Source organism: Pseudomonas sp. R11F, from assembly GCF_050312575.1.
GTDB lineage: Bacteria > Pseudomonadota > Gammaproteobacteria > Pseudomonadales > Pseudomonadaceae > Aquipseudomonas > Aquipseudomonas palleroniana.
On record NZ_JBNPJU010000065.1, the window covers coordinates 109,924 to 225,266 of the forward strand.

The 115,343-nt window shown below is 62.6% G+C and carries 80 protein-coding genes and 2 pseudogenes (2 of these 82 only partly in view); 43 read left to right on the plus strand and 39 right to left on the minus strand.

Annotated elements, in window-relative coordinates; all coding sequences use genetic code 11:
• Positions 1 to 1,575: the 5' portion of a sigma-54-dependent Fis family transcriptional regulator gene (locus tag ACQRBV_RS19155; RefSeq protein ID WP_244699480.1), read on the minus strand. Its footprint begins 255 nt before the window's first position; the window shows 1,575 of its 1,830 coding nt (coding positions 1–1,575); its start codon is at positions 1,573 to 1,575; the stop codon falls past the left edge of the window.
• A gap of 340 nt (positions 1,576 to 1,915) precedes the next feature.
• Here ACQRBV_RS19155 and ACQRBV_RS19160 point away from each other — a divergent pair, with 340 nt between their 5' ends.
• The 6 genes from ACQRBV_RS19160 (at position 1,916) to ACQRBV_RS19185 (ending at position 7,967) form a co-directional block, all read left to right on the plus strand.
• A complete protein-coding gene (locus ACQRBV_RS19160; protein WP_060755702.1) occupies positions 1,916 to 3,010 on the plus strand; it encodes an ABC transporter ATP-binding protein in 1,095 nt (364 codons plus the stop codon).
• Positions 3,010 to 4,107 (plus strand): ABC transporter ATP-binding protein, encoded by a 1,098-nt coding sequence (locus ACQRBV_RS19165; RefSeq protein WP_411984360.1) that lies wholly within the window; start codon positions 3,010 to 3,012, stop codon positions 4,105 to 4,107. Before ACQRBV_RS19160 ends, ACQRBV_RS19165 begins: the two co-directional genes overlap by 1 nt.
• A complete protein-coding gene (locus ACQRBV_RS19170) occupies positions 4,104 to 4,970 on the plus strand; it encodes a carbohydrate ABC transporter permease (protein ID WP_060755593.1) in 867 nt (288 codons plus the stop codon). The genes ACQRBV_RS19165 and ACQRBV_RS19170 overlap by 4 nt, the downstream gene beginning before the upstream one ends.
• A gap of 10 nt (positions 4,971 to 4,980) precedes the next feature.
• Positions 4,981 to 5,781 carry a carbohydrate ABC transporter permease gene (locus ACQRBV_RS19175; protein ID WP_060755592.1) on the plus strand — a complete coding sequence of 267 codons (801 nt, stop codon included), beginning with the start codon at positions 4,981 to 4,983 and terminating at the stop codon, positions 5,779 to 5,781.
• 10 nt (positions 5,782 to 5,791) lie between these two features.
• Positions 5,792 to 6,064, plus strand: a complete 273-nt coding sequence (locus ACQRBV_RS19180) for a DUF2160 domain-containing protein (protein WP_104994099.1) — start codon at positions 5,792 to 5,794, stop codon at positions 6,062 to 6,064.
• A 160-nt stretch (positions 6,065 to 6,224) separates the two neighbouring features.
• A complete protein-coding gene (locus ACQRBV_RS19185) occupies positions 6,225 to 7,967 on the plus strand; it encodes an ABC transporter substrate-binding protein (RefSeq protein WP_060755590.1) in 1,743 nt (580 codons plus the stop codon).
• Between the two features lie 291 nt (positions 7,968 to 8,258).
• Here the strand turns inward: ACQRBV_RS19185 and ACQRBV_RS19190 are convergent, their stop codons facing one another.
• Entirely contained in the window at positions 8,259 to 8,690 is a 432-nt protein-coding gene (locus ACQRBV_RS19190) for a hypothetical protein (protein ID WP_060755589.1), read from the minus strand.
• Between the two features lie 168 nt (positions 8,691 to 8,858).
• On the opposite strand from ACQRBV_RS19190, the gene ACQRBV_RS19195 reads away from it, so the two are divergent.
• Complete coding sequence (locus ACQRBV_RS19195) at positions 8,859 to 9,860, plus strand: ABC transporter substrate-binding protein (RefSeq protein WP_090370346.1); 1,002 nt, start codon at positions 8,859 to 8,861, stop codon at positions 9,858 to 9,860.
• A 77-nt stretch (positions 9,861 to 9,937) separates the two neighbouring features.
• Here ACQRBV_RS19195 and ACQRBV_RS19200 read toward each other — a convergent pair whose 3' ends face one another.
• Complete coding sequence (locus ACQRBV_RS19200; protein WP_104994096.1) at positions 9,938 to 10,726, minus strand: AraC family transcriptional regulator; 789 nt, start codon at positions 10,724 to 10,726, stop codon at positions 9,938 to 9,940.
• A gap of 85 nt (positions 10,727 to 10,811) precedes the next feature.
• Here ACQRBV_RS19200 and ACQRBV_RS19205 point away from each other — a divergent pair, with 85 nt between their 5' ends.
• From ACQRBV_RS19205 to ACQRBV_RS19235, 7 genes are all read left to right on the plus strand, one after another.
• Positions 10,812 to 11,810: a bile acid:sodium symporter family protein gene (locus ACQRBV_RS19205; RefSeq protein WP_060755586.1), complete on the plus strand. Its 999-nt coding sequence runs from the start codon at positions 10,812 to 10,814 to the stop codon at positions 11,808 to 11,810.
• A gap of 104 nt (positions 11,811 to 11,914) precedes the next feature.
• Positions 11,915 to 12,274 (plus strand): type 1 fimbrial protein, encoded by a 360-nt coding sequence (locus ACQRBV_RS19210; protein WP_411984359.1) that lies wholly within the window; start codon positions 11,915 to 11,917, stop codon positions 12,272 to 12,274.
• Positions 12,275 to 12,397: 123 nt separating this feature from the next.
• Positions 12,398 to 13,582, plus strand: coding sequence for a sugar transporter (locus ACQRBV_RS19215; protein ID WP_205345064.1), 1,185 nt, complete (start codon positions 12,398 to 12,400; stop codon positions 13,580 to 13,582).
• 374 nt (positions 13,583 to 13,956) lie between these two features.
• Positions 13,957 to 26,868, plus strand: a complete 12,912-nt coding sequence (locus ACQRBV_RS19220) for an amino acid adenylation domain-containing protein (protein WP_411984358.1) — start codon at positions 13,957 to 13,959, stop codon at positions 26,866 to 26,868.
• On the plus strand, positions 26,865 to 38,210 hold the full coding sequence (locus ACQRBV_RS19225) for an amino acid adenylation domain-containing protein (protein WP_411984357.1): 11,346 nt from the start codon (positions 26,865 to 26,867) through the stop codon (positions 38,208 to 38,210). The genes ACQRBV_RS19220 and ACQRBV_RS19225 overlap by 4 nt, the downstream gene beginning before the upstream one ends.
• Before the next feature lie 71 nt (positions 38,211 to 38,281).
• On the plus strand, positions 38,282 to 39,433 hold the full coding sequence (gene macA, locus ACQRBV_RS19230; RefSeq protein ID WP_090370362.1) for a macrolide transporter subunit MacA: 1,152 nt from the start codon (positions 38,282 to 38,284) through the stop codon (positions 39,431 to 39,433).
• Between the two features lie 3 nt (positions 39,434 to 39,436).
• Positions 39,437 to 41,395, plus strand: coding sequence for a MacB family efflux pump subunit (locus tag ACQRBV_RS19235; RefSeq protein ID WP_411984356.1), 1,959 nt, complete (start codon positions 39,437 to 39,439; stop codon positions 41,393 to 41,395).
• Positions 41,396 to 41,577: 182 nt separating this feature from the next.
• Here ACQRBV_RS19235 and ACQRBV_RS19240 read toward each other — a convergent pair whose 3' ends face one another.
• Positions 41,578 to 42,252, minus strand: coding sequence for a helix-turn-helix transcriptional regulator (locus ACQRBV_RS19240; RefSeq protein ID WP_174554038.1), 675 nt, complete (start codon positions 42,250 to 42,252; stop codon positions 41,578 to 41,580).
• Positions 42,253 to 42,414: 162 nt separating this feature from the next.
• Positions 42,415 to 43,659, minus strand: a complete 1,245-nt coding sequence (locus ACQRBV_RS19245) for a methionine gamma-lyase (protein WP_090370368.1) — start codon at positions 43,657 to 43,659, stop codon at positions 42,415 to 42,417.
• Positions 43,660 to 43,782: 123 nt separating this feature from the next.
• On the opposite strand from ACQRBV_RS19245, the gene ACQRBV_RS19250 reads away from it, so the two are divergent.
• A complete protein-coding gene (locus ACQRBV_RS19250) occupies positions 43,783 to 44,253 on the plus strand; it encodes an Lrp/AsnC family transcriptional regulator (RefSeq protein ID WP_060755577.1) in 471 nt (156 codons plus the stop codon).
• Here the strand turns inward: ACQRBV_RS19250 and ACQRBV_RS19255 are convergent, their stop codons facing one another.
• The 3 genes from ACQRBV_RS19255 to ACQRBV_RS19265 all read right to left on the minus strand — a co-directional run bounded on the left by ACQRBV_RS19255 (position 44,254) and on the right by ACQRBV_RS19265 (position 47,876).
• Positions 44,254 to 45,558, minus strand: coding sequence for an ATP-binding protein (locus tag ACQRBV_RS19255; RefSeq protein WP_104994091.1), 1,305 nt, complete (start codon positions 45,556 to 45,558; stop codon positions 44,254 to 44,256).
• The gene (locus tag ACQRBV_RS19260) at positions 45,555 to 46,295 is read right to left on the minus strand and encodes a response regulator (protein ID WP_060755575.1); all 741 of its coding nucleotides are present in this window, start codon (positions 46,293 to 46,295) and stop codon (positions 45,555 to 45,557) included. Before ACQRBV_RS19260 ends, ACQRBV_RS19255 begins: the two co-directional genes overlap by 4 nt.
• Positions 46,296 to 46,466: 171 nt before the next feature.
• Entirely contained in the window at positions 46,467 to 47,876 is a 1,410-nt protein-coding gene (locus ACQRBV_RS19265) for a PLP-dependent aminotransferase family protein (protein WP_411984355.1), read from the minus strand.
• A gap of 191 nt (positions 47,877 to 48,067) precedes the next feature.
• Between ACQRBV_RS19265 and ACQRBV_RS19270 the strand changes: the two genes are divergently transcribed.
• The 3 genes from ACQRBV_RS19270 (at position 48,068) to ACQRBV_RS19280 (ending at position 51,117) form a co-directional block, all read left to right on the plus strand.
• On the plus strand, positions 48,068 to 48,700 hold the full coding sequence (locus tag ACQRBV_RS19270; protein WP_090370374.1) for a LysE family translocator: 633 nt from the start codon (positions 48,068 to 48,070) through the stop codon (positions 48,698 to 48,700).
• A gap of 81 nt (positions 48,701 to 48,781) precedes the next feature.
• Positions 48,782 to 49,840 (plus strand): diguanylate cyclase, encoded by a 1,059-nt coding sequence (locus ACQRBV_RS19275; RefSeq protein WP_411984354.1) that lies wholly within the window; start codon positions 48,782 to 48,784, stop codon positions 49,838 to 49,840.
• A 47-nt stretch (positions 49,841 to 49,887) separates the two neighbouring features.
• Positions 49,888 to 51,117 carry a M20/M25/M40 family metallo-hydrolase gene (locus tag ACQRBV_RS19280; protein WP_411984353.1) on the plus strand — a complete coding sequence of 410 codons (1,230 nt, stop codon included), beginning with the start codon at positions 49,888 to 49,890 and terminating at the stop codon, positions 51,115 to 51,117.
• A 208-nt stretch (positions 51,118 to 51,325) separates the two neighbouring features.
• Here ACQRBV_RS19280 and ACQRBV_RS19285 read toward each other — a convergent pair whose 3' ends face one another.
• The 4 genes from ACQRBV_RS19285 to ACQRBV_RS19300 form a co-directional block, all read right to left on the minus strand.
• Complete coding sequence (locus tag ACQRBV_RS19285; RefSeq protein ID WP_305987652.1) at positions 51,326 to 51,724, minus strand: hypothetical protein; 399 nt, start codon at positions 51,722 to 51,724, stop codon at positions 51,326 to 51,328.
• Between the two features lie 25 nt (positions 51,725 to 51,749).
• On the minus strand, positions 51,750 to 56,549 hold the full coding sequence (locus ACQRBV_RS19290) for an RHS repeat-associated core domain-containing protein (RefSeq protein WP_411984417.1): 4,800 nt from the start codon (positions 56,547 to 56,549) through the stop codon (positions 51,750 to 51,752).
• 158 nt (positions 56,550 to 56,707) lie between these two features.
• Positions 56,708 to 59,791, minus strand: a complete 3,084-nt coding sequence (locus ACQRBV_RS19295) for an efflux RND transporter permease subunit (protein ID WP_411984352.1) — start codon at positions 59,789 to 59,791, stop codon at positions 56,708 to 56,710.
• A gap of 2 nt (positions 59,792 to 59,793) precedes the next feature.
• Positions 59,794 to 60,900 carry an efflux RND transporter periplasmic adaptor subunit gene (locus tag ACQRBV_RS19300; RefSeq protein ID WP_060752453.1) on the minus strand — a complete coding sequence of 369 codons (1,107 nt, stop codon included), beginning with the start codon at positions 60,898 to 60,900 and terminating at the stop codon, positions 59,794 to 59,796.
• Positions 60,901 to 60,996: 96 nt separating this feature from the next.
• On the opposite strand from ACQRBV_RS19300, the gene ACQRBV_RS19305 reads away from it, so the two are divergent.
• From ACQRBV_RS19305 to ACQRBV_RS19320, 4 genes are all read left to right on the plus strand, one after another.
• Positions 60,997 to 62,199, plus strand: a complete 1,203-nt coding sequence (locus ACQRBV_RS19305) for a multidrug effflux MFS transporter (RefSeq protein ID WP_411984351.1) — start codon at positions 60,997 to 60,999, stop codon at positions 62,197 to 62,199.
• Positions 62,200 to 62,304: 105 nt separating this feature from the next.
• Positions 62,305 to 63,165 (plus strand): pirin family protein, encoded by an 861-nt coding sequence (locus ACQRBV_RS19310; protein ID WP_411984350.1) that lies wholly within the window; start codon positions 62,305 to 62,307, stop codon positions 63,163 to 63,165.
• 173 nt (positions 63,166 to 63,338) lie between these two features.
• Positions 63,339 to 64,784 (plus strand): cyclic nucleotide-binding domain-containing protein, encoded by a 1,446-nt coding sequence (locus tag ACQRBV_RS19315; RefSeq protein ID WP_060752456.1) that lies wholly within the window; start codon positions 63,339 to 63,341, stop codon positions 64,782 to 64,784.
• A 94-nt stretch (positions 64,785 to 64,878) separates the two neighbouring features.
• Positions 64,879 to 65,316 (plus strand): carboxymuconolactone decarboxylase family protein, encoded by a 438-nt coding sequence (locus ACQRBV_RS19320; protein ID WP_090370387.1) that lies wholly within the window; start codon positions 64,879 to 64,881, stop codon positions 65,314 to 65,316.
• Here the strand turns inward: ACQRBV_RS19320 and ACQRBV_RS19325 are convergent, their stop codons facing one another.
• Both ACQRBV_RS19325 and ACQRBV_RS19330 read right to left on the minus strand, forming a co-directional pair.
• Complete coding sequence (locus ACQRBV_RS19325) at positions 65,317 to 67,458, minus strand: TonB-dependent siderophore receptor (protein ID WP_411984349.1); 2,142 nt, start codon at positions 67,456 to 67,458, stop codon at positions 65,317 to 65,319. It abuts the gene before it with no gap.
• 119 nt (positions 67,459 to 67,577) lie between these two features.
• Positions 67,578 to 69,452, minus strand: a complete 1,875-nt coding sequence (locus tag ACQRBV_RS19330) for a sigma-54-dependent Fis family transcriptional regulator (RefSeq protein ID WP_411984348.1) — start codon at positions 69,450 to 69,452, stop codon at positions 67,578 to 67,580.
• A 309-nt stretch (positions 69,453 to 69,761) separates the two neighbouring features.
• On the opposite strand from ACQRBV_RS19330, the gene ACQRBV_RS19335 reads away from it, so the two are divergent.
• The 3 genes from ACQRBV_RS19335 to ACQRBV_RS19345 are packed head-to-tail and all read left to right on the plus strand — an operon-like array spanning position 69,762 to position 72,886.
• Positions 69,762 to 70,742, plus strand: a complete 981-nt coding sequence (locus ACQRBV_RS19335; protein WP_411984347.1) for a thiamine pyrophosphate-dependent dehydrogenase E1 component subunit alpha — start codon at positions 69,762 to 69,764, stop codon at positions 70,740 to 70,742.
• Between the two features lie 24 nt (positions 70,743 to 70,766).
• Positions 70,767 to 71,786 (plus strand): alpha-ketoacid dehydrogenase subunit beta, encoded by a 1,020-nt coding sequence (locus ACQRBV_RS19340; RefSeq protein ID WP_411984346.1) that lies wholly within the window; start codon positions 70,767 to 70,769, stop codon positions 71,784 to 71,786.
• Entirely contained in the window at positions 71,783 to 72,886 is a 1,104-nt protein-coding gene (locus tag ACQRBV_RS19345; RefSeq protein WP_411984345.1) for an acetoin dehydrogenase dihydrolipoyllysine-residue acetyltransferase subunit, read from the plus strand. Before ACQRBV_RS19340 ends, ACQRBV_RS19345 begins: the two co-directional genes overlap by 4 nt.
• 112 nt (positions 72,887 to 72,998) lie before the next feature.
• On the opposite strand, the gene ACQRBV_RS19350 is transcribed toward ACQRBV_RS19345, so the two are convergent.
• Positions 72,999 to 73,895: a helix-turn-helix domain-containing protein gene (locus tag ACQRBV_RS19350; protein ID WP_411984344.1), complete on the minus strand. Its 897-nt coding sequence runs from the start codon at positions 73,893 to 73,895 to the stop codon at positions 72,999 to 73,001.
• 139 nt (positions 73,896 to 74,034) lie between these two features.
• On the opposite strand from ACQRBV_RS19350, the gene ACQRBV_RS19355 reads away from it, so the two are divergent.
• The 5 genes from ACQRBV_RS19355 (at position 74,035) to ACQRBV_RS19375 (ending at position 79,159) form a co-directional block, all read left to right on the plus strand.
• Positions 74,035 to 75,393: a glutamine synthetase family protein gene (locus tag ACQRBV_RS19355; protein WP_161550304.1), complete on the plus strand. Its 1,359-nt coding sequence runs from the start codon at positions 74,035 to 74,037 to the stop codon at positions 75,391 to 75,393.
• Between the two features lie 23 nt (positions 75,394 to 75,416).
• Positions 75,417 to 76,505, plus strand: a complete 1,089-nt coding sequence (locus ACQRBV_RS19360; protein ID WP_090370399.1) for a polyamine ABC transporter substrate-binding protein — start codon at positions 75,417 to 75,419, stop codon at positions 76,503 to 76,505.
• Positions 76,502 to 77,800: an NAD(P)/FAD-dependent oxidoreductase gene (locus ACQRBV_RS19365; protein WP_411984343.1), complete on the plus strand. Its 1,299-nt coding sequence runs from the start codon at positions 76,502 to 76,504 to the stop codon at positions 77,798 to 77,800. Before ACQRBV_RS19360 ends, ACQRBV_RS19365 begins: the two co-directional genes overlap by 4 nt.
• Before the next feature lie 120 nt (positions 77,801 to 77,920).
• Complete coding sequence (locus tag ACQRBV_RS19370; protein WP_060752467.1) at positions 77,921 to 78,718, plus strand: SDR family NAD(P)-dependent oxidoreductase; 798 nt, start codon at positions 77,921 to 77,923, stop codon at positions 78,716 to 78,718.
• A 24-nt stretch (positions 78,719 to 78,742) separates the two neighbouring features.
• On the plus strand, positions 78,743 to 79,159 hold the full coding sequence (locus ACQRBV_RS19375) for an SRPBCC family protein (protein WP_411984342.1): 417 nt from the start codon (positions 78,743 to 78,745) through the stop codon (positions 79,157 to 79,159).
• On the opposite strand, the gene ACQRBV_RS19380 is transcribed toward ACQRBV_RS19375, so the two are convergent.
• Both ACQRBV_RS19380 and ACQRBV_RS19385 read right to left on the minus strand, forming a co-directional pair.
• Positions 79,143 to 79,649 (minus strand): AAA family ATPase, encoded by a 507-nt coding sequence (locus ACQRBV_RS19380; RefSeq protein ID WP_161550302.1) that lies wholly within the window; start codon positions 79,647 to 79,649, stop codon positions 79,143 to 79,145. The genes ACQRBV_RS19375 and ACQRBV_RS19380 overlap by 17 nt on opposite strands.
• A 42-nt stretch (positions 79,650 to 79,691) precedes the next feature.
• Positions 79,692 to 80,726: an alginate lyase family protein gene (locus ACQRBV_RS19385; RefSeq protein ID WP_411984341.1), complete on the minus strand. Its 1,035-nt coding sequence runs from the start codon at positions 80,724 to 80,726 to the stop codon at positions 79,692 to 79,694.
• Between the two features lie 118 nt (positions 80,727 to 80,844).
• Here ACQRBV_RS19385 and dapF point away from each other — a divergent pair, with 118 nt between their 5' ends.
• Entirely contained in the window at positions 80,845 to 81,648 is an 804-nt protein-coding gene (gene dapF / locus ACQRBV_RS19390; RefSeq protein WP_411984340.1) for a diaminopimelate epimerase, read from the plus strand.
• On the opposite strand, the gene ACQRBV_RS19395 is transcribed toward dapF, so the two are convergent.
• Both ACQRBV_RS19395 and ACQRBV_RS19400 read right to left on the minus strand, forming a co-directional pair.
• Positions 81,636 to 82,778 (minus strand): PAS domain-containing sensor histidine kinase, encoded by a 1,143-nt coding sequence (locus tag ACQRBV_RS19395; RefSeq protein WP_411984339.1) that lies wholly within the window; start codon positions 82,776 to 82,778, stop codon positions 81,636 to 81,638. The two genes, dapF and ACQRBV_RS19395, sit on opposite strands and share 13 nt — an antisense overlap.
• Entirely contained in the window at positions 82,768 to 83,583 is an 816-nt protein-coding gene (locus ACQRBV_RS19400) for an alpha/beta fold hydrolase (protein ID WP_411984338.1), read from the minus strand. The genes ACQRBV_RS19395 and ACQRBV_RS19400 overlap by 11 nt, the downstream gene beginning before the upstream one ends.
• A gap of 130 nt (positions 83,584 to 83,713) precedes the next feature.
• Between ACQRBV_RS19400 and ACQRBV_RS19405 the strand changes: the two genes are divergently transcribed.
• Positions 83,714 to 84,928, plus strand: coding sequence for a TPM domain-containing protein (locus ACQRBV_RS19405; protein WP_411984337.1), 1,215 nt, complete (start codon positions 83,714 to 83,716; stop codon positions 84,926 to 84,928).
• Positions 84,929 to 84,964: 36 nt separating this feature from the next.
• Entirely contained in the window at positions 84,965 to 85,498 is a 534-nt protein-coding gene (locus ACQRBV_RS19410) for a GNAT family N-acetyltransferase (RefSeq protein WP_411984336.1), read from the plus strand.
• Here ACQRBV_RS19410 and ACQRBV_RS19415 read toward each other — a convergent pair.
• The 13 genes and pseudogenes from ACQRBV_RS19415 to oxdA form a co-directional block, all read right to left on the minus strand.
• The gene (locus ACQRBV_RS19415) at positions 85,485 to 85,910 is read right to left on the minus strand and encodes a GNAT family N-acetyltransferase (protein ID WP_411984335.1); all 426 of its coding nucleotides are present in this window, start codon (positions 85,908 to 85,910) and stop codon (positions 85,485 to 85,487) included. The genes ACQRBV_RS19410 and ACQRBV_RS19415 overlap by 14 nt on opposite strands.
• Positions 85,911 to 85,973: 63 nt before the next feature.
• Entirely contained in the window at positions 85,974 to 86,468 is a 495-nt protein-coding gene (locus ACQRBV_RS19420) for a GNAT family N-acetyltransferase (protein ID WP_411984334.1), read from the minus strand.
• 389 nt (positions 86,469 to 86,857) lie between these two features.
• Positions 86,858 to 87,421, minus strand: coding sequence for a TetR/AcrR family transcriptional regulator (locus ACQRBV_RS19425; RefSeq protein ID WP_411984416.1), 564 nt, complete (start codon positions 87,419 to 87,421; stop codon positions 86,858 to 86,860).
• 22 nt (positions 87,422 to 87,443) lie between these two features.
• Positions 87,444 to 89,084 (minus strand): AMP-binding protein, encoded by a 1,641-nt coding sequence (locus ACQRBV_RS19430; protein WP_161550295.1) that lies wholly within the window; start codon positions 89,082 to 89,084, stop codon positions 87,444 to 87,446.
• 77 nt (positions 89,085 to 89,161) lie between these two features.
• Positions 89,162 to 89,446, minus strand: a pseudogene (locus ACQRBV_RS19435) (methyl-accepting chemotaxis protein); the annotation flags it as partial.
• Positions 89,447 to 90,445: pseudogene (locus ACQRBV_RS19440) on the minus strand (PAS domain-containing protein); the annotation flags it as partial.
• Between the two features lie 17 nt (positions 90,446 to 90,462).
• The gene (locus ACQRBV_RS19445; RefSeq protein WP_411984333.1) at positions 90,463 to 91,707 is read right to left on the minus strand and encodes a GTP-binding protein; all 1,245 of its coding nucleotides are present in this window, start codon (positions 91,705 to 91,707) and stop codon (positions 90,463 to 90,465) included.
• Positions 91,704 to 92,366 (minus strand): nitrile hydratase subunit beta, encoded by a 663-nt coding sequence (nthB, locus tag ACQRBV_RS19450; RefSeq protein WP_104994057.1) that lies wholly within the window; start codon positions 92,364 to 92,366, stop codon positions 91,704 to 91,706. The genes ACQRBV_RS19445 and nthB overlap by 4 nt, the downstream gene beginning before the upstream one ends.
• 41 nt (positions 92,367 to 92,407) lie before the next feature.
• The gene (nthA, locus tag ACQRBV_RS19455) at positions 92,408 to 93,010 is read right to left on the minus strand and encodes a nitrile hydratase subunit alpha (RefSeq protein ID WP_060752482.1); all 603 of its coding nucleotides are present in this window, start codon (positions 93,008 to 93,010) and stop codon (positions 92,408 to 92,410) included.
• A gap of 81 nt (positions 93,011 to 93,091) precedes the next feature.
• Complete coding sequence (locus ACQRBV_RS19460; RefSeq protein ID WP_411984332.1) at positions 93,092 to 94,606, minus strand: amidase; 1,515 nt, start codon at positions 94,604 to 94,606, stop codon at positions 93,092 to 93,094.
• 234 nt (positions 94,607 to 94,840) lie between these two features.
• Positions 94,841 to 95,365: a group I truncated hemoglobin gene (locus tag ACQRBV_RS19465; RefSeq protein ID WP_060752484.1), complete on the minus strand. Its 525-nt coding sequence runs from the start codon at positions 95,363 to 95,365 to the stop codon at positions 94,841 to 94,843.
• Between the two features lie 123 nt (positions 95,366 to 95,488).
• Positions 95,489 to 96,355 carry a transporter gene (locus ACQRBV_RS19470; protein ID WP_411984331.1) on the minus strand — a complete coding sequence of 289 codons (867 nt, stop codon included), beginning with the start codon at positions 96,353 to 96,355 and terminating at the stop codon, positions 95,489 to 95,491.
• An 87-nt stretch (positions 96,356 to 96,442) separates the two neighbouring features.
• Complete coding sequence (oxdA, locus tag ACQRBV_RS19475) at positions 96,443 to 97,501, minus strand: aliphatic aldoxime dehydratase (RefSeq protein WP_090370438.1); 1,059 nt, start codon at positions 97,499 to 97,501, stop codon at positions 96,443 to 96,445.
• Positions 97,502 to 98,060: 559 nt separating this feature from the next.
• Between oxdA and ACQRBV_RS19480 the strand changes: the two genes are divergently transcribed.
• Positions 98,061 to 98,996: a helix-turn-helix domain-containing protein gene (locus ACQRBV_RS19480; protein WP_090370440.1), complete on the plus strand. Its 936-nt coding sequence runs from the start codon at positions 98,061 to 98,063 to the stop codon at positions 98,994 to 98,996.
• Positions 98,997 to 99,361: 365 nt separating this feature from the next.
• Here ACQRBV_RS19480 and ACQRBV_RS19485 read toward each other — a convergent pair whose 3' ends face one another.
• The 3 genes from ACQRBV_RS19485 to ACQRBV_RS19495 form a co-directional block, all read right to left on the minus strand.
• Positions 99,362 to 99,607, minus strand: a complete 246-nt coding sequence (locus ACQRBV_RS19485; RefSeq protein WP_060752489.1) for a hypothetical protein — start codon at positions 99,605 to 99,607, stop codon at positions 99,362 to 99,364.
• Between the two features lie 74 nt (positions 99,608 to 99,681).
• On the minus strand, positions 99,682 to 99,894 hold the full coding sequence (locus tag ACQRBV_RS19490; protein WP_411984330.1) for a superinfection immunity protein: 213 nt from the start codon (positions 99,892 to 99,894) through the stop codon (positions 99,682 to 99,684).
• 212 nt (positions 99,895 to 100,106) lie between these two features.
• A complete protein-coding gene (locus tag ACQRBV_RS19495) occupies positions 100,107 to 101,054 on the minus strand; it encodes a helix-turn-helix transcriptional regulator (protein WP_090370447.1) in 948 nt (315 codons plus the stop codon).
• A 172-nt stretch (positions 101,055 to 101,226) separates the two neighbouring features.
• On the opposite strand from ACQRBV_RS19495, the gene ACQRBV_RS19500 reads away from it, so the two are divergent.
• The 4 genes from ACQRBV_RS19500 (at position 101,227) to ACQRBV_RS19515 (ending at position 105,656) form a co-directional block, all read left to right on the plus strand.
• Positions 101,227 to 101,655: a hypothetical protein gene (locus tag ACQRBV_RS19500; protein WP_244699452.1), complete on the plus strand. Its 429-nt coding sequence runs from the start codon at positions 101,227 to 101,229 to the stop codon at positions 101,653 to 101,655.
• 36 nt (positions 101,656 to 101,691) lie between these two features.
• Positions 101,692 to 102,975, plus strand: a complete 1,284-nt coding sequence (locus tag ACQRBV_RS19505; RefSeq protein ID WP_427877927.1) for a M48 family metallopeptidase — start codon at positions 101,692 to 101,694, stop codon at positions 102,973 to 102,975.
• 3 nt (positions 102,976 to 102,978) lie between these two features.
• Positions 102,979 to 103,647 carry a hypothetical protein gene (locus ACQRBV_RS19510; RefSeq protein WP_411984328.1) on the plus strand — a complete coding sequence of 223 codons (669 nt, stop codon included), beginning with the start codon at positions 102,979 to 102,981 and terminating at the stop codon, positions 103,645 to 103,647.
• Positions 103,648 to 103,802: 155 nt separating this feature from the next.
• On the plus strand, positions 103,803 to 105,656 hold the full coding sequence (locus ACQRBV_RS19515) for an ABC transporter ATP-binding protein (RefSeq protein WP_411984327.1): 1,854 nt from the start codon (positions 103,803 to 103,805) through the stop codon (positions 105,654 to 105,656).
• A gap of 47 nt (positions 105,657 to 105,703) precedes the next feature.
• Here the strand turns inward: ACQRBV_RS19515 and ACQRBV_RS19520 are convergent, their stop codons facing one another.
• Positions 105,704 to 106,345 carry a TetR/AcrR family transcriptional regulator gene (locus tag ACQRBV_RS19520; protein ID WP_090370454.1) on the minus strand — a complete coding sequence of 214 codons (642 nt, stop codon included), beginning with the start codon at positions 106,343 to 106,345 and terminating at the stop codon, positions 105,704 to 105,706.
• A 122-nt stretch (positions 106,346 to 106,467) separates the two neighbouring features.
• Here ACQRBV_RS19520 and ACQRBV_RS19525 point away from each other — a divergent pair, with 122 nt between their 5' ends.
• Positions 106,468 to 107,685 carry an MFS transporter gene (locus tag ACQRBV_RS19525; protein WP_090370455.1) on the plus strand — a complete coding sequence of 406 codons (1,218 nt, stop codon included), beginning with the start codon at positions 106,468 to 106,470 and terminating at the stop codon, positions 107,683 to 107,685.
• Between the two features lie 37 nt (positions 107,686 to 107,722).
• Here the strand turns inward: ACQRBV_RS19525 and ACQRBV_RS19530 are convergent, their stop codons facing one another.
• Together ACQRBV_RS19530 and ACQRBV_RS19535 are read right to left on the minus strand one after the other, a co-directional pair.
• Positions 107,723 to 108,784, minus strand: coding sequence for an SDR family oxidoreductase (locus ACQRBV_RS19530; RefSeq protein WP_411984326.1), 1,062 nt, complete (start codon positions 108,782 to 108,784; stop codon positions 107,723 to 107,725).
• Between the two features lie 101 nt (positions 108,785 to 108,885).
• Positions 108,886 to 109,926 (minus strand): alpha/beta hydrolase family protein, encoded by a 1,041-nt coding sequence (locus tag ACQRBV_RS19535; RefSeq protein ID WP_411984325.1) that lies wholly within the window; start codon positions 109,924 to 109,926, stop codon positions 108,886 to 108,888.
• 384 nt (positions 109,927 to 110,310) lie between these two features.
• Here ACQRBV_RS19535 and ACQRBV_RS19540 point away from each other — a divergent pair, with 384 nt between their 5' ends.
• Positions 110,311 to 111,237: a DHH family phosphoesterase gene (locus tag ACQRBV_RS19540; RefSeq protein WP_161550283.1), complete on the plus strand. Its 927-nt coding sequence runs from the start codon at positions 110,311 to 110,313 to the stop codon at positions 111,235 to 111,237.
• A 405-nt stretch (positions 111,238 to 111,642) separates the two neighbouring features.
• On the opposite strand, the gene ACQRBV_RS19545 is transcribed toward ACQRBV_RS19540, so the two are convergent.
• Complete coding sequence (locus ACQRBV_RS19545; protein ID WP_411984324.1) at positions 111,643 to 112,512, minus strand: AraC family transcriptional regulator; 870 nt, start codon at positions 112,510 to 112,512, stop codon at positions 111,643 to 111,645.
• Between the two features lie 303 nt (positions 112,513 to 112,815).
• On the opposite strand from ACQRBV_RS19545, the gene ACQRBV_RS19550 reads away from it, so the two are divergent.
• The 3 genes from ACQRBV_RS19550 to ACQRBV_RS19560 all read left to right on the plus strand — a co-directional run.
• Positions 112,816 to 113,889 carry an NAD(P)/FAD-dependent oxidoreductase gene (locus tag ACQRBV_RS19550; RefSeq protein WP_411984323.1) on the plus strand — a complete coding sequence of 358 codons (1,074 nt, stop codon included), beginning with the start codon at positions 112,816 to 112,818 and terminating at the stop codon, positions 113,887 to 113,889.
• Between the two features lie 452 nt (positions 113,890 to 114,341).
• Positions 114,342 to 114,842: a GNAT family N-acetyltransferase gene (locus ACQRBV_RS19555; protein WP_411984322.1), complete on the plus strand. Its 501-nt coding sequence runs from the start codon at positions 114,342 to 114,344 to the stop codon at positions 114,840 to 114,842.
• Between the two features lie 55 nt (positions 114,843 to 114,897).
• On the plus strand, positions 114,898 to 115,343 hold the 5' portion of the coding sequence (locus tag ACQRBV_RS19560; RefSeq protein WP_104994048.1) for a hypothetical protein. Its footprint extends 34 nt past the window's final position; the window shows 446 of its 480 coding nt (coding positions 1–446); its start codon is at positions 114,898 to 114,900; its stop codon lies off the right edge, out of view.

A 115,343-nucleotide genomic window follows, 5' to 3' on the forward strand; every position in this document is an offset into this window, starting at 1 on the left:
GTTCCCCGGCCACGGGTGTTGCTCGAACAACCTCAGCACTTCAGCGCTTAAACCGGCGCGTTGGCTGGGTTCCCGGTGTTGCTGCCACAGTTGCTGGAACAGTGCCTGCTTGTCGGCGCGCTCGCGCAGGGGCGGCAACTCCAGGGCCAGGCCGCCAATGCGGTAGTACAAATCTTCACGAAAGCGGCCGGCCTGCACCCACTCGCGCAACACGCGATTGGTGGCCGAGATAATGCGCAAATCCACCGGGAACAGTTGGCTGCTGCCCACCGGTTGCACGCAGCGCTCCTGCAGCACCCGCAGCAAACGGGCCTGCGTCGGCAGCGGCATATCGCCGATTTCGTCGAGGAACAACGTGCCCTTGTCGGCCTTGCGGATCAGGCCAATGCTGCCTTTCTGGCTGGCGCCGGTGAAGGCGCCTTTTTCATAACCGAACAGCTCCGACTCCACCAGTTCCGCAGGAATCGCCGCACAGTTCACCGCGATAAAGGCCTGCCGGCTGCGGGAACTGGCCAGGTGCAGGGCCTTGACGAACACCTCTTTGCCCACGCCGGTCTCGCCATGGATCAGCAGCGGGATATCCTTCTCCAGCAGACGCTCGGCCTGGCGGACGGCCTTCTCTACGCGGCTATCGCCGAAGTGCAGGGCATTGAGGCCAATCCCGCTGGGGCTTGGCGATGTCGGTTCACTCGGCGCTGGCGCCGTGAAGACCCGCGCCTGCACCGGGGTTTTCTTCGGCCGTTTCAATACGCATTGGAAGCGGTTGCGTCCTGCGGCCTGGAGTGAAAACGGCAACCCCTCCGGTTGGTTCAGCAACTCCAGCAACGACACTTTGAACAAACTGTCGATCATCACTCGCGACAGGCTGATGCCCAGCAAATTATCCGCGCGACGGTTGGCCGACAGCACCTGGCCGCTCTCATCAAAGATCAGCAGGCCCGCCCATTGGCTGTCGAGGTTGTTCAGGCCGGTGTTGAAGGTCAGTTGGAAATGTTCGCCGCGAAACAGGTTGAGGATCAGCCGATTCTCCACGGTCTGGCTCATCATCTTGACCATGCCCAGGGTGTGGGAGGGGGGCAGGTAGCTGTCACTGGACACATCCAGCACCGCGATGATTTCACGCTGCGCATCGAAGATCGGCGCGGCCGAGCCGGTCATGAAGCGGTTGGCCTTGAGGAAATGTTCGTCGTGCTCGATATGCACCGCTTGGGCACAGGCCAGCGCCGTGCCGATGGCGTTGGTGCCGGTGGCGCGTTCCTGCCAACTGGCCCCGGCATTGAACCCACGCGCGAGGGTCGGCGTGATAAAGCGCTGGGTGCCCCACGAGGTCAGGACCTGGCCCTGATTGTCGGCCAGCATGATCAGGCAGTTGGAGTTACTGAGGATGTTTTCGTAATAGGGCAGCACTTCCTGGTGGGTGGTCTGCACCAGAGAATGCTGGCTTTCCAGCAATTGGCTGATGCCCTCGGCGGGCAGCAGGTCGAAGCTGGGAGCACTCTGGTGGTCCAGGCCGAAGGCGCGGCAACGGCGCCAGGATTCCTGGATAAGCGTGTCGTGAGCCAAGGGAGCGGCCATGGGGCGACCTTCTTTTTATTGTTATGGGATCTTGCACAATCCAGCGGTCATGTGGGAGGAGGCTTGCTCCCGATGACGGTACGACCGCCACCCATGAATCGACTGACACACCGCCATCGGGAGCAAGCCCCCTCTCACAATTGACCTGCATTGTGTGGGCGATCGAGTCTGAACAGTGTTGTTCAGTACTGTTCATTGTCAACCCCAGGTTGTTCATTTGTGTTCACGTCTGAACAGGCTGTTTTACGCTTTTCCTTGCACATCAAGCGCTTGTGGTTTTGGCATGAATCTGGCTTTGACATCGGGCCAGATCCATTCCAATAAGAAAAAAGGGCGCGCCATGTCATTGACCCTGGAGCATGTGTCCCGCGTCGTCGAAGGTCAAACCTGGATCGACGACGCCAACCTGCGCTTCGAAGCCGGTTCGTTCAACGTATTGCTCGGTCGCACGCTCTCCGGCAAAACCAGCCTGATGCGCTTGATGGCCGGCCTGGACAAGCCCGACAGCGGCCGCATCCTGATGAACGGCGTGGACGTCACCCAGCGGCCGGTGCGCTTGCGCAACGTGTCGATGGTGTACCAGCAATTCATCAACTACCCGACCATGACCGTGTTCGAAAACATTGCCTCGCCATTGCGCCAAGCGGGGATGGCCCAGGACTTGATCCAGAGCAAAGTGCTGGAAACCGCCAGGATGTTGCGCATCGAAAAATTCCTGCAACGCCACCCGCTGGAACTGTCCGGTGGCCAGCAGCAGCGTACGGCCATGGCCCGTGCACTGGTGAAAGACGCCGAACTGATCCTGTTCGATGAGCCGCTGGTGAACCTGGACTACAAACTGCGTGAAGAACTGCGTCAGGAAATGCGCGAACTGTTCAAGGCTCGCCACACCATCGCCGTGTATGCCACCACCGAACCCAACGAGGCCCTGGCGCTGGGGGGCACCACCACCATTCTTCACGAAGGCCGGGTGATCCAGAGCGGCAAGGCTGCCGAGGTGTACCACCAGCCGCAGACGGTGCTGGCCGCCGAGCTGTTCTCCGAGCCGCCGATCAACCTGATGCCCGGGCGTATCAGCGGCAACGAGGTGAGTTTCGCGAATTTTGTACACTTCCCGCTGAACGTCGATCTGCGCGGGCTCGGTGAGGGCGAGTTCCGTTTTGGCGTGCGCCCCAGCCATATCAGCCTGGTGCCGAGCAATGATGATGATCTGGAGTTGGCCGTGACCGTGGAAGTCGCCGAGATCAGCGGTTCGGAAACCTTCCTGCATGTGCGCAGCGAACACTTCTTGCTGGTGCTGCACCTGCCGGGGGTGCATGAGTACGATGTCGACGCGCCGATCCGCGTGTATATCCCCACCCATAAACTGTTTGTGTTCGATGGCCAGGGGCGCTTGCTCCAGGCGCCCGGGCGTCGTATCGCGAGGGTTGCCTGATGGCCGAGATCCATTTGCAGAACCTTGCCCACAGCTACAGCCCTACGCCGAGTGGTCCAGAGGACTACGCCATTCGCGAAATGGACCACGTGTGGGAGCAGGGTGGTGCCTACGCGCTGCTGGGGCCGTCAGGCTGTGGCAAGTCGACCTTGCTCAATATCATCTCCGGCTTGCTCAGCCCATCCGAAGGCCAGGTGCTGTTTGACCGCCAGGTGGTCAATCAACTGACCCCGGAAAAACGCAACATCGCCCAGGTATTCCAGTTCCCGGTGGTGTACGACACCATGACGGTGTTCGATAACCTCGCATTCCCGCTGCGCAACCAGGGCATGGCCGAGGCGAAAGTGCACAGCAAGGTGCAGGAAATTGCCGAAGTCCTCGACTTGCAAAACCTGCTGGACAAAAAAGCCCGCAACCTCAGCGCCGACGAAAAGCAGAAAGTCTCCATGGGCCGCGGCCTGGTGCGTGATGACGTGTCGGCGATCCTGTTCGACGAACCCTTGACGGTGATCGACCCGCACCTCAAGTGGAAGCTGCGGCGCAAGCTCAAGCAGATTCACGAGCAGTTCAATATCACCATGGTCTACGTCACCCATGACCAGCTTGAGGCGTCGACGTTCGCCGACAAGATTGCGGTGATGTACGGCGGGCAGATCGTGCAGTTCGGTACGCCGCGTGAACTGTTCGAGCGGCCCAGCCACACCTTTGTCGGTTATTTCATCGGTAGTCCGGGGATGAATCTGATCGACGTGCGGGCCGAGGCGGGCGGCGTGGCGTTTGCCGGCACCTTGCTGCCGCTGCCTGAGGCGCTGCAGCAGCGCATCGTCGAGACGAACTACCGGAAACTGCAGGTGGGGATTCGCCCGGAATTTATCCACGTGTGGGACGAGCACAACCCTGACGCACTGCAGGCGGATGTCTGCCATCTCGAAGACCTCGGTACCTACAAGATCATGACCCTCAACCTCGACGGCGCACTGCTCAAGGTCCGCCTGGCCGAAGACAAACCGGTGCCCGCAGGCAAAGCCTCGATCAGCTTCCCCGCCCAGTGGCTGATGGTCTATGCCGACGACTACCTGCTGGAGGTACAGCCATGAACAAGGTGCAGAACAACAAGGCCTGGTGGCTGGTGCTGCCGGTGTTCCTGCTGGTGGCGTTCAGTGCGGTGATCCCGATGATGACCGTGGTCAACTATTCGGTGCAGGACATCTTTGACCAGTCCAGCCGCTACTTTGTCGGCGCCGACTGGTACAAACAGGTGCTGCTCGACCCGCGTCTGCACGACTCATTGCTGCGCCAGTTCATCTACTCGGCCTGCGTGCTGCTGATCGAAATTCCCCTGGGCATTGCCATTGCCCTGACCATGCCGACCAAGGGCCGCTGGTCTTCGCTGGTGCTGATCATCCTCGCCATTCCGCTGCTGATCCCCTGGAACGTCGTCGGCACGATCTGGCAGATATTCGGCCGCGCCGACATTGGCTTGCTCGGTTCCAGCCTCAACGCGCTGGGCATCAGCTACAACTACGCGGCCAACACGGCGGATGCCTGGGTCACCGTATTGATCATGGATGTCTGGCATTGGACGTCATTGGTTGCGCTGCTCTGCTACTCGGGGCTGCGCGCCATTCCTGATGTGTACTACCAGGCCGCACGCATAGACCGTGCATCGGCCTGGGCGGTATTCCGGCATATCCAGTTGCCGAAGATGAAAAGCGTGCTGCTGATCGCCGTGATGCTGCGGTTTATGGACAGCTTCATGATCTACACCGAACCCTTCGTACTCACCGGTGGCGGGCCGGGGAATGCCACCACGTTCCTGAGCCAGACGTTGACCCAGATGGCCGTCGGTCAATTCGACCTTGGCCCGGCGGCGGCGTTTTCCCTGGTGTACTTCCTGATCATCCTGTTGGTGTCCTGGCTGTTCTACACCGCCATGACCCATTCCGACGCCAACCGCTGAGGCCGCCAACATGAGCAAGCGCAAGGTCATTCCGCTGTTGGTCTACATCCTGTTCCTGCTGGTGCCGATCTATTGGCTGTTGAACATGTCGTTCAAGAGCAACACCGAAATCCTCGGCGGGCTGACGCTGTTTCCGCAGGACTTCACCCTGGCCAACTACAGGGTGATTTTCACCGACCCGAGCTGGTACACCGGCTACCTCAATTCGTTGTACTACGTGAGCCTGAACACGCTGATCTCCTTGAGCGTGGCGTTGCCGGCGGCCTATGCGTTTTCGCGCTACCGCTTCCTGGGCGACAAGCACCTGTTCTTCTGGTTGCTGACCAACCGCATGGCGCCTCCGGCGGTGTTCTTGCTGCCGTTTTTCCAGCTGTATTCGTCCATCGGCCTGTTCGACACGCATATTGCGGTGGCCCTGGCCCATTGCCTGTTCAACGTGCCATTGGCGGTGTGGATTCTGGAGGGCTTCATGTCCGGCGTGCCCAAGGAAATCGACGAAACTGCCTACATCGACGGTTATAGCTTTCCCAAATTTTTCGTGAAGATTTTTATCCCGCTGATTGGTTCGGGCATCGGTGTCACGGCGTTTTTCTGCTTCATGTTTTCCTGGGTCGAACTCTTGCTGGCGCGCACCCTGACTTCGGTCAACGCCAAGCCCATCGCGGCGGTGATGACCCGCACGGTTTCGGCCTCGGGTATCGATTGGGGCGTGCTGGCAGCGGCGGGGGTGTTGACCATCCTGCCCGGCATGCTGGTGATCTGGTTTGTTCGCAACCACGTGGCCAAGGGCTTTGCCCTGGGCCGGGTCTGAGGAGTCGATCATGGAATGGATGGCCTGGACCACCCCCACAGCCCTGTTCTTCGGGGCGATTGCCCTGTTGCTGGTGGGCATGACCACATGGGAGCTGCGCTCGCCGAGTATTGCACGGCGCGGTTTTTTACCGATCAGCACCACCCGTGGTGATCGGCTGTTTATCGGTCTTCTCGGCAGCGCCTACCTGCATCTGCTGGTAATCGGCGTCACCGGCTGGAGCATCTGGGTGGCCGGCGTGCTGTCCCTGATGTGGCTGTTGTGTGTGATGCGTTGGGGCTAGGCAAACGCCCTGTAGGAGCGAGCTTGCTCGCGAAAAACTCGAGAACACCGCGAGCATCCAGAATGCCCGCGTTATCGTTAACGATTTTCGCGAGCAAGCTCGCTCCTACAGGGGCTGTGTGGCGGTTGTAGTCCCGTTCGAAATTAACCAGGAGGTCTCTATGTTCGATAAAAACAATAAGCTGCGACATAGCATTTCATTGGCTGGCGTACTGGCTCTCAGCGGTTTGAGCGCTACGGCCTGGGCGGATGCATATGAAGATGCCGCGAAAAAATGGATCGGCAGCGAGTTCAAACCGTCCACGCTCACCGACGCGCAGCAGCTCGAAGAGTTGAAGTGGTTTATCAAGGCGGCGGAACCGTTCCGTGGGATGAAGATCAACGTGGTGTCGGAAACCCTCACCACCCACGAGTACGAATCCAAGGTGCTGGCCAAGGCGTTCAGCGAAATCACCGGTATCAAGCTGACCCATGACCTGCTGCAGGAAGGTGACGTAGTCGAGAAGCTGCAAACCCAGATGCAGTCCGACAAGAATATCTACGACGGCTGGGTCAACGATTCCGACTTGATCGGTACGCACTTTCGCTACGGCAAGACCGAATCCATCACCGACCTGATGGCCAACGAAGGCAAGGACTTCACCTCGCCGACCCTGGATATCAAGGACTTCATCGGCACCTCCTTCACCACCGCGCCGGACGGCAAGCTCTACCAGTTGCCTGACCAGCAATTCGCCAACCTGTATTGGTTCCGTGCCGACTGGTTCGAGCGTCCGGAATTGAAAGCCAAGTTCAAGGAAAAATACGGCTATGAGCTCGGCGTGCCGGTGAACTGGTCGGCTTATGAAGACATTGCCAAATTCTTCAGCGAAGACGTCAAGGAAATCGACGGCAAGCGCATCTATGGGCACATGGACTACGGCAAGAAAGACCCGTCCCTGGGCTGGCGCTTCACCGACGCCTGGTTCTCCATGGCTGGCGGCGGCGACAAAGGCTTGCCTAACGGCTTGCCGGTGGACGAATGGGGCATTCGTGTGGAGGACTGCCACCCGGTCGGTTCCAGCGTGACCCGTGGCGGCGACACCAACGGCCCGGCCGCCGTGTTCGCCACGCAGAAATATGTGGACTGGATGAAAGCCTACGCTCCGCCGGAAGCGGCGGGCATGACCTTCTCCGAATCCGGCCCGGTGCCGTCCCAGGGCAACATCGCCCAGCAGATCTTCTGGTACACCGCGTTTACCGCCGACATGACCAAGCCGGGCCTGCCGGTGGTGAACGCCGACGGCACGCCGAAATGGCGCATGGCGCCATCGCCGGTTGGGCCTTATTGGGAGAAGGGCATGAAGAAGGGCTATCAGGACGTAGGCTCCTGGACCTTCCTCAAATCGACACCGGAGAAACAGAAACTCGCGGCCTGGCTCTACGCCCAGTTCGTGACCTCGAAAACCGTCTCGCTGAAGAAAACCATCGTGGGTCTTACGCCGATTCGGGAGTCCGACATCAACTCCCAGGCCATGACCGACCTGGCGCCGAAACTCGGTGGCCTGGTGGAGTTCTACCGCAGCCCGGCACGGGTGGAGTGGACCCCGACCGGCACCAACGTGCCGGACTACCCACGCCTGGCGCAACTGTGGTGGAGCAACATCGCGGCCGCCGCCAGTGGCGAGAAAACCCCGCAACAGGCCCTCGACAACCTGGCCAAGGAACAGGACGCGATCATGACGCGCCTGGAACGCTCCAAGGTGCAGCCGGTGTGCGGTCCGAAAATGAACCCCGAGCGTGACGCGCAATACTGGTTCGACCAGCCGGGCGCGCCGAAGCCGAAACTGGCCAACGAGAAACCGAAAGGCGAAACGGTGGCTTACAGCGACTTGCTTAAATCGTGGGAGGCAGCGCGTAAATAAGCCTGTTCAGCTGGAAAAGCGGAAACCTGTGGAAGGGGGCTTGCCTTAATGCCAGTCAGTTAAATGGTGGGATGTAGAACACATCATCGTAGTGAGCGGGCTTGCCCCGCGCTGGGTGGCGCAGCCGCCCCAAACCCAGGCACCTCGGTTCTACTGAAATACCGCGGCGTCTTTGGTGGGGCGGCTTTGCCACCCAGCGCGGGGCAAGCCCGCTCACTACGGAGTTTGGTCGCGGCAGGTTCTCTAAACTGACGGGCATTAGGGCTTGCCTCCTTTCACGTTGCTCCCGATCTAGGCCGCCGCTTGTGGCTGGAGGTGCAGCTCACCTTCCACGTCCTTGACCAACCCACTGGCCAGAAACAACGGTGCCAGGCGCTTGTGCAGTTGCGGCTCGACGAACTCCTTCACCGTGTCCAGTGCCAACACGCCGCTGAGCGGCAACTCGGCTTTGGTGTACGACAGCCATGCCTTCTTCAACGCTTGCAACACATCGCTACCTGCCGTGGCGGCGAAGCGGCGGTGGGTGGGTTTGCCGTCGAAGTTGAACGTGTGCTGGAAGGCGTAGCCGGTTTCATCGCCATTGGCCGCCGCGCATCGAACGCAGGTGCACGGGCCGTCGCCGAACGCGCTGTGCAGGTAGGCGTTGAAGTCCACCACGGGTTTGAGTGACAGGCGCTTATCCACCTCGAACAGGTCACCGGTCATTTTTTCGTCAGTGTTCAACGGCCATTTCCTCGCAGACATGTAGCTGTTTTTCAAAGCGCGAAACAATACCAGCCGAGCGGGGTTTTGGGGATTATTTGCATAACAATAGATCCCGATATTCTTTTCCCGTCTTAAAAATCGCCGCTACGCTCCATCACCTTCTTAAAAAGCGCGGCAGACCCCTACATGACTTTCAAGCGTTCCTCCCTGACCCTCCTGGCTGCTGCGAGCGCCTTGATCAGTCTCGGCGCCCAGGCCGAAGGCAAGATCAGCATCGCCCAGCAATTCGGTATCGGCTACCTGATCCTCGACGTGGTGCGCGACCAGCACCTGATCGAAAAACACGGCAAGGAACAGGGGCTGGACATCCAGGTGGAATGGAACAGCATTTCCGGCGCCACCGCGATGAATGAGTCGCTGCTGGCCGGTGCCCTGGATGTGGTCTCGGCGGGTGTGCCACCCATGCTCACCCTGTGGGACCGCACCAAGGGCAAGCAGAACGTCAAGGCCATCGCCTCCCTCGGTTCGATGCCCAACTACTTGCTGACCAACAATCCCAAGGTGAAGACCCTCAAGGACTTCACCGAAACAGACCGCATCGCCGTGCCTGCCGCCGGTGTAGGGTTCCAGTCGCGCACCTTGCAGATTGAGACCGCCAGGCAGTTCGGCGATGCGAACTACAAGAAGTTCGACGATATTTCCATCAGCCTGGCCCATCCCGACGCGACCGCCGCGTTGATTGCCGGTGGTTCAGAGATCAATTCGCACTTCTCCAGCCCGCCGTTCCAGTATCAGGAGTTGTTGAACCCCAACGTGCACAAGGTGCTCAGTTCCTACGACATCCTGGGCGGGCCGGCGTCGTTCAACGTGCTCTACACCACGCAGAAGTTTCACGACGAGAACCCCAAGACCTACAAGGCGTTCTATGCCGCCCTGGCTGAAGCCGAGCAGATCATCAAGGCCGACAAACCGGCCGCCGCCAAGGCGTATATCCGCGTGGAGCAGTCCAAGCTGCCGTTGGACCTGGTGGAAAAAATCGTCCAGGACCCGGAAATCGACTTCACCATCGTGCCCCAGCGCACCTTTATCTATGCCGAGAAACTCCAGGAGCTTGGCGTGTTGAAGAACAAGGCCGGGAGCTGGAAGGACTACTTCTTTGAAGAGGCCCATGGCGGCAACGGCAGCTGACCGGCCTGTGGGATGAGGCGCTGTTATTGTGGCGAGGCAGCTTGCTGCCGTCGGGCCGCGAAGCGGCTCCAGCCAGATCAGCGAAAAAACTCACCTGGAGTGGCATCAAACTGCTGGCGAAACGCAGCAATGAACGCCGACGTCGACTCATACCCACACCCCAATGCCACATCCGTGACTCGCTCGCCTCGTTCCAGGGCGGGCAGGGCGCTCAGCAGTCGCAGGCGCTGGCGCCAGGCGCGAAAGGTCAGCCCCGTATCGCTCAGGAACAAGCGGCTGAGCGTCTTTTCGCTGACGCCCAGCTTCCCGCTCCAGTGCCCCAGCGTGGTCTGTTGCTCCGGGTGCAGGTTCAAACTGCGGTAGATCTGGCGCAGCCGTGGGTCATGGGGCAGCGGCAGCATCAAATCCACCTGCGGGGCGGCGGCGAGCTGGTCGAGCACCACCTGGGCCAGGCGTCCATCCGGGCCATCCTCGGCATACTCCACCGGCAGCTCGCTGAAGCTGCGGATCAACTCGCGCAATAAACTGCTCACCTCCAGCACCTGGCAGCGCTCGGCCGCCCAGGTAGTGACGCTGCAATCGAGGTACAAACTGCGCATTTCGGTATGCGGCGAACTGAACACGCGGTGCGGCACACCTGCGGGAATCCACACCGCGCGCTGGGGCGGTGCAACGAACCGGCCGGCACTGGTCTGGATTTCCAGCACGCCGGAAATCGCGTAGGAGAGCTGCACCCACGGGTGGCTGTGCCGGCGCGTCAAGGCGCGGTTGGGCAGGGATTCGGTACGCCCATACACCGGCCGCGGCAGGCTGGACAGCCCGGGGACACTGCGGCGCACGGTTTTATCATGTCCTTTCGGCGGCATTTACTGGCTCATTGGCGTTAGTCGGTAACAAGCCGTTACGTTAGAGTCGCGATGACGCGTTTTGCAACCCCTGGACGACTTGCTCATGACCCGCCCACGTTTTCTACCGGATAACTTCACCCTGACCCTGGTGGCCACGGTGATCATTGCCTCCCTGTTGCCCGCCACCGGGCCAACCGCCGTTGCGTTCGGCTGGGTGACCAACCTGGCCATTGCGCTGCTGTTTTTCCTGCACGGTGCCAAACTGTCACGCCAGGCCATCGTCGCCGGCGCCGGCCATTGGCGCCTGCACTTGCTGGTGTTCAGCCTGACCTTCGTGCTGTTCCCGTTGCTGGGCCTGGCGCTCAAGCCGTTGCTCTCGCCGCTGATCGGCAAAGACCTGTACATGGGCATGCTGTACCTCTGTGCGTTGCCGGCCACCGTGCAATCGGCGATCGCTTTTACCTCGCTGGCGCGCGGCAATATCCCGGCGGCGATTTGCAGTGCGGCGGCGTCGAGCCTGTTCGGTATCTTCCTTACGCCGTTGCTGGTGACGCTGTTGCTCAATGTTCATGGCGAGGGCGGCTCCACCGTCGACGCGATCCTGAAAATCAGCGTGCAACTGCTGCTGCCCTTTATTGCCGGGCAGGTTGCCCGGCGCTGGATCGGTGATTGGGTCGGGCGCAACAAATCCTGGCTGAAATTCGTCGACCAGGGGTCGATCCTGCTGGTGGTGTACGGCGCGTTCAGCGAAGCGGTGAATGAAGGCATCTGGCACCAGATCCCGCTGTGGGAACTGGGCGGTCTGGTGATCGCCTGCTGCGTACTGCTGGGCCTGGTGCTGGTGGCGTCGACGCTGCTGGGCAAGGCGTTCGGCTTTAATCAGGAAGACCGCATCACCATCCTGTTCTGCGGCTCGAAGAAGAGCTTGGCGACGGGCGTGCCAATGGCCCAGGTGTTGTTCGCCGGGGCGACCATGGGCGTGCTGATCCTGCCGCTGATGCTGTTCCACCAGATCCAGTTGATGGTCTGTGCGGCGTTGGCGCAGCGTTATGCCAAACGGCCGGAAAGCATTCCAGAATTGATGGGGCAAGTGGACCCGTAGGGGAGCGTCGCCTGGCTATCAGGCGATTCTTAAAGCGACGAAATTTCTCAAGTCTGCACCCGAACGGACGATGACCTTCTTAACAACCCAGAAGGAGCGTCGTCATGAACGTTATACGTTTGTCAGTGGTTACGGGCTTGCTCGCGGTATGGGCGGGGACCTGCATGGCCGCCTCCTCGGGGGTCATTCAATTTCACGGCAGCATTGTCGAGCCCGGTTGCGATTCCGCCACGCCGGGCGGCTCCACCGTGGCCTTCAATGGCTGCCCACAGGCCATGCGCGGCAGCCGCTTCGAGGTGCAGCCCGTGGGCAGCGTACAGGCGCTGGGCAATGCGACAGCCAACGTCAAGCTGGTGGCCGACAGCAGCAATGGGCGTTATTACGACCAACGGTACCTGCTGGTGGATGCGGGTGGAAAGCCGATTCAGTCGGGGGCCTACATCGTCACCATGACCGCGCCTTGATCACCCTGACGGCTTTTTGATCAGGAACATCGCCAACGCACCGCCGAGAAACCTATAGAATGCTCGGCGGCGGCGCTTGTCCCGGGTGGCCGCTTGATCACCGTCAGAGTACCGCGCCAACCCATGAGCCTTTCAGCCACAACCCCCCAAGCCAACTGGCAACCGGTCATCGCCCTCGCACTGGCCGCCTTTGTGTTCAATACCACCGAGTTCGTGCCCGTCGGGCTGCTCAGCGCTATCGGCGCCAGCTTCGACATGCCCATCGCCAGCGTAGGGCTGATGCTCACCATCTACGCCTGGATCGTCTCGTTGACGTCATTGCCGGTGATGCTGCTGACCCGCAACGTCGAACGGCGCAAATTGCTCATCGTGCTGTTCGGCCTGTTTATCGCCAGCCACATCCTCTCCAGTGTGGCCACCAGTTTCGGCGTGCTGATGCTCAGCCGTATCGGCATCGCCTTGTCCCATGCGCTGTTCTGGTCGATCACCGCATCCCTCGCGGTGCGCCTGGCGCCGGCAGGCAAACAGGTGCAGGCACTGGGCCTGCTCGCCACCGGCACCTCCCTGGCGATGGTGTTGGGCATTCCCCTGGGCCGCCTGCTCGGTGAAGCGATGGGCTGGCGCACCACGTTCCTGGTCATCGGCGCGTTCGCAGCGGCCCTGGTGTTCTGGCTGGCGCGCACCTTGCCGTTGTTGCCGAGCCAGAACTCCGGCTCGTTGCGTAGCCTGCCGCTGCTGTTCAAGCGCCCGGCGCTGGTGGCGCTCTACGTGCTCACCGCCATGACGGTGACGGCACAATTCACCGCCTACAGCTACATCGAACCCTTCGTCGAAGGCGTGGCAGGCATGGGCGGCAACGCCGTCACCCTGATCCTGCTGGTATTCGGCGGCGCCGGCATCATCGGCTCGCTGCTGTTCAGCCTGATACACCGCTTCAACCCCCATCTGTTCGTGGTCGGCACGGTGTTCCTGTTGGCGGCGTGCCTGGCCTTGCTGCTGCCGTTGAGTGGCGCAGAGGCCTATCTCGTCGGCCTGAGCGTATTCTGGGGCATCGCGATCATGGGCTTCGGCCTGGCCATGCAGTCCAAGGTGCTGGTGCTCGCACCGGACGCCACCGACGTGGCCATGGCAATGTTCTCCGGCATCTACAACATCGGCATCGGCGGCGGCGCCCTGATGGGCAGCTGGGTCGGCAGCCACTTCGGCTTCGCCTGGATCGGCGCCGCTGGCGGGTTGCTGGCAACCCTGGCATTGATCGGCTACTGCTTGGCCATCCGACGCTTCGGGCAAGGCGTAACGCCTACCTGAATACCCCATACGTGGCCTCGCCGCCCGTCGTGCTTTTAATCTGCTTTTGATCTGCCATTTGGTTACTTTGGGGCTCCTTTCCAAAGTGACCCGCTGTAAGAGCGGAACCCTAAGCCGCCGTTACCGCAGCAACGGATATGTACCCGATCCTGTAGATACCCAAGCCCCGCCTAGAGCGACGCAAGTCCGCCCGTGTCCCCACTTCCCATGTCACCCCCCACCCGCCAAACCCCTTAACGTCCCAGACCAGCCGGAAGCCCCCCAGGCCCCCCGGCTGCGCCCGCTATTTTCCCAGGGCGCGCAGCGCACCCGATTCAAGCGGCAGCTGAAAACGGACTTTCTTCTCAACCGTGACTTATCAGGCAGGTTACCCCATGCAGTTCAGCGAATTATTGGCAGCGATTTCCACCCATGCGATCCGTCTGCAGACTGAAGAGGGCGACCTGATCATCCTGGGCGACGACGAAGCCCTGAGCGACGCGCTGTGGGATCAACTGATCGCCCACAAGCCCGCACTGCTGGCACTGGTGGCCGAGCACGGCGGTGACTGGCTGAGCCCGGCTTACCGCATCACCCCGGCCATGCTGCCGCTGGTCAACCTCGACCAGGCCGCCATCGACCGTATCGTCGCCGCGATCCCGGGTGGCGCGGCGAATGTGCAAGACATCTACCCCCTGGCGCCGCTCCAGGAAGGCATGCTCTACCACCACCTTTCGGCCGAGCAAGGCGACCCCTACGTGCTGCACGCGCAGTTTGTGTTCGACAACCGCGCACGGCTGGAGGCTTTCGCCGAAGCCTTGCAATGGGTGATCGACCGCCACGACATCCTGCGCACCTCGATGGTCTGGGAACGCCTCGACGAACCGCTGCAAGTGGTGTGGCGCAAGGCGCCGCTGGTGTGCGAAGACATCCGCTGCGACGGCGGCGATGCGCTGGCCCAGTTGCAGGCGCGTTATGACGCGCGTACTTACCGCATGGACCTGGGCCAGGCGCCGCTGTTGCGCCTGGTCTTCGCAGACGACCCGGCCAACCAGCGGGTCGTGGCAATGCTGCTGTTCCACCACACCATCCTCGACCACACCGCCCTCGACGGGGTGCGCCATGAACTCCAGCTGTACCTGGCCGGCGAGCACGCCCTGGCCGGCGAGCCGGTGCCGTTTCGCAGCTACATCGCCCAGGTACGCCAGGGCGTCAGTGAGCAGGCTCACGAAACGTTTTTCCGCGAGATGCTGGCCGATATCGACGCGCCGACGTTGCCGTTCGGCTTGCAGAATGTGCAAGGCGATGGCCACGGCGTCGATGAGGCACGTATCCCCGTCGACAGCGGCCTGAGCCGGCGCCTGCGGACCTTGGCACGCCCGTTGGGGGTGAGCATGGCGAGCCTGCTGCATCTGGCCCTGGCCCGTGTGCTGGGCGTGGTATCCGGCCGTGAAGCGGTGGTGTTCGGCACGGTGATGCTCGGTCGCATGGACGCGGGCGAAGGCGGTGAACGCGCCTTGGGCATGTTCATCAATACCTTGCCGTTGCGCGTGGACGTGGGCGAGCAGGGCATCCGCGCCGGGGTCAAGGCGACCCATGCGCGCCTCACCACCTTGCTCGATCATGAACATGCCTCCCTGGCACTGGCGCAACGTTGCAGCGGCGTCGCCGCGCCGACGCCGCTGTTCAGTGCGATGCTTAACTATCGTCACAGCGCGGCCACCGATATGGCGGCCGTCATCGAGGTCGCCCCCGGCATCCAGGTGTTGGGCGCCGAGGAGCGCACCAACTACCCGTTGACGGTCAACGTCGATGACCTGGGCGAAGACCTTGCACTGAGCGTGATCGTCGAGGCCTCCATCGGCGCAGGCCGAGTAGCCGGCTACCTGCATACGGCCCTCGAAAGCCTGGCCGATGCGTTGGAGCAGCGACCGGATATGCCGCTCAGCGGCCTGAACATACTGCCCGACGCCGAACGCCAGACCCTCCTGCACGGCCTCAACCAAAGCCCCACGCATTATGCCGATAACGCCCTGATCCACCAGCAAGTCGAAGCCCATGCCGCCGCCCACCCCGAGGCGGTCGCGCTGCGTTTCGATCACCGGCGTCTGACCTACCGTCAGCTCAACGAACGCGCCAATCAGGTAGCCCACCGCCTGCTGGCCCAAGGCGTGCGCCCCGACGACCGCGTGGCGATCTGCGTTGAGCGTGGCCTGGAAATGATCATCGGCCTGCTGGGCATTCTCAAGGCCGGTGCCGGTTATGTGCCGATCGACCCGGCTTACCCGCTGGAACGTATCGCCTTCACCTTGCACGACAGCGAGCCGGTGGCCGTGCTGGTGCAGGCCAACACTGCGCACTTGGTCGGTGAGCTGACGCAGATCGACCTCAACCACCTGGGCCAGGAATCCATCGTCAACCCGCGACTGGCGTTGAGCCCGGCCAACCTGGCCTACGTGATCTACACCTCCGGTTCCACCGGCTTGCCCAAGGGCGTGATGATCGAACACCGCCAGGTGGCGCGGTTGTTCACGGCCACCGAGCACTGGTTTGGCTTCAATAGCAACGATGTGTGGGCGTTGTTCCATTCCTTTGCCTTCGACTTCTCGGTGTGGGAAATCTGGGGCGCGCTGATGCACGGCGGCCAGTTGTTGATCGTGCCGCAACTGGTCAGCCGCTCGCCGGATGAGTGCTACACGCTGCTCTGCGAGGCGGGCGTGAGCATCCTCAACCAGACGCCGAGCGCGTTCCGGCAGTTGATCGCCGCCCAAGGCCGCAGCCCCGCAGCGCACTCTCTGCGCCAGGTGATTTTTGGCGGTGAAGCCCTGGAGCCGGGCCTGCTCAAGCCGTGGTATGCCCGCGCAATCAATGCCGGCACGCAACTGGTGAACATGTACGGCATCACCGAGACCACCGTGCACGTGACCTATCGCGCCTTGCAGGCGGCGGATACCCAGTTGGTGGGTGTCAGCCCGATTGGCGTGCGTATTCCCGACTTGCAGTTGTACGTGCTCGATGCGGCTCGCGAGCCGTTGCCGTTTGGCGTGGCCGGCGAGTTGTACGTCGGCGGTGCCGGTGTCGCGCGTGGTTACTTGAACCGACCGGCGCTGAACGCCGAACGCTTCCTCACCGACCCGGTCACCGGCCAGCGCCTGTACAAGACCGGTGACCTGGGCCGCCTGCTGGCCGACGGCAGCGTTGAATACCTGGGGCGCAACGACGACCAGGTGAAGATCCGCGGCTTCCGCATCGAACTGGGCGAAATCGAAGCGCGCCTGGCCACCGCCGACGGCGTGCGTGACGCCGTGGTGATTGCCCGTGAGGATGAACCGGGCGACAAGCGCCTGGTGGCCTATGTGATTGCCGACGGCGAACTCAGCACCGCCGCCTTGCGCGACCATCTACTGCGCAGCCTGGCTGACTACATGGTGCCCAGCGCCTTCGTACGGCTGGACCAGTTGCCGCTCACCCCCAACGGCAAGCTCGACCGCAAGGCGTTGCCCGCCCCGGATACCGATGCGCTGGTGCGCCGTGGTTATGCCGCCCCGCAGGGCGCGGTGGAAACCACCATCGCCGGCCTCTGGCAAGAGCTGCTCAAGCTCGACCGCGTGGGGCGTGACGATAACTTCTTCGAGCTGGGCGGGCACTCGTTGCTGGCGGTCAAGTTGATCGAACGCATGCGCCAGGCCGACCTCAGTGCCGATGTGCGCGTGCTGTTCGGCCAGCCCACCCTGGCTGCCTTGGCGGCGGCGGTGGGCGGGCAGCGGGAGGTCCAGGTTCCGGCCAACCTCATCAGCGCAACCAGCGAACAGATCACGCCGCAGATGCTGCCGTTGGTGGCGCTGGACCAAGCGGCGATCGACCACATCATCGCCGGCGTACCCGGCGGCCTTGGCAACGTGCAGGACATCTACGGCCTGGCCCCGTTGCAAGCCGGCATCCTCTACCACCACCTGGCAACCACCGAGGGCGATCCCTACGTGTTGCAGGTGCAGTTGCGCTTCACCGACCAGGCCGCAGTGGACGCGTTCGTCCAGGCGCTGCATCGCGTGATCGAACGCAATGACATCCTGCGCACCGGCATTCTCTGGGAGGGCCTGGAGGAACCGGTGCAAGTGGTACTGCGCCAGGCGCCGCTGGCCGTCGAGCGCCTGGAAAGCCCGGGCCAGGATGCGTTGGCGCAACTGCAGCAGCGCTTTGACCCGCGCCACTATCGCCTCGACCTGTCGCGCGCCTCACTGATGCGCTTTGCCTATGCCCAGGCGCCGGACGGGTTGGTCGGCATCCTGTTGTTGCACCACATCCTGCTCGACCACACCGCGCTGCAAGTGCTGGTACAGGAGATGAGCGCCAGCCTGTCCGGCGATGACGCGCACTTGCCGGAACCGGTGCAGTACCGCAATTACGTGGCCCAGGCGCGCCTCGGCGTGACCCAGGCGCAGCACGAAGCCTTCTTCAGCGACATGCTCGGCGATCTCGATGAGCCCACCCTGGCGTTCGGCCTGCAGGACGTGAACGGCGACGGCAGCGGCATCCTCGAAGCCCACCTGCCTCTGGAACCGTCCCTTGGCCAGGGTCTGCGCGAACAGGCGCGGCAACTGGGCGTGAGCACTGCCAGCCTGGTGCACCTGGCCTGGGCGCAGGTGCTGGGCCAGGTGTCCGGCCAGCAGGATGTGGTGTTCGGAACCGTGTTGCTGGGCCGCATGCAGGGCGGCGAGGGCGCCGACCGCGCACTGGGCATGTTCATCAATACCTTGCCGCTGCGGGTCAGCCTCGGCACTGTCGGCGTACAGGCCGGGGTGCGCGCCACCCATGCGCGGCTGGCGCAATTGCTCGGGCATGAGCACGCCTCGTTGTCCCTGGCCCAGCGTTGCAGCGGTGTGCCGGGTTCATTGCCGCTGTTCAGCACGCTGCTCAACTACCGCCACAGCGCGCCGGATGAAGCCCCGGGCGACAGCCCGTTCGCCGCTGCGGGCATTCAAATCCTCAGTTCCGAAGAGCGCAGCAACTACCCCCTGGTCCTCAACGTCGATGACTTGGGCAGCGGGTTCGCGCTCACGGTGCAAGGCGTGGCCAGCCTGGATGTGCAACGTGTGGGCGAATACATGCTCACCGCATTGCGCCACCTGGTCAGCGCCTTGCAGCAAGCGCCGACCACGCCGTTGCAGGCGGTGTCGATCCTGCCGCCCGCCGAGCGTCATCAACTGCTGGTGACGTTCAACGCCACCCACCGCGAATACCCGTCGCAACTGACCGTGCAGCAACTGTTCGAAGCCCAGGCGCTGGCCCGGCCGGAGGCGGTAGCGGCCGTGCACGGCGCGTTGTCGCTGAGTTACCGTGACCTTAACCGGCGCGCCAACCGCCTGGCCCATCACTTGCTCCAGCAAGGCGTGCAGCCCGGCGAAAGCGTGGCGATTGCCCTGCCGCGCTCCCTCGATCTGCTGGTGTGTCAGTTGGCGATCCTCAAGTGCGCGGCGGTGTATGTGCCGCTGGACATCAACGCCCCGGTGGACCGCCAGGCGTACATGGTGCAGGACAGTGGCGCACACCGGGTGCTCACGACCCTGGCCGACCTGAATCTGGAGGCGCAGTCAGCGCGCAATCCGGAGCTGGCGCAAAGCTCGGAAAGCGTGGCGTACATCCTCTACACCTCCGGCTCCACCGGCGCCCCGAAGGGTGTGCAAGTGCCGCACCGCGCCATCTCGCGCCTGGTGCTCAACAACGGTTACGCTGATTTCAACGAGCGCGACCGCGTGGCCTTCGCCTCCAACCCGGCGTTCGATGCCAGCACCCTCGACGTATGGGCGCCATTGCTCAATGGCGGTTGCGTGGTGGTGGTCGACCAGGCCGTGCTGCTGTCCCAGGCGGCGTTCGCCGCATTGCTGCAGGAGCAGGCCGTCAGTGTGTTGTGGATGACCGCCGGGCTGTTCCATCAGTACGCCGATGCGCTGATGCCGGTGTTGCCTCAGTTGCGTTACCTGATCGTCGGCGGTGACGTCCTCGACCCGCTGGTGATCGGCCGCGTGCTCCGGCACGGCAAGCCCCGGCACCTGCTTAACGGCTACGGGCCGACCGAAGCCACCACGTTCTCCACCACCCACGAGATCACTGCGGTGGGCGAGGGCGGCATCCCCATCGGCCGGCCAATCGCGAATGCCCAGGCCTATGTGCTCGACGCCCGTCTACAACCGCTGCCGCTGGGCGTGGTCGGTGAGCTGTATATCGGCGGTGCGGGTGTGGCCAAGGGGTACTTGAACCAGCCGCAACTGACCGCCGAAAAATTCATCGCCAACCCCTTTGGTGACGGCCTGCTGTACCGCACCGGCGACCTGGCAAGCTGGCAGGCCGACGGCACGTTGCTCTACCAGGGGCGCAATGACCTGCAATTGAAGATTCGCGGCTTTCGTATCGAACCGGGCGAAATCGAGACGTGCCTGGCCACGTTTGCCGGGGTCAAGGACGCCGTGGTGCTGGCCCGCGAAGACCAGCCTGGCGACAAGCGCCTGGTGGCGTACTACACCGGCGAGGCGGCGTTGCCGATCGAAGCGTTGCGTGCCCACCTGCAAGCACGCTTGCCGGACTACATGGTGCCTTCGGCCTATGTCTGGCTCGCGCTGTTGCCCCTGACCGCCAACGGCAAGCTGGATCGCAAGGGCTTGCCGGCACCGGATCAGAGCGCGCTGCTCAGCCGTGGCTACGAAGCGCCGGAAGGCGAAGTGGAAACCCTGCTGGCGCAGATCTGGCAGGACGTGCTCAAGCTGGAACGCGTGGGGCGTCACGACCATTTCTTCGAGCTGGGCGGGCATTCGTTGCTCGCCGTCAGCCTGATCGAACGCATGCGCCAGGTGGGCCTGAGCGCCGATGTGCGCGTGCTGTTCAGCCAGCCGAGCCTGGCCGCGTTGGCGGCGGCGGTCGGCAGCGGCCGTGAGGTCGTGGTGCCTGCCAACGGTATCCCGGCGGGTTGCACGCACATCGAGCCGGCGATGCTGAGCCTGGTGCAACTCGATCAGGCGGCGATCGAGCGGATCGTCGCCAGCGTCCCGGGGGGCGCGGCGAATGTGCAGGATATCTACCCGCTGGCACCGCTGCAGGAAGGCATCCTTTATCACCACATCAGCGCCGAGCAGGGCGATCCCTACCTGTTGCAGTCGCGCATGGCGTTCGACAGCCTCGAGCGCTTGCAAGGCTTCATGGGCGCGCTGCAACAGGTGGTTGCGCGCCACGATATCTTGCGCACGGGCGTGGTCTGGGAAGGCTTGGACAGCCCGGTGCAGGTTGTGTGGCGCGACGCCCAGCTAGTGGTGCAGGAAGTCACCCTGGACCCGGCGGACGGTAGTGTCATCGAACAACTGCACGCGCGTTTCGACGCCCGCCACTACCGCCTGGACATTACCCAGGCGCCGCTGCTGCGCATGGTCTATGCGCAGGACCCGAACCATCAGCGAGTCGCGGCGATCCTGCTGTTCCACCACCTGGCGCTGGACCATACCGCCATGGCCGTGGTCGGCCAGGAAATGCGCGCCTGCCTGCTCGACCAGGCCGATGCCTTGCCTGCGCCGTCGCCGTTTCGCAACTATGTGGCCCAGGCACGCCTGGGGGTGAGCGTGGCGGAACATGAACAGTTCTTCCGCGAAATGCTCGCCGATGTCGATGAACCGACCTTGCCTTTTGGCGTGCAGGATGTGCAGGGCGACGGGCGGGATATCGAAGAAGCCGAGCAACCGCTGGAGGCAGCCCTGGCGCTGCGGGTGCGTGAGCAGGCGCGCCTGCTGGGCGTCAGCGCGGCGAGCCTGATGCATCTGGCCTGGGCGCAGGTGCTGGGGCTGGTGTCTGGGCGCGACGACGTGGTGTTCGGCACCGTGTTGATGGGCCGCATGCAGGCCGGCGACGGTGCCGACCGGGCGCTGGGTATGTTCATCAATACCTTGCCGCTGCGGGTCAATGTAGCCGTCGGCGCGACGGTGGCGGTCAAGGCCACCCATGCGCGCTTGAGTGCATTGCTCGGCCACGAACATGCGTCGCTGGCCCTGGCGCAACGTTGCAGCGGCGTGGCGGCGGCCGTGCCGCTGTTCAGCGCGCTGCTCAATTACCGCCATAGCACGCCTGACGAAATGGCCCGCGACGGCCAGGGCATCTGGCAAGGCGTGCAATTGTTGGGCGGTGAAGAACGCAGCAACTACCCACTGACCTTGAGTGTCGATGACCTGGGAACAGGCTTTGCCCTGAGCGTGTTGGCGCTGCCGCAGATCGGCGCCCGGCGCCTGTGCGGCTACATGCACGGCGCCATCGAGCAACTGGTCGCGACCCTGGAAAGCGGCGCCACCACCGCGCTCAATCAGCTGTCGATCCTGCCGGCGGCGGAGCGCGAAACCCTGTTGCGCGAGTTCAACAACACTGCAGTGGATTTCCCCACCGGGCACACCGTGCATGGCGCCTTTGAGGCCCAGGTCGAGCGCCAGCCCAACGCGATTGCCGTGCAGCAAGAGGAGGAGTCGCTGACCTATCAGCAACTCAATCAACGCGCCAACCAGTTGGCTCATCACCTGCTGCAACAGGGCGTACAGCCGGATGACCGCGTGGCGCTGTGCTGCCGTCGCGGCCCACAGATGCTGGTCGGGTTGCTGGGCATTCTCAAGGCCGGCGCCGGCTATGTGCCCATCGACCCGGCTTACCCCGCCGAGCGTATCGCCTACCTGTTGCAGGACAGCGCCCCGGTGGCGGTGCTGGCCGAGGCCGGCACCCGTGACCTGCTCGGTGCGGTGCCCACCGTGGACCTGCAGAGCGACTGTTGGCAGCACCATCCCGTCAGCAACCCGCAACTGCCGACCCTGACCCCCGCGCACCTGGCCTACGTGATCTACACCTCCGGCTCCACCGGCCAGCCCAAGGGCGTGATGGTGGAACACCGCACCGTGGAAAACCTGGTGCACTGGCACTGCGAAGCCTTCGGCCTGGATGCGCGCAGCCACACCAGCAGTGTCGCCGGTTTCGGCTTTGATGCGATGGCCTGGGAAGTCTGGCCGGCACTCTGCGCCGGCGCGACCCTGCACCTGCCGCCGGCCCAAATGGGTAATGAGAACATCGACGCACTGCTCGACTGGTGGCTGGCGCAGCCGCTGGATGTGAGCTTCCTGCCCACGCCCGTGGCTGAGTACGCCTTCAGCCAGAACCTGCTGCACCCGACGTTGCGCATCCTGCTGATCGGTGGCGACCGCCTGCGCCAGTTCACCCAGGAGCGACGCTTTGCAGTGATCAATAACTACGGCCCCACCGAAGCCACTGTGGTCGCCACTTCCGGCCGCGTGCGCGCCGGGCAGGTGCTGCATATCGGCAGGCCGATCGCCAATGCCCACACCTACCTGCTCGATGCGCAGTTGCGCCCGGTGCCGGTCGGTGTGGTCGGTGAGTTGTATGTGGGCGGTTGCGGTGTGGCGCGAGGCTATCTGAACCGTGCGGACCTGACCGCCGAGCGTTTCCTGCAAGACCCGTTTAACCCTGGGCGCATGTACCGTACCGGCGACCTGGCGCGCTGGTTGCCCGACGGCAATCTCGAGTACCTGGGCCGTAACGACGACCAGGTGAAAGTGCGCGGCGTACGCGTTGAACTGGGCGAAATCGAAAGCCGCCTGGCCGCCTTGCCTGGCATTGACGAAGCGGTGGTGCTGGTGCGTGACGCTCGCCTGGTGGCCTGGTTCACCGCGCAGCAAGCGCCGGCCATCGAGACGCTGCGCGAGCAACTGCAAGCGCAACTGCCGGATGCACTGGTGCCGGTCGCCTACGTCAAGCTCGACGCGTGGCCCCTGACCGCCAACGGCAAGCTGGACCGCAAGGCCCTGCCGGAGCCCGATCAGGCCGCGCTACTCAGCCGCGACTACGAGGCGCCCCAGGGCGACGTGGAGACCACCCTGGCGCGGATCTGGGCCGAGGTGCTGCAAGTGGAGCGCGTCGGGCGCCATGACCACTTCTTTGAGCTGGGCGGGCATTCGTTGCTGGCCGTCAGCCTGATCGAACGCATGCGCCAGGTCGGCCTGAGCGCCGACGTGCGCGTGTTGTTCAGCCAGCCGACGTTGGCCGCCCTCGCCGGCGCCGTGGGCAGTGGCCGCGAAGTGCAGGTGCCGCCCAACCGGATTGCCGCCGATTGTGCGCGTATTACCCCGGATATGCTGACCCTGGTCGACCTCGATCAATCGACCCTCGACCAGGTGGTCAACCAGGTGCCCGGTGGCGCGGCCAATGTGCAGGATATCTACCCGCTGGCGCCGTTGCAGGAAGGCATGCTGTATCACTACCTCAGCGCCGAGCAGGGCGACCCGTACCTGCTGCAATCGCACCTGGCCTTTGATTGCCTCGAGCGCCTGCAAGCCTTTGCCCAGGCGCTGCAACAGGTGATCGACCGTCACGATATCCTGCGCACCGGCGTGGTCTGGGAGGGCCTGGTGCAGCCGCTGCAAGTGGTGTGGCGCCGTGCCCAGTTGCCGCTGGAAGAGTTGCAGTTGGACGGCGATGTGTTGGCGGCGCTGTACGCACACTCCGATGCCCGCCGCTATCGCCTGGATATCCGCCAGGCCCCGCTGATTCGTTTGATGTTCGCCCAGGACCCGGCCAACCAGCGCGTAGTGGCGGCGTTGCTGTATCACCACATTGCGCTGGACCACACCGCGTTCGACGTGGTGCTGCGCGAAATGCAGGGCCATTTGCTCGGCCACGCCGCGCCAACCGTCGCCCCCATGCCGTACCGCAACTACGTGGCTCAGGCGCGCCTGGGCGTCAGCGAACAGGAGCACGAAGCGTTCTTCCGCGAGATGCTCGGCGACGTCGATGAGCCGACCTTGCCGTTCGGTTTGCAGGATGTGCGCGGCGACGGCCGTGAGATCGAGGAACACTGCCTGCGCCTGGACAGCGAGCTCAACCGCCGCCTGCGCGCCCAGGCCAGGTTGCTTGGCGTGAGCAGCGCAAGCCTGTTCCACCTGGCCTGGGGCCAAGTGCTGGCGGCTACGTCGGGGCGCCACAGCGTGGTGTTCGGCACCGTGCTGGTCGGGCGCATGCAAGGCGGCGAGGGCGCCGACAGGGCGCTCGGGGTGTTTATCAATACCTTGCCGCTGCGCCTGGACATCGATGCGCAAGGCGCCCGTATGGCTGTGCGGGCCACCCATGCGCGGCTGACCGCGTTGCTCGGGCATGAACATGCATCCCTGGCCCTGGCCCAGCGTTGCAGTGGGGTGGCGGCACCGGCGCCGTTGTTCAGCTCGATGCTCAACTATCGCCATCGCGGCGTCGCCACGCGTGCCGCCGAGGCACAGCAGGCGTGGGAAGGCATGCAGACGCTGGTCAACGATGGGCGCACCAACTACCCGCTGACGTTGAACGTGGATGACCTGGGCGATGGCTACGACGTCACCGCCCTGGCGCAGTTCGATGCGCAGCGCGTGTGCGGTTATATGCAGACGGCCCTGGCGGGCCTGGTTGACGCCTTGGAGCAGGCACCGCACCAGGCGCTCAATCGTCTGCCGGTCCTGGGCCACGACGAGCGCCAGAAACTGCTGGTGGCGTTCAACGCCACCGATGTCAGCTACAACCTCGACCAGACCCTGCACGGTCTGTTCGAGGCGCAGGTGGCGAAAACGCCGAATGCGCCGGCGGTCAAGGCCGCTGAGCAGCAACTGAGCTACGCAGAGCTTAATGAACGTGCCAACCGCCTGGCCCATCACCTGCGGGAACTCGGAGTAGAGCCGGATTCACACGTGGGTATCTGCGTCGAGCGGGGCCTGGACATGGTGGTCGGCCTGCTGGCCATCCTCAAGGCCGGTGGCGCCTACGTGCCGCTGGACCCGGCGTACCCGTTGGAGCGCATCGCCTACATGCTGCAAGACAGCGCGCCGGTGGTGGTGCTGGCGCAAGGTGGCACCCGCACGTTGCTGGGCGACGTGCCGCTGCTTGATCTGGATTCGGTCACCTGGCAGCACCAGCCCGCCACCAACCCCCAGGTGCCGGGCCTGAGCGCCCGGCACTCGGCCTATGTGATCTACACCTCGGGTTCCACGGGCCAGCCCAAAGGCGTGATCAACGAACACGCCGGCGTGGTCAACCGTTTGTTGTGGATGCAGGACGCCTATGGCCTCAAGGCCGATGACAGGGTGTTGCAGAAAACCCCGTTCAGCTTCGACGTGTCGGTGTGGGAATTCTTCTGGCCGCTGTTGAGCGGTGCGCGCCTGGTCATGGCGCGCCCGGGTGGGCACAAAGACCCGGCGTACCTGTGCGACGTGATCGAGGCCGAACACATCACCACCTTGCACTTTGTACCGTCGATGCTCGATGTGTTCCTGGCCCATGGCGATGTTGGCCAGGCCAGCGGGCTGGTGCGGGTGATGTGCAGTGGCGAAGCGTTGCCGGGCAGCCTGGTGCGGCGCTTCAAGCAGCAATTGCCGGGGAGCGGCCTGTACAACCTGTATGGCCCGACAGAAGCGGCGGTGGACGTGACGGCCTGGAACTGCGCACGCCCCGAGGTCCCGGACAACACGCCGATCGGCAAACCCATCGCCAACACCCGGATGTATGTGCTGGATGCGCAGTTGCAGCCGGTGCCGCTGGGCGTGGTCGGTGAGTTGTTCATCGGTGGGGTGCAAGTGGCGCGGGGTTACCTGAACCGCCCGGAACTGACCGCCGAGCGTTTCCTCGACGACCCGTTCACCCAAGGGCGCCTGTATCGCACCGGGGACGTGGGCCGCTATTTGCCCGACGGCAATATCGAGTACCTGGGCCGTAACGATGACCAGGTGAAGATCCGAGGCCTGCGCATTGAACTGGGCGAAATCCAGGCGCGCCTGCTGGAGTACGCGCAGGTCAATGAAGCGGCGGTAGTAGCCCGCGAAGAGCGGCTGATTGCCTACTACACCGGCGTGCACACCGACATCGAAACACTGCGCGCCCATCTGTTGCAGCACCTGCCGGACTTCATGGTGCCCGCTCTGTTCGTGCACCTCGACGCGCTGCCGCTGAGCCCCAACGGCAAGCTTGACCGCAAGGCGTTGCCGCTGCCGGGCATGGAGGCATTGATCGTGCGCGAATACCAGGCGCCGCAAGGTCACACCGAGACCCTGCTGGCCCGGCTGTGGGCCGAGCTGCTTGGCGTGGAGCGGGTAGGGCGCCATGACAATTTCTTTGAACTGGGCGGGCATTCACTGCTCGCCGTGAGCTTGATCGGGCGCTTGCGCCAGGAAGGCATGGAAGCCGATGTGCGGGCGCTGTTCGAACAGCCGACCCTGGCGGGCTACGCCGCCGTCATCGAACAAATGGAGATCGTCCTGTGAGCATCCTCGAACTACTGGCGACGCTGCAAACCAAGGGTGTCCAACTGGCGCTCAAGGGTGAGCAGTTGTCGGTGCAAGGCAATAAACAAGCGTTGCAAGACCCGGCGCTGCTGGCCGCGCTGCGCGAACACAAACCGGCGCTGATCGAGTTGATCAAGGGCGGCGAATACTCGGCGACCAAGGCCGGTGAAGTAACGGTGCCGGCCAATGGTATCCCGCTGGATGCCGAGCGCGTCACCCCGGCGATGTTGAGCCTGTCGACGCTGAGCCAGGAGGAGATCGACGGCCTCATCGCCACGGTCGATGGCGGTGTCGCGAATATCCAGGACATCTACCCGTTGGCGCCGCTGCAGGAAGGCATCCTGTTCCATCACGTCAGCGCCGAGCACGGTGACCCGTATGTGATGCAGTCGCAGTTCGCCTTCGACAGCCTTGAGCGTTTCGACGCGTTTGCCCAGGCCCTGCAGGCCGTCATGGACCGGCACGACATCCTGCGTACCAGCGTGGTCTGGGAAGGTTTGCGCGAGCCCTCGCAAGTGGTCTGGCGCCAGGCTCGCCTGCCGGTGCAGGCCCTTGAGCTGGACCCCGCCGATGGCGACATCGCGGCGCAACTGCACGGGCTGTTCGACGTTCGTCACTATCGCCTCGACGTGACCCGGGCGCCGTTGCTGCGCCTGGTGCGCGCCGATGACCCGGTGAATGCGCGGATTGTCGCCACCTTGCTGTTTCACCACATGGCTCTGGACCACAGCGCCCTTGAAGTGGTGTGCCATGAACTGCAGGCGTGCCTGTTGGGGCAGGGCGCGGCGCTCGGTCAGCCGGTGCCGTTTCGCAACTATGTGGCTCAGGCGCGACTGGGGGTCAGCGAGCAGGAGCACGAGGCGTTCTTCCGCCAGATGCTCGGCGATATCAGCGAGCCGACCTTGCCGTTCGGCTTGCAGGATGTACAGGGCGATGCCCGTGGCATCACTGAAGTCAGCCTGCCGCTGTCGCCGCAGCTGGGGCAGCGCCTGCGTGCACAGGCACGGCTGTTGGCGGTGAGCGCCGCCAGCCTGTTCCATATGGGCTGGGCACAGGTGCTGGGCGTGCTCGCCGGCAAGCGGCAGGTGGTATTCGGCACGGTCTTGATGGGCCGTATGCAAGGTAGTCATGACACCGAGCGTGCGCTGGGAATCTTCATCAACACCTTGCCGTTTCGCGTGGACGTGGATGACCAGGACGTGCGTGCCGGGGTCAAGACCACGCACGTGCGCCTGACCACCTTGCTGCGCCATGAACATGCGGCGCTCGCCCTGGCGCAGCGTTGCAGTGGGGTGGTGGCACCGACGCCGTTGTTCAGCGCCTTGCTCAACTACCGTCACAGCGCGTCGGCCGCCAGTGAGCAGGCGTTATCGGCCTGGGCGGGCATCACCGCGCTCAGCGCCGAGGAGCGCACCAACTACCCGTTGACCTTGAGCGTGGATGACTTCGGCGAAGGCTTTGGCCTGAGCCTGCTGGCCAGCACCCAAGTGGACCCGCAACGCGTCTGCGCCTACCTGCAAACCGCCCTGGAAAACCTGGTGACGGCGCTGGAGCAGGCGCCCCACACGGCGCTCAACCAGATCGCGGTCGTACCTGCCTGCGAACAACAGCTGCTGCTGGAGCAGTTCAATGCGACCCAGGCCGACTTCCCCCAGGGCACCTCGGTGCACGCGCGCATCGAGGCCCAGGCCGCGCTCACGCCCGACGCCGTTGCCGCCGTGCACCAAGGCCGACAACGCACCTATGCCGAGCTGAACCAGCAAGCCAACCTGCTGGCTCATCACCTGATCGCGCTGGGCGTGCAGCCCGACGACCGCGTGGCCATCGTCGCCCGCCGTGGCCTGGACACCCTGGCCGGGTTGCTGGCGATCCTCAAGGCAGGGGCCTGCTATGTGCCGGTGGACCCCTCCCACCCGGCCGAGCGCCTGAACTACCTGCTGAGCGACAGCGCCCCGGTGGCGGTACTGACCCAGCAGGCGTTGCTCGAGCGTCTGCCGGTGCTGGACGTGCCGGTGATCAACCTGGATCGCTACACCTGGCAGCACCACTCGGCGAGTAATCCCAAGACCGGCGTCACGCCGTCGAACCTGGCATACGTGATCTACACCTCCGGTTCCACCGGCCTGCCCAAGGGCGTGATGGTGGAACACCACACCGTGACCAACCTGGTGGACTGGCATTGCCACGCCTTTGACCTGTGTGCCGGGCGCCATACCGCCAGCGTGGCCGGGTTCGGCTTTGACGCGATGGCCTGGGAAGTGTGGCCGGCACTGTGTGTGGGCGCGACCCTGCACTTGGCACCGACCCAGGAGGGCGGTGAAGACATCGACGCCTTGCTGGCGTGGTGGGGCGCGCAACCTCTGGATGTATGCTTCCTGCCGACACCGGTGGCCGAGTACGCCTTCAGCCAACAGATCGAACATCCGACGCTGCGCACCCTGTTGATCGGCGGCGACCGCCTGCGCCAGTTTGCGCGGGCGCAGCGCTTTGCATTGATCAACAACTATGGCCCCACCGAGGCCACGGTGGTTGCCACTTCCGGCAAGGTCGAAGTGGGGCAGCCGCTGCATATCGGAAAACCCATCGCCAATGCCACGGTGTACGTGCTGGACGAACAACAACGCCCGGTGCCCCTGGGCGTGGCAGGCGAGTTGTATGTGGGCGGCAAGGGCGTGGCGCGCGGTTACCTGAACCGCCCGGAACTGACCGCAGAACGCTTCCTGCAGGACCCGTTCAACGGCGGGCGCATGTACCGCAGCGGCGACCTGGTGCGTTGGCTGCCGGACGGCAACCTCGAGTACCTGGGGCGTAACGATGACCAGGTGAAAATCCGCGGCATGCGCATCGAGTTGGGCGAGATCGAAACCCAACTGAACCAACTGCCCGGCATCCTCGAAGCCGTGGTGCTGGTGCGTGACGAGCGGCTGGTGGCTTATTTCACCGAGAAGCCGCAGTTGGACCCGCTGACGGTGGCAGGCATCCGTGCCCATCTGGTGGCGCACCTGCCGGACTACATGGTGCCGGTGGCCTTCGTGAAACTCGACGCGTTGCCGCTGACCGCCAACGGCAAGCTCGACCGCAAGGCCCTGCCGGCGCCGGACATGGCGGCGGTGTTTAGCCGTGAATACGTGGCGCCCCAAGGCGAAATCGAAACCCAGCTGGCGCAGATCTGGGCCGATGTGCTGCAGGTCGAGCGCGTGGGGCGGCACGACCATTTCTTCGAACTGGGCGGGCACTCGTTGCTGGCCATGCGCATGGTGTCCCAGGTACGCCAGCGCCTGGGCGTGGAGCTGTTGCTGGGAGACTTGTTTGCCAACGCGGAACTGGCCGCCGTCAGCGACGTGTTGGCCCAGGCCGGCCGCAGCACCTTGCCGGACATCCTCCCGGCCAACCGCGATGAACACATCCCGCTGTCCTTCGCCCAGCAGCGCCTGTGGTTCCTGGCGCTGATGGAAGGCGCCAACACCGCCTACAACATCCCCATTGGCCTGCGCCTGCGCGGGCAGTTGCATGTAGAGGCGTTGCAACGCGCACTGGCACGCATCGTTGCGCGGCATGAAACCCTGCGCAGCCGTTTCGCCCAGCACGGTGACGAAGCCCAGGTGCTGGTGGTTCCGGCCGAGGAGATGCTGCCCCTGCAAGTACAGGACCTGCGCCGCCATCCGCAACCGCAACAGGCGCTGGACGCGCTGATCCAGGGCGAAGCGTCGGCGCCGTTCGACCTGGAGCGTGGCCCGTTGCTGCGCGGACGCCTGGTGGTGATGGCCGACGATCACCATGTGTTGCTGTTGACCCTGCACCATATCGTTTCCGATGGCTGGTCCATGGGCGTGCTGACCCGTGAGCTGATGGCGCTGTACCGGGCGTTCAGCCACGGCCAGCCAGACCCGTTGCCGCCGCTGCCGATCCAGTACGGCGACTTTGCCGTATGGCAGCGCCTGTGGTTGAGCGGTGAAGTGCTGCAGCGCCAGAGCGCCTATTGGCAGCAGGCGCTGGACGGCGCCCCGGCCTTGCTCACGCTGCCCACCGATCGCCCGCGCCCGGCGCAGCAGGACTACGCCGGCAACAGCGTCGCCGTGCGCCTGGATGAACGCCTCACGGCCGGGCTCAAGGCTTTGAGCCAGCGGCATGGCACCACGCTGTACATGACCTTGATGGCGGCCTGGGCGTCGTTGTTGGCGCGGTTGTCCGGGCAGCAGGACCTGGTGATCGGCTCGCCGGTGGCCAACCGCACGCGCAGCGAGGTGGAAGGGTTGATCGGGCTGTTCGTCAACACCCTGGCGGTGCGCATCGATACCTCGGGTGAGTTGAGCACCGAGGCCCTGCTGGCGCGGGTCAAGCGCCTGACGCTGGCGGCCCAGGCCCATCAGGACCTGCCGTTCGAACAAGTGGTGGAGATTACCCGCCCGGTGCGCAGCCTGGCGCACAGCCCGCTGTTCCAGACCCTGCTGACCTGGCAGGACAGCAGCGCCCCGGCCCTGGCGCTGGGTGACCTGGCGTTGGAGAGCATTGTGGAGAACAGCCACTTTGCCAAGTTCGATCTGTCCCTGGACCTGGGAGAAGTGCAGGGCACTTTGATCGGATCGTTGGAATACGCCGTGGCGCTGTTCGATGAGTCGACAATCGAGCGTTATGTCGGTTACTTCGAGCGGGTCTTGCAGGCCATGGTCGATAACGACCAGGCCGTGCTGGAACATGCGCCGCTGCTGGATGAGCGCGAGCGCCAGCACCTGTTGTTCGACTTCAACGCCACGCAGGTCGATTACAACCTTGACCAGACCCTGCATGGGTTGTTCGAGGCTCAGGTCGAGCGTTCACCGCACGCCGTGGCCGTCAAGGCCGGGGATCGGCAGTTGACCTACGCCGAACTCAATGCACAAGCCAATCGGTTGGCCCATCACCTGATGGCGTTGGGCGTGCAACCGGGCGCGCGGGTCGCTATCTGCGTGGAGCGCGGCCTGGAAATGGTGGTCGGCCTGTACGCGATTCTCAAGGCCGGTGCCGGCTATGTACCGTTGGACCCGGCCTACCCGCTGGAGCGCATCGCCTACATGCTCAAGGACAGCGCGCCTTGGGTACTGCTGGCCCAGGGCACGACGCATACCTTGCTCGGCCAGGTGCCGGTGGTCGACCTGGACCGCCCGACCTGGCAGCACCTGTCGGCCAACAATCCCCAGGTAGCCAGCCAGACCGCGTATGTGATCTACACCTCCGGCTCCACCGGCCAGCCCAAGGGCGTGATCAACGAGCACGCGGGGGTGGTCAACCGTCTGCTGTGGATGCAGGACGAATACGGGCTGACCGCCGATGATACGGTGCTGCAGAAAACCCCGTTCAGTTTCGATGTGTCGGTGTGGGAGTTCTTCTGGCCGCTGTTCACCGGCGCACGCCTGGTGATGGCGCGCCCGGGCGGGCACAAAGACCCGGCCTACCTGTGCGAAGTGATCGAGGCGGAACGCATCACCACTTTGCACTTTGTGCCGTCGATGCTCGAGGTGTTCCTCGCTCATGACGATCTGAGCCAGGCCGCTGCGCTGGTGCGGGTGATGTGCAGTGGCGAAGCGTTGCCGGGCAGCCTGGTGCGCCGCTTCAAGCAGCAGTTGACGGGGATCGCCCTGTACAACCTGTATGGCCCGACAGAAGCGGCGGTGGATGTGACGGCGTGGAACTGCGCCGGGCCGCTGACCCCGGACAACACGCCGATCGGCAAGCCGATTGCCAATACCCGCATGTACCTGCTGGACGCGCAGTTGCAGCCGGTACCGCTGGGTGTGGTCGGTGAATTGTTTATCGGCGGTGTGCAAGTGGCACGGGGTTACCTGAACCGCCCGGAACTGACCGCCGAGCGTTTCCTCGACGACCCGTTCACCCACGGGCGCCTGTATCGCACCGGGGACGTGGGCCGCTATTTGCCCGACGGCAATATCGAGTACCTGGGCCGTAACGATGACCAGGTGAAGATCCGTGGCCTGCGGATCGAACTGGGGGAAATCCAGGCACGACTGCTGGAACATGCCCAGGTCAACGAAGCGGCGGTGGTGGCGCGCGAAGACCGGCTGATCGCCTATTACACCGGCGTGCCGACTGCGGTCGAAGCACTGCGTGCTCACCTCCTGCACCACCTGCCGGAGTTCATGGTCCCGGCCGTCTTCGTACATCTTGAGGCTTTGCCGCTGAGCCCCAACGGCAAGCTCGACCGCAAGGCACTGCCGGCACCGGATGTGGATGCGCTGGGGAGGCGCGAATACGAAGCGCCCCAGGGCGATACGGAAATCAGCCTGGCCAGCCTCTGGGCCGAGCTGCTCAACGTGGAGCGCGTAGGCCGTCACGACAACTTCTTCGAGTTGGGCGGGCACTCGTTGCTGGCGGTCAGCCTGATGGGGCGCATGCGCCGCCTGGGGTTGTCGGCGGACGTGAAGGTGCTGTTCGGCCAACCGACGCTGGCGGGTCTGGCGGCGGCGTTGGGCGGCGGGCGCGAAGTGGCGGTGCCGGCCAATCGGATTGCCGCGGACTGCACCCGGATCACCCCGGGTATGCTGCCGTTGATCCAGCTCGATCAGCCGGCCATCGACCGGATCGTCGCCTGCATCCCGGGGGGCGTGGCGAATGTGCAGGATATCTACGTGCTGGCGCCGTTGCAGGCCGGGATGCTGTATCAGCATCGTGCGACGCAGGGCGCTGACGCTTATGTGCTTCAGGCGCAATTCGGCTTTGACAGCCAGGCGCGCCTGGACGCCTTTACCCAGGCGTTGCAGGCGGTGATCCAGCGGCATGACGTGTTGCGTTCGTCATTCCATTGGGACGGCCTCGAGGAGCCGGTACAAGTGGTGTGGCGCAACGCGGTGTTGCGGGTTGAAACCGGGCCGCTGCCGCAACGTCTGGACCTGGGCCAGGCACCGTTGATGCGCCTGGTGTGCAGCGAGGCGGCGCAAGGGCTGGTCGCCACGTTGTTGTTCCACCACTTGGTCATGGACCACGTCGCCCTGGAGATCCTGCAACAGGAGCTGCAAGCCTTTTTGCTGGGGACTTCGGACACCTTGGGAGAGGCCGTTCCGTATCGCAACTATGTAGCCCAGACGCTAGCCCAGATCCGACCGGGTGGGGACGATCACGAAGGCTTCTTCCGCGAGATGCTCAGTGAGATCGATGAGCCGACGCAAGTCGAGCCGCTGGGGCCTGATGAGCCGGTGCAGGTGGCAATAGACCCGTCACTCAGCCAGCGCCTGCGCAGCCAGGCGCGTCTGTCGGGTGTCAGCGCAGCGAGCCTGATGCACCTGGCCTGGGCCCAGGTGTTGGGCAAGGTGGCGGGGCGTGAGCAGGTGGTGTTCGGCACGGTGATGCTCGGCCGTCTGCAAGGCGGCGAAGGCGCCGAGCGGGCCATGGGCGTATTTATCAATACCCTGCCGCTGCGCGTCGATCTCGGCGAACACGCGGTGCGTGATGCCCTGCGCGCCACCCACGCACGCCTGAGCCAACTGCTCAGCCATGAACACGCGCCGCTGGCCGTAGCGCAACGTTGCAGCGGTGTGCCGGTGGGAACGCCGCTGTTCAACGTGCTGTTCAACTACCGCCACAGTGCGCCGCACGCCACTGGAGTGGCCGAGGCGTGGCAAGGCATTCAATTGCTCAAGGCGCAGGAGCACACCAACTATGCGCTGTCGCTGAGTGTGGATGACCTGGGCGACGGTTTCAGCCTCAAGGCCATGGGGTCGGGTGCCCGACGCCTGTGTGCCTACCTGAATGTCGCCCTTGAGCACATCGTGCAGGCGTTGGAGCAGGGCAGCGCTATCGCCATCGGGCGCTTGCCGATTCTGCCCGACGTCGAGCGACAGCAGTTGCTGGGCTTCAACGCGACCACTCGGGCGTACCCGCGTGAACACACGGTGCAGCGCCTGTTCGAAGCCCAGGCCCAGGCACGACCGGATGCCGTGGCGGCACGGCATGGCGAACACGGCTTGAGCTACGCTGACTTGAACACCCGCGCCAACCGCCTGGCCCATCATCTGTTGGGGCTGGGCGTGCAGCCGGGCGAGCCTGTGGCGATGCTGTTGCCGCGTTCGCTGGACCTGCTGGTCTGCCAATTGGCGATCCTCAAATGCGCGGCCGCCTACGTGCCGCTGGACCTCAACGCGCCGGCCGAGCGCCAGGACTTCATGCTGCAAGACAGCGGCTCGACCTGGCTGTTGACCCGCAGCGATATGCGTACCGTGCATTCGGCGCAGCGGCTGGACCTGGACACCCTGGTTCTTGACCCGCAACCGAGCCATAACCCGGTCCTGTCGCAGGCGTCGGACAGCGTGGCGTACATCATGTACACCTCGGGCTCCACCGGCGCGCCCAAAGGCGTTCTGGTGCCGCATCGCGGCATTACCCGGCTGGTGCTCAACAATGGCTATGCCGACTTCAATGCCAGTGACCGCGTGGCCTTTGCCTCCAACCCGGCTTTCGACGCCAGTACCATGGACGTGTGGGGCGCCTTGCTCAACGGCGGCCAGGTGCAGGTGATCGACCACGCCACCTTGCTCGACCCGGCCGCGTTCGGCGCGGCGCTGGCCGGCGCCACGGTGCTGTTCGTGACCACGGCGCTGTTCAACCAGTATGTGCAGATGATCCCGGATGCATTGGCCGGTTTGCGCATCCTGTTGTGTGGCGGCGAGCGGGCCGACCCGGCCGCCTTCCGCACGTTGCTGGCACGGGCACCGGCCGTGCGCCTGGTGCATTGCTATGGGCCGACCGAAACCACCACCTACGCCACCACGCATGAAGTGCGTGCGCTGGCGCCAAGCGCCGACAGCGTGCCGATCGGCGGGCCGATTGCCAATACCCAGGTCTATGTGCTGGATGCGCAACTGCAAGCGCTGCCGTTGGGGGTGAGCGGCGAAATCTGCATCGGCGGCGACGGCGTGGCCAAGGGGTATTTGAACCGGCCCGAGCTGACTGCCGAGAAGTTTGTCGATGACCCGTTCAACCCAGGCAGCCTGATGTACCGCACCGGCGACCTCGGCCGCTGGACGGCGGACGGCCTGCTGGAGTGCATCGGACGCAATGACGACCAGGTGAAGATCCGCGGTTTCCGCATCGAGCTGGGTGAGATCCAAGCGCGCCTGGCCGCCTGCACCGGCGTCCGAGAGGCGGTGGTGCTGGCGCGTGAGGATGTACCGGGCGACAAGCGTCTGGTCGCGTATTTCACCTGGGCCGGCGAACCGGTCGGCGTCGACGCGGTGCGTGCCTTTCTGCAAGGTCAGTTGCCGGCGTACATGGTCCCGTCGGCCTATGTTCCCTTGGCGCAGTTGCCATTGACCGCCAATGGCAAGGTCGACCGTAAAGCCTTGCCGATACCTGACAGGGAGGCGTTGGCCCATCGCGATTTCGAAGCCCCGATGGACGCTTTGGAGCAAACCTTGGCGCCACTCTGGGCCGAGGTGCTGAAACTTGCGCAGGTGGGGCGGCATGACAGCTTCTTCGAGTTGGGTGGGCATTCGCTGTTGGCGATCCGCCTGGTCAAGCTGATGGAGGAGGCCGGTTTGCCGGTGTCCCTGGCCGAGCTGTTCCAGCATGCCAGCGTGGCCTCCGTGGCGGCGATGCTGCGCGAGCGTGCTGATAAGCCGGTGCGTGAGACGTCGGTGGTCACGGTGCGCAGCGGCGGTTCTCAGCCGCCGCTGTTCCTGGTGCACGAGTTCAGCGGCATGGACGTGTACTTCCCGGCGCTGGGCCAGCATCTGCCCGGCGATTACCCCATCTACGGCCTGCCGGGCGTGCCCCTCGGCGAGCCGCACTTGAACACCATGGAAGGGTTGGCGGCGCGCCTGGTCGGTCTGATTCGCGGCCTCCAGCCCCATGGGCCGTACCGGATCGCCGGTTGGTCGTTTGGCGGGGTGCTGGCCTATGAAGTCGCCATGCAACTGCTGGGGCTGGACGAGTCGGTCGCGTTTCTCGGGCTGATCGACAGCTACGTGCCGCGCATGACCGACCAAGGCAAGGCGCGCTGGAGCGGTACGGACGCGCTCAAGCGCCACTTGCTGTTGCAGTGCAGCGCCTATTGGAAAGCCCAGGGAGGTATCAATGAGTTGGCGAGTATTGAGCAATTGGAGGCAGGCCTTGGACAGCTGGACTTTGCGGGCCTGCTGCAACGTTGTCGCGATCAAGGTCTGCTATACGCGCAAATGGCGGCGGCGACGGACACCGACCTCTTGAATTTCATCGAGCGGGAAGTCGGGCATGGACATGCGTTGGCGCATTACAGCCTGTTCCCGCTGCCGCTGGCGGTGCATCTGTTCAGTGCCCAGGAACGGCCTACCGAGCTGTCGCGACGCAGTGAATCGCTGGGCTGGAGCGACGCGTTGGCGCCGGGGCAACTGCGCCGCATCGAAGTGCCGGGGGATCACCAGAGCATGATGCAAGCCCCGCATATCCAGGCGTTGGGCCGCGCGCTGAACGAGGCATTGGCAACGGGGGTGCCGGTCAAGGAGGCCGTGCATCAACCGCTGCTGCGCATTCAAAGCGGCCGCGCAGGGCATGCGCCGATCTTTTGCGTGCCGGGGGCGGGTGACAGCGTCACCGGCTTCGTCGGCTTGAGTGAGGCACTGGGGCGTGACTGGCCGCTGTATGGCTTGCAACCCCGTGGCCTCGACGGCGAAGCGGTGCCCCACAGCCAAGTGGAAGCGGCGGCGCAATGTTACCTGGCGGCGTTGGAGCACGAGTGCCCGCAGGGGCCGGTGCATCTTATCGGACATTCGTTTGGCGGCTGGGTCGCGCTGGAAATGGCGCTGCGCTTGCAGGCTGCGGGGCGTGAAGTGGCGTCATTGACTGTGATCGACAGTGAGTCGCCGGGTGGCAACGGTGTGATAGGGCGGCCATACACCTCGACGGCGGCGCTGCTGCGCTTGATCGAGTCCATGCAGGTGTCGGCCGGCAAGTCGCTGGGCATCGATCCGCCGGACTTTGCCCTGCGCGATGAAGTGGCCCAGCGGCAGGCGTTGCATGCGGGGATGGTGCGCGTGGGGTTGCTGCCTGCCCGCGCTGCGGTGGATGCGATGGTGGGGCCTGCGCGTACCTATGCGGCGGCGTTGCGCACGGTGTATCGGCCGGCGCGGCCGTATCGCGGGGTGGTGCGCCTGCTGTTGGCACGCGACGCGACCCTGGACAGGGCGGGCAATCAGCGTGATCAGGGGTTGATGATTGAAGGCTGGCGGCGCCAAGGCAGTGGGCTGGAGGTGGGCTATGGCGAGGGAAATCATTTCACCTTGCTTAAAGCACCGAATGTTCAGGGAGTGGCGCAGTGGTGGCTTGAGCGTTTGGTGATTGGGGAGGTGGTGTCTTGAAGGCCATGCAACGCGCCTATTTTTAACTGTTCCGCTTTAGAACGGACCTCATCACTGCTTTAGGGTCATTTATGCAAAAGTCAAAGTTTCGCAAAGTCGGCTTCGGCCTGGCGCTGGTTGTCGCGGCGGCATTGGTCATCTACACGGTGCAAGCGCCCGCCGACGCCCCGCAATACCTCACCGCGCCCGCCGAACGAGGTGATATTGAAAATGCCGTGTTGGCCACCGGCCTGTTGGAAGGGGTCAAGCAGGTCGATGTCGGCGCCCAGGTTTCCGGGCAGTTGAAGTCGCTCAAGGTCAAGGTCGGCGACAAGGTCAAGAAGGGCCAGTGGCTTGCCGAAATCGACCCGTTGATCCTGCAAAACACCCTGCGCAAAGCCCAGGTGGATGAAGAAAACCTGCAGGCCCAACGCCGGGCCACGGCGGCCCAGCTCAAGCAAGCCAAGTCGGTGTATGAACGCTACAAGGACTTGCAGAGCGACGCGTCGGTGTCGCGCCAGGATTTCGAGAACGCCGAGTCGAACTTCCAGGTGCAGCAGGCCAACCTGGTGTCCCTGGATGCGCAGATCAACAGCGCGCAGATCCAGATCGACACCGCCAAGGTCAACCTGGCCTATACGCGCATTGTCGCGCCCATCGATGGCGACGTGGTGGGGATCGTCACCCAGGAAGGCCAGACGGTGATCGCCAACCAACTGGCGCCGGTGCTGCTCAAGCTGGCGGACCTGGACACCATGACCGTCAAGGCTCAGGTGTCGGAAGCCGATGTGATTCATATCGGCAGCGGCCAGCCGGTGTATTTCACCATCCTCGGTGAGCCTGAAAAACGCTACTACGCGAAGCTGCGCGGCACGGAGCCGGCGCCGCAGAACTTCCTGGAAACCCAGGCCGCGGGCACGTCGAAGCAGAACACCGCGGTGTTCTACAACGCGTTGTTCGAGGTGCCCAACCCCGACCATCGCCTGCGCATCTCCATGACCGCCCAGGTGCGCATCGTGCTCGACACCGCCCAGGCTGCGTTGCTGGTGCCGGTGGCGGCACTCGGTGTGCGCAGCCCCGATGGTCGCTACACGCTGCGGGTTCTGGATGCCAAGGGCCAGGCGGTGCCCCGTGAGGTGAAGACCGGTATCAACAACAACGTCAAGGTGCAGATCCTCGAGGGCCTGGCTGAGGGCGATAAAGTCGTGATCGGCGATGCAACCCCTGCCGTGGCAGGGAGCTGACGCATGGCTCACCCGCTGTTGGAGCTCAAGGGCATCACTCGCAGTTTCATGGCCGGCGAGCGTGAGTTCGTTGCGCTCAAGGGCATCGATCTGACGATCCAGGCCGGGGAAATGGTCGCGATCATCGGCGCCTCGGGGTCGGGCAAATCCACGCTGATGAATATCCTCGGCGGGCTGGATTACGCCACGGCCGGCAGCTACAAGATCAACGGCATCGAAACCCGCTCCCTGGGGGATGAGCAACTGGCGGAGCTGCGTCGGGATTACTTTGGTTTCATCTTCCAGCGCTACCACTTGCTGGCGCATTTGAGTGCCTTGCACAACGTGGAAATGCCGGCGATCTACGCCGGTACGCCGCAAACCGCAAGGCACAGCCGGGCTCGGGAGTTGCTGGCGCGCCTGGGGCTGTCGGGGCACATCAGTCACCGGCCGAGCCAGTTGTCCGGCGGGCAACAGCAGCGGGTGAGTATTGCGCGGGCCTTGATGAATGGCGGCGAAGTGATTCTCGCCGACGAGCCCACCGGGGCACTCGATTCCCATAGCGGTAAAGAGGTGATGCGTATCCTCACTGAGCTGCACGCCGCCGGGCATACGGTGATCATCGTCACCCATGACCCCAAGGTGGCGGCGAATGCCCAGCGTATCGTCGAGGTGTGCGACGGCGAAATCGTCAGCGACCAGGCCAACGAACGTGTCGGCCTGGACTTGCCCAGCGAAGCGCCCATCGAACCCAGACGCAGCGGCGCACGCCGCTTGGTGGCAAGCCTGGGGCTGTTCAAGGAAGCGTTCAACATGGCCTGGGTTGCGCTGATTTCCCATCGCATGCGGACTTTGTTGACCATGCTCGGGATCGTCATCGGCATTACGTCGGTGGTGTCGATCTCGGCGATCGGCGAGGGTGCCAAACGCTATGTCCTCAAGGACATCCAGGCGATCGGCAGCAACACCATCGATATCTTCTCCGGTACCAGTTTTGGTGACAGCCGCGCGTCGGCCATCGAGACCTTGATGCTGTCGGATGTGGAGGCGTTGAACCAGCTGTATTACGTCGACAGTGCCACGCCGGTGGTGGGCCGCAACCTGTTGCTGCGCTTTGGCAACATCGACGTGGATGCGCAGGTCAATGGCGTGAGTGAGCGCTATTTCAAGGTCAAGGGCTTGAAGCTCGAAGCCGGGATTGCCTTCAGCGAAAATGATGCGCGACGCCAGGCGCAAGTGGTGGTCATCGACCACAACACGCGTCAGCGTTTGTTCGGGCCGAATATTGACCCGCTGGGCCAGGTGATCCTGGTGGGCAAGCTGCCGTGTACGGTGATCGGGGTCACCGCCGACAATAAAAATATGTTCGCCGCCAGCAAAGCGCTGAATGTGTGGGTGCCTTATGAAACGGCGGCGGGCCGCGTGTTGGGCCAGCGCCACCTGGACAGCATCACTGTGCGCATCAAGGATGGCCAGCCGAGCAAGGTGGTGGAAGACAACGTCAATAAACTCATGCTGCAACGTCACGGCACCAAGGACTTCTTCACCAACAACCTCGACAGCATCATGCAGACGGTGCAAAAAACCAGCCGTTCCCTGGCGTTGCTGTTGTCGCTGATCGCCGTCATTTCGTTATTGGTGGGGGGGATCGGCGTGATGAACATCATGCTGGTGTCCGTCACCGAGCGTACCCGCGAGATCGGTATCCGCATGGCCGTGGGCGCACGGCAGTCGGATATCCGCCAGCAGTTTCTGGTGGAGGCGGTGATGGTGTGCCTGATCGGTGGGGTGATCGGGATTTCGCTGTCCTACGCGATCGGCTATCTGTTTTCGCTGTTCGTGAAGGAGTGGGAGATGGTGTTCTCCCTGGGCTCGATCATCACCGCGTTTGCCTGTTCGACGCTGATCGGCATTGTGTTCGGCTTCGTACCGGCGCGAAATGCCGCGCGACTGGACCCGATCGAAGCACTGGCCCGCGACTGATTGTGCCTCTCACTCATGTGGCGAGGGAGCTTGCTCCCGCTGGGCCGCGAAGCGGCCCCGGCTTTTGGTTTGAAAAGACTGGGCCTGCTACGCAGTCCAGCGGGAGCAAGCTCCCTCGCCACAAGTTAGTCGTCGTCCGTTCTATCGATTAACCGACAGGCATCAGGGTTTGCCCGCCCTGTTTATTCTGGGAGCGGTCCATCGTCGGTGGCGTACATCCATCGCAACAATGAGTGCCGTCCACTGATCCCCAGCTTGATCGCCGCCCGCTTCAGGTAGCTCTCGATGGTGTTGACCTTCAGCGCCAATTGTTCCGCCAGTTCGCGCGCGGTGCGCCCGGCCAGCAGGCCGACACAGACTTCCAGCTCACGCTTGGACAGCTTCAGCCCCGCTTGCACCAGGCGCTCCTGGATGCGTTGACGCAAGGCTTCGAGGCCCTGGTTATCCGTTAGCGGCGGCTCGCCGTCCTGGCGGCAGGGATGTATCGCCGTGATGTGTTTTTCCACCATCGGCAGCAGCAGGGTGGAAAAATCCCGCAGCAGGCTGCGTTCTTGCGGCGAAAAGTTTTCGGATTGCTGGCCGCGATACACCGACAGCACGTAACGCACATTGTCCTTGCAATGCGTCAGGTGCAACTGGGCGGCAGGTTGCTCGGGGTCCAGGGTCACCACCGAATCGGTGTAGACCGGGTTGATCTCACGGTGGGCGTGCCCGGTGCAACTGACCTGCAACTGCTTGATATGGCTGGCGTCCACTGCCAGTTGGGTACGGATAAGGTCATGCAGCAAGCGTGGGAAATGGCGACTGCCAGTGCTGGCGATGACCTTGCCTATCTGTGGGAACAGGTGTGAGTTCATCCATTCATCCATGAATTTCAGGTGCAGATATTTGGCCTTATGCTAGTACAGCCTGACGCAGGGATGGGGATCCAATCGGTAAAAAATCAGATTAAAACGCATAACGGCGGTCGGACCAGTCCGACCACCGTTTGTGGGAAAGGATAACGCCGAGCTTGGGACTTATTTCAGGGCATGTTCGACGGTCGAGGGCCGGCGGGTCGTCTCGCGCATGCATTTGGCCAAGGCTTGTTGCACATCGGCCAACAGGTCGGCGACGTCCTCGAGCCCCACCGACAAACGCACCAGACCTTCACTGATACCGTGGTGTGCACGTTCTTCCGGGGTATAGGTGGAATGGGTCATGCTCGCGGGATGCTGGGCCAGTGATTCCGCATCGCCCAGGCTGACCGCGCGGGTAAACAGCTTGAGCGCGTTCATGAAGCGCCGACCGGTCTCAATCCCGCCCTTGAGTTCAAACGCGATCATGCCGCCGGCCATTTTCATCTGGCGCGTCGCCAATTCGTACTGTGGGAAAGAGCGTAGCCCAGGGTAAGTCACCCACTGCACGGCAGGGTGCGCCTGCAAGGCTTCGGCCACCGTCTGGGCGCTGCTGCAATGGCGTTCCATGCGCAGGGCCAGGGTCTTGAGACCGCGCATCAACAGCGAGGCATCCTGTGGAGACATCACTGCGCCGGTCAGGTCCTTGAGCCCTTGCAGGCGAATGCGTTGCGCCAAGGCGTGGCTGCTCACCGCCACGCCGGCGGTAATGTCGCCGTGCCCACTGAGGTATTTGGTGGCCGAATGCACGACCACGTCGGCGCCCAATTCCAGGGGCCGTTGCAGGTAGGGCGTGCAGTAGGTGTTGTCGACCACCAGCGTGACATTCGGCTGCTCATGGGCGAGTTGCGCCACGGCGGCGATGTCGACCAATTGCAGGGTCGGGTTGGCCGGGGTCTCGCAATAGATCATGCGGGTGGCAGGGGACAGTGCCGCGCGAAGGGCGGCCAGGTCGGTGAGGTCGACATGGCGCACCTTGATGCCGAACTCGCCGATGCCGTGGTGCAGCAGGGCGAAGGTGCAGCCGTAGAGCGTCCGGCTGACGATGACTTCGTCGCCTGGACGCAGCAGGGTCCAGAACGTCGCCGCAATGGCACCCATGCCTGAGCTGAACGCAACGGCGGCCTCGCCGTTCTCCAGGGTGGCCATGCGCGACTCGAGCAGAGCCAGGGTAGGGTTGGAAATACGTGTATAGAAATGGCCGTTCGCTTCACCGGCGAAGCAGGCGGCGCCATATTCGGCCGTGGGGAAGGCGAACGTGGCAGACAGGTAGATCGGCGGCACCAAAGCCCCGTGGTGGTCCTTGGGGTCATAGCCGTGGTGGATGGCGCGGGTGGAAAATCCGAAGGCAGGGTGTTTATTGTTCATCTCAAGCGCTCCTTATTTCCTACAATGCTATGCTCATAACCGCAGATGAACGTTGCCAAATTTGCCGACAAATCCCGCGTCAAGGGATGAAAAACCTATAAAAATAATGATCAGAGGCACGTTATGCCCATCCGTCTGGACCGTACCGACAAAGCCCTTTTAAACGCGTTGCAAGGCAATGCCCGCCTGACCGTCGCCGAACTGGCCGACCGGGTGGCCCTGACCACCTCGCCCTGTTGGCGGCGGGTCAGAAACCTGGAAGACAGCGGTGTGATCAGCGGCTACCAGGCGATTTTGTCGCCCAAGGCGCTGGGGTATGGGGTGACGGCGTTTGTCAGCATCATGATGGAGAGCCACACCCAGGACATTGCCCGGGCGTTCGAGAAACGGCTGTTGGAAATTCCGGAAATCGTGGCGTGCCATAACGTGTCCGGGCGCTATGACTTTCTGCTGGAAGTGGTGGCCAAGGACCTGGAGTCGTTTGGCGAGTTTGCCAGGGAGGTCTTGCAGACGCTGCCCTGTGTCAAAGAGATCTATTCGAGTTTTTCCTACAAGTCGGTCAGGCCGTTGCGGGTGATTCCGTTGCCGGGTTGATCAGAGCGTTATGCGCACCTCGGCACACAAACCGCCGCCCTCGCGATTGCTCAGGGTCAGTGACCCGCCAATCGCCACGGCCAGTTGCTGCGCAATCGCCAGCCCCAACCCGGTGCCACCGGTGCCACGGTTACGTGAGCTTTCCACCCGATAAAACGGCTGCATCACTTGCATCAGTTCTTCCTCGGCGATACCGGGGCCGCGGTCCAGCACCTTGAGCGAGCATTCGCCGTTGGCCGTCGAACTCACCTGCAGTTCGGCGCTGCCGGCGAATTTCAGCGCATTGTCCACCAGGTTCACCAGCACCCGGCGCAGGGCGTGGGGGCGAGTGTCCAGCAGCACCGCGCTTTTACCGCTGAGGCTGACGTTTTTATGCATGTCCTGGTAATCAAACACCAGGCTGTCCAGGAACGCATCCAGGTCGATGCGGTGGCTGGCTTCGGTGGCGCCGTGGACGCTGCGGGCGTAGGCCACGCCTTCACGCACCAGATGCTCCATTTCCCCCAGGTCGTTCCACAGTTTGTCGCGGTCGACTGAGTCCTCCATGAACTCGGCGCGCAGCTTCATGCGGGTAATTGGCGTTTGCAGGTCATGGGAAATCGCCGCGAGGATCTGCATGCGTTCCTTGAGGTATTCGGCAATGCGCTGTTGCATTTGATTGAACGCCACCGCCGCGTGGGCCACTTCGGTGGGGCCTTTTTCGTCCAGGGGCGTGGGATGGGCGTTCGGGTCGAGGGTTTCCACGGCGCGGGCCAGGCGCGTCAGCGGGCGGATGGCCAGGCGCACGGCGATCCAGGTGCAGCCGAGCAGCAGCGCCAGTTGCAGCACCAGCACCACCGGCAACCAATAAGCGACCGGCTGGGCGGCGGGGCGCACGTCAATGGTGATCGGGCTGCCGTCGGCCAAGGTCAGGTGCGCCTGGAAATGCTTGCGCAGGCCGGGCAGGTCACGAAAGGTCAGGGCATAGTGCTCACCCAGGGCGCTGGCGATCGAGGTTGCCGCCATGGGCACGTCATCGTTGCTCAGCGGTTCGCCGGTTTCGCCGGCATCGAGCAGGTAGCGGTAGTTCTGCCGGTCGAGGCGTGGCAGCCAGCTTGCGCGTTCATTGGCGGGCAGGCGGTCGAGGATCGCCACCGAGGTCGACACATCGTTTTCCAGGTTGCCGAGCATGACGGTGCGGGCGCTGATGTAGCGCTCGTAGAACTGCGCACTGAACGACAAGCCATGGGCACACAGCAGGCTGATCAAGAAGATCAGGGACAACTGCGACGCCAGCGTGCGTGGCCAACCCAACCGCCACTTCATGGCGCGGCCCCGAGGATTTCCACCGGCAGGGAAAACACATAGCCCTCGCTGCGCACGGTCTTGATGTAGGCCGGTTCACGGGCATCATCCAGCAGGCGTTGGCGCAGGCGGCTGACCAGCAGGTCGATGGAGCGGTCGAACAGGTCCGCGTCACGGCCCTGGGTCAGGTTCAGCAACTGGTCGCGGTTGAGCACGCGCTGAGGGTGGTCGAGGAACACCCGCAGCAACCGGTATTCCGCGCCGCTCAGGGCTACCAACGTGTCGTCTTCATCCAGCAGGTGGCGGGCGGTGGTGTCCAGGCGCCAGCGGCCAAAACGAATCAAGCGTCCGGTTTCGCTGACCACCAGGTTGGGCGGCAACATCCGCGTACGGCGCAACACGGCGTTGATCCGCGCCAGCAACTCACGGGCGGCAAAGGGTTTGACCAGGTAATCATCGGCGCCCATTTCCAGGCCGATGATGCGGTCGGTTTCGTCGTTGCGCGCCGTGAGCATCAGCACCGGCGTCGCCTTGTGCTTGCCCACCCGCAGCTCGCGGCACAGCAGCAGCCCGTCGTCGCCGGGCATCATGATATCCAGCACGATCAGGTCCACGGGGGTGGTGTCGAGGAAGCTGCGCATCTGGCGGCCATCGGCGACCACGGTGGTGCGCATGCCGTTTTTCTTCAGGTAATTGCCCACCAGCTCGCGGATCTCGCGGTCGTCATCGACGATCAGGATGTGATCGACATGCTCCATGCTGCGTTCCTCAAAAAGTGTGATTGCCGCGCAGTCTAGCCATTATGGGCGCCGTTGCCTTGTGCCCTTTGTATTGCACTGTATCTGGCGATAAGTAGATACACGACGAGGCAAAAAACAGCCGGATGATGTTTGACGTCAAGGGCACCTCGTTGAGCTTCTACCGCCTGTTCATGCGCGCACGGCCTTGAGCAGCAAGGTCTCGAATAACCGCTGAACCCGTGGCTCATCGGTATGGGCCACATTGAAACGCATCGAATCGCCGTTGGCCGGGTCATAGCCGAACAGTGCGCCCGGTGCTAACGCCATGCTGTGTTTCAACGCCGCCTGGGCCAGTTGCTCGGCATTCACTCCCGCAGGCAGGCGCGCCCAGATGAACATCCCACCCTCATAAGCCATCGCCGGTTCGCAGCCACAGCGCTTGAGCCATTGCTCGACTCGTCCGCCGGCTTCCTGCAGGCGCTGCACCGTGCGTTTGCGGTGCCGGGCATAGCTGCCTTCGCTGAGCATGCGGTACACCACGTGCTCGAACAGTTCGGAGGTGACGCCGCCGCTCATCAATTTCATATGCGTCAGGTTGGCCGCCAGTTGCGGGGCGGCCACCACGTAGCTGACGCGGGTGTTGGCGCTGAGGATCTTCGAGAAGCCTGACAGGTAAGTGACCTGGTCCAACCCGGCCAGGGCCGCCAGGCGCGGGGGAGGGTTGGGATGCAGGTCGCCGTAGAGGTCATCCTCGATGATGTGGCAGTGGTACTGCCGGGTCAGTTGCAGCAGGCGAAACGCCTGGCTGGGGCTGAAGGAGTGACCGGTGGGGTTTTGCAGCACGCTGGTGGTGAGGTACAGGCTGGGCCGGTGTTCGGCGAGCAATTGCTCGAGTGCGGTGAAGTCCAGACCGTCGGGGCGACGCTCGATCGTCACCACCTTGACCCCATGCAGAGCCAGGTTGGCGTGGAAGTTGAAGTAGCACGGCGCGTCCAGTAGCACGGTGTCGCCGGGGCGGGCCAGCAGGCGCATGAGCATGTCCAGGCCCTGCACGGTGTTGGGGGTGGTGATGATCTGCTCCACCGGCACCGACAGGCCGTCGCTGTGCAGCTTTTGTTGCAGGGCCTGGCGCAACGGCAACAAGCCCGCCGGCGTCCCCAGCCCGGCGATCCGCAGTGAGGGCGCGCGCACCACGCTGCGCAGGGCCTGGCGGATGGCTTCGGTGTTCAACCAGTCTTCCGGCAAATGCCCACTGCCCGGGCGCAGTTCGCTGTCGGCGTTGGCCAAGGGGCGTCGCAATACACTGAGCAAGTCCTGGGGCAACAGATCAACCCAGGCCACCGACGCCGGCCGGGCGGTTTCCATCGCGACGAAGTAGCCACGGCCCTGGCTGGACGTCAGCAGGTTGCGCCCGCGCAGGCGGTCCAACGCCTCATTCAGGGTGAACTTGCTGACGCCCAGCACCTGGGTCAATTCGCGTACCGACGGCAACTTGCTGCCGGGCGCCCATTCGCCACCTTCGATGGCCTGGCTGAACGCCTCGACGATCTGCTGAACCTTCGGCGTGCCTTCCACAAAGGCGATGGCGGATATGAACATAAACCTTCCTGGTGTTTACCGGTGATTTTACCGGTGAAGTCAGGCCGGATTAGGCACCACTTTACCTGCCTTGTGCAATGACGCTGGCCTAGACTGCGCGCCAGGCGCCGCTGTTGGTCGTGGGTGTAACGCCGGCCCGGCTGGCGACGACGCCCAAATCTCTTTGCTACCCCCTCCAAGGCCCCCTGACCATGACCAGTGCGTTAACCCTGTCTTCGTTTCTCTATTTCCTGGTGTTTTGCGCTACCATGACCTTCAGCCCCGGCCCCATGACCTTGCTGCTGTTGAGCCTGGGCCTGAGGGACGGCCTGCGTCGTTCGATCCCGGCGCAGGTCGGTGCCAGTGTGGCGTACCTGATTTCGATCCTGATCTTTGCCGTGGGCTTTTCACAGTTGATCAAGGGCAACGTTGTCATTACGCAGACCCTCCAGGTGGTCGGCGTGGCCTACCTGCTTTACCTGGCCTATAAACAATGGACCAGCACCGGCGGAATCATCGCTCAGGGCGGCGCCCCGGAAAGTTCGCGCAGCCTGTTCGGCAAGGGGTTGTTGACCGGGTTTTCCAACCCCAAGACGCTCATTCTGTTCAGCGCGGTGTTCCCGCAGTTTGCCGGGGCAGGGGAACACAGCTCTATGGCGGATATCGCGATCCTGGGCCTGACCTTTCTGCTGCTGCAATTTGCCAGTGGCTGCCTGTATGGCTACTTCGGCCAACGCATCAAGGGCGTGCTGGAAAACCCCAGGCATCGAGTGCTGCTACAGCGTTGCACGGCGCTGATGCTGGTGGGGGTTGCGGGGATGTTGGCACGCGGGTTTTCGCACTGAAGTATTAGCCCATAAGCGGTAGTGGCGATTTGACTCTGCCCTGATAGACTCCAGGCACTTAGCCTGGATTACACCCACACCATGCCAGCCGCCGGAGGAAAGGGACTTCCGCTCGCTTCGCGCCTATACAAATCCCGCGCATTGGGGCTGACGCTCGGCTTTGTGTGCGTGGTGTTTGCCATGTACCCGCTGCACCCGTCCGCCTGGGTCTGGGCCTGGATGGTGATCAATGCCTTTGTGTGGCCGCACCTGGCCTATCAGTGCTCGCGACGTGCGAGCAACTCATTGCGCAGTGAACGACGCAATCTGCTGTTCGATTCCTTTTGCGGGGGCTTCTGGGTCGGTGCGATGCACTTCAACCCGTTGCCCAGCGTCACCACGCTGTCGATGATGACCATGAACAACGTCGCCATCGGCGGATCGCGTTTCATGTTCATGGGCTGGGTGGCGCAAGCGCTCGGCATTGGCGTGTCCCTGCTGTTGTTCACGCCGGCGTTCATTGCCGTGACCAGCCAGGCGCAACTCTACGCCTGCCTGCCGATCCTGACGGTGTATCCCCTGGTCCTGGGCTGGATCTGCTATCGCCAGGCCGTGACCCTGGCGCGGCACAAGCGTGAACTGCTCGCCCTGAGCCGCACCGACAGCCTGTCCGGCCTGCTCAACCACGGCGCCTGGAAAGACCACCTCGAAATCGAATTTCAACGGTGCCGTCGTGGTCCGGCCGGCGCGGCGATCGCCCTGATCGATATCGATCACTTCAAGACCATCAACGACACCTACGGCCATGTGACCGGTGACATCGTGCTGCGCCAACTGAGCAAAGTGTTGCGCCAAAGCTTGCGCATCACCGACCTGGCCGGGCGTTATGGCGGCGATGAGTTCTGCGTGATCCTGCCGGGCATGCCGCTCGACCATGCCACCGAAATGATGGAGGCCCTGCGCGATCGCTTCAACGCCTTGGTGTACGCCCAGGACCCGACCTTGCGCGCCAGTTTGAGCATCGGCCTGGCGCCGTATCAACCGAGCCACGCCGATTCGCTGAGTTGGCTCAACGACGCTGACCTTGCGTTATACGAGGCCAAAAGCAGTGGGCGTAACCGCGTCAGTTCGGCCCAGGGGAGTTTGTTGCGGTCAGTTTAGTGGGGTAGGGTAACGCGGCCCCTCTCAACAAAAACAAGGATCGGTTCATGCTTTTTACTTTCCCCCGTACCCTTTTGGCCGCGACCCTGGCCTTGTCCGTCGTCGTGCCGGCCTACAGTGCCGACCCCCATAAACAGATCCAGGCGGATGCCGAACAGTCCAAGGCCCCAGCCTTGAAATTGCTGGAGCGCCTGGTGAATATCGACTCGGGCTCAGGCTACGAGCCGGGCCTGACCCAAGTGCGCGACATTGCGGTGGATGAACTGAAACAGCTCGGTTTCAGCATTGAGTTGGTACCGGACAAAGCCGCCAACAACAGCCATGTGGTCGCCATCCTCAAGGGCACCGGCAAGGCCAGGATTTTGCTGATGGCCCATATGGATACCGTCTTCAAGGAAGGCTCGGCCGCCGAGCGCCCGTTTCACATCAAGGACGGCCGCGCCTATGGCCCCGGCGTGATGGATGACAAGGGCGGCATCGTCGCCGGTATCTATGCGCTCAAGGTCCTGAAAAATCAGGGCTTCAAGGACTACGCGCAAATCACCTTCCTGCTCGACGCCAGCGAAGAAACCGGTTCAGAAGCGGCCTCCGAGCTGATCCGCAAAACCGCCAAGGCGCACGACGTGACCTTGAACCTCGAACCCGGCCGCCCTGCGGACGGCCTGGTGGTGTGGCGCAAAGGCAGCGCCACCGCCGTCGTCGAAGTCAAAGGCAAAGCCGCCCACGCCGGCGTCGCCCCGGAACTGGGCCGCAATGCGGCCATGGAAGCCGCGCACCAGATCCTGCAACTGGGCAAGCTGGGCGATGAAGAGAAGAAAACCACCATCAACTTCACCGTGCTCAAGGCCGGTGACCGCGTCAACGTGATCCCCGACCAAGCCACCGCCAAGGCCGACGTCCGCGCGGCGTTACCGGAAGAGTTTGATCGCATCGAGAAAGACCTGGCGCGAGTGTCGGCCAACAAACTGATCCCCGACACCGAAGTGACCACCAGCCTGCACCGGGGTTTGCCACCCATGCCGCAAACGCCGGAGTCGGACAAACTGGTGGCGATTGCCCAAGGCATCTACGGCGAGTTAGGCAAGACCTTGACCATTGAAGGCAGCGGCGGCGCGGCGGATGCGAGCTTGTCAGCGGGTGTGGGCACGCCGACGCTGGATGGGTTCGGGATAGTGGGCGGCAATATTCACACGCCGGAAGAGTACGCGGAGGTGGAGAGCGTAGTGCCTCGGGTTTATTTGTTGAGCCGGATGATTATGGAGCTGTCGAAGCGCTGATTGGGGTGGGGCATTATCGAGATGATGATCGCCCCCCTTTTTTGTGGCGAGCGAGCTTGCTCGCGCTGGGCTGCACAGCAGCCCCAAAATAGACACTACCCATCTAACTGAAAACACCCGTCGCCGGACCTGGGGGCCGCTTCGCGGCCCAGCGCGAGCAAGCTCGCTCGCCACAGAAGGCGGTGTCGCGTTGCAGAGCGGTGCGGTGTTACCAAGTTGATGGGTCTTCGAGGCTGGCTTTTTGGAGGTCGTCTTTCCAGACTTCGTTGGCTAGTCGATATATGTCTGCGAAGAAGCCTCGAGGGTCAGCTATTTCTGTTTCGTCCCAGGCCATCGTTATGTATTCGTCGTAGTCATTTTCGAACTCTTTCGAAAAGTCGAATTCGGTGTTGTCTAGTGCATCCCTGAGAGCAGACATCAATAAGAAACGATGTCTGTATGACAGGTACATGAGGTCTTTCAAGATATAAGAAATTATAATTTTTTTCCTATCCTTCTCATTGTTAGGATTGTATTTTCGTAATTCTCTTCCAACCGTTTCCTCGATGTCATATATCGACAATGCCCCTAATATATGAGAGATGTTAGGGATGTAAGGGGTATTCATGAATGGACATTTCAGCATTGTCTGCTCACTTGGGGAATGCGGTGAAAGGTCGAGTTGGGTTGTTTCTATCAAATCTAATTTCCGCGCGCTCCAAGTTTTCAATGTACCTAGGGTTGTTTATGTCCCCACCATTAGGTTTGTAGCCTCGTCCGGCTCCAGATAGCTCGACTATGACCACCGGGTTGCCTCTCCTGTCAAATCCCGTGGGAGATGGCGAAGCGCCCTGCATCCTACCCATGGCCTTATTTATAGCGTGGAGCTGCATTTTCCAAGACTTAAATTGGGAGCTAGAGCTGATAGTTCCTCTCTCCCCTGTGGTTGGATTTGTTCCATCAATTGATCGTTGTTTTAACGCGTTGTCTGATATCTCTGGGCCATGCTTTTCAACCGTATGCATATCGTATTCCTGCTCCCAGGCTTGCACTTGTCGTTTTGCATTTGCCTCGGCCATTTTATCTATTCTCGCCTGCCGCTCAGATCGCGTCAGTTGAGGTAGAGCGGGTGCGCCTTCATTAACGTTGGGTATCGGAAGGATAGGGGGAGCGTCAGGCTTGCACCCATCCCCACCAGGACACGTGCTCAACCCCAGCGGATCCACCCACCCCGTAGGATTCGGCACGTACTGGTACGCATTGATCCCACCCGCCAGCTTCACCGGATCCGGCGTCAGGTAGCGACCAATATCCGGATTGTAGTAGCGATGGCGGTTGTAGTGCAGCCCGCTTTCCGCGTCGCAGTACTGGCCTTGAAAACGCAATGGGTTGTCGATTTTGCCGACATCAAGGCGGGCTATTTCGCCATAGGCACGGTAGTGCGCGGACCAGACGATTTCGCCTTCGTTATCGGTCAGTTCCTGCGGCGTGCCGAGGTGGTCGAGTTGGTAGTGGTAGGGCTTTGTTTCTTTCGGCCCAAAACCTTCCAGTAAAACCAATGGGCGGAAGCTGTCGGGTTCGTATAGGTAGCTGCGATGGAGCTCCGCATGATGCTCGGCAATCAGCTTGTCGCCTTGCCAGAAGAACTCTGTGGTTGTGTCATCCACGGTTTTGTTGATGCGCCGCCCAAACGGGTCGTAGCGATAGTGGGCGGTTTGCCCGTTGGGTGTGGTGAGGCCAATCAAACGGTGTTGGCAGTCGTAGCGGTATTCGGTGACGAGTTGCTGGCCTTTGCCGCGTCGTTCGCGGATGAGGTTGCCGAAGGCGTCGTAGTCATAGTGATGATCGCCCTGGATCATCAGGCGATTGCCCGCGACGATGTCCGGCCCAGGGCGGTTCTGCATCAGCAGGTTGCCCGCCGGGTCGTGGCCGAAGCGTTCCTGTACGTCTTGCGAGTGGTTGGCGCGGGTCAGGCGGGCGAGGGGATCGTAGTGGTAGTCGTGCTGGCCCTTGCGGGTGTCGAGCAGGCGGGTGAGGTTGCCGGTTTTGTCGTAGTCGTATTGGCGCTGGTAGAGAATGTGTTCCTGCTGGGTGATGGCGTGGGCGTGCAGGCGGTGCTGGTCGTCGTAGTGGTAGTGGCTGAGCAACTGGCCTTGTTGGCGTTGGTGTTCGCGACCGTTTTTAAACAGGTGTGAGGTGAGCAGCGCACCGTTGAGTTCAACCGTGGAAAGGTGACCGCCTTTGTCATGGTTGAACACCAGACGGTTGTTGTCTGGCAGGCGCAGGTGCTTTAACTGACCACAGGCGTCATAGCCGTAGCGCAGGGTGCCCCAGCCTTGGTGCTCGGCGGTCAGGTGATTCTGGACGTCGTATTCGTAGGCCAGCGCCCAGTGGCCGTCGTCGACACTGAGCAGGTTGCCCTGGCGGTCGTAGGCGTATTCAACCACTTCGCCATCGGCAAGGGTTTTTCGTACGAGGCGCCCGGCGTGGTCGCGCTCATAACGCGTAACCAGCTGACTGCCATCGTCGCCGTGTTCGGTCTTTTCCAGCAGGTTGCCGTTGAGGTCGTAGGCATACGCCGTGCGCTGGCCATCAAAGCCGATTTCTTGCTGGATCAGGCCGTTGGGGTGGTAATCAAGCTGGTAGGTTTCGCCGGCTTCGTTTTCAATCGCGGTGAGCAATAAACGCACGTTGTCGTAGCGGTACTTGACCTGGGTGCCGTCGGCATTGAGGCGGCGGCTGATCAGGTGCAGGCCGTCGGCATATTCGTAACGGGTGACGTGGCCGAGTTCGTCGCGTTCGGCGGTGATTTTTCCGTAGGGGTTGTAGCTGTATTCCCGACACGCACCGCCCGGCAGTGCCACGCGAACCAGCCGGCCCACGCTGTCCCACTGGTATTGGGTCAGCGCACCGTGCTCATCCTCACGCGCCACTTGCCGCCCAACGTCGTCATAGCGATAACGCTTGATGGCGCCATTGGGCAGTTGTTCCTCCAGCAACTGCCCGCGTTCATTCCAGACCAGCCGATGACAGCTGTGATCGGGATACCACACGCCCGTCAGTTGCCCGGATGGGTTGTAGCTGTAGTCGGTGATGTGCCCGGCGGGATCCGTCCGACGCGTCACATCGCCCTGGTCATTGCGCTCATATTTCCAGACCGCCTGGCCACGCCGCACCACGCGTACGAAGCCGTTGTCATGCTCGTAGGACGTCGGTTCGTCATCCCCCGGAAACACCGCCACCAAGCGTCCGGCATCGTCGTACTGATAGGCCGTCACCGCGCCCAGTGGGTCTTGCTCGACCGTCAGCCGGCCCTTGTCGTCGTAGGATTTGAAATGCTTGGCGCCGTCCGGATCGATACGCTGTACCAGCCGTGCGCGCTGGTCATGTACATAGATTTCCTGGCTGCCGTCGGCGTTAAACACCGTGACCTGGCCGTCGTCACCCCAGGCATAACGCGCGTCCATCTGCGAGAAGCTCGCCCAATGCCGGACGCAGCGCGCCGCCTTGCCGGAACGTTCCCATTCCCAGTAGAAACTCGCGCCACCGGCCAACTGCCGCTCAAGGATGACGTGCTGAGCGTCGTAGCGATAAACCTCACGTTCACCCACGGCATTGGTCGCACACACCAGTCGGCCATCGTCGTCATAGGCGTAGGACACAACGTTGTGTTCGGTCACCCAGGTGAAGGCTTCATGGCCTTTGGCGCGCTGAACCTGATAGTCCACTGCCACAATGCGCTCAAGCTCATAGCGCAAAAACAGCGAGCGGCCGACGCCGTTATCCAGCCGTTCAATACGCCCCGAGCGATCCCGCAGAATACGCAGCCGGTTGTCGTACGCATCGCTGATGGCGGTGAGCACACCGTTGCAAAAGTGGTAGAGCCGCGACGCCTGGGCCAGCACTAATTCATCGGGCAGAGCGCCCGGGTAGATCGCCGCTTCGGCCAGGCTGTTGGTGATCGCCGGTCGCGACGCAGTGGGCAGTGGAAATTCAGTAGAGCGGTTTTCATGATCGGTCCACACCACCGAATCACCTGACACCGAAAGCCGATGCGCCAGCGCATGGCTCCAGCCAAACCCCAACCCACAATCCACTTCCACGGCACTGGTGCGATACAGCCGCGTCCACTCAAACGGCAACACGCCATCCAGCGTGCCATCGGTCAGCGTCAGCAACTCCTCGCCGGTGACCATCGACACCGGGCAGCCATGGGAGGCGGTCTTGTCCGCCGATGCCGAAGCCTCCCCATTGAGGTTTTTCCCAGAGGACGGCACATCGTCGACAGGCTCCTGCCTGACCAGTACGGTGCGCTGCGTCGCCTTGTCCCGCACTGCCGTCACGGGGTTGGAAACCAACTGATCGCCAGCTTTCAAAGGCCCAGGCGGCACCGTCTTGATCGGCGTCGGCGCGCTACCGAGCAAAACCGGCTTAGCCATCTCGACGTGATCATCCACACCAGATTTGCCGAATTGCCCAGCCATGTGTTCCAGCCAGCGCCGCGCACGACGGGTCTTGATCGCGCCCAGCACCTTCGTGCTCATGCCTATCGCCAGGCCCATCCCGCCTATGGCGCGGCACAGCAACAAATTGATCAGGACCTCGGCGCTGATTTGCCCCAGCAATTCGTTCATGTACGGCGCTGGCAGCATGCGTATCCAACTGACCATGGCCGCCAGGTAGATAAACAACAGTGGCTCATCGCTGAGCACCAGCAGGCCTTTGGCGAGGGCTTCGGTGCTGACTTTCAGCAGCTGTTCGAACTCAGACTGGGACAGGTAGTGCAGCAGTTTTTCCGCATGGGCCAAGGGGTCGCTCAACCATTGAAACAGCTGCTTGAGGTCGTCCCAGAGCGAGTAGAGCGCGTTACCAAAGCCTCGGGCATAGGCGTGGTGCAATGTCAGGTAGCGCTTGAGAAAGTTTGCTTCGGAGTAACCCTTCCACAGTGGCTTGAAAGTGGTGTGCCACTCTGCGCGCAGCCAGTCTTCCAACGGTGCGATGAGCGACTGATACGAGGCGTACAACGCCTTGAAGTGCGCCTTGGAGACATCGGGGTAGAAGTTGACCCGGTATTGCTGGTTGCGATCACACTCGGTGATTTCCAGAATGCCACTGGGCCCGATGGTGTGATGAATCGGCTCGCCCAATGGCCCGCCGTCAGGATCGACGCGCTGTACGATCACCGGGGTATTGCCAATCGGCACGAAACGCGAACTCTGGAACATATGCACCAGGGTCAGGGTACCGTTGGCTTGGCAGGTGGCGACGGTGCTGCTGGGCAGGATCGAGCGGTTGATCGGCGCCACGAGCGCCACTTCATTGCCGACCTTGAAGACCTGCTCGATATCGAGCGCCGAAAAGCTGAAAAAGCTCTCAGCCCAATCGTCGTAATGGTTGAGGCAGCGCTTGAAGTCGCTGATGACCGACTCGACGTCGCGGGTCTTTGAATCCATGGCGGCCAATACCAGCAGACCGATGGTCTGGCTGGTCACGGCGATCAAGAGGCAACCCCGAAAGACAGGGTTCTAACGCAAAGAAACATCGGCAATCCCTCGCACTGTGTATTCAGGCGAGGGACTTTGCAGAGGTTTTCAGGGGAGGGGAGTAGAGCTTATCCGGCGCTTGTGTGGGATGTTTCGACGGCTTCTGTCTGCTTGCGCCCCAGCACCAGGCTGCACAGTGCCGGCAGGAACAACAGCGTCAACACGGTGCCCACCGACACCCCGCCAATCAGCACATACGCCAGGGACGACCAGAACACCGAGAACGTCAGCGGGATGAAGGCCAGCGCCGCCGCCAGCGCGGTGAGGATCACCGGCCTGGCTCGTCGCACGGTGGCTTCGACGATCGCCTCGCGAATCGCCATGCCCTGTTCCTGGTTCTGGCGAATCTGGTCGGTGAAGATCAGCGTGTTGCGCATCAGAATCCCGCCGATGCCGATCAAGCCCAGGATTGCGTTGAACCCGAACGGCTGGTTGAACAACAGCAACGTCGGCACCGCGCCGATCAACCCCAAAGGCGCGGTGGCGAACACCATGAACATCACGCCGAACGAGCGCACCTGGAACATGATCACCGTGAGGGTCAGCAGGATCATGATCGGGAACAGCGCCGCCAGCGCGACGTTGGCTTTGGCGCTTTCCTCCACCGGGCCGCCGATGTCGATCCGGTAGCCGGCAGGCAGCTTGGCGATCAGTGGTTGCAGGTCCTTGTACACGGCCATTTCCACGTCGGGCGGTTGCACGCTGTCGATGATATCGGCGCGTACTTCCACGGTGGTCGCACGGTTGCGGCGCTTGAGGATCGGCTCTTCCATCACGGCCTGGAACTGCCCGACCTGGGCCAGCGGTACCGAAGTGCCGGCGCTGTTGGTCAGGGTCATGTTGTTGAGGTTGCCGAGGTTCTCGCGCTGGCTGCCCTGGGCGCGGGCGACCACGGCAACGGTGCGGTTGCCTTCGCGCACTTCGGTGATCGGGTTGCCGCTGAGCAACGCGTTAAGCTGGGACTTGACCTCATTGGGGGTGAAACCCAGCAGGCGCAGGCGATCTTGATCCAGGACCAGGCGATAAGTGCTGGTGCGCTCGCCCCAGTCGAGGAAGGCTTCCTTGGTCAGCTTGTTGGCGGCCACCACACGACGCACCTCTTCGGACACGCCGCGCAGCACATCCACATCCGGCCCGGACACGCGAAACACCACCGGGAATGGCACCGGCGGGCCGAACAGCAACTGCGTTACGCGCACGCGGGCCGCTGGAAATTCACCGGCGGCGATGCGCTCACGCATGCGCAATTTCAACGCATCGCGAGCATGCGAATCCGGGGTCTGCACGATCAGCTTGGCGAAAGCCGGGTCGGGCAATTCCGGGTTCAGCGACAGGAAAAACCGTGGCGCGCCGCCGCCCACGTAGGTGTCCACCAGGCGGGTTTGCGGCTCTTGCAACAGGGCTTTTTCCAACTGCGCCGCCACCGCCTCGGTGGCTTTGAACGCGCTGCCGGGCGGCATGTACACCTCAAGAATCAATTCGGAACGGTCGGAGTTGGGGAAGAACTGTTTCTTCACCACGGCCATGCCCAGCCCGCACAGTACAAAGGCTGCGACCACAAGGCCGGTTACCAGCCAGCGCCCACGTACGCAGGCTTCGACCAAGCTACGCAGTTTGCGGTAGTAGCGCCCGGCGTAGATCGCGTCATGGCCACCGGGCACCGGTTTGATCTGCGGCAGCAGCTTCACGCCCAGGTACGGTGTGAATACCACTGCCACCAGCCAGGAGGAGATCAGCGCAAAACCGACGATCCAGAAAATATTGCCGGCGTATTCTCCCGCGGCCGAGCGGGCAAACCCCACCGGCAGAAAGCCGATAATCGTCACCAGGGTGCCGGTGAGCATCGGCGCGGCGGTGGAACTCCAGGCGAAGGTGGCGGCGTGAATCCGATCGAAACCTTCCTCCAGTTTCACCACCATCATTTCAATGGCGATGATCGCGTCATCCACCAGCAAGCCCAGGGAAATGATCAGCGCACCCAGGGTGATACGGTCGAACTCACGGCCGGTGAGCAGCATGATCACGAACACCACCGACAAGGTCAGCGGCACCGCAGCCGCCACTACCAACCCCACGCGAAATCCCAGGGCCAACAGGCTGATCACCATGACCACGGCCAGCGCGACGAAGAATTTCAGCATGAACTCATTGACCGCCAGGCTGATGTTTTTCGCTTGGTCGGAGACCTTGGCGAAGTTCACGCCCAGCGGCAGGTCGGCCTGGATCCTGGCTTCCTCGGCCTTGAGACTTTTGTCCAGCTCCAGGCCGTTCCAGTGTTTCTCCATGATCACGCCGAGCATCAGCGCCGGGTCGCCCTGGTGGCGGATGCGGTAGCTGGGCGGGTCTTCATACCCGCGGCTGACGCTGGCCACATCGGCGATGCGCAGCACACGTCCGTTGGCTTCCAGCGGTACGTTTTCAATCAGCGACAGGCTGTCAAAGGCACCGTCGATGCGGATATAGGCGCGCGCCCCAGCGGTTTCCACAAAGCCGGACGGCGCCACTGCGTTTTGTGCGGCGAGGGCGGCGAAGATCTGGTCCGGCTTGATGCCCAGGGTTGCCAGGCGTTCATAGGAAAACTCGACAAACACCCGTTGCGCCTGCTCACCGAGGATATTGACCTTCTTCACCCCCGGCAGGTCCAGCAACTGCTGGCGTAGCGTTTCGGCCATCTGCACCTGCTGGCGGTGGGGCAGGTGCTCGGCTTCCAGGGCGTACAAGGCGAAGTACACATCGGAATATTCGTCGTTGAAGAACGGCCCGACCACGCCGCTGGGCAGTTTGGCGGCTTCATCGCTGAGCTTTTTGCGGGCCTGGTAGAACAGGTCCTGGAGCTCGCCGGGGGGCGTGGACTCCTTGAAGGTCATGCGCATCGACACGAAACCCGGTTGGGCGATGGTCTCGACGCGGTCGTAGTAGTCCAGTTCCTGCAGGCGCTTTTCCAGGCGGTCGGCCACCTGTTCCTGCATTTCCCGGGCGGTTGCGCCGGGCCAGGCGGCGCTGATGGTCATGACCTTGACGGTAAACGACGGGTCTTCGGCGCGCCCCAGTTTGCCGAACGAGAACACCCCGGCGGCGAGGATCGCAATGATCAGGAACAGCGTGACCGCACGGTGTTTCACGGCCAGTTCGGAGAGGTTGATGCCACGCATGCTCAATGGTCCTGTTTACGGTTGAGGGCCAGGGCTTGGGCCGGCAGCAGGCGCACCGCGTCACCCTCGTGTAGCAGGTGCGCACCGAGCGCGACGATGATCTGCCCGGGGCTCACGCCGCTGTCGAGCAGGGCGTCTTCCTGGCCGAGGCTGGCGACTTGCACCGGGGCGAAGCGGACCTTGTCGTTATCACCGATCACCCACACGCCGCTGCCATGTCCGGCGTCCAGCAGCGCGCCGATGGGCACGCGGGTTTGCTGGGCCTGGCCGCTGCCTTGCAGGCGCACGGTGATGGTGGAACCGAGCGCGAAACGCTCGACGCCGCCATGCAGCACGAAGCGGGCGCGGTAGGTGCGGGTGACCGGGTCGGCACTGGCGGACAACTCCCGCAGGGTGGCCGTGAGGGCTTGTTCCGGGGCGCCGAAGGGGAACGCCAAGGCCTTTTGCGAGGCTTGGTCGCGCTGGGTTTCCGGCAGGTTGACGATGGCTTCACGGGCGCCATCGTGGGCCAGCCGCGCGACGATTTGCCCTTCGGCGACCACCTGGCCGCGATCCACGCGCACGTCGGTGATGATGCCGTCACCGTCAGCCTTGAGTACCGAGTAGGTGCGCCGGTTTTCAATCTGGCTGGCATCCGATTGCGCCGCGGCCAACTCGGCTTCGGCGACGCGCAGGTTGGTCGCCGACTGGTCGAAAATCTGCCGCGACACGGCGCCGGTACTGGCCAGGCGCTGGTAGCGGTTCTCGTCGTCACGGCGTTGGCGCAGCTGCGCCTGGGCGGCGTTGACGCGGTTTTTCGCCGAGCGCAGGGCCAGTTCGAAATCACCGATATCCAGTACCAGCAGCGTATCGCCACGCGAGACATGCTGGCCGGGGTCGACCTTGCGTTCAATGACCTTGCCGCCCACCCGGAAGCCCAGGTCGCTTTCGGTACGGGCCGCTACCACGCCGGTGTAGGCGCTTTGCTGGGTGCCGGCGGCCTCGACCTTGGCCGCCAATACCGGGCGGGGCAGGGGCACTTCGGCGGCGGTATCGGCCTTGCTGTTGCAACCGGCGAGGACGCTCAGCAAGGCCAGGGGGGTGAGAAGACGCAGGGCTAGAGGGTTCATGATGGGCTCCAGGGGGATCGAGCAGAAAATTATGGACATAATTTTTTGCTCATATTATGGTCGAAATATAAATTAATCCAGCCCCGGATCATCCCCATGGCAAACGCCCCGACACCCTCACGCAGTTTGTTGTTTTTATTGGTTGCCCTGACGGCATTGGGTGAAGTCTCGACCCAATTGATCATCCCGGGCCTGGGCTCTATCGAGCAGGCGCTGGCGGCGCCGCCCGGTTCGGCATTGATGGCGATGTCGGCATTTGTCGCGGCGTTTGGCCTTGGGCAACTGCTGTTTGGCCCGCTGTCGGACCGCATAGGTCGCCGTCCCGTGCTGATCGGCGGCTTGGTCCTGTATGCGCTGGCCACGTTGTCGATGCTGTTGGTCAGCGACATCCACCAATTGATTGCCGCCCGGGTCGCGCAGGGGCTGGGCGCCTGCGCCGCGCTGGTGTTGGCGCGCACGGTGGTGCGCGATGTCTGGAAAGCTGAGGCGGGCCCGGCCCTGGCGTTGACCATGATCGGCATGCTCTACGCCATTGTGGTCGCACCGATGATCGGCGGCCTGCTGATCAAACTCTTCGGTTGGCGCGCGCCTATCGTCCTCTCGTTGCTCATCGGTAGCGCGGTGTTGCTGCTGGCGCTGCTGTTTTTCCGCGAGAGCAACCATTCCCTCGATCCCAAGGCCGGTCATTGGCGCACGCTGGGCGGGCAATACCTGGATTTGCTCAAAAGCCGCCAATACCGTGCCTACGCCGTCGCGCTGGGCTGTACCTATGGCGCCATGTTTGCGGTGATTGCCGGCTCCTCGGCGGTGTTTATCAACCTGTTGGGTTTCAGCAGCCTTGAATACGGCATCAACTTCGGCCTGATCGTGTCGATGCTGATCCTCGGTTCCACCTACACCCGGCGCAATATCCTGCGCCTGGGCGCGCAACGGATTGTGGCGATGGGCGTGACGATAGTGGCTGTGGGCGGTCTGTCGGCCGTGTTGATTTACGCAGTGTTCGGCCTCTCGGTCGTCGGCTTGGACCTGCCGATTGCGTTGGTCACCCTCGGCGGTGGGCTGGTGTTGCCAGGCTCGGTCACCGGTGGGGTGATGCCCAATGCCCACCGCGCCGGCCTGGCCGCCGGCTTGATGGGCTTTTCCCAGATGTTCGGCGCAACCTGCAGCGGCTTGTTATTGAGCCAACTGCGCGATGGCAGCGCCGTGCCCATGATCATGCTCGAGGCCAGTTTTGCGGTGGCGGCATTCGTCGCGTTTCACCTGTTGCGTGAGCGCCGGCCGGCGCTGGCGGCTGCCTAGCCATAAGCGGTTGATTGTCTCACCTGTGGGACAGTAAGAGCTGTGGCTGCTATCTAGCGCTCAATTGGTATCGGATTTAAGGTGTATGCACTTTGGAGGTACACCATGAAAAAACTGATCGGTATCTACACCAGCCCCCGCGCCCACTGGGTCGGCGACGGCTTCCCGGTGCGTACGCTGTTTTCCTACGACACCATGGGCAAGCACATCAGCCCATTCCTGTTGCTGGACCACGCAGGCCCTGCCGATTTCACGCCCACCGAGCAACGTCGTGGCGTCGGACAGCACCCTCATCGTGGGTTTGAAACCGTGACCATCGTCTACGACGGCGAAGTCGAGCACCGCGATTCCACGGGGGCCGGCGGTAAAATCGGCCCTGGTGATGTGCAGTGGATGACGGCGGCCAAAGGCATCCTCCACGAGGAGTTCCACTCCGAAGCCTTTGCCCGCAGCGGCGGGGCACTGGAGATGGTGCAACTGTGGGTCAACTTGCCGGCCAAGGACAAAATGGCCGACGCGGGCTACCAGACCATCGTCGATGGCGACATTCCGCTGCTGCCGTTGGCTGACGGCGCCGGGCAACTGCGCCTGATTGCCGGTGAGTTCGCCGGCACCCAGGGCCCGGCGCGCACCTTTACGCCGATTGACGTGTGGGACCTGCGCCTCAACGCCTGTAAAGCGCTGACGCTGGACCTGCATGCCGGGCGCAACACCGCGTTGGTGATCCTGCGCGGCACGGTGCTGGTCAACGGTGAGGAAGTCGCACGCCAAGGCCAGTTGGCCTTGTTCGAGCGCGATGGCAGGCAGCTCACCCTGGAGGCCAACGACGACGCCAAGGTGCTGCTGCTCAGCGGCGAGCCGATCGACGAGCCCATCGTCGGTCACGGCCCGTTCGTGATGAACACCGAGCAGGAAATACACCAGGCGTTTGTTGACTTCCAGTCGGGCAAGTTTGGGCGGATGTGAAGCCAAGGGTTGTCGCAACCCCCCTGTGGGAGCGGGCTTGTTGTGGCTGGGGAGCTTGTTGTGGCGAGCAAGCCCCTTCACCACAACAAGCCCGCTCCCACATTTTGCTTGGCGCTATACCTGATCTGTCTATTTCATGCGATCTTCTGCGCATTCGCCCTGGAGTCGCCTGGATGCCCACATTTATCGCTGAACACCCCATGCTCTGCGCGTTGGCGCTGATCTTTATCGACATTGCCGTGTGGCGGCTGATTTCCGTCAACCTGGCCAGTTGGAAGCTGGCGGCGCGGTTGGTGATTTTCGCGGTTTTCAGTGCCGTGCTGTTCAACGACGGCATGAACCCCATGCAACTGGCGCCCTATGCCGACGACACCACCTTGCACCTGGCCGCCACGGCCCTGCAGATCGGCTGGTGGCTGTTCGCGGCGCGCACCCTCACGGTGTTGCTCGGCACCGTGATGATGCAGCGGGTCGGTCACACCGGGCGGCTGTTGCAGGACCTGATGGGCGCGGTGATTTTCCTGATCGCGATCATCGCGGCCATGGCCTATGTGCTCGACCTGCCGGTCAAGGGGGTGCTCGCCACCTCCGGCGCGGTGGCGATCATCGTCGGCCTGGCGCTGCAGAGTACCTTGAGCGATGTGTTTTCCGGGATCGTGCTCAACACCACCAAGCCGTATCAACTCGATGACTGGATTTCCATCGACGGCACCGAAGGCCGCGTCACGGATATCGACTGGCGCGCCACCCGCCTGCAAACCTCCCAGGGCAGCCTGGCGGTGATTCCCAACTCCCTGGCGGCCAAAGCCAAGATCATCAACTTCTCACGCCCGGCGGACATGTTCGGGTTGGCGGTCAGCCTGCAAGTGAGCCCCCACGCGCGCCCGCAAACTGTGATCGAGGCATTGGAACGGGCGATGCTGGGGTGCCGGCCGTTGCTGGCCACGCCGGCCCCAAGCGTGGCATTCAAGTCCTCGGGCAGTGGCGGCGTCGAATATGAGATCAGTGGTTTCGTGCCGGCCATGGGCCTCAAGCGCGATGTGCGCAACCAACTGTATGACCTGGCATTCCGTCATCTGCAGGCCGCGGGCGTCAGCCTGTTGTCCGCCACCGAAAGCAGCGCGCCAAGCTTGGTGTCCGGGGCGCGGGCACTGTTGGAGCGCTCGCCGATTTTCTCCACCCTGCGTCAGGAAGAAAAGGACACCTTCAGCCAGAACATGGTCCTGCAATCGTTTCGTAGCGGCGAGATGATCTTGCCGGCGGGAGAGGTCAGCGACCACTTGTTCATCGTCGCCTCCGGTGTGGTCTCGGTCATGCTGACCAAGGATGGGCGCAAATTCGAGGCCGGGCGCATGGGGCCAGGTGAGGTGATTGGCGAAGCGGGGATTCTGTCCGATCAAGGCGTGCCGGCAGACTTCCTGGCCAAGACCTACTGCACCCTGTACCGCGTCGAGAAGGAATACCTCAAGCCTTGCCTGGATGCGCGACATGACATCAGCGAGGCCATGAAAGCCTTGCTCGACTTCCGCCTGCACGCGGCCCAGACCTTGACTCAAGCCACACCGGTCGCGCCGGTAAAGACCGGGTTCCTGCAGTGGCTGCGCAACCGTGGCCTGTAGATTGGTCACCTGTTCTTCGCCCGAATTGGCTATTTCTCCGGGACGCCGCGCTGACTAATCTGCTCAGCGTTCCCACCGTTCCCGGAGTATCACCATGCAGGCCCGTACCGATTTCTACACCGCGTCCCCAGATGCCATGAAAGCCATGCTTGCCCTGGAAGCCGCCGTTGGCAAACTGTCCATTGAACTGCCGTTGCTGGAGTTGGTGCGCCTGCGCGTGTCGCAAATCAACGGCTGCGCCTTCTGCCTCGACATGCACACCGCCGATGCGCGCAAGGGCGGTGAAACCGAGCGCCGCCTGTACACCGTGTCGGCCTGGCGCGAAACACCCTTCTTCACCCCCCGTGAGCGTGCCGCCCTGGCCTGGGCCGAAAGCCTGACCCTGATCAGCCAGACCCACGCCGCCGACGCCGACTACAGCGCACTGGCGGCTGAGTTCAGCCCACAGGAGCAGGTCGACCTGAGCGTGGCGATCAGCACGATCAACAGCTGGAACCGCCTGGCAGTGGGCTTTCGCAAGATGCCCAAGTAATCAGAAATTGACCGAGGCACTCAGGCGCGCCGTCAAGGGCGCGCCCTGGAACAGGTAGTCATCGCCCAGGTACTCGCCCGCGTCGCGCCAGTAGCGCTTGTCGAACAGGTTGTCGACGCTCAGGCGAAACACCGTTTCATAGCCGTCGAGCCGGGTGGTGTAGCGGCTGCCCACATTGACCACCGCATAATCCCCCACCTCCACATTGCCGCTGCGATTGGCGTACTTCTTGGCGCTGTATTGCACTCCGCCGAGTACCGCCAGGCCGTTGACCCACGGCAAGGCATAGTCGGCGTACACACTGGCGCGCAGCTTGGGCACGTTGATCGCTTGATGACCTTCGTAAGCCGGCGTGCCGCTGCCGTTCACCCGGGCACGGATCGCCGCCACGCTGGTGGCGATTTGCAGGCGGTCAGTGGCCCAGCCGTTGGCTGACAACTCCAGCCCGGTGTTCTGTTGCCGGCCTTGTTGCACGTAGGTGAACTGGCCATTTTCGGGTTTGGCGTACTGATAGGCCTGGCGCGTCTGGAACACGGCGGCGGCGAAGCTGATACGGCGCCAGTCGTATTTCACACCGGCTTCGATTTGCCGCGAGGTGGTCGGGGCCAGGGTTTCATCGGCATTGGTTGCGAACCACGGCGCGCTCCCGCCCAGGGACAGGCCCTTGCTGTAGCTGGTGTACAGCGAGAGGCTTTCAATCGGTTTATAGATCAACGACGCCTGGGGTAGAAACACCGACTGCTGGGTATGACGCGCCGGGTTGCCATCGCTGTCGAAGGCTTTTTCATCCAGGCGCACTTCACGGCCGCCGAGAATCGTCTGCCATTGCTCGTTGAAACGAATGCGGTCGGTGACGAACAGGCCGTACTGGCGGCTGTCGAGGTTACGGTGGCGGTCGTTCAACGGGACGTCGGTGGCTGGGAAACTCGGCGCATCTTCGTTGATATTGCCGCTGCCGATGTACTCGTTGACCGGTTTGCGCTTGTCGATCACCCGGCGGAACGCGCTGGTGCCGAAGGTCAGCTCATGGCCCAGGCCCGCCGTGTCGAACAGCCCGGTCATGGCGGCTTGCACTTCGTCATCACGGCGGGTGTCGTCGGGGCTGCGGTAGTCGTAGATGCCGTAATCGCCTTGCGCAGAAAAATAGTTGCCCAGGCCCGTCGTGTCGCCGCCCCAGGCAAACGAGCTGTAATCGTCAATCACCACCTTGCTGTGTGCCGCGCTGACGGTGCCTGTCCACTGATCGCTGAAGCGGTACTCGAACTTGCCGTTGAGGTTCAACGAATCGATACCGACCTGGCGGCCGCCGGTTTGATGGCCGAGCAGTTTTTTCGGCGACGCGTCATGGGGCACCTCGCTGCCGCCGAGCAACTGATAGCCCGGCACCGAACGCTGCTGCTTGTTCTGGTATTCCGCATCCAGTTGCAGCACGGCATCGGGGCTGATATTCCAGTCGAACGCCAGGGACACGAAATCACGCTGGCCATTGGCATGCTCCACATAGCTGTGCAGGTCTTCATGGGCCACGTTGGCGCGCAGGCCAAATTGCTGTTCGCTGCCGAACCAGCCACCGACGTCGGTGGCGACATAACCACTGCCACGATCGTCACTGGAAACGCTGACCGAGTGCACATCCTCCGGGCGCTTGGTCACATAGTTGATCACACCGCCGGGCTCGGAGATGCCACTCTGCAAGCCGGCCAGCCCCTTGAGCACTTCCACCTGCTGCTTGTTTTCCAGGGCGACGTTCTGCTCGCCGGTGATGGTGCGCCCGTTGATCTTGTAGCTGCTCGCCGCATTCAGCGAAAAGCCGCGCACCACAAAGTTTTCGTAATAGCCAATGGGCGCATAGCTGTCACCCACTGCGGCGTCGTTGCGCAGCACTTCGCTGAGCAGGCGGGCCTGCTGGTCCTTGAGCATGGCGGCGTTGATCACTGTGATCGAGGCCGGGGTGTCCAGTAATGGCGTTTCAGTGAAGCCGCCGACAGAGGCTGTGTCGCTGCGGTAGCCGGATGCTTCCTGGCCCTGGACCTTCACCGCCGGCAGCTCTATTTCAGCCGCCAGGCTGTTGCCGATGCCGCCGCTGAGCAGCAGGCCGAGGGCAAAATGTGAAGGAGCGACGGGACGAAAACGCAAAACCATGGGGCAGGGCCTTAAAGCGCGGGGAGGGGGCGCATAAGCTAGGGGGCAATGCGGCAGCGGGCAAGCCCGAATATCAGTCACGGAAGACTTTTTTGCGGGCGCGGGCTGTTCGCGTCAGATCATTGCTTGCCGGGCATGTCGATGCCCAACCGGTTGACCCGGCGATACAGCGTCGCCCGCGAAATCCCCAGCGCCTGCGCCGTCGGCAACGGCTTCCAGCGATGTCGAATCAGCGCGTCCAGCACGACCTGGCGTTCCGGGCTGACACTCTGTTGCACCCGTGCCTCAACCTGTTCCCCGCGCACCTCAACCGGCAAATTCGCCAATTGCAGGGTATCGCCTTCGCACACCGCACAGGCATACGCCAGCACATGCTGCAATTGCCGCACGTTGCCCGGCCAGGCATAACCGAGCAACGCTTGGAGTGCCGCCTCGCTGAGACCCAGCGTGATGCCGCTGTTGCGCGCTTGCTGTTCCAGCAGTCGGTTGATCAACGCCAGCTTGTCGGTACGCTCGCGCAATGGCGGCAGGCAGAAGCGCGCACAACCGAGGCGAAAGTACAGGTCTTCGCGAAAGCGCCCTTGGCTGACCAATTCCGCCAAGTCGCGGTGGCTGGCACAGATCACCTGGATATCCACGCGGCGCGTCTTTGCCGCGCCCAACGGCGCCACTTCGCCTTCGGCCATCACCCGCAGCAGGCGCGTTTGCAGCGCCAGCGGCATATCGCCGATTTCGTCGAGGAACAGCGTGCCGCCATCGGCTTGTACCAGCAGCCCCGGCATACCCTTGCTGGAGGCGCCGGTAAATGCCCCGGCCACGTAGCCGAACAGTTCGCTCTCGATCAGGTTTTCCGGAATCGCTGCGCAATTCACCGCCACGAACGGCCCATTGCGGCGAGCACTTTGTGCATGCAACTGGCGGGCGAAGACTTCCTTGCCGGCGCCGGTTTCACCTTGTACCAGCACCGGCAGGTTGCGGTCCTTGACCCGCACGGCCAGGCGCAAATGCTCTTCGACGCGTGCATCCACCTGCGCCACCGTTGCGGCGCGCACCGGTTGGCGCCTGGGGGCATTGACGCGTACGTGCAGCGCGCCCGGTTCGCCCAGCCAATGCAGTTGCTGGGCGTGTTGATCCGTGACTGCGCGCAACGCCTCCAGGTCGAACACTTCGCCGATATGCGCCGGCACCTGGCCGAAGCGTCGGCGCAGGGCTTGGCGGGCTTTGCTGTTGAGCGCCTGCAGGCGACCGTCCTGGTCCCAGGCCAGCAGCAGGTCAGGCTGGCTGTCGACGTAACCCGGCGTGCTGTGGGCTTGCAGCACCCAGTGCTGGCGAGCGCTGTGCATGAAGAAGGCATTCTCGATGGCCTGCGCACTCTGCGCCACCAGCTGGCGCACCAGGTGCTGGCTGCGGCGGTCGTCCGGCGACTGCAAGGCTGAGGCGTCCATCACGCCCAGCAGGTTGCCCTGGGGATCGAAAATCGGCGCGGCGGAGCAGGTCAGGCCGATAAACGCGGCGCGGAAGTGGTCGCGTTTATGCACCGTTACCGCCGATTGGCTGGTCAGCACCGTGGCCACGCCGCAGGTGCCTTCTTCGGCTTCCGACCAGCAGGTGCCCAGGTACAGGCCGGCCTTGCGGCAGTCGCTGCGAATCGTGGTGTCCACGCGATGGTCGATGGTCTGGCCCTGAGCGTCGGTGAGCATCACGCAATAGTCGGCGTGACGCACGCGGTGATGCAACTGGCCGACGGCTTCGCTGGCGATGCGCATGAACAGCTCGGCACGTTCGCGGCATTCCTTGAGCAAGGGTTCGGTGAGGATGCGTGGCCCTTGCAGCGAACCCGGGTCCAGGTGGTATTGCTCCATGGAGCGGCGCCAGGAATCGAAGATCACCGACGGTACCGGCGCCTGGGGCAGGCGATCGGCATTGCGCACCACGCGGCTGACGCAGTCGACATGCTCCTTGGGGGTCAGCCCCCTTGAGTTCGCGGCGAGCATAAGGCCTCCGGTTCTCGATCATTGTTGTTATGCCCGCCATTAAGCGCGTATGCGCCGGGAGGGACAAGGGCAGCCTGACCAAATGCCCGGCGTGAGACGCAGCGTCTCATCCGGCGCGAGACGCTGCTTGCGTATTGCACTGCCGCGTCTCATGCGGCGCTGGCCCGGGGCGCGGGCACAGGCTGGCGGCGCCGCTCTGGATCAGGCATTTGCCAGGTTTTCCAAGGCCTTGGCACAGGCTGTGCTGAAGGGCCTGTAGCTGGTCGAAGCCAGCCTTTTGTGTGTCGAGACAACCTGGAGAACAACAAGATGTCCACTCACCTGTCCACCGATCAATTGCTGCATGCCTACACCGTGATGCGCACCATCCGTGATTTTGAAGAACGCCTGCACGTGGAGTTCGCCACCGGCGAAATCCCAGGCTTTGTGCACCTGTACGCCGGGCAGGAAGCCTGCGCCGCCGGGGTCATGGCCCACCTCAACGATGAAGATTGCATTGCTTCCAACCACCGTGGCCACGGGCATTGCATCGCCAAGGGCGTGGATGTGTTCGGCATGATGGCCGAGATCTACGGCAAGAAAACCGGCGTGTGTGGCGGCAAGGGCGGCTCCATGCACATCGCCGACCAGGAGAAGGGCATGCTCGGTGCCAATGGCATCGTCGGGGCCGGTGCGCCGTTGGCGGCCGGTGCGGCGCTGGCCGCCAAACTCAAGGGTAGCCAGGGCGTGGCCGTGGCGTTCTTTGGCGACGGTGGCTCCAACGAGGGGGCGGTATTCGAGGCGATGAACCTGGCTGCGATCATGCGTTTGCCCTGCCTGTTCGTCGCCGAAAACAACGGCTATGCCGAGGCCACCGGTTCCGGCTGGTCGGTAGCCTGCAAGGACATCGCCGAGCGTGCCGTAGGGTTTGGCATGCCGGGGGTGATCGTCGATGGCAATGATTTCTTCGCGGTGCATGCAGTGCTCGGTGTCGCGGTGGAGCGTGCCCGCAGCGGCCAGGGGCCGACCCTGGTGGAAGTCAAATTGAGCCGCTTCTACGGCCATTTCGAAGGCGATGCGCAAACCTATCGCGGCCCCGATGAAGTGAAAAACCTGCGCGAATCCCACGATTGCCTGACGCTGTTCCGTCAGCGTTGCGACGCCGAAGGCTGGTTGGAAGTGGCGCAACTGGAGCGCATCGACCGCGAGGTAGCGCAGTTGATTGACGACGCCGTGCGCCTGGCCAAGTCCGACCCCAAGCCTCAGGCCGCCGACCTGCTCAGCGATGTGTACGTCGCGTACCACTCATAACAACAACTACGTGGAGAGAATTTTATGGCTCGCAAAATCAGCTATCAGCAGGCGATCAACGAAGCCCTGGCCCAGGAAATGCGCCGCGACCAGAGCGTCTTCATCATTGGCCAGGACGTCTGCGGCGGCACCGGCTCGCCCGGCGAGCAGGACGCCTGGGGCGGTGTGTTGGGAGTTACCAAGGGCCTGTATCCGCAATTTCCCGACCGCGTGCTGGACGCGCCGTTGTCCGAAGTCGGTTACGTGGGCATGGCGGTGGGCGCCGCCACTCGCGGCATGCGCCCGGTGTGCGAGTTGATGTTCGTCGACTTTATCGGCTGCTGCCTCGACCAGTTGCTCAACCAGGCCGCCAAGTTCCGCTACATGTTCGGCGGCAAGACCACCACGCCGTTGGTGATGCGTGCCATGTACGGTGCCGGCCTGCGCGCCGCCGCCCAGCATTCGCAGATGCTCACCTCGATGTGGACGCACATTCCCGGGCTCAAGGTGGTGTGCCCGGCCACGCCCTATGACGCCAAGGGCATGCTGATCCAGGCTATCCGCGACAACGATCCGGTGATCTTCCTCGAGCACAAGATGCTCTACAGCCTGCAAGGCGAAGTGCCGGAAGAGTTGTACACGGTGCCTTTTGGCGAAGCCAACTTTGTGCGCGAAGGCCGGGACGTCACCTTGGTCACTTACGGGCGCATGGTGCATATCGCCCTGGAAGCCGCCGCCAACCTGGCGCGCCAAGGCATCGATTGCGAAGTGCTCGACCTGCGCACCACCAGCCCGCTGGACGCAGACAGCATCCTGGAAAGCGTCGAGAAAACCGGGCGCCTGGTGGTGATCGACGAATCCAACCCACGTTGCTCCATCGCCACGGATATCAGCGCGTTGGTGGCGCAGGAGGCGTTTTCATGCCTGCGTGCTCCCATCCAGATGGTCACCGCGCCGCACACGCCGGTGCCGTTTTCCGATGCGCTGGAAGACCTGTACCTCCCCAACGCCGCGAAGATCGAAGCCGCCGTGCTGAAGATCGCCGACAAGAGGACCGCCGCATGATCCATACCTTGACCATGCCCAAGTGGGGGCTGTCGATGACCGAGGGCCGTATCGACATCTGGCTCAAGCAACCCGGCGACCGGGTGGAGAAGGGCGAGGCGGTGCTGGACGTGGAGACCGACAAAATCTCCAGCAGCGTCGAGGCGCCGTTCAATGGTGTACTGCGCCGGGTGCTGGCGCAGAGCGACGAGACGTTGCCGGTGGGCGCGTTGCTGGGGATTGTGGTGGAGGGCGAGGCCACCGACGCGCAGATTGATGCAGTGATCGAAAGCTTCAACGCCGGGTTTGTCGCCAGCGCGGATGAAGTCCAAGCGTCTGGCCCCAGCGCGCAGAAGGTTGAACTGGGCGGGCGTTTGCTGCGCTATCTCGACCTGGGCGAGGGCGCCACACCTTTGGTGCTGATCCACGGCTTCGGCGGTGACCTGAACAACTGGCTGTTCAACCAGCCGGCATTGGCCGCCGAACGCCGCGTGATCGCGCTTGACCTGCCAGGGCATGGCGAGTCGGGCAAGCACTTGCAAAGTGCGGATGCACACGAGTTGAGCCATGCGGTGCTGGCGTTGCTCGATCACCTTGCGCTGGACCGCGTGCATCTGGCGGGCCACTCCATGGGTGGGTTGGTCGCGCTGACGCTCGCCGACCAGGCGCCCGAGCGTGTTGCTTCACTGACGCTGATCGCCAGCGCCGGCCTGGGACCGGATATCAATGGTGATTACCTGCAAGGCTTTGTCGAGGCCAACCACCGCAACGCGCTCAAGCCGCAATTGACCCAGCTGTTCAGCGACCCCGCGTTGGTGACGCGGCAGATGCTCGAGGACATGCTCAAGTTCAAGCGCCTGGAAGGGGTGGATCAGGCGTTGCGGCAGCTCAATGCCAAGCTGTTCGACGGTGGGCGGCAGACGCTGGATTTGCGCAAGGTGGTGGGGCGGCAACCGAGCCTGGTGATCTGGGGCAGTGACGATGCAATCATCCCGGCCAACCACACCGAGGGGTTGCAGGCCCGGGTAGAGATCCTGCCTGGGCAGGGGCATATGGTGCAGTTGGAGGCCGCGGAGCGGGTCAACCTGTTGATGGCGGCGTTTCTCAAGTCACAGCCTTGACGCATCCAGGGTAGGAGCGAGCTTGCTCGCGAAGCACTCACAGGCGCCGCGTTGATTCAGGCAACACGGGGTATCGTTGAGGTTTTTCGCGAGCAAGCTCGCTGCTACAGTTTCAACCGTGACGCTTGAGGGTTTCGCTGGGCAACTCCTTGAACAGGGCACGGTAGCTGTTGGAAAACCGCCCCAAATGCCAGAACGACCAGTTCATCGCCACCTCGGCCACGGTCGTTCCGGGCGAGTTCAACAACTCCCGCCGTGCGCCATTCAAGCGGCGCAGGCGCAACCACTGCGCCGGGCTCATCCCGGTGTAGGTCTTGAAGCCCTGCTGCAACTGACGCAGCGGCACCCCCGCAATCTGCGCCAGTTCCAGCAGGTTCACGGTTTCATCCGGCGCATCCGCCGCCCAAGCGCCGATGCGCGCCATCAACTGGCGTTCGGCGCTGCGACGTTGCAATGAACTGTCGTCCAGGCACACGCAGGCGTTATCCAGAATGAAAAGGCAGTCATCGAGCAGTTGCTGGGTGAGGGCGTCGCGACTGATCGGGTCGCTGACGGCGGACAAGCGCGTCAGGGTGCCGCTGAGCCAGCGGGTGAACAGCGCGTTTTGCCGGCAGGTCAGCGGCGCCATGAACAAACCGCCCAGCTTCGCCACGTCCAACCCTTGGCGCTGCACGAACTGCGGGCCGAATACCACGGCCACCTCACGGTAGTTTTCCGGGGTGATCCATGTGTTGCGGCTTTCGCCATTGAGCATGTACAGCGCGTTGTCGCTGCCGTCGAAACAGAACGCCAGCGAGCCCGGCGGTGCATTGAAATGCTGTTCCACGCGAGTGTTCATGCACTCTTCGTACACCTGCACACCTTGCAGGTCGAGGTAGCGGACCTGCCCGGCAAAGTGCCCCGGTGACATCTGCTGGTACTGCTGCACCCAGCCGGGTGTTGCATTGCATTGAGCGGCCACATCACCGGTGGTGAAGGCCTGTACGCGCAAAGCGGTTGCCTGTGTCATGAATGACCTTGGCGCACTCTATTGGTGCGTTATGGTTCGTGCAAAGTGGATAGATGCCCGTTGAAGGCTGGCCCAAGATAGACCTCAATGCGCCGAGAGTACAAGCCGGCGTGTGTATCCCACCCATGACGAGGTCCTTATGAACGCCCCCTTCGATCAGCTGTCCGCCTGGCTGAAAGAACACAAGATTACCGAAGTCGAATGCGTGATCAGTGATTTGACTGGCATCGCACGCGGCAAGATTGCGCCCACCAACAAGTTCCTGCATGAGCGAGGCATGCGCCTGCCGGAAAGTGTGTTGCTGCAAACGGTGACCGGGGACTTCGTCGACGACGATATCTACTACGACCTGCTCGACCCGGCCGACATCGACATGGTGTGCCGCCCGGTGTCCAACGCGACCTATGTGGTGCCCTGGGCCATAGAGCCCACCGCGATCGTGATCCACGACACCTTCGACAAGCAGGGCAACCCCATCGAGCTGTCGCCGCGCAACGTCCTGAAGAAGGTATTGCAGCTCTACACCGAGCGCGGCTGGCAGCCGATTGTCGCGCCGGAAATGGAGTTCTACCTGACCCAGCGTTGCGAAGACCCGGACCTGCCGCTGAAAACCCCGGTGGGCCGTTCCGGGCGCGCCGAAACCGGCCGCCAGTCGTTTTCCATCGACGCCGCCAACGAGTTCGACCCGCTGTTCGAAGACGTCTACGACTGGTGCGAAGCCCAGGGCCTGGACCTCGATACGCTGATCCACGAAGACGGCCCGGCACAGATGGAAATCAACTTCCGTCATGGTGACGCCCTTGACCTGGCCGACCAGATCACCGTGTTCAAGCGCACCCTGCGCGAAGCCGCGCTCAAGCACAACGTCGCCGCCACCTTCATGGCCAAGCCGGTGGCCGACGAGCCGGGCAGCGCCATGCACCTGCACCAGAGCGTGGTGGACATCGCCACCGGCAAACCGGTATTCGTCGATGGCGACGGCAAGATGAGCACCTTGTTCCTGCACCACATCGGCGGTTTGCAGAAGTACATCCCCAAGCTGCTGCCGATGTTTGCACCCAACGTGAACTCGTTCCGGCGCTTTTTGCCGGACACCTCGGCGCCGGTCAACGTCGAGTGGGGTGAAGAAAACCGTACCGTCGGCCTGCGCGTGCCCACCTCCAGCCCCGACGCCATGCGCGTGGAAAACCGCCTGCCCGGCGCCGATGCCAACCCTTACCTGGCGATTGCCGCGAGCTTGCTGTGCGGCTACTTGGGCATGGTCGAACAGATCGAGCCGAGTGCGCCGGTTGAAGGGCGTGCCTACGAGCGCCGCAACCTGCGCCTGCCGTTCACCCTCGAAGACGCGCTGGCGCGGATGGAGGATTGCGACACGGTCAAGCACTACCTGGGCGACAAGTTCGTGCGAGGCTACGTCGCGGTCAAGCGCGCCGAGCATGAGAATTTCAAGCGCGTGATCAGTTCCTGGGAGCGTGAGTTCCTGTTGTTGAGCGTCTAAAAAACCAAAAAAGGGGTGTCGATATGCGTCTTGTGAAAAAGCTTCTCCCGCTGGCCCTGGTAGCCGCCTTCAGCAGCACCAGCCAGGCGGCGCAAACGGTGAGTGTCTACAACTGGACCGATTACATCGGCGACACCACCTTGGCCGACTTCCAGGCCAAGACCGGGATAAAAGTGATCTACGACGTATTCGACTCCAACGAAACCCTGGAGGGCAAACTGCTGGCCGGGCGCACCGGCTATGACGTGGTGGTGCCGTCCAACCACTTCCTGGCGCGGCAGGTGAAAGCGGGGGCGTTCCTCAAGCTCGACCGTGCGCAGTTGCCCAACTTCAAGAACCTGGACCCCAAGTTGCTCGCGCTGCTCGAGAAAAATGATCCAGGCAACGCGCACTCGGTGCCCTACCTGTGGGGCACCAACGGCATCGGCTATAACGTCGACAAGGTCAAGCAGGTGCTGGGCATCGACCATATCGACTCGTGGGCGGTGCTGTTCGAGCCGGAAAACATCAAGAAGCTCAACCAGTGCGGCGTGGCCTTCCTCGACTCGGCGGACGAGCTGTTCCCGGCGATCCTCAACTACATGGGCAAGGACCCCCGCAGCGAGAACCCCAAGGATTACCAGGAGGCGGAAGCCAAGCTGCTGACACTGCGGCCGTATATCACTTACTTCCATTCCTCCAAGTACATCTCGGACCTGGCCAACGGTGACATCTGCGTGGCGTTCGGGTATTCCGGCGACGTGTTCCAGGCCGCCAACCGTGCCAAGGAAGCCAAGAACGGGGTGAACATCGCCTACTCGATCCCCAAGGAAGGCTCCAACCTGTGGTTCGACCTGCTGGCCATTCCCGCCGACGCCGGCAACGTCAAAGAAGCCCACGCCTTCATCAACTACCTGCTGGACCCCGAGGTGATCGCCAAGGTCAGTGCCTCGGTGGGGTATGCCAACGCCAACCCCGCGGCCAAGCCGTTCATGGCCCCGGAACTGGTGAACAACCCTGAGGTTTACCCACCCCAGGCGGTGCTCGACAAACTCTATATTTCCACCACGCCAACCCCGGCGACCATGCGCCTGATGACCCGCGCCTGGAGCAAAGTGAAGACCAACAAATGATGCAGTCCAGTGAGCACGCCCGTTCCTATTACCGGGCGACGGTCAATGCCATGCCTGAGCGTGCGGTATTGGACGAGGATCTTGACGCCGATGTCTGTGTGATCGGCGGTGGCTTCACCGGCGTCAATACCGCCATCGAGCTGGCCCAGCGCGGGCTTTCGGTGATCCTGCTGGAGGCCCGGCGCATCGGTTGGGGCGCCAGCGGGCGCAATGGCGGGCAGTTGATTCGCGGCATCGGCCACGATGTCTCGGGGTTCGCCAAGTACATCGGCGAGGAGGGCGTGGCTTACCTGGAGCGTGCCGGCATCGATTCGGTGGCGCTGGTCGGCGAGCGCATCCGCGAGCACGGCATCGACTGCGACCTGCGCTGGGGCTTTTGCGAATTGGCCAACACCCCGGCGCAGTTCGCTGCGTTCACGCGTGAGCAGGAACACCTGGCACAGTTGGGGTACACCCCCGAAACGCGCTTGGTGCCACGCCACGCCATGGCGCAGGTGGTGGACTCCACGGTGTATGCCGGTGGCCTGGTGGACATGGGCTCCGGGCATCTGCACCCGCTCAATCTGGTGCTGGGCGAAGCCCGCGTGGCCGAGGCCCTCGGGGTGCGGATTTTCGAGCACAGCCCGGTGCTGGAGCTGATCCACGGCGACAGGGTACAGGTGCGTTGCGCGGGCGGCACGGTGCGCGCCGGCCACCTGGTGCTGGCGTGCAATGCCCACCTGGAGGAGTTGGAACCGCGCCTGAGCGGCAAGGTGTTGCCGGCGGGCAGTTACATCATCGCGACCGAACCGTTGAGCGAAACGCAGGCCAGGCAACTGATCCCGCAAAACCTGGCCCTGTGCGACCAGAAAATCGGCCTGGATTACTACCGCCTTTCAGCTGACCGCCGCCTGTTGTTCGGGGGCGCGTGTCATTATTCGGGACGCGACCCCGCCGACATCGCGGCGTACATGCAACCGAAGATGCTCAAGGTGTTCCCGCAGTTGGCCAGCACCGCTATCGAGTTCCAGTGGGGCGGTAAGATCGGCATTACCGCCAATCGCTTTCCCCAGGTCGGGCGGTTGCAGCAGTACCCTAACGAGTTCTATGCCCAGGGCTATTCCGGGCATGGGCTCAACGTGACCCACTGGTGCGCGCGCTTGCTGGCCGAAGGCATTCATGCCGGGCAGAGCCGGGGCCTGGACCTGTTCAGTCGCGTGCCGCACATGACCTTCCCCGGTGGCAAGCTGTTGCGATCACCGTTGTTAGCCCTGGGCATGCTCGGCTTGCGTTTGCGCGGGCTTGTCGCTGGCTAGACCTTGAAGGACTCAAGTTGGTCGCAGTATGTCTTGGACGGTCCGATCTTTGCCGTCTAGGATCTTTTCAACGGTCATGACGACCCTGAGACTGGTTGATTCAACGTGAGGATTTCGATGATGAATATTGATGTGAGTGGCAAAGTCGCCATCGTCAGCGGCAGCACCGCCGGGATCGGCCTGGGCATCGGCCGCGCCCTGGCGCAGTCCGGCGCCACCGTGGTGGTGATCGGGCGAGAGGCGGGCAAGGTGGATGCGGCGCTGGCAAGCATTCGCCAGGACGTGCCGGGAGCGGACCTGCGTGGCGTGGTCGCCGACCTCGGCACCCTGGAGGGCGCAGAAAAACTGTTCGCCGCCGAGCCGCATGCCGACATCCTGGTCAACAACCTGGGCATCTTCAATGATGTGGACTTCTTCGACGCGCCCGACAGCGAGTGGGCGCGTTTCTACGAGGTCAACGTGATCTCCGGCGTGCGCCTGGCGCGGCATTATGTGCCGGGCATGGTGACGCAGGGCTGGGGCCGGGTGATCTTCGTGTCTTCGGAGTCCGGCATTGCGATCCCGGCCGACATGATCAACTACGGCGTGACCAAAAGTGCCAACCTGGCGGTGTCCCATGGTTTGGCCAAACGCCTGGCGGGCACCGGTGTGACGGTCAACGCGATCCTGCCGGGACCGACCTTTACCGATGGCCTGGAGCAGATGCTCACGGACGCCACGGCCAAATCCGGACGCAGTGCCCGGGATGAAGCGGATGTGTTTGTGCAAAACGCCCGGCCGACGTCGATCATCCAGCGCGCAGCCAATGTGGATGAAGTGGCGAACCTGGTGGCGTACATTGCTTCACCGCTGTCGTCGGCCACCACTGGTGCGGCGTTGCGAGTCGACGGTGGTGTCGTCGACAGCATGGCGATCTGATTTTTCTGGAATGGAGTATGACCCGTGGCAACAGCAGCTTGCGTGATTGAAATACCGGCATCGGCCGATGAGGTCTGGCAATTGGTCGGCGGCTTCGATGCGCTGCCCAAGTGGCTGCCCTTGATCGTCAAGAGCGAAACCCGCGAAGGTGGCCGTGTGCGTCATCTGCAAGCGGCCGATGGCGGTGTGGTGGTCGAGCGTCTGCAGACGTTCGACAACGTGGCGCGCACCTACAGCTACACCATCGAACAGTCGCCGTTCCCGGTGTCGGCGTACCTCGCGACCTTGCAGGTTGAAGCCTTGACCGACACGTCGGCGAAGGCGACCTGGTCCGGCGTGTTCACCCCGGCGGCCGGCACCCCGGATGAGCAGGTTGAAGCGCTGTTCGCCGGGGTCTACCGCGGCGGGCTTGAGGCGCTGCGGGCTAACTTCCCCGGCTGAGGCGTTCGAGGATCAGCGCCAGTGACTGGTCCGGCGTGACGTTCGCGGTGTCGAGCGTCAACGTCGGCTCGGTCCAGGCGACGTACTCGTGGGCCGCAACGGCCTGCCAGGTCGGCGGCGTCAGCCCTGGGATATCGCCTGTGCGGGTTTCCACGCGACGTTGGTGTTCCTGGCGATCCGAGCAGGTCACTTGGATATTCATCAGCTCGACGCTCGCCGTCGTCGCCACGGCGCGCCAGGCTTGCCGGCTTTCTTCGACGGGGTTTACGCAGTCGGCGACCACCCCAAGCCCCAAGCACAAGTTGCTCAGGGCCAGCGCATTCGCCACGTGGTAGCCGCTGGCCCCCACTTCGCCGGCCAATACGGCCGCCTCGCGCAGCGCCTGCTCGATCACATCGATACGTAAGTAAACCGCACCCAGGCGGCGTGCCAGTTCCCGGGCAATGGTGGTCTTGCCGGTGCCGGGCAGGCCGCTGAAGACAATAAGCATGGTCGATCCTTCGAAGAGTGGGCGCAGCCAGTCTAGCGGTGTCTACTTCAAATAGCAGGCGCTGATCCAGTCCGCCGGGTGCTCGGCCAATTGTTTGGCCACCGGCAGGTAACGGCTGTCCAGTTGTGCCGCCAACCAGAACAGCGTGGCGCTGCTCTTGGGTTGCCAGGTGCCGCTGTAGCCGGCTTCACCGACGTTGGCGCGGTCTTTGTCGAATTGCACATGGGTGTGCACGAACTCCTGGTGGCTGCGCTGGCCGTTGGCATAGGGCACCAGCCAGTCCAGCGCAGCCCCCAGGGAAGCGCCGTTGGCGCTGAGCTTCAACCAGTCGCCGCCGATGCCGTAGGGTTTCGCCGCCAGTGCGGCCTGCACCAGCGGTTCGAGGTCGTAGACCACGTAATGCAGAGCGTCGCGGTCCTGGAAGTCGGTCACCGAACCATCGGGCAGGACATTGTCGGCGATCTGCTGTTTAAACAGTTGCAGCGCCTGTTCCAGCATCGGCCGATCACCCAGTGCGGCGGCGGCCACGGTCACCAGCTTGACGCGATGGCTCTGCCAGTTATTGGTCTGGATGCCTTTCTTCGCGCCGTGAAATTGCTGGATCTGCGCGATGTAGCCGTTGCCCAGGCGTTGGATCAAGCGACGGCTGGCGTCGCGGGTCTCCAGCCGCAGGTGGTCGGCGGTGAGCGCGTATGCGCTGATCAGCATGTCGAGGTTGGTTTCGTCGATGGGGTTGAAGTCCGGTTGATACACGTCGGCCCAGGCAGCCAGGTCGTTATCGACTTGCTTGAGGTAGCGCGGGTCGCCACTCATGCGCCAGGCCAGCGCGGCCTGGCGCATGATCGGCCAGTCCTTTTCGGCGGCGATGCTCTGCTCGCGGATACCCTGGTTGGGCAAGGTCCCTTCGGTATGCACACGGGGCAGCGGGTTGGGCGTGTCGCCCAAGTGCCGTTGCGCCGCCTCCAGCAACACCTTGGCATTCGGGCTGGTGGCGGCCGGCTGGCAAAGAGTGGCCGCGATGGCCCCCTGGGACAACACGGCGAGTGCCGCAATTAAGGCGAGTCGGTTGGTTTTCATGAAAAGCTCGGCTGGGCTGGAACGCGACCACGCTAGCATGGGGCTGGACCGGGTTTGATGAAACTCCCCTCGACTCAGTATGCTGGCGTTCACCGCCCGCTCGCCCACAGGATTGTCCATGCCCTTGCCGTTCGTGAAAATGCACGCCCATGGCGATGATTTCATCATCATCGACCGTCGTGGCCAGGACGACCCGATTACCGCGCAAATCGCCCGTCGCCTGGGCAACCGTCACACCGGCATCGGTTTCAACCAACTGGCCGTGGTGCTCGACTGCGCGGACGCCGCTGCGCGCGTCAAGTTCTGGAACCCCAACGGCACACCGCTGGCCACTTGCGGCAGCGCCACCCGCGGGGTAGCCGACCGCCTGATGCATGAAACCGGCACGCAGTCGGTGGTGTTGCGCACCGACCGCGGCCTGCTCACCTGTACGCGTGCGCCGGGGCGGCAGGTGGCGGTGAACATGGGCCCACCGTCGCTGGGCTGGGCTGACGTGCCGCTGGCCGAGGCGATGGACACCGGCGCCTTGGCCATCGACGGCGCGCCGGCGGCGTGCAGCATGGGCAACCCGCACTGCACGTATTTTGTCGACGCCGTCGCCGCCATCGACGTGGCGGCGCTGGGCCCGGCGCTGGAGGTTCACCCATGGTTCCCCGCCAAAACCAACGTGCATTTCGTGCAGGTACTGGACCGCCGCCACATCCGCCTGCGCATCTGGGAGCGCGGCGGCGGCGTGCCGCTGGGTTCCGGTTCGTGCTGCTGCGCGGCGGTGGTCAACGGGATCCGCCGCGGTTTACTGGATGACACGGTGGCCGTGCAGTGCGACGGCGGCACCGTCACCGTGCAGTGGGACGGGCAGGGCGGGGTGATATTGACCGGCAGCGTCGAGCCGATCATGCAGGGCAGTGCCTACGGGCTTTGAAACGTCACGGTAAAGGTCGTGCCTTCGGCCGCAGCGGAGCTCACCGCCACATCCCCGCCATGCACCTTGGCCAGCTCGCGCACGATGTACAGGCCCAGGCCCACGCTGCGTACGTCGCTGCCTTGGTCGGTGCCCCGGGTCATGGGTTCGAACAGCCCCGCCAACAGCGCTTTGGGAATTGCCGCGCCGTGGTTGTGCACCGCCACTTCGCAGCCGCCGTCACTCAGGCGTGAGGTGATGGTGATCGGCTGTTGCAGGTCGCCATACGCCACGCTATTGGCCACCAGGTTGCCGATGATCTGTTGCACCCGGTCGGCGTCCAGGCAGGCATTGCCCTGGCCTTCGGCTCGATGTTCCAGCGTGGCCTTGGGGAACGCCACGCGCAACTCATCCACGGCGTGGCGAATCACCGCATGCAAGTCCAACGGCGCGGTCTTGATGGTGATGCCCTGGCCGACCCGGGCCTGGGTGAAGTCCAACAGGTCGGCGATCATGCGCTGGGCGCGCTCGGACGATTGGCTGATATGCCCGAGCAGTTGTTGCTCCCGGGCTGTGCGTTCGCCACGGCTGAGAAAGTCGGACGCCATGCGGATGGCGGTCAGCGGATTCTTCAGGTCGTGGCTGACGATCGCCACCATCTGCTCGGCAAACAATGCACGGCGCTGTGAAATCGCATAGGCCTCGTGCAGTTCAGCCTGAGCCTTTTGCAACGCGACCTCGGCGGCGGTTTTTTCCTGCAGGAGGGCTTCGGCGAGGTGGCGTGCGTTGAGCAGTTCGCGCTCGTACTTGTCGCGGTCGGTGGTGCCGAACAGCGCCAGGTCGTAGACCGCACCTTCGGGCACCTCGCGCTTGATACCGTTGAGCAGCACGGTCACTTTGTGCCCGTCGCGGTGCAGGATGTCGAGCTTCACTTCGGTGATGCGGCCATGCATGCGCAGCATGGGTGCCAAGTGGGTCTGGTGGAAAATCCGCCCGCCCATGGTCAGCAGATCCTGGAAACGGCGGCCGCACAATTGGGCAGCGTCAAACCCCAGCCAGTCGCTGAAGCGGGCGTTGGCTCGCACAATCGTGCCGTCTTCAGCGGTGACGGCCAGCGCGCAGGCGGCGTTGTCGAACAGCTCAGACAGCATCGGTGGTCGCCCAGGGGGCCAGGAACGCGTCCATTGCCGCTGCACAGGCCATCGGTGCACTCATGTGCGGGCAATGGCCGACGTTGTCGACCAGGCAGTAGGTGCTGTCGGGCAGCACGCTGTGCAAGTATTCGCCCACGGCGACCGGGGCGATCAGGTCATCGCTCGATTGCAGGATCAGCACCGGCACGTTCAGGCCGAGCACGTCCTCGCGGTTGTCCGAGAGGAAGGTGACGCGCGCGAACTGCTTGGCGATGTCCGGCTCGGTGCGGCAGAAACTTTCGGTCAGCTCCGTGCTGAGCGCCGGTTGGCCAGGCGCGCCCATGATCATCGGCGCCATGGCACTCGACCAGCCGAGGTAGTTGCTGTCGAGGGTGTCGAGCAGGTCATCGATGTCACTGCGCTTGAAGCCGCCCACGTAGTTATCGGTATCGATATAGCGCGGCGAGGGGCCGATCATCACATGGCCGGCGACGCGTCCGGGCGCCAGGCGGTCGGCCAGGGTGCCGATCATCGCGCTGACCGAATGGCCCACCAGAATCACCGGGCCCTGGGCGTAAGCGTCGATAATTTCGTTGAGGTCGCGGGCGTAGCCATCCAACACGCTGTATTTGTGTTTGTCGAAGGCGCCCAGGTCCGACAGGCCGGCTCCGACGAGGTCGTACAGGACCACGCGGAAACGCGCCAGGAAATGCGGGGCCAAGTAGTTCCACATCGCCTGGTTGCAACCAAAACCATGGGAGAACACCAGCGTCGCGCGACCGTCGCCCATCACGTGGATATTGTTGCGGTGGCGGAGGTCCATGGATGAGTTCTCGATTATGGCCTAGTGCTATAGCTCTAGGAGTTTAGAGAGTCGCGCCCTCTGGGTCACGCCTTATAGCGCCGATAAGGTAGAGTCGGCAGCTTCAGGAAGAAACTTCAGGTAACAAAACATGCTGGTGATTTTGCGGCAATCCGTTGTGAGCCTCGTGGCACTGCTGCTCGTGGGCCTGCTCAGCCTGGCCCGGGCCGACACATCGCCCATCGGCGTGGCTCTTGACCAGCGGGTGATTGACCTCACCAACACCCTCGACGCGGGCACTACCGCCGGTCTGAAACAACAACTGGCGGCCCTCGAACAGCGCAAAGGCGCACAAATGGCGGTACTGCTGGTGCCCACCACCGGCGGCTCTAGCATCGAGGATTACGCCAACCAACTGTTCCGCGCCTGGAAGCTGGGGCGCAAGGACGTCAACGACGGCATCCTGCTGGTGGTGGCCAAGGATGATCGCAAAGTGCGCATCGAGGTGGGTTACGGGCTCGAAGGTACGGTGACCGACCTGCTGGCCCATCGCATTATCGAGGAACACATCACCCCGGCGTTTCGCCAGGGCGACTATGCGGGCGGCGTGCAACAGGCGGTCAATGACCTGACCGTGCTGGTGGACGGCGGCGACTTGCCCAAAGTCGCAGGGCCCGGCTTGAACCCCCAAGCGCTGGCGATAGCGCTCGCGTTTATCCTGGGCGCGGTTGGCGGTGTATTGATGGCTGCCGGCAAGCTGCGCTGGCGCAAGGCATTGCTGGCAGCGGTGGTGCTGACCCTGCTGCTGAGCTTTTTGGCCGGCGGCCGGGAGTGGTGGGCGAACCTGTTCATCCTGCCGCTGACCTTGCTGATCGGCGGCGCCACGTTCGGCGCGTTATGGATGGCGCGCCCGGTGTTTTACGGCGTGGTGGGGTTGCTGGCCTACATCATTGGCCTGCTGGTGGTGGACCACTGGTATCTCGACGTCAACTTTATCCATTGGCTCGCATTGCCGCTGGGCGCACTGGCGATACTGGGGGCGTACCTGGTGCTGTGGATGGTCATGAGAAGCGCCTGGAACACCAGCCGGGTTGGTTTTGCCATACGGCTGTGCGCTGCGGTGGCGGTGTATGTGGCGGCAGGGCTGATCGCGGACGCTGGGCGTCACGGGTGGCTGATGGCGTTTCCGATTGCGTCGTTCGTGGCCTTGTTCATCTTTGCCAAGACCACAGGCGGCTCGGGCTCCGGTTCGAGCAGTTCAAGCGATTCGGGTTCCAGCAGCTCCAGTTCCAGCTCCAGCTCCAGCAGCAGCTCGTCCGGGGGCGGCGGTTCCAGCGGCGGCGGTGGGGCATCGGGCAGTTGGTAAGACTTTAATCCTCATCCATTTGAATAAGGACACTCGATGCCCGCCATCACCCTTCGTCCCGCCACCACCGAGGATGCCCTGTGCATCGGTGTGCTGGGCATGCAGGTGTTTCTCGACACCTACGCGACCCAAGGTATCCGAAGCTCGATTGCCAATGAGGCACTGCAAGCGTTCGCCCCGGATGCAATCACGGCGCTGATGGCCGAGCCCGGCATTGCGCTGCTTGTCGCCGAAGCCGACCGACACCTGGTTGGCTTTGCCCAGATCAGACTCGACACGCGCCACCCGATGATCGAGGCGTCGGACGTTGCCGAGTTGCAGCGTTTGTACATCCAGGAGCGTTTCACCGGCCAGGGCGTCGGTTATCGATTGTTGCAAGCGGCAGAGCAGTGTGCCGCGCAAGCAGGCGCTTCGCTATTATGGGCGACGGTGTGGGAGGGCAACGAGCGTGCGCTGGGTTTTTACCCGCGGCGTGGGTATGTGGCGCTGGGCGCGCCGACCTACACCTTCCAGGGGGAGACCCATGGCAATCGGTTGTTTGGCAAACGCCTGGGTGTCACAGCGGCTTAGACAGAAACACCCGACAGCTGCCCGCAGGCTCACACGGGATTTCACCAAACCGCAGCCAGCCGTGTTTCTCGTAAAACCCCGGTGCCTGGAAACTCAGGGTGTACAGCACCGCATGCGCGCAACCTCGGCGGCGGGCTTCGTCTTCAAAGGCTTGCAGCAATCGGCTGCCAAGGCCCGAACCGCGTAGCGACTCGGGCAGGTGGAACAGGTCGAGAAAGGCCATGCCCAGGCTGGTCTTGCCGGTGATGCCGCCGAGAATTCGCTGAGTGTCGGGACACTTGAGCAATACCGTCAGCGGCAGGCGATCGTTCATGCCGGTAACGCCTTCATTGAACGCGGCCAGGCCACTACCGAGGATGCCTTCGGCTGCGGGGTTGGGTTGGTCACCGATTTCAATGAGGGGCGTGGTCATGGCGGTTTCTCGGTTGTGTTATGCGCGTTGCCTTTGCTTGCCTACTTGAACCCGTAGTACACCTCAGTCAAAAATCATCACCATCTCATGCCACGCCATACCGCCGTGATCCGACGGGGAAGGCTGCACATAGCGGTAGCCCATGCGGCTGTACAGCGGCACATGTTGCTCTTTGCACATCAGGTGAATGGTCTGCTTGCCCAGCGCCCGCATGCGCTGCACGAACTCGGTCATCAGCAGTCTGGAATAGCCTTTGCCCTGATAAGCCGGGTCGACCACCACCGACATGATCACCACATTCGGCGCTTGCGGCGAATGGCCTACCAGCTCCTTGAACGCCTCGTCCGACATCACCACCTCATGGGCGCAGCCAGAGTTGATGAAACCCACCACGACGCCATCGGCTTGCAGGATCAAAAAACCTTGCGGGTACTGGGCGATGCGCGTGGCGATCTTCTCCAGGGTGGCGGCTTCGTCACCTTCGTAGGCGCTGGATTCGATCTCAAAGCAACGCGCGGCGTCGGCGGGCAGGGCGTTGCGGAAGGTGAGGGCGGGCATGGTGATTCCTGAGGCGTTGAGCGAAAGGCCACATCATAAAGAAACATCTGAAATCTGGCATCGTTGTAGTGAGCGGGCTTGCCCCGCGCTGGGTGGCGCAGCCGCCCCAAACCGTGGCCACTCGGTCTTTCTGAAACACCGCAGCGATCTTGTTGGGGCGGCTCTGCCGCCCAGCGCGGGCAAGCCCTAATGCCAGTCAGTTAAGGATTAACGCGGTCACTGTGGGAGGGGGCTTGCTCCCGATGGACTGCGTAGCAGGCCCATTTTTGAGGCCGCTGCGCGGCCTATCGGGAGCAAGTCGAATCGTCGCACCGCCCCTCCCACAATTTATTCATCGCCCGCTTTATCGCTTAACTGACTGGCCCGCTCACTACAACCGAGAACGAGCTTCAGGGCAGCGACTTGATAGCGCGCACTACCGCAACGGCAATGGTCTTCGTAATGATTCTGCGCTGGGAATCCTCGATCATCGGGCTCAACCACGTAGGCAGGCTGTTGAGCATCGGCAAGAGGGTCGTGAGTGCACTGTTGCGCAAGGCGCCGCAGGGTTCAGGGCCTGGCTGTGCGACCAGACCCAGTATCTTGGCCTCATAGGCTGCTCTCAGCCCTCGCACGCAGTCTTCCATCGGCGCGCTCAGGCAGTTGGCGTCCATGACCGCCAGCTTGAAGTGCGCGCCCATGGTTTCATGCAATTGAAGATGGCCTTCGATGAGTGTCGTCAGGCGTTGCGCAGGCGTCAGTCGTTGCGTTGTGACCAGCTCGACGTGCGCCAGCAACGCCTGATACAGCTCCATCAACCACTCGAACAGCAGCGCTTCCTTGCTCTCCACATGGTGATAGATTGCGCCGGGACTTATGCCGATGTGCGCGGCCAGTTCACGCATGCTGACCTGGCTGAAACTGCGCTCCTTGAACACCTCCAGCGCCCGGCGCTGGAACTCCGAGCGGCTCAGCACGCCAGCCTCCACCGCCGGGTCATGTGGCGAGTGCCTGCTGCTTGGCGATTTCCTGGTTGCGCAGGATGAATCGCTGCAATTTGCCGCTGGGGGTCTTGGGCAGTTGCTCGACGAATTCGATTTCCCGAGGGTACGCATGCGCGGCCAGGCGCTGTCGGACATGCAGGCGCAGCACCTCAGCCAACTCGGCGCTGGGCAGGTACTCACGGTTCAACACGATAAACGCCATGATCAGCTCTGTACGTTGCGGGTCGGGTTTGCCGATGACGGCAGCCTCAACCACGGCCGGGTGTTCGATGAGAGCACTCTCCACATCAAACGGCCCGACGCGATAGCCCGAGGTGGTGATCACGTCGTCGTTGCGGCCGACGAAGCTGATACTGCCGTCGTCATTGAGCTCAACGATATCGCCGCTCAAGTAATAACGGCCGACAAACGCCTGGGTCGGCATGCCGAAGTATCCATTGAACCAGCACAGGGGCGAGCGCTCGCGGTCCACCGCCAACACGCCAGGCTGGCCGGCCGGCAGTTCCCGGTGCTGATGATCGAGCACGACAATCCGATGGCCCGGCATCGCGTAACCGGCCGAGCCCTCACGAACAGGGTGCTGCAACCCATGGTGATTGCACAGCACCATGCCGATTTCGGTCTGGCCGTAATGATCATGGATGACCACGCCGGCCTGTTCGGCAAACCAACGGATGACTTGAGGGTTGAGCGGCTCACCGGCGCTGCTGACCACACGCAGCTGACCCCGCGCAGCGTCGGCGAATTCAGCGCCCGCCGCGATCAGCAGGCGATAGGCCGTAGGCGAGCCGGCCAGGTTGCTGATCGCGTATTTTTTGATGATCCGGCAGGTGGTGTCCACCGAGAAAGCGCCGTCATAGAACAGCGTGGCGTGGCCGCACGCCAAAGGGCCGGTGACCGCGTAATACAAGCCATAGGCCCAACCCGGGTCGGCCAGGTTCCAGAAACGGTCGTCTTCGCGCAGATCGATCGCTTCACGCATGTAGCCCTTGAAGGCCAGGATGGCGCTCAAGGGCACCTCCAGCGGTTTGGCCGGCCCCGTGGTTCCGGAGGTGCACATCAGCAAAAACGGTGCACTGGCGTCCAGCAATTGCGGTGTGCATTGCGTCGAGTACTGATCCAGCGTACGCCAGAAGTCGTAATCGCTCGGATGCGCCGGGGCACCGTCGGTCACGATGATGGGCGGGCAGTCGCTGACATCATCCAGCTTGGGGCGGTTGAGGGCATCGGTCACGATCCAGCGTGCCTTCGAGCAACCCAACCGCTGCTCGATGGCCTTGGGACCGAAGGCGGTAAAGAGCGGCTGGTAGACCGCGCCGATACGCCAGGTCCCCAGAATGGCGATCAACAATTCAACCGTGCGCGGCATCAGGCCCGCGACACGATCTCCCGGTTGGACGCCTTGCTCGCGCAGGAAATTGCCGAAGCGCGCCGCGTGGTCCTGCAGTTCGCGGAAGGTGTGGCGCGTGGCGCGGCCATCCCGCGTTTCGCAATACAACGCGACGGCATCGCCCTCGGCGTGCCGGTCGCAACATTCGATACAGGCATTCAAGGCATTCAGCTCGCCGTGCAAATCCCGGGCGGCCAATTGTAGAAAGTCGAAAGAGTTCACTGCTGAGGTGTAATCGCGCATAACGCACCCGATTGTTATTGTTGGAATAGGTTGTGTATCCACGCCTGCCGCGTGGGCTGTTCATCTGATCAGTTGTGCATCATCTCGGCCGCTTGCTGGGTTGCCTGGCTGGTACGGGTGGCGAGTTTGCGCACTTCATCGGCGACCACTGCAAACCCGCGCCCGGCATCGCCGGCGCGCGCCGCCTCGATGGCGGCGTTCAACGCCAGCAGGTTGGTCTGGCTGGCAATGCCCTGGATGGTGGCGACAATCTGCGTGAGCTTGTTGAGGGTGTCCTGCATCACCCGATGCTGTTGTGCCTGCGCCTCGCGCATCGTGCTTTCTTCATGGCGGGCGTGGATATCGGTGATCGCGCCGACCACCCGCTGCGGGGAGCCGTCCTGCGCACGGCGTGTTTGCCCGCGGCCACGGAACCAGCGGTAAGTGCCGTTCTGGTGTTTGAGGCGATAGTCCACGTCGAAAGGGGTCTTGCCGCTACGGTCTTCAACATGGGCGACAAACGCCGCAATGGCCCGCGCGCTGTCCTCGGGGTGCAAGCGCGAGGTCCAGCTTTCCAGGGTGTTGGGGAACTCCTCGACGGTGTTGCAGCCCAGCAGCCGGCGCATTTGTGACGACCACCAAATGGTGTTTTTCGGGTTCGCCGGGTCGCCGGCCACCACCTCGATATCCCACAGCCCGTCATGCAGCATCTCCCGGGATATATCGAAGCGGGTGGCCGCAAGCTCAAGGCCCTCGTGATGCAGGTGCTGCTCGTGAATATCACGCACGCTGCCGCCGATGGCCAGCGCCTTGCCTTGTGCGTCACGTCGCGCTACTCCGCTGACCCGGCACCAGCGATAGTCGCCGTCGCCGGCAGGCTTCATGCGCACGTCCAACGCAAACGGCGTGCGCCCACTGCGATCGGCCAGATGCCGGGTAAGCGCATCCAGATGCACTGGCTGGTCTGCCGGGTGCAACTGGTCGCTCCATCGGCTCAGTTGATCAACCCCCTGGACCTGGATCGACGTCGGTCCCGCCCACTGCATGGCAGAGGTCGGCGCGGGGGCTGGGGTGCCCTGCAGTTCCAGGGCCCAGAACAGTTCATCCGCGCCTTGGCTGACCAGGTCCCAGTACGCCTCATGTTGGCGCGTCTGTTGGTTACGATTGGCCAGGCGTGCTTCCAATTGGGCGACTTGCGCAGCCAGCGCACGTGTCTGTGCCTTCAGGGTTTGCCGCTCCTGCAGCAGGTGGTCGACGCCGGTCAGCAGGCGGCGCAGTAATGGGTTGTTCGACGACACGGGCGCGCTGGCCTGATCAGGTTGCTCCAACCTGTCGGCGAGCGGCGCCAAGACCCAGCGGGCGGTGCGGCTGAAAAAAAGCATAAACACCTCTAGCTCGGTTAAATGGACGCCGTCGGGCTGGCCGACAAGGCACGGGTGTCAAAGGTCGTCGCCCCCGGCAGGGCGGGCCAGGCCGTCGGGCCCGCGGCGATTTCCTCGGGGCTGAGCAGGCAATGGTCGAGTTCGCGCTGCAACGCCTGGGTATCGAGGTCCTGGCCGATAAAGACCAGCTCCTGCCGACAGTCGCCGACCACGCCGTCCCACTTGGCCATGATGCCTTGCAAGCGGTATTCGTCCTTTGGCCATTGCGACGGCGCTATGAAGCTCCACCAATGCCCCACATAGTCCCACTGGAACTGCTTGCCGCTGTGCACCAGCAAGCCGGTTTCCAGGTGTCGGCTGGCAAGCCAGAAGTAACCTTTGCTGCGCAACAGGCGCCCGTTGCTCCAGGGGCGCTTGAGAAAGTCGAGCAAGCGCTGGGGGTGAAACGGTGCGCGCTCGCGGTACACCCAGGAGGTCACACCGTAGGTGTCCGACTCGGACGCCGTTGCGCTGTCAGGCTCCAGCTTGCGCATCCAGCCCGGCGCTGCCGCAAGGCTGGGTAAATCGAACAGACGGGTATCGAGGATGCTGGCCAACCTGACGTTGCCCTGGGTCATCGGCAGGATCCGCGCGGTCGGGTTAAGGCCCGCAAGGATCGCCCGCACAGCCTGATAGGCCGGCTCGTCGATCAGGTCCAGCTTGTTGACGAGGATCACGTTGGCGTACTCCACCTGCTCAATCAGCAGGTCCGCCAACGGGCGTCTGGGCGCGTCTGCCTGGGCGTCGTCGCGGGCGACGCTGTCCGGTGACTCCAGCAATGCTTGAAAACGGCTGCCGTCGACCACCGTCACCAAGGTATCGAGCCGCGCCAGTTCGCTGAGGCTGAAGCCTTCGGCGTCAAGAAAGGCGAACGTCTCCGCGACCGGCATCGGCTCCGAGATCCCGGTGGATTCGATCAGCAGGTAGTCGAAGCGCTGTTGACGCGCCAGCGCGCTGATCTGTTCGAGCAGATCGGCGCGCAGCGTGCAGCAGATACAGCCATTGCTCATCTCGATCAACTCATCGCGGCCACGGTGCAGCGATACATCGCGCTGCACCTCTGCGGCATCGATGTTGATCTCGCTCATGTCGTTGACGATGACCGCGACTCTCAGGCCCTCGCGGTTGCGCAGGATGTGGTTGAGCAGGGTGGTCTTGCCGGCGCCGAGGAAGCCGGAAAGCACGGTCACCGGCAGTCGGCCCGCCTGGGCGCCGTCCATCACACGTTCACCGCTGGACGGCCCTCGGCCGGGTCCAGATAGCTTTCGAACAGGTCGACCACCACGAAACCTTCATCTGCCGCGTCGCCCCACAGGTCTTTGCTGTGGAACTCGACGTGATAGGTCGGCTGATGCGCCGCGCTGATATCGCCGTGACCTATGGCATCCGGGAAAGGCCATTTTTCCGAGGTGCGATGCAACACCACGCCCTGCTTGCCGCGTACGTAGGCCGGCATGCGGATATGCCCCGCCACATATTCGTCGCGCACCACCACCCGATCGCCGACCTCAAACGGTGCTCGCCCGGTGATCGCCGCACGACCTTCTGCATGCGCCGGGTTCGCCAGCTTGAAGTGGCTACCCAGCGCCTGGTCGAGTTCGGCCTGGGTGAGCACGCCGGTTTCGACCAGCAGGGTAGCGGTCGCGATGACATAACGTTCGTAGTACTGGGTGCCGACATGTTGGCGAACATCCAGGCGTTCGACGGCGTGGCGCACTTCGTCCACGCTGAACTTCTTCAGCTGATCGACACCGATAAACATCAAGCTGTAGGCCAGGTGTTCCCAGTCCTGCTTGAAGACCTTTTTGTAGTCCAGGCTATTGATGGTGTGAGGGACTTTGCCAAAGCCTTGGAAACCGCCGAGATCGTGGAAACCATCCATAATTGAAACTCCGGTAATTGAACGATGGGGCGTTGTTTGTCTCAATCAACGCGGGGCAGGGCGACGCCGATCAGCACGTCTTTGGTCACCAGGGCCTGAAGCTGCTCCTCGCTCATGTGCTCGGTGCCTTCAGGCCGTACCGGCAGCACCAGGTAGCGGCTTTCGGCGCTGGTGTCCCAGACCTTGACCACCATGTCGCTCGGCAGCTCGGTGCCCAGCTCACGCAGGACGGTGCGGCCCTCTCGGACCAGGCGCGCGCGGAACTCGAAGCCCTTGTACCACTCCGGCGGCAGGCCGAGTACAGGCCAGTTGGTGCAGGAACACAGGCTGCAGACAATCACGTTTTTCAGCTGGGGCGTATCTTCCAGGGCGACGATGTACTCGCCCTGCGGGCCGGTGTAGCCAAACTGGGCGCAGGCGGCGGTGCCGTCCTTGAGCAACAGCGCCCGGAACTGCGGATCGACCCAGGCCTTGGCGACCACGCGGGCACCGTTTTCCGGGCTCCAGCCGTGCTCCATCAATTGCGTGAGCTGCTCGACGTAACCCTGTGGGATGAGCTCCTTGCTCTTGAGGACTTGAAACAATGCCCAGGCTCGTTCGCCGGGTGTCGAGGTGCTCGCAGAAGTGGGCGTAGATGGACTCATTGGGGTATCTCCTATCAGTCAACGCGGTTGTGGAGTGATTGAAACGTGCCGGTCGTTCTTATTGTTTTGCAGGGTTGAAACTCAGAGCGTGCGCCAGTCCACCGCGGCTTCGAACGCCGCCGCCGCCTGGTAGATGGTGCCTTCGGCGTAGTGCCTGGCGATCAGCATCAAGCCGACGGGCATGCCGTCCACCGAGCCGCACGGAATCGACATGGCGGGATGCCCGGTGATGTCCTGAGGCGCGGTGTTGCCGATCATTTCCAGGGCGCGCGCCACGTATTCGGTGATCGAGCAGTGCGCTGGCGGGTGCGGTTGGGCCGTGATGGGAGTGGTCGGCATCACCAGCAGGTCATAGGATTGCAATGCCTTGTCATAGCCTTGCCGGGCAAAGCGCGCCAGGTTCTGGGCCTTGGCGTAGTAACGTCCGTTGTAGTGCGTCAGGCCGTATTGACCGACGAACATGCAGAGCTTGAGAGACGCGGATAACTGGTCGGCCTGTTCGCGCCAGCCGGCTTGTTTGTCCAGCAGGCCGATGTCGTACAGGCCTTTCCAGTTAAAGCCGGCGCCGTTGCCATGCATCATCTGCATGGTCAGACCTTCGCAGCCGATGGGGTGCCACAGCGATCCCGCCAGGTTGTGTTCGGGAATGGACACCGGCTCGACCTGCGCGCCCAAGGCCTCGAGATGGGCGATGGCCTCGCGCACCTTGTCCGCCACACGCGGGTCTTGATTGGCCAGCGCGAACCCTTCCTGCACGACGCCGATTCTGAGACCGCTCACGCCCCGCCCCAGGTAGCTGCCATAGTCATCGACCTGCGGATCTGCCTGGCGTGGGTCGAGGCCATCGGAACCGGCCATGGCCTGCAGCATCAACGCGTTGTCGCGCACGTTGGCGGTAATCGGGCCGACGTGATCGATGGTCGCTTCAATCGCCATGATGCCGGTGTAGGGCACCAGGCCATGGGTTGGCTTCATCCCGTAGGTTCCGCAGAAAGCCGACGGGATGCGGATGGAACCGCCTTGGTCGCCGCCCACGGCGATGTCCACCTCACCGGCGGCGACCAGGGCAGCACTGCCCGATGAGGAACCGCCAGCGGCATAACCGTGACGATGAGGGTTGTGCACCGGGGCTGGGTCAGAGGTGTGGCTACCCCCCGACAGGCAGTAGTGCTCGCAGGTGGCTTTGCCGAGGATGGTCGCGCCGGCATCGAGCAAACGCGTGACCAGGGTGGCGTCGAACGAAGGGACAAACCCCTCCAGTGGCGCGGCGCCGTTCATCATCGGGACGCCGGCCAGGGCGATGTTGTCTTTGAGAGCGACGGTCTTGCCCGCCAGCGTGCCTGAACTGGCGCCCATCACCTCCGTCTTGTAGTACCAGGCGTTGAGCGTGTTTTCAGTGTTCGAGGGGCGGTAACCCGCGCTGCGCTCGTAGCGCACCAGCGGTGTGAAGTCGGGCAGATCATCGACCAGGTCGTACGCATCGAAACTGGGTTGCATGAGCGCCAGATATTCGCTGGCTTGTTCGCGTGTCAGCTGTATATGCAGGCTGGTAGCGAGGTCCTGCAGTTGTTCGACAGTCGGGCGGATGATGGCCATGAGACGTCCTGTTTCCTGAAGTGGGCTGGCAAATGTCTGTGCACATGTCTCGCGGCGAGGTCCTGCAAAGGTGTCCGCGTGACTGGGGTCTGTGACTAAGCTATCTCTGGTGTTCGAGCGGCGCTTGGTTGAGCAAGACAGCCATTTGGTTGAAAGGGACGGGTGTGTCCCGTGAGCTTCAGCTGCCAGGGCGAACCCCGGCAGCAGGGCGTATGCCCTGAAGATCCAAACGGCTTATTTCTGGGGATCAGGCGTTGCGTCTTGCGCAGATGACTTCTCGTGTTTGGGCCAGATAACGCCGACGCTTTTCATGCCCTTGGCGGGGTCCATTTCAGGGTGGGCGAGTACGACGTCCCGATAGGAGGGGCTACCTATCACCGCCGGCTTGAACTTGATGAGAAAGTCATTGACCTCTTTGCGCAGGTTCGCCGCCAGGTCGTAGTCGTTGTAGCACTCCTCGAGACAATCGAGCACGGCTTGCCAGTGCACCTCGGTAAGCCCCATGCCCCGATGCGCGGTGACCATGTCTCGCCCCCGGTATTTGGCGCTGCCTCCCCAGTGCTCGGAGAGGAAATCGACAAAGTTGATGTGTTCCTTCTGGAACGTTGATTCGGACATATGCGCCCAGATGTGCCCGATGGCGGGGTGGCCCATTGTTTTTCTCAACACGGCGCCGGCGAACTGATAGATAACGTCGTAGCCCCCGAGGCGCGTGTAGAGGGAGGGCTGTTGTTCCAGGGCGGGTTGTTGGTCGGTCATGTGTGATTTCTCCGTTTCAGTGGGGACAATCTCATTGGCTACGGCTGGCGGGTTCACGTTAGATCTGCTCTCGCGCACACGCTTGGCTGGTGAGGACAACCGTTTGATCCAGGCGGACAGGGGTCAGAAAACCCGTGCGTAACGCAGGTTCATGCGAAAGTTTTCCTTTGGCCCGTTCTCCACGGACAGGTCGCGGCCCAGTTGCAGCTGAAACTGGTCCTTGGCGGTGACGAACTTGGTGGCGGTGACGCGAAAGTTGGTGGTCTGCATCTTGTCGTCCTGGTTGACACCCGCGACCTGGGTTTCACCGCCCCAGTTGTGGCCAAAGCCAATGGCCAGCGCGGTGGTCGGGTCAGGCATGTAGCGGCCCATCAACTGGGTTTCGTAGGAAACGTCCTGCTCCCTGCGGGCGGAGTTGGCGCCGAAGTCGTTGTTGTCGCCATACCAAATGGCATCGCCTACGAGGTCGACGGCCCACTTTTCCGAGAAGTGCTTGATGTAGGCCGCCTGGAGGTCAACCTTCCAGCGGTTCTCGCCCAGGTTGAGCGCGTCGTTCTTGTCGTAGTTGCCGCTAGGCACATAGAGGTAAGCGGTGGCGCCGAGGACGTCTTTGGCATCGTTTAGCGTGTATTTGAGCGGCGCGGTGAGAATGAGGTCGCCCACGCCACTGGTGTTGCCCAAGGCGGAAGCGTCACCGCCGCTTGAGACATGGCCGAAGGGCAACAGGAGTTGTGGCGAGACGGTGAGTCGCTCGCTCAGCTGGTAGACGTGCAGCAGTCGCAGAATGCCGACGTCGGAAGTCAGGTCGAAATCGGAACTGATTTTGTGGCCTTGGGCGTAGGCACTCTTCGTGGTGGAGTGCTGGTAGTAGAGCAGGCCAAGCGTTGCATCAGCGGGCAACTGCTCGTAGTCGCCAGGGGCTACCTCGACCGCGTGGGCGCAAAGGCTGGGGAGGAGGGCTGCAAGCGACAGGTAACGAAACTGTTTCATGGTCGAGGATCCTTTTTGCGGGCAAAAAGAGCCCCGCTATCGCCAGTCAGGCAAAGCGCAGGGCTAAAAGTGGAGTCAGGGCTGGCGTCAGGCGGGCGATACTTGCGCGTCGCGCAACATGCCGGTCTGCGGATGGCAGTTGATGTACTCGAAGATCTGGCTCTTGGCGTCCGATACCGATACTTCGTGGTACAGCCGCAACTTCTTCAAGCCCGCGGCCACGCGAAAGAAGGTCACGAAAATGCGCAGGTGGGTCGGGTGGGATTCGGCCCAGCGTTCGAGTTTCTCCACCGAGCGCCAGTGACCGATGTTGTAGCTGACGTCGAGAAAGTTGCCGTCCAGGTCGATATTGCGCACGAACCGGTTGCTGTAGCAGCCCAGCGGTTGGCCGTTGTCGCGCAGGAAGTCCATGCCGTCCTGCAAGGTCGGCAGGATTTCGTCGAGGTACAGCGAGCGCTCTTCAGCCTCGGCATCCGCCCAGTCCTGGCCGGAGCGGATCAGCGTGAGGTTGTCATGCCCCAGCACCACCACGCGCCCACCTTGGGCCGGGTCACCGGCGATCACTTGCAGCTCGCTCGTCGGCTTCATCCAGTCCGTCTGCGAGATGGGGAAGCGGTCGCGCATCGAACCCCAGTAACCGTGCTCTTCGATTTCGCCACTGATGTTATCCATGACCGCGCCGACACCGGGCAGGTTGTCCTGGAAGGCGTACAGCGTCTCGAACTGCTCGGCGCGCGGTGCGCTGATCTCGCGAAAATAGCCAAGGCCGTCGTTGAGCCTGTCCTCTGACGCCCACCAGGCGTTGACCGGTGCCGAGCGCAGCCAGCGGCAGTGAGCCGCCGGGTCCTTCCAGTAGCCGACCACAATCAGATTATCGAAGCCGCTGTTGTCGGTGTGGTGGGTCAAGTCATGGGTCTGCGGGCCATCGGCCAGGCTGAAACTTTCGACGATATGACGCATCGCCTGCAGCGCGGCTGCGCGCTGCGCTTCGCCGCGATACTGCACGCCGAAGTAAGCCATCACCACCTGTTCCAAATGCTCGTCGGCGCGTGCCACCCACATTGCAAAGGGCGGCTGGTACTCATCGGGGACGCGGCGAGACAGGGTGCGTGGGCATTTGAGATGTGTGTCGATTGCAGATTCCATGTTGAGCTCCTCGTTATTTTGGTTCAGGCCTACGGTTGGGCATCAGTACTTGGGCGGCTGGCCGCGCTTGGCGGTCTGTCGTCGGTGCAGCAGCTTCATCGCCCCCCACTCGATCAACCAATACGCCGACTCTTCAGGCACGAGGTCGCGCCTCTGCAGGAGCCAGGAGGTGTCAGCCAAGGGGGGTGAACAGGGTCGATGCATGGCGAGCCTCATCAGCGGGGGTTGAGTTGCTGTGAGGTGGAAATTAGGCGTGACGACGAGCAGCCGCTTGGTTCGTCGAGACAACCGTTTGGTTGGAAAAGACAGCGTAAGCAGGCGCGCGCGGGCATGATCGAGGTTGGTGCACCACCGCTGTAAACCCACGGGGCCGTGCCTCTTAATGGGTAGGGCGAGGTCGTCACCCGGCATACGGGCGGGGGGAGACAATGTCGGTGACAGACGCGTGTCGATCACTCACCTGCGTCCGTGAAGGCGCCTGGCCTGTTAATTGCTAGCGCTGAAAAGCCGGTAACACCTTTTCCAGCTCTTACTGCATTGCTGTACCGAGGTCAGTGTCATGAATCCAAGCACTCAGTATTCGACCCTCGCTGTCGCCGCACCCCGTCGCTTTGAATACTGGAAAGAAGTGGTCTGTCGCCATTGCCTGGCGGCCGACAGCAAACCCCTGTCCCAGAGCAGTTTCGATGGCGCGCTCGCGGTCAATGCGTTAGGCGCTCTGGACATCTGTTCGCTGTCATCGCCACTGCATTATTGGGAGCGTTCCGAGCAGCATCTGCGCAGCGGTCCGGCCGACGATTTATGGTTGGGGTTTGCCAGAAACGGTCATGGCCAGATTGAACAGGGCGGCAGGAAAGCCAGCCTGGCAACCGGTAATTTGTTTCTTTATGACGCAACGCAAGCGTTCCGATTCAGCCTCGGTGGTACCGAAAACCACCTGGTGCGCATCCCGCGAGCCCTGCTCAGTGAACGCCTGCCGCGTATTGCGGATTACACCGCGATGGTCCTCGATGATCGACGGCCTGGCGTGATCCCCTTGCGTGAAATGCTGCGCCACGCGGCCAATACGCCTGCTGCATTCCAGGATGAAGGCATCTCCAGTCGTTATTCAGAGGCGTTGCTCGACCTGCTGGTGATCAGCCTGGAACTTCAGGACCTGAAGGCCGTTCACCAGGAACTGGACCTCTACGGCCGCATCATGCAGTACATCCAACGCCATCTGGCCGAGCCGGACCTGTCGATCGAGGCCATCGCCCAAGCCCACAATGTTTCTACCCGCACCGTTACGCGTGCCTTTGCGCGCTACCAGAAGACCCCTGCGGCGGAGATCTGGAGAGAACGGCTGAATGCCAGCCGGGAAGCGATCGAGCGTGGCCAGGTGCGCAGTGTCTCGCAGGCCGCGCTGGATTTCGGGTTTTCTGACTTCTCGCATTTCAGCCATGCGTTTCGCAAGGAGTTCGGCGTCGCGCCCAACACGCTTTTGCAGCGAAATTGAGAGGGTGTGCCATTTGAAATCACCGAGCGCAACCTGCGCGGTATCGATAATGGCCTCGCGCCACCGTTGGTCGGATCTCCCCTCGCACCACTGAACGATTTTTGAAGGGCACCGCTCTATCTGCGCGGACATAATCAGGTGCTCACATGCAACATCCAATGCGGCGTTCCGCTGTGCAAAGCTGGGCTGAAATGTATGCCCAGGCCGTAAACCACGAGGATATTGAGGATCAATATTTCAAGTTGCTGAGCAGGGCCGACGATATGGAGAGCACCGGCCTCATCAATGGGAGAGAGTGGAGGAAGCTTGTTCGCCGAGCCGGCGAATACCTCGCCAGCACTGCAGAATAAGTCGATAGGGGAGCGCTAGCCGGCGCTCCTGTTCCTGGACATATCAACCTCAAACGTTATCTCGTCAGCGAGTTGCTGAACGCTCGAGCTGTCTGCCAGCTTGGCGAGGTTGATACCCGTCGTGCAAAACATCGATTCATGTTCTGGCTGCCTGACAAAAACGGTGGCCGTCCAGCCGTTGATCAGCACGCAATCCACCGTATGCCCCGGCAGACTCCGCTCCAGACCCTCAGTCAACGATATTTTCTTCCAGCTGTGCATGATGACGTACTAGCGTAAGTAGTGATGCACGATTGACCCGTGCGCGTGCAAAAAGTGCCAATAGGCCATCACTTTCAATCTTTGCGCTTGAGTACATTGGCATCCTGCTCATGCAGTTCGGCAAGCGCCCAACGATAGGCCTTGACCCAACCGAATACGGTCCACCCCGCGAGGAGATTGATCTTGAGCAAGGCACGCGGAGGGTTCGGATGGAGGAGGGCGACGCAGATCGATGGGTACATGTAGAGCAAAACGGCGCTGAGATAAAACAGGAAACTGGCTGCCAAGGCGATCGCCGTGTCACCCGTACAGATCAGAGAGCTGACGGCGCAGGTTGGGACAAGTACTGCCAGGCCAAATACCCTCATCGCCAGCTCTCCAGGCCAGCCGCTTTGGATCGCGGCTTTGAGAGCAGTGATATCACAATGCCTTGTCCTTGAACAGGCAAGCGCAAAAAACGGTCAGACCACGATTTTCAAGGGCTCAGGCGCAACAGACATCAGGATTCAGCCCCCGGCGGATGGCCGAAATACGCTTTATAGGCATGGCTGAAGTTGGCGGGGTTGGCATAGCCCACGCGGTGGGCAATCTGCGCCACGTGCCATTTGCGCTGACGCAACAGGGTGCGTGCCAGCTCCAGGCGCTGGTGGCGCACGTAATCGAGCATCGACTGACCATACACGCGGTTAAAGGCCCGTCTCAGGGTGGTTTCGCCCACACCCAACTGCCGTGCCAGCGCCTGGGTGCCGGGCGGGTTCATCAGGTTGGCGTCGAGCTGAAAGCGTGCTTCGTGTGCCAAGTCCGAATGGCTGCGCAGCGTGGCCGCAGGCTCGACCGGCGGCGCAGACAGATGCGCGGCCAGTTCCACCAGCACGGCCAGGCTCAGGCTTTCCTGGTTCAGCCGCTCCAGCGTGCCCTCGTAAGGTGAGTGATAAAGCCGCTCGAGCAAGCGCCCAACGGCGTGGCAGCCGTTCAGCTCTGAAAAGTGCATCCCATCACCAAGCAGCGTGGACAACGGTTGCAGTGCCGGGTCTTCTTCGGCCATCTCGCGCAGGTAGTCGCCACCGATGCGCAGCCCGGCCATGCGTGCACGGCTGCCAGCGGGCATCTGGTCCATGGCTTCCATGCTTTCGCTCAAACCCAGCACATGGGGGGCGCCGGGCGTGTAGTGATTCAGCACGCCGTCCACCCGATGCTGCCACTGCCCACCCAGCACTTGCACGATGCACACGCTGTCGGGCAGCACTTTATGGATGCTCAACGGCTCGGGGAACAGCAAGTCACAGTCGAAATACTGCAAGTACGGCTGCACCGTCTGCGCACGGTAATGCCCGATTGCGCTGCCCATGACCTGCCGCGCACTGTCATCGAATACGCCGGCCTGGGCGAGGGCCTCAGGATGATCAAAGCAGAATTGGGTATCGAGATACGGGTTGCGGCGGTCCATTGGATAAAGCGTCCGTCAGAGCTGGTTGGCAGCGTTGCATGATACCGACATCGGGCAACCGGATCAGTTGTTGTGAACCACGGCCTAATTGTTGTGCGCAGCGGCCGACCTGCTTGGCAGACCCTCGCGTGTTGATTTCAATGATCGGCTTTGAAACTTTGAGGAAGCGGATATGTTGATTTATCGCAAGTGGGCGGCCCTGCTCGGCCTGCTGCTGGCCGTGATGGCGGGGCTTGCCCACGCTGACAATCGCCCGGAAGTCGCGGAAAAAGTGCTGGCCTATGCCGGCGCGGGCGGTGTGAAGGTCTGGACCCTGCGCATCGGAGCGCGCAGTGACAACCAGGCGCTGGTGCAGGTGGAGGGCGTGGATCACGACTGGAACCTGAAGATCCAGAAAATGACCGTGGAGAAGACCGCCAAGGACACCCGCTACTCCACCCGCGTGGACGGCCAGAAATTCGTGGTGCTGGTGCTGCAACAAAGCTGGGGCGAGCTGTACTTGCCCGGCGAAGCCCAAGCGCTGAGCGTCGGCTATGACGAGTCGCTGTCCAGCCAAGGCAACGCGCAGGCGTTCCTGACCGATTATCTGCAGGCCAACTGAGCCATGGGCCGATTCGGACGCGGGTCATGGGCGCTGATGCTGCTGTTGTTACCGCTGGCGCTGATGGGCTGGGCCAGTGTGCAGGGCTGGCGCGCCGATGAGGTGCTGCGAGAGGCACAGGTCATCGACCCCGTCTGGATCCGTGTACGTCAGGCCCTGGCGGCGCTGGCGTACTGGCTGGCCCTTGCCGCGCTGGTGGCGGGGCCCGCGACGTGGCTCAAGCTGCGGCTGGACGCCTGGCGCGCGCGGCAATCCAGGGACTTTCTCTACGACCGCCTGCTCCTCTGCTGGCGTGCCCTGGGGCATTGGCTGGTGGCCTACACCGCGCTGCTGGTCGGCGCGCTGGCGCTGAGCCTGGCGTATGAACTGAGCTGGGGCTGGAGCCATTTCAAGGCTGGCGGCTGGTTCATGCTGCTGGTGGCGGTGCCGGTGCTTGGCGTGCTGTGGGCGGGGTGCCTGCTGATCAAGCGGCTGCGCCAGCAATGGCACGTGCTGGAGCACCCGTCCTCGGCATTTCTGGGGCAAACCCTGGGGCGCGACAAGGCCCCGGCCTTATGGGCGTGGATTGCGCAACTGGCGCATGCCGCCGGCGCGCCGGTGCCCGACCATATCGTGGTGGGCATCGACCAATCGTTTTTCGTGACCAGCGTCGATGTGGCGCTGCAACCGGCGGGCGAACGGCTCACCGGGCGCACCCTTTACCTGCCATTGACCTACCTTTCGACCCTGAGCCAGGCCGAGACGGCGTCGATCATCGGCCATGAGCTGGGCCATTTCAGCAGTCGCGACACCGAGCGCGGCAGCGCAATCGGCGCGCAGTTCAGCCTGATGTGCCGGCACTTTTCCTCTCTCAGTGCTGAGGCGGCCGACCCTGCGTGGATCGAGCGCCCGGCGCTCTGGATGACGCAGCGTTTCCTGCACCACTGGCACCTGGCGGTGCATCACTGGGGCCGTGCTCAGGAACTGGTCGCGGATCGAGTCGGCGGCAACATCGCTGGTGAGCGGCTGTTCTGCCAGGCGCTGCTGCGCGTGATTGCGCTGGACGCTGAAATCAACCGGCTGCTCGCCGAACACCACCCCAACCTGATCCAGGCCCTGGCCGACCACCTGCGCCATACCCCGTTGCGCTTGAACGACGCGGTGCTGGACCACGCCATCGCACACCCTTTTGATACGCACCCGCCAACGGTATTGCGCGTGCAGCAACTGGGCGTGGTGCTGGATGACGCGCTGCTGGCCCAGGCCACCCGAGTGCCCACTGAACACGACCGCCACTGGTTCAGTGAGCTCACCCGTATAACAAACCCTCAAGGAGAATGATCAATGACCCAACCCCGCGACCCGCTGTCGGACCTTGCCAGCGCACTCAGCCAGGACTATGCCGACTCCCGCGAGGCTCAGCGCGAGCGTGCGATAGCCGAACTGGAGCAGCTCATCCAGCGTGTACCCGAGCAGACCGAATTCACCAACTCGCGCCGCTACAAGCTGTGTGGCCCGCTGTTTTTGCTGATTGCGCTGGGCTTGCTGGGGTTCGCCCTGCATCGGGGCTCCACCGGCCTGGCCGTGTGTGCTGCGGTGATGGCGGTGGTGTTCGGGCTACTCACCTGGCAGCACCGCAACGCCGGGCAACACGCCTTTATGCGCCTGACCCGCCGCCAGCTGTTTGTCGACACCCTGAGCGCGCCGATCGAGCTGGCCGACATTGTCGATCTCGAGGTCAGTGAGCCAGGCTGGCTGACCGTGCAGAAACTGCTGTTGCGCGCGGAGGCGCCCCTGCCTGTGCACCGTTCCGCGCGACAGCTGTTCGGCAACCAGGCGCTGGCCCTGAAAAAGCCCCAGCCGCACGTCCTCATTCAATCCGCTGGCCTGATGCATGACGGCCGCACCCTGGAGTGCGACCAGATCGCCGAGATCCTCAACGCGTATTGCCAGGCTGCTCATGCACAGCAGCAGCTCGATGCCTTGCGCCAGGGCGCCCGGCACGATTCCTGAGTAGTTGAACCGGCTGCTGAGGATCAGCCCTGAGCGCATGCGCATCCGCTCGGGGCTCAAACCTGCCATTGCGCTATTTCTGCGGAACAGATGCAAACCCCGCAAAGTCTCCTTTAAATGCCAGAATCACTGCTGGAACGTTTTTGGAGAGTTTCATGCTGCGCACCTTTGAACAACGTCTCGACCCTTTCCCGCCTGACGAGGTACCGCCGCCGCCGGAAGGCCTTGCGCGGTTCCTGTGGGCCTGCACGCGAGGTGCACGCGGTTACATCCTCGCGCTTGCGCTGCTCAGTGCCGGTGTGTCGATTTACGAGGCCTGGCTGTTTTCGTTTCTCGGCCAGGTTGTGGACCTGCTCTCGACCTGGCAGGCCGGCGGCGAGGCGGCAGGGCAGGAGAGCCGCGTGGTGTGGGGTATCGCTATCGTATTGGTGACCAGCATCGGCTTGGTGGCCTTGCGCACGATGGTGCAGCACCAGGTCTTGGCGATCAATCTGCCGCTGCGGCTGCGCTGGGATTTTCACCGGTTGATGCTGCGCCAGAGCCTGTCGTTCTTCTCCGATGAGTTCTCCGGCCGCGTCACCACCAAAGTGATGCAGACCGCGCTGTCGGTGCGCGAGGTGCTGTTCACCCTGATCGAAATCGCACCCGGTATCGGCGTGTACTTCATCGCGATCATTGCGCTGGCCGCCGGCTTCGACCCCAAGTTGATGCTGCCTTTCATTGCCTGGCTGGCGTTGTTCGGCCTGGCCATGGCGTACTTCGTGCCGCGCCTTGGCAAAGTCGGGCAGGAACAGGCTGATGCGCGCTCATCCATGACCGGACGGATTTCGGACGCCTACACCAACATCACCACCGTGAAGCTGTTCTCTCACTCCAAGCGCGAAGCGCATTTTGCGCGCGCGGCGATGGAGGATTTCAAGCAGACCGGTTTTCGCCAGATGCGCCTGGTCAGCCAGTTCGAGATCGTCAACCAGGCCCTGGTGGTCGGGTTGATCATGGGGGCCGGCGGGTATGCGCTGTGGTTGTGGCACCAGGGCGAAGTCGGCACCGGCGCCGTGGCGGCCATTACCGCCATGGCATTGCGCATCAACGGCATGTCTCACTGGATCATGTGGCAGATGACCGCGCTGTTCGAGAACATCGGCACCGTGCAGGACGGCATGCAAACCCTGACCCGCGGCCCCAAGGTGCAGGATCTGCCCGACGCTCCCGCGCTCATCAGCACAGCCGGTGAGGTGACCTTCGACAATGTGAGCTTCAATTACAACGGCGAACGCCAGGTGCTCGATGGCCTGAACCTGACCATCCGCCCCGGCGAAAAGATCGGGCTGGTGGGGCGCTCCGGCGCCGGTAAATCGACGCTCATCAACCTGCTGTTGCGTTTCTACGACGTGGACAAGGGCGCGATTCGCATCGATGGGCAAAACATTGCTCATGTCACACAGGAAAGCCTGCGCAGCGTGATCGGCATGGTCACTCAGGACACGTCCCTGTTGCACCGCTCGATCCGCGACAACATCGCCTATGGCCGCCCCGACGCGACCGACGCGCAGATTCGCAGTGCCGCAGCCAGCGCCCAGGCCGATGAGTTCATCAGCCAGCTCAGCGACAAACAGGGCCACTCCGGCTACGACACGCTGGTGGGCGAGCGGGGCATCAAACTCTCCGGCGGCCAGCGTCAGCGCATCGCCATTGCCCGGGTCATGCTCAAAAACGCGCCGATCCTGCTGCTGGACGAAGCCACCAGCGCACTGGACTCGGAAGTCGAAGTCGCCATCCAGGAAAGCCTCGATGACATGATGCAAGGCAAGACGGTGATTGCCATTGCCCATCGGTTGTCGACCATTGCGGCCATGGACAGGCTTATCGTCATGGACAACGGACGCATCATCGAGCAGGGCACGCATACCCAATTGCTGGAAAAAAACGGTACCTATGCGCGGCTCTGGCATCACCAGAGCGGGGGCTTTTTGGGGGAGGATCAAGGCGTGGTCGAGGGGGTGGAATAAGAGGGGTATTGGCCGCCGTGAAATTTTTTGCGCGCTGCTTGAAATTGTCAGCCCGAACCTTTACCCACAGGGGCGGCGATGGACGCGGCGACGTCCCAGGTCATCAAGAGTTGGCTGATCGCGGCGTCGAGTGTGGCGTGGGGTACGTTGTCCCGCGCGAGGATTGAAACCCCCTGCAAGAAGCTGTCAAACACACTCGCCATCACCGCAGGCTGAGTATGTTGCGGCAACTGGCCGCTACGCACTGCGCGCTCCACACACGCGACAATCCCTGCCCGTGTGCGCAGGCGCGACTGGGTCAGCGCATCCGCCACCCGCGCATTTTCCGGGCTTGGCGCACTCATCACGCCCAGCGCGACCATGCAGCCCTTGGGGTGTCCCTCTTCGCACTGCATGCGGACTGACTGGCGCAGCGCAGTCTCGACGGCCTGGCGCGGTGGCAGGCTTTCGTCCCACAGGCATTCGGTGACTTGGGCGTAGGTTGTCAGATAGCGCTGCACGCACTCCTCGAACAACGCCTCCTTGGAACCGAACGCGGCATAGAAACTCGGCGCGGAGATTCCGCCGCCCAGGCCGGCCTTGAGCTGGGCCAGAGACGTGGCGTCGTAGCCGTGTTGCCAGAACAGGTGCAAAGCCTGTTCCACGGCGTGCTCACGGTCGAAGGTGCGGGGGCGGCCCATTTGTGCCATGTCAGGTCTCCGGTGGCAAGGTGAGATAAATACTAGTCGATACATAAGTCATTGACAACGCGCACCGGTCGCCTGCAATATTTATATCGATCAGTATATAAGTCTTGCCAAAGGAGTTTCCCGTGACCGCCTCACTCACCGTATCGGCCGCATCCGAGCGCTTGCCTATCGGCGCCTTGCTCGCCCTGGCCATGACCGGCTTCATCTGCATCGTCACCGAAACCCTGCCTGCCGGCCTGCTGCCGTTGATCAGCGATGGCCTGGCGATCTCGCCATCAATGGCTGGGCAGATGGTCACCGCCTATGCACTGGGTTCGGTGCTGGCGGTGATTCCCATGACGATTGCCACCCGTGGCTGGCGTCGGCGCAATGTGCTGCTGCTGACCATCGTCGGTTTCCTGCTATTCAACTCGATCACCGCACTGTCGTCCCACTATGGCGTAACGCTGGTAGCTCGTTTTTTTGCCGGGGTGGCGGCGGGGTTGGCCTGGAGCCTGTTGGCCGGTTACGCGCGGCGTATGGTTGCGCCCCACCAACAGGGCAAGGCACTTGCGTTGGCGATGGTCGGCACGCCGATTGCGCTGTCGTTGGGGGTGCCTTTGGGCACCTGGCTCGGTGGACTGGTGGGCTGGCGTACCACGTTCGGCCTGATGTCGGCGCTGAGCCTGGGGCTGATCGCCTGGGTACTGGTGAAAGTCCCGGACTACGCGCCGCAGCCCGCCCACCAACGCGTGTCCCTGCGCAAGGTGCTGACTACGCCGGGCGTGCGCCCGGTGTTGGCGGTGGTGATCAGCTGGATGCTGGCACACAACATTCTGTACACCTATATCGCGCCGTTCGTGGCGCCGGCGGGGTTGGCGGAGCGTGTCGACCTGGTGCTGTTGGTATTCGGGATTGCCGCGCTGGTGGGGATTTGGATCACGGCTAAATTGGTTGAACCGTTACTGCGCAAGACCGTGTTGGTCAGCCTGGCAAGCTTTGCGCTCATCAGTGTGGTGTTCGGTTTGCTGGGAAATGTGCCGCAGGTGATCTACCTCGGCGTAGCGGTATGGGGCTTGAGCTTTGGCGGCGCCGCGACCTTGCTGCAAACCGCCCTGGCGGATGCGGCGGGCGATGGCGCGGACGTGGCGTTGTCACTCAACGTGGTGGCGTGGAACAGCGCGATTGCCGGCAGCGGCGTGGTGGGGGGCGTGTTGCTGGACACCTGGGGTGTGGCGGCGTTTCCGTGGGCGATGCTGGCATTGATCGGCGTTGCGCTCCTGATTACCGTGGCGGCGCACGCCCATGGCTTCAAGCCGGGGGCGCGTAGCGCAGGCAAGCCAGCCGTGGCCGGCCATTGAGAGAAAAGCGGCCGCCGGTGAATGGCGGCCGGTTTCTTCAAGGGATCAACCGCGCTTCACGCAACTGATCGAATACCTCAAAAAACGCCTGGTCGCTGGCCTGGTAGGCGGTAAACCCCATCTTCCGGCTCTTGGACATATCGGTGACCACCTCGATCGGGCGCCCCAGGTCGGCATCGGTGTGCCAGGGCGAGACCAGGCGGCTGATGTCGGTTTCCTTCAGCCCGTGTCTGGCTGCGATCTCGCTCCAGGCCGTCTGATCATTGGCCATCTGGCTCTCAAGCGGCGAGGGTTTGGCCGGGAACGCTGCGGGTACAAGGCCAAAATAATCGGCGATCTGCGCCCACATCCATTTCCAGCGGAACACATCGCCATTAGTGATGTTGAACGCCTGGTTGGCCGCCGCCGGCGTGGTGGCCGCCCATAGCTGCTGCTGGGCCAACTGGCGCGCATCGGTCATGTCGGTGAGGCTGTCCCATTGCACGCGGGAACCGGGGAATACAAACGGGCGTGCGGTGTGTTTGCAGACACTGGCATAGACGGCGAGGGTGGTTGCCATGTTCATGGCGTTGCCCACCGCCACGCCGGTGACGGTATGGGGGCGATGCACGCTCCAGGTGAAACCGTCCTTTTTTGCGGCGGCGAACACTTCGTCTTCCTGGGCGTAGTAGAAGTTCTCCACGTCCAGGCGGCCTTGTTCTTCGCGGAACGGCGTTTGCGGCAGGCTGCCCTTGCCGTAGTTTTCGAACGGTCCGAGGTAATGCTTCAGGCCGGTGACCAACGCCACATGCTGCACGCTTGCGGCGGGGCGCACGGCGTCAAGCACGTTGCGCACCATGGCCGCGTTGACACGGATGTTCTCGGCTTCGGTGGCCTGGCGTGACCAGGTGGTGATGAACACATGGGTGGGTTTCAAATCGGCCAGGGCCTGTTGCAGCGATGCAGGGTCCTGCAAGTCGGCGGCCACCGGACTCACGCCGGGTACTTGCGAGGGGTGGCGGGACAGCGCTGCGACCTGCCACTGTTGGTCGAGCAGTAACTGGGTGATGGCGCTGCCAACGATACCGCTGGCCCCGACGACTAATGCAGTCTTGGTCATAAAATTCTCCCGAAGATGTAGGGTTCTGAGCCTCTACGTGTGGGAGAGGTTCAACCTTATCCGCCAGTCTCGTCCTAGGTGCTTTAAGGTCGATACCGGCTTCAATGTTGAAACGATTGGCGTAAAAACTCGCTGATCAGCCCCACCACCTGTTGCTGAATCACCGCCCTCGGCCGAGCCCCTTCACCATCGCGGCAAATCATGCCGTCGCCCGGCGAGCTCTCCTCAATCAACGCCATGCCGCCCGGCTTGCAGATCGACATGAAACTGAAGTGGGTGGCATCGGCGATCTCCACGTATTTCGTGGTTGCTTCAGGCAGGCGCTTGACCAGGGCGGCGGACTCCAGCTGCGGGTCCATATCCTCTGAAGGCACGCCCCCTGCAATGACCAGCGCCGGTACCGGCAGCGTCGCCAGGCTCATGTCGGTGAAGCCGCGTGACAGGCCCAGGTCCAAGGACACTATGGCGCTGACGCGTTTGTCGCTCAAATCGGCGGCCAACCGAGCCTTGCCGGCTGGCGTGCCGGCGGGGTTCATCGCCTGATAGCCGATGCAGCCGCCGAGCTTGGGGTGGGCGCTGCAGTCACGGCTGAACAGGTCGGGATCGAAGCGTGCTCCGGCGGTTTCCAGCACGGTCCAGCCGCCAAGGGAATGGCCAACGGCAGCAATCTGGCCAGCCGCGACCGCGCCAAATGCCTTCGGCTGAGCCAGCACTGCATCAATCGCGCGGCTCAGGTCGGTCGGGCGTAACCACAACTGCGCAGCGGTGTGTGGGTTGCGATCCTTGGAGGTGGTGCCCGGGTGGTTGACCGCCGCGACGATGTACCCCTGATGCGCCAGCGCACTGGCCAGCCACACCTGATTGCCCCAGTTACCGCCATAACCATGGGAGAGCACCACCAACGGATGTTCACCGGCCGCCGGCGGGGCGTCGGGTACGGCGAGGGCCCCGATGAACACCGCGTTGTCGGCGATCAGCGTGGGGGTGGCCGTGGTGGTGGCGGGGTACCAGACGGCCAGTTCGAGTGGTCGGTTGTTTTGTGCGTCGGGCAGGGTGACGGTGTTGAAACCGACTGGGTTTTCGGCGGCGAAGGCGGGGGCGGTCAGGCACAGCAGGAGCAGGGCGTGCAGGGCGGTTTTCATTGTGGTTATCGTCCTTGATTCGGGGGGGGCATCATGACCTGAATTCCCCGTTCAGTGCCATGAGCTGCGCGCCGTTTTTCATCCATACCCGTAGTAGCCCTGGCTGAGCGCGCGCTCGGGCTGGCGGTCTAGATTTCGTCATATTTTTGCAATGAAAAAATGCGATTTTTTCCGCGGAAAGAGGACGTAGCAGTGTGCTAAACCAATCTAAGTACATGTTTTAATTATGTAAAATTGATTTTAAGGAAGGCCGATGTCGGTGTGTTGTCAGAAAAGCCGGGAAGCGTTTGAACGTACGCTGCAAGCGCGGATTCCGGAGGGTATCGCCCATGCGCTGAAGCTGTCTTCGAACGTCTCGGCAGCTCACGCTATGACCCACGTGTCATGAGAGTGGTGACCTCGGGTTCGGCGTACCTGGACATCGACGCGTATGCCTGTTGCATTGCGTACGCCGAGCTGTTGAATCACCAAGGTGTTGATGCTCGGGCCGTCAGTAGCGCCCCGCTCAATGTCAGCATCTCCAGAACCGTGCTCGGATGGCAATCATCTCTGGACGATTATCTGCCGGGAGCGGGTGATGAGTTCGTGTTGGTGGATGTCTCCGACTACCACCATTTCGACCCGCTGGTGGTTCTTGAACAGGTGGTGGAAGTCATTGACCATCACCCAGGCTTTGAAAACCATTGGGCGCAGAAGCTCGGATCTGCGGCAGACATCCTGCCGATCGGTGCAGCGGCGACTCTGATTTTTCAGCGTTGGGAAGCGGCAGGGCTGTTGCCGCTGATCAGCGAAAAAAGTGCTGCGTTGCTGGCCACGGCAATTCTGGACAATACCCTGAATTTTACAGGGCAGTTGACCACCCCATCGGATATCCGGGCTTATGAAGTCCTCGCATGCCGGGCGAAACTGGAAGCCGACTGGCCCGAGCGATATTTCTCCGAGTGTCAGGCCACTATCGAGTCAGACCTGATTGGCGCGTTGGCTGGTGATTTGAAGCGGCTGAAAGCCGATAGCAACCTGCCGCAGGTTTTCGCGCAGATGGCGGTGTGGGATGCCAGTGCGCTCATCCGAACGCATCGTTCAACGATCGGTCACTGGCTGACGGCGCAGGGTGGAGACTGGCTGTTAAACGTCATCAGCATCCGCGAGTGCAAAAGCTACTTTCTGGCTGAGCCCTTGGTCAGCCAACAAAAGTTGAGCGATTTGCTGTCGATCGAATGGCAGGCCGGAATGGCTGTGCTTGAACACGCGCTGCTACGTAAGGAACTGTTGAAGCTGGGGTTGGCCCGCATCTGCATTAAAAACGGGTAGCGTCGCCAAAGCCCGCATCATGCAAAAGCCGGCCGCCTCATAATGGAGAGGGCCAACACCTTTTCGCTACTAAACGAGAGGGTGGCAGCTGTACGCAGGTTAGTAGACCGGGGAAACACACAAAGCCGGCGCGCCCGAGGGCGCCCTGCGCACAGCCACCATCAAGTACAGACAAGAACATCTGATCGATGAGGCTCATGCACTTCATGTTGTCACGCGGGCTACTAAACCCGATCACTGAGTTGTCAGTGACCAGGCCACCTTAGAGACGCCCACTCAAGCGCACAAGCCGGCGGATTCAGACGCAACTGTAGGCAATGGAGCAAGGCGCCGAGGCTTCTAACTGGGCTTGAGCGAAAAGGGGGCGGGAATCCTTCAGAAGTAAATCCGTCCCCTTTTCGGACGCTATTTCAGCGGGACATACACATCGGTCTGCCACTGATCCTGCGGCGTCTCGGGGTAAACGCTCAGGTAATGGAAGAACAGGGGATGGTCGCGAAGCTCCTCGCCACTGGCAGGCAACCAATCGCGATAAATCGGATAGATCGTTTCGCCGATATGATCCGGCGACCCCACATGCCGCACCACCACGCATCGCCCAGCCGGAATGACGCGCTCATGCACGCCAAACGCATTCGGCGCCACAGCCTCGTCAATCTCGCCACAGATGACAAAACGAAATTCCTCCGGCGGGGTGGTATCGGGGTTGTTATAGGGAATGCCAAACGTGCGGCTCGACGCCACCGGCGACTGGCCGCTGTGCTTGCGCCATTCGATAAACTGGCTGGTCGTCTGATTGACAAGCCCGGCGGGCCCGCGATGCTCAAGCGCGGCGACCTGGGTTTCAGTGAATTCTACGATGCGCAGTTGCATGATGATCGTCCTGGAAAAGTGAGGGATGGCGAACACCGCATTCCAGGTCTGCCAGTTCGGCGCCTTCCTGAACGCACTCGGCGCCATACCGAACGCCCGCCGAAACGCCCGGCTGAACGCCTCCGGGCTTTCAAAACCGGCACTGAGCGCGGCATCCAGCACCGAATACTCGGCAAGGCCCGCCAAGCTATGGGCCGCGCGACGCAGACGCATCAGCTGCACATACCGTGACACCGGCACGCCGACAAACGCAGTGAACTGTCGATGGAAGTGAAACGCCGAAAAGTTCGCCACCTGGCTCAACGTATTCACCGACAGGTCACCTTCGAGATTGGCTTCGATATAGGCGAGGACGACGTTGAAACGTTTGGTGTAGGCGAGATGGCTGGGCGTTTCGGACACTGGAAGAAACTCCTGGAGGGGCGGTCGGCGATAGAGTCGCCTACAGCGAGGGGGGCGTGCCTAGCCGGGTTTGCTCAAGGTGCGATTGGGCTGCTCACCAAAAACCAGAAAGCCCGCCAAAGCGGGCTTTTTCACAGCTTAAATCACATCAGGTAACAATGGGCGAAGCAAACCTGCGCTTCTAATCGAAAAGGGGGGCGAATTTATTTTGGCTTTTTTTACGGGAAGAAGTCGGCCAGCAACGGACATTCAAAAAGCACCCAGCTGTCGTACCATCGGCATGTCGACAAAACGGAGGTTGATATGGGAAATGGTCATGGCAAACGAGTCGTTGTCATTGGTGCAGGCATTGTAGGCGCGTCACTTGCGTATCACCTGGCTGGTAAAGGTGCGAATGTCATCTTGGTCGAGGCGCAAGGTATAGCGTCTGGAGTAACTGGGAGCTCATTCGCCTGGATCAATACCACACACCCCGAACCTGACCCAATTGCGCAACTGCGCGCTTCTGCCATCAAAGAGTACCGCCGACTCGAAACACAGTTGCCTGGCATGGAAATACGATGGACAGGCGCCTTGTCATACAGCGTGATGCCGAATGCGGCGCTGTCGGCTTCGGGTAAGCAGGCATCGGATCACTGGGTCTCTCGATCGCAGATTCTCGACCTTGAGCCAAATCTTAAGAATCCTCCGGAGGCTGCTTTATTTGTGGCGCAAGAAGGGGCGCTCGACGCAGTGGCAGCTACGCATGCGTTAATCGCGGGCGCCGAGGCATATGGGGCGAAGATTCGCACTCAGACGCGAGTTCTCGGTTTTGTAACGCAGGGTGCAAAGGTGTCCGGGGTTGAAACAACAATAGGCTGCATCGATGCCGATATCGTCGTATTAGCAGCCGGGACAGGTATAACGAAACTGACAGATATGCTTGAGGTGTCCCTACCAATAGAGGCCTCGCCTGCCATTTTCATCCGCTACAAACCACAACCCAACCTCGTGCATACCCTGATCTCCAGCCCCGAAATGGAAGTGAGGCAAAGCTCGGACGGTGCGTTGCTGGCGGCAGAAGATTACCTGGACGAAGCCATGGAGAACCAACCGTTAGCGATCGCACTTCGAACTGCCAAGACAATCCGGAACGAACTCCATGGGGTCAATTCAATAGATGTGGAGAGCGCTTGTGTCGGACTCAGACCCATACCTGCCGATGGTATCCCCATTATCGGTTATCTACCCAAGGTGGTCGGCGCGTATGTTTGCGCAATGCACCCCGGAATTACTTTGGCGGCGATAGTCGGGCGCCTTGCCAGCGAGGAAATCATTGACGGCGTGGCGTCCAGTGCCCTTTACCCATGCCGGCCCGATAGATTTTTCCAAGCTTAGTGGCTGCTCCTGTGAGACAGGTATCGGCCAAGAGCAGACCTTCCTTAAATCTCCAAATAGGTTTACAAACCAGATACGTTCACAAGCTTAGGCGAGGCGGTATGACCCTTTCCAAGGGCAGTATCATAAAACTGATCACTATTGACCGGGCAGCGGTGGTACTCAGGGACTGGATGAACTCTCGGGAGGCGGCTCCTGGAGATATCGCCGTGGTGGAAAGGGTTTCAATGGGGGAGGCTGGATGTACCGTTCTCTTGTTGTGCGAGCCAGAAGTAGGATTCCTTGAGTGGAGAGCGTCATATTTTGAGGCTGGGTTGACCTATGAGGTGCTTAGCAGTCCCACTGACGTCGCCTCTTGAATGTCTGCTCAGGGTCGGTTGCAGCCCTTCACAGAAGGCAATAGTCGGCTAAAAGCGCGCATTGAACATCTACGAATTCAGGACCGATTCAATATGCCGATCAAACCCAATCAACACTTCCCAGTGACGTTAGTCCGCGCTCAACAAAGTGACTTGAACGATCTTGTTGCCATTCGAATTGAGGCCATGCGCGAAAGTTTGGAGCGCATCGGGCGATTTGATCCAGTGCGGGCGCGCGAGCGGTTTGTTCGCTGCTTTGAAGCCCACAACACACATTACATTGAGCTTGCTGGAGAAAGGGTTGGCTTTGTAGTGGTCAAACACCACCCCACTGAACTTGTGCTCGACCACTTATACGTGAGGCCGAGCGCGCAAAGTTCGGGGATCGGCTCTGCGGTGCTCACTCAGATTTTCAAAGCTGCGGATGCGGCTGCACTCCCGATCAAGGTAGGTGCCCTCAAAGAAAGTGCCTCGAATCGTTTTTACACTCGCCATGGCTTCCAGTTCGTCGAAAGCAGTGAATTCGACAATTACTATGTCCGTCAACACCTTACGGCGTGCATCGCACCTTGCCAGCCAGGTGAAATGATTTGAATCCAGCGCATGCCTTCTAGATAATTCCCGCCTTTGGCTCGAAAGGATGCGTGCGATGAAGTTCGAAGGGACTTTCCAATACATAGGCAATCACGGGATCGTGTTCAACGTCTCGCAGATCACTCTCACCGACAGCGAACGCGGACGCCTGCGCGAGTTGCATTTTGGCGAGGCGAAAAGCGCCCACTACGAGGTCAACCGCAAGGTGGTCGAGGTGTACGACAAGATGCTGGCCAAGAACCTGCCGTGCCTGATGATGATCGGCATTTCCAAGCCGCTGACCCGGCAGCAGGGCGATGTTCTCAACGCTCAACGCACCAAAATCGCCAACCTTGCGGCCTCGGCGTTCGCTGGCGCCACCTCTTATGTTGCCTCCCCCTATGTGGGTGCCCCGGTCGGCGCCGGTGTGCGCATGTACGTGAATGAAACCCTCCCGACCTATCATGCAGGCGACGTACTGGTGAGTATTGAGGCGCAGGTGAATGGCGGCATCGGCCCGCA

Bases quoted from the DNA above. Each gene is read 5' to 3' on its own strand.
- ACQRBV_RS19160 (WP_060755702.1), top strand. From the start codon at position 1,916: ATGTCATTGACCCTGGAGCATGTGTCCCGCGTCGTCGAAGGTCAAACC.
- ACQRBV_RS19165 (WP_411984360.1), top strand. From the start codon at position 3,010: ATGGCCGAGATCCATTTGCAGAACCTTGCCCACAGCTACAGCCCTACG.
- ACQRBV_RS19170 (WP_060755593.1), top strand. From the start codon at position 4,104: ATGAACAAGGTGCAGAACAACAAGGCCTGGTGGCTGGTGCTGCCGGTG.
- ACQRBV_RS19175 (WP_060755592.1), top strand. From the start codon at position 4,981: ATGAGCAAGCGCAAGGTCATTCCGCTGTTGGTCTACATCCTGTTCCTG.
- ACQRBV_RS19180 (WP_104994099.1), top strand. From the start codon at position 5,792: ATGGAATGGATGGCCTGGACCACCCCCACAGCCCTGTTCTTCGGGGCG.
- ACQRBV_RS19185 (WP_060755590.1), top strand. From the start codon at position 6,225: ATGTTCGATAAAAACAATAAGCTGCGACATAGCATTTCATTGGCTGGC.
- ACQRBV_RS19195 (WP_090370346.1), top strand. From the start codon at position 8,859: ATGACTTTCAAGCGTTCCTCCCTGACCCTCCTGGCTGCTGCGAGCGCC.
- ACQRBV_RS19200 (WP_104994096.1), bottom strand. From the start codon at position 10,726: ATGCCGCCGAAAGGACATGATAAAACCGTGCGCCGCAGTGTCCCCGGG.
- ACQRBV_RS19205 (WP_060755586.1), top strand. From the start codon at position 10,812: ATGACCCGCCCACGTTTTCTACCGGATAACTTCACCCTGACCCTGGTG.
- ACQRBV_RS19210 (WP_411984359.1), top strand. From the start codon at position 11,915: ATGAACGTTATACGTTTGTCAGTGGTTACGGGCTTGCTCGCGGTATGG.
- ACQRBV_RS19215 (WP_205345064.1), top strand. From the start codon at position 12,398: ATGAGCCTTTCAGCCACAACCCCCCAAGCCAACTGGCAACCGGTCATC.
- ACQRBV_RS19220 (WP_411984358.1), top strand. From the start codon at position 13,957: ATGCAGTTCAGCGAATTATTGGCAGCGATTTCCACCCATGCGATCCGT.
- macA (WP_090370362.1), top strand. From the start codon at position 38,282: ATGCAAAAGTCAAAGTTTCGCAAAGTCGGCTTCGGCCTGGCGCTGGTT.
- ACQRBV_RS19235 (WP_411984356.1), top strand. From the start codon at position 39,437: ATGGCTCACCCGCTGTTGGAGCTCAAGGGCATCACTCGCAGTTTCATG.
- ACQRBV_RS19240 (WP_174554038.1), bottom strand. From the start codon at position 42,252: ATGAACTCACACCTGTTCCCACAGATAGGCAAGGTCATCGCCAGCACT.
- ACQRBV_RS19245 (WP_090370368.1), bottom strand. From the start codon at position 43,659: ATGAACAATAAACACCCTGCCTTCGGATTTTCCACCCGCGCCATCCAC.
- ACQRBV_RS19250 (WP_060755577.1), top strand. From the start codon at position 43,783: ATGCCCATCCGTCTGGACCGTACCGACAAAGCCCTTTTAAACGCGTTG.
- ACQRBV_RS19255 (WP_104994091.1), bottom strand. From the start codon at position 45,558: ATGAAGTGGCGGTTGGGTTGGCCACGCACGCTGGCGTCGCAGTTGTCC.
- ACQRBV_RS19260 (WP_060755575.1), bottom strand. From the start codon at position 46,295: ATGGAGCATGTCGATCACATCCTGATCGTCGATGACGACCGCGAGATC.
- ACQRBV_RS19265 (WP_411984355.1), bottom strand. From the start codon at position 47,876: ATGTTCATATCCGCCATCGCCTTTGTGGAAGGCACGCCGAAGGTTCAG.
- ACQRBV_RS19270 (WP_090370374.1), top strand. From the start codon at position 48,068: ATGACCAGTGCGTTAACCCTGTCTTCGTTTCTCTATTTCCTGGTGTTT.
- ACQRBV_RS19275 (WP_411984354.1), top strand. From the start codon at position 48,782: ATGCCAGCCGCCGGAGGAAAGGGACTTCCGCTCGCTTCGCGCCTATAC.
- ACQRBV_RS19280 (WP_411984353.1), top strand. From the start codon at position 49,888: ATGCTTTTTACTTTCCCCCGTACCCTTTTGGCCGCGACCCTGGCCTTG.
- ACQRBV_RS19285 (WP_305987652.1), bottom strand. From the start codon at position 51,724: ATGAATACCCCTTACATCCCTAACATCTCTCATATATTAGGGGCATTG.
- ACQRBV_RS19290 (WP_411984417.1), bottom strand. From the start codon at position 56,549: ATGGATTCAAAGACCCGCGACGTCGAGTCGGTCATCAGCGACTTCAAG.
- ACQRBV_RS19295 (WP_411984352.1), bottom strand. From the start codon at position 59,791: ATGCGTGGCATCAACCTCTCCGAACTGGCCGTGAAACACCGTGCGGTC.
- ACQRBV_RS19300 (WP_060752453.1), bottom strand. From the start codon at position 60,900: ATGAACCCTCTAGCCCTGCGTCTTCTCACCCCCCTGGCCTTGCTGAGC.
- ACQRBV_RS19305 (WP_411984351.1), top strand. From the start codon at position 60,997: ATGGCAAACGCCCCGACACCCTCACGCAGTTTGTTGTTTTTATTGGTT.
- ACQRBV_RS19310 (WP_411984350.1), top strand. From the start codon at position 62,305: ATGAAAAAACTGATCGGTATCTACACCAGCCCCCGCGCCCACTGGGTC.
- ACQRBV_RS19315 (WP_060752456.1), top strand. From the start codon at position 63,339: ATGCCCACATTTATCGCTGAACACCCCATGCTCTGCGCGTTGGCGCTG.
- ACQRBV_RS19320 (WP_090370387.1), top strand. From the start codon at position 64,879: ATGCAGGCCCGTACCGATTTCTACACCGCGTCCCCAGATGCCATGAAA.
- ACQRBV_RS19325 (WP_411984349.1), bottom strand. From the start codon at position 67,458: ATGGTTTTGCGTTTTCGTCCCGTCGCTCCTTCACATTTTGCCCTCGGC.
- ACQRBV_RS19330 (WP_411984348.1), bottom strand. From the start codon at position 69,452: ATGCTCGCCGCGAACTCAAGGGGGCTGACCCCCAAGGAGCATGTCGAC.
- ACQRBV_RS19335 (WP_411984347.1), top strand. From the start codon at position 69,762: ATGTCCACTCACCTGTCCACCGATCAATTGCTGCATGCCTACACCGTG.
- ACQRBV_RS19340 (WP_411984346.1), top strand. From the start codon at position 70,767: ATGGCTCGCAAAATCAGCTATCAGCAGGCGATCAACGAAGCCCTGGCC.
- ACQRBV_RS19345 (WP_411984345.1), top strand. From the start codon at position 71,783: ATGATCCATACCTTGACCATGCCCAAGTGGGGGCTGTCGATGACCGAG.
- ACQRBV_RS19350 (WP_411984344.1), bottom strand. From the start codon at position 73,895: ATGACACAGGCAACCGCTTTGCGCGTACAGGCCTTCACCACCGGTGAT.
- ACQRBV_RS19355 (WP_161550304.1), top strand. From the start codon at position 74,035: ATGAACGCCCCCTTCGATCAGCTGTCCGCCTGGCTGAAAGAACACAAG.
- ACQRBV_RS19360 (WP_090370399.1), top strand. From the start codon at position 75,417: ATGCGTCTTGTGAAAAAGCTTCTCCCGCTGGCCCTGGTAGCCGCCTTC.
- ACQRBV_RS19365 (WP_411984343.1), top strand. From the start codon at position 76,502: ATGATGCAGTCCAGTGAGCACGCCCGTTCCTATTACCGGGCGACGGTC.
- ACQRBV_RS19370 (WP_060752467.1), top strand. From the start codon at position 77,921: ATGAATATTGATGTGAGTGGCAAAGTCGCCATCGTCAGCGGCAGCACC.
- ACQRBV_RS19380 (WP_161550302.1), bottom strand. From the start codon at position 79,649: ATGCTTATTGTCTTCAGCGGCCTGCCCGGCACCGGCAAGACCACCATT.
- ACQRBV_RS19385 (WP_411984341.1), bottom strand. From the start codon at position 80,726: ATGAAAACCAACCGACTCGCCTTAATTGCGGCACTCGCCGTGTTGTCC.
- dapF (WP_411984340.1), top strand. From the start codon at position 80,845: ATGCCCTTGCCGTTCGTGAAAATGCACGCCCATGGCGATGATTTCATC.
- ACQRBV_RS19395 (WP_411984339.1), bottom strand. From the start codon at position 82,778: ATGCTGTCTGAGCTGTTCGACAACGCCGCCTGCGCGCTGGCCGTCACC.
- ACQRBV_RS19400 (WP_411984338.1), bottom strand. From the start codon at position 83,583: ATGGACCTCCGCCACCGCAACAATATCCACGTGATGGGCGACGGTCGC.
- ACQRBV_RS19405 (WP_411984337.1), top strand. From the start codon at position 83,714: ATGCTGGTGATTTTGCGGCAATCCGTTGTGAGCCTCGTGGCACTGCTG.
- ACQRBV_RS19410 (WP_411984336.1), top strand. From the start codon at position 84,965: ATGCCCGCCATCACCCTTCGTCCCGCCACCACCGAGGATGCCCTGTGC.
- ACQRBV_RS19415 (WP_411984335.1), bottom strand. From the start codon at position 85,910: ATGACCACGCCCCTCATTGAAATCGGTGACCAACCCAACCCCGCAGCC.
- ACQRBV_RS19420 (WP_411984334.1), bottom strand. From the start codon at position 86,468: ATGCCCGCCCTCACCTTCCGCAACGCCCTGCCCGCCGACGCCGCGCGT.
- ACQRBV_RS19430 (WP_161550295.1), bottom strand. From the start codon at position 89,084: ATGCGCGATTACACCTCAGCAGTGAACTCTTTCGACTTTCTACAATTG.
- nthB (WP_104994057.1), bottom strand. From the start codon at position 92,366: ATGGATGGTTTCCACGATCTCGGCGGTTTCCAAGGCTTTGGCAAAGTC.
- nthA (WP_060752482.1), bottom strand. From the start codon at position 93,010: ATGAGTCCATCTACGCCCACTTCTGCGAGCACCTCGACACCCGGCGAA.
- ACQRBV_RS19460 (WP_411984332.1), bottom strand. From the start codon at position 94,606: ATGGCCATCATCCGCCCGACTGTCGAACAACTGCAGGACCTCGCTACC.
- ACQRBV_RS19465 (WP_060752484.1), bottom strand. From the start codon at position 95,365: ATGACCGACCAACAACCCGCCCTGGAACAACAGCCCTCCCTCTACACG.
- ACQRBV_RS19470 (WP_411984331.1), bottom strand. From the start codon at position 96,355: ATGAAACAGTTTCGTTACCTGTCGCTTGCAGCCCTCCTCCCCAGCCTT.
- oxdA (WP_090370438.1), bottom strand. From the start codon at position 97,501: ATGGAATCTGCAATCGACACACATCTCAAATGCCCACGCACCCTGTCT.
- ACQRBV_RS19480 (WP_090370440.1), top strand. From the start codon at position 98,061: ATGAATCCAAGCACTCAGTATTCGACCCTCGCTGTCGCCGCACCCCGT.
- ACQRBV_RS19485 (WP_060752489.1), bottom strand. From the start codon at position 99,607: ATGCACAGCTGGAAGAAAATATCGTTGACTGAGGGTCTGGAGCGGAGT.
- ACQRBV_RS19495 (WP_090370447.1), bottom strand. From the start codon at position 101,054: ATGGACCGCCGCAACCCGTATCTCGATACCCAATTCTGCTTTGATCAT.
- ACQRBV_RS19500 (WP_244699452.1), top strand. From the start codon at position 101,227: ATGTTGATTTATCGCAAGTGGGCGGCCCTGCTCGGCCTGCTGCTGGCC.
- ACQRBV_RS19505 (WP_427877927.1), top strand. From the start codon at position 101,692: ATGCTGCTGTTGTTACCGCTGGCGCTGATGGGCTGGGCCAGTGTGCAG.
- ACQRBV_RS19510 (WP_411984328.1), top strand. From the start codon at position 102,979: ATGACCCAACCCCGCGACCCGCTGTCGGACCTTGCCAGCGCACTCAGC.
- ACQRBV_RS19515 (WP_411984327.1), top strand. From the start codon at position 103,803: ATGCTGCGCACCTTTGAACAACGTCTCGACCCTTTCCCGCCTGACGAG.
- ACQRBV_RS19520 (WP_090370454.1), bottom strand. From the start codon at position 106,345: ATGGCACAAATGGGCCGCCCCCGCACCTTCGACCGTGAGCACGCCGTG.
- ACQRBV_RS19530 (WP_411984326.1), bottom strand. From the start codon at position 108,784: ATGACCAAGACTGCATTAGTCGTCGGGGCCAGCGGTATCGTTGGCAGC.
- ACQRBV_RS19535 (WP_411984325.1), bottom strand. From the start codon at position 109,926: ATGAAAACCGCCCTGCACGCCCTGCTCCTGCTGTGCCTGACCGCCCCC.
- ACQRBV_RS19540 (WP_161550283.1), top strand. From the start codon at position 110,311: ATGAGAGTGGTGACCTCGGGTTCGGCGTACCTGGACATCGACGCGTAT.
- ACQRBV_RS19550 (WP_411984323.1), top strand. From the start codon at position 112,816: ATGGGAAATGGTCATGGCAAACGAGTCGTTGTCATTGGTGCAGGCATT.
- ACQRBV_RS19555 (WP_411984322.1), top strand. From the start codon at position 114,342: ATGCCGATCAAACCCAATCAACACTTCCCAGTGACGTTAGTCCGCGCT.